Annotated in this window: 96 protein-coding genes, 4 pseudogenes and 1 riboswitch (1 of these 101 only partly in view); of the genes and pseudogenes, 55 read left to right on the plus strand and 45 right to left on the minus strand. The window is 58.6% G+C overall.

The genetic code is table 11. The features are described 5' to 3' along the window. Positions 1-662 carry the 5' end (the start) of a ligand-gated channel protein gene (locus MMW58_RS09215; protein WP_133599121.1) on the minus strand. The gene continues 1,324 nt to the left of window position 1, outside the view, so 662 of the gene's 1,986 nt are visible here — the first part of the coding sequence; the start codon lies at positions 660-662; its stop codon lies beyond the left edge, outside the window. A gap of 238 nt (positions 663-900) precedes the next feature. Further along, complete coding sequence (gene fghA, locus MMW58_RS09220; protein ID WP_241723164.1) at positions 901-1,737, minus strand: S-formylglutathione hydrolase; 837 nt, start codon at positions 1,735-1,737, stop codon at positions 901-903. A 445-nt stretch (positions 1,738-2,182) separates the two neighbouring features. On the opposite strand from fghA, the gene folE reads away from it, so the two are divergent. The 6 genes from folE to mglC all read left to right on the plus strand — a co-directional run bounded on the left by folE (position 2,183) and on the right by mglC (position 9,291). Continuing rightward, positions 2,183-2,851, plus strand: a complete 669-nt coding sequence (folE, locus tag MMW58_RS09225) for a GTP cyclohydrolase I FolE (RefSeq protein ID WP_041146481.1) — start codon at positions 2,183-2,185, stop codon at positions 2,849-2,851. A 16-nt stretch (positions 2,852-2,867) separates the two neighbouring features. Next, entirely contained in the window at positions 2,868-4,025 is a 1,158-nt protein-coding gene (yeiB, locus tag MMW58_RS09230; protein WP_241723165.1) for a DUF418 domain-containing protein YeiB, read from the plus strand. 155 nt (positions 4,026-4,180) lie between these two features. Beyond that, entirely contained in the window at positions 4,181-5,203 is a 1,023-nt protein-coding gene (gene galS / locus MMW58_RS09235) for an HTH-type transcriptional regulator GalS (protein ID WP_133599115.1), read from the plus strand. A 294-nt stretch (positions 5,204-5,497) separates the two neighbouring features. Next, on the plus strand, positions 5,498-6,496 hold the full coding sequence (mglB, locus tag MMW58_RS09240; protein ID WP_133599113.1) for a galactose/glucose ABC transporter substrate-binding protein MglB: 999 nt from the start codon (positions 5,498-5,500) through the stop codon (positions 6,494-6,496). A 248-nt stretch (positions 6,497-6,744) separates the two neighbouring features. Next, complete coding sequence (gene mglA, locus MMW58_RS09245) at positions 6,745-8,265, plus strand: galactose/methyl galactoside ABC transporter ATP-binding protein MglA (protein WP_133599111.1); 1,521 nt, start codon at positions 6,745-6,747, stop codon at positions 8,263-8,265. A 15-nt stretch (positions 8,266-8,280) separates the two neighbouring features. After that, positions 8,281-9,291 (plus strand): galactose/methyl galactoside ABC transporter permease MglC, encoded by a 1,011-nt coding sequence (gene mglC, locus MMW58_RS09250; RefSeq protein ID WP_041146477.1) that lies wholly within the window; start codon positions 8,281-8,283, stop codon positions 9,289-9,291. A gap of 71 nt (positions 9,292-9,362) precedes the next feature. Here the strand turns inward: mglC and sanA are convergent, their stop codons facing one another. From sanA to MMW58_RS09275, 5 genes are all read right to left on the minus strand, one after another. After that, complete coding sequence (gene sanA, locus MMW58_RS09255) at positions 9,363-10,076, minus strand: outer membrane permeability protein SanA (protein ID WP_045855872.1); 714 nt, start codon at positions 10,074-10,076, stop codon at positions 9,363-9,365. 127 nt (positions 10,077-10,203) lie between these two features. Then, positions 10,204-11,088, minus strand: coding sequence for a cytidine deaminase (gene cdd, locus MMW58_RS09260; protein WP_133599109.1), 885 nt, complete (start codon positions 11,086-11,088; stop codon positions 10,204-10,206). Positions 11,089-11,216: 128 nt separating this feature from the next. Next, positions 11,217-11,912: a CidB/LrgB family autolysis modulator gene (locus MMW58_RS09265; RefSeq protein WP_045855868.1), complete on the minus strand. Its 696-nt coding sequence runs from the start codon at positions 11,910-11,912 to the stop codon at positions 11,217-11,219. Then, positions 11,902-12,306, minus strand: coding sequence for a CidA/LrgA family protein (locus MMW58_RS09270; protein WP_041146472.1), 405 nt, complete (start codon positions 12,304-12,306; stop codon positions 11,902-11,904). Before MMW58_RS09270 ends, MMW58_RS09265 begins: the two co-directional genes overlap by 11 nt. A 126-nt stretch (positions 12,307-12,432) precedes the next feature. Further along, on the minus strand, positions 12,433-13,344 hold the full coding sequence (locus MMW58_RS09275) for a LysR substrate-binding domain-containing protein (RefSeq protein ID WP_041146471.1): 912 nt from the start codon (positions 13,342-13,344) through the stop codon (positions 12,433-12,435). A 126-nt stretch (positions 13,345-13,470) separates the two neighbouring features. Here MMW58_RS09275 and mhbT point away from each other — a divergent pair, with 126 nt between their 5' ends. The 10 genes and pseudogenes from mhbT (at position 13,471) to MMW58_RS09325 (ending at position 25,640) form a co-directional block, all read left to right on the plus strand. Then, a complete protein-coding gene (gene mhbT / locus MMW58_RS09280; RefSeq protein WP_159236718.1) occupies positions 13,471-14,829 on the plus strand; it encodes a 3-hydroxybenzoate transporter MhbT in 1,359 nt (452 codons plus the stop codon). Positions 14,830-14,840: 11 nt separating this feature from the next. Beyond that, on the plus strand, positions 14,841-15,878 hold the full coding sequence (gtdA, locus tag MMW58_RS09285) for a gentisate 1,2-dioxygenase (protein ID WP_133599105.1): 1,038 nt from the start codon (positions 14,841-14,843) through the stop codon (positions 15,876-15,878). Between the two features lie 16 nt (positions 15,879-15,894). Beyond that, complete coding sequence (locus tag MMW58_RS09290; protein WP_133599103.1) at positions 15,895-16,593, plus strand: fumarylacetoacetate hydrolase family protein; 699 nt, start codon at positions 15,895-15,897, stop codon at positions 16,591-16,593. Positions 16,594-16,601: 8 nt separating this feature from the next. After that, entirely contained in the window at positions 16,602-17,246 is a 645-nt protein-coding gene (maiA, locus tag MMW58_RS09295) for a maleylacetoacetate isomerase (RefSeq protein WP_159236717.1), read from the plus strand. 11 nt (positions 17,247-17,257) lie between these two features. Next, a complete protein-coding gene (locus MMW58_RS09300; RefSeq protein ID WP_241723166.1) occupies positions 17,258-18,451 on the plus strand; it encodes a 3-hydroxybenzoate 6-monooxygenase in 1,194 nt (397 codons plus the stop codon). A gap of 109 nt (positions 18,452-18,560) precedes the next feature. Then, entirely contained in the window at positions 18,561-19,493 is a 933-nt protein-coding gene (dusC, locus tag MMW58_RS09305; RefSeq protein ID WP_241723167.1) for a tRNA dihydrouridine(16) synthase DusC, read from the plus strand. A 357-nt stretch (positions 19,494-19,850) separates the two neighbouring features. Beyond that, the gene (locus MMW58_RS09310) at positions 19,851-21,215 is read left to right on the plus strand and encodes a carbohydrate porin (protein ID WP_241723168.1); all 1,365 of its coding nucleotides are present in this window, start codon (positions 19,851-19,853) and stop codon (positions 21,213-21,215) included. 177 nt (positions 21,216-21,392) lie between these two features. After that, complete coding sequence (bglG, locus tag MMW58_RS09315) at positions 21,393-22,226, plus strand: transcriptional antiterminator BglG (protein WP_045855861.1); 834 nt, start codon at positions 21,393-21,395, stop codon at positions 22,224-22,226. A 32-nt stretch (positions 22,227-22,258) separates the two neighbouring features. After that, positions 22,259-24,230: pseudogene (gene bglF / locus MMW58_RS09320) on the plus strand (PTS beta-glucoside transporter subunit IIABC). Between the two features lie 15 nt (positions 24,231-24,245). Then, entirely contained in the window at positions 24,246-25,640 is a 1,395-nt protein-coding gene (locus tag MMW58_RS09325) for a glycoside hydrolase family 1 protein (RefSeq protein ID WP_241723169.1), read from the plus strand. Between the two features lie 22 nt (positions 25,641-25,662). Here the strand turns inward: MMW58_RS09325 and MMW58_RS09330 are convergent, their stop codons facing one another. Then, positions 25,663-26,397 carry a class I SAM-dependent methyltransferase gene (locus tag MMW58_RS09330; protein ID WP_133599091.1) on the minus strand — a complete coding sequence of 245 codons (735 nt, stop codon included), beginning with the start codon at positions 26,395-26,397 and terminating at the stop codon, positions 25,663-25,665. 125 nt (positions 26,398-26,522) lie between these two features. Here MMW58_RS09330 and mdtQ point away from each other — a divergent pair, with 125 nt between their 5' ends. Next, on the plus strand, positions 26,523-27,962 hold the full coding sequence (mdtQ, locus tag MMW58_RS09335) for a multidrug resistance outer membrane protein MdtQ (RefSeq protein ID WP_241723170.1): 1,440 nt from the start codon (positions 26,523-26,525) through the stop codon (positions 27,960-27,962). 43 nt (positions 27,963-28,005) lie between these two features. Here mdtQ and MMW58_RS09340 read toward each other — a convergent pair whose 3' ends face one another. Continuing rightward, entirely contained in the window at positions 28,006-28,575 is a 570-nt protein-coding gene (locus MMW58_RS09340; protein WP_159236711.1) for a DedA family protein, read from the minus strand. 239 nt (positions 28,576-28,814) lie between these two features. Here MMW58_RS09340 and MMW58_RS09345 point away from each other — a divergent pair, with 239 nt between their 5' ends. Then, complete coding sequence (locus MMW58_RS09345) at positions 28,815-29,402, plus strand: Yip1 family protein (RefSeq protein WP_045855849.1); 588 nt, start codon at positions 28,815-28,817, stop codon at positions 29,400-29,402. Positions 29,403-29,577: 175 nt separating this feature from the next. Then, the gene (gene pbpG / locus MMW58_RS09350) at positions 29,578-30,525 is read left to right on the plus strand and encodes a D-alanyl-D-alanine endopeptidase (RefSeq protein WP_095100767.1); all 948 of its coding nucleotides are present in this window, start codon (positions 29,578-29,580) and stop codon (positions 30,523-30,525) included. A 102-nt stretch (positions 30,526-30,627) separates the two neighbouring features. Here pbpG and MMW58_RS09355 read toward each other — a convergent pair whose 3' ends face one another. Together MMW58_RS09355 and dld are read right to left on the minus strand one after the other, a co-directional pair. Next, positions 30,628-31,182 (minus strand): GNAT family N-acetyltransferase, encoded by a 555-nt coding sequence (locus MMW58_RS09355; protein ID WP_041146457.1) that lies wholly within the window; start codon positions 31,180-31,182, stop codon positions 30,628-30,630. 160 nt (positions 31,183-31,342) lie between these two features. Further along, a complete protein-coding gene (gene dld / locus MMW58_RS09360) occupies positions 31,343-33,079 on the minus strand; it encodes a D-lactate dehydrogenase (protein ID WP_241723171.1) in 1,737 nt (578 codons plus the stop codon). 290 nt (positions 33,080-33,369) lie between these two features. Here dld and bglX point away from each other — a divergent pair, with 290 nt between their 5' ends. The 5 genes from bglX to MMW58_RS09385 all read left to right on the plus strand — a co-directional run bounded on the left by bglX (position 33,370) and on the right by MMW58_RS09385 (position 39,550). Beyond that, positions 33,370-35,667, plus strand: a complete 2,298-nt coding sequence (bglX, locus tag MMW58_RS09365; RefSeq protein ID WP_241723172.1) for a beta-glucosidase BglX — start codon at positions 33,370-33,372, stop codon at positions 35,665-35,667. A gap of 140 nt (positions 35,668-35,807) precedes the next feature. Beyond that, the gene (gene osmF, locus MMW58_RS09370; RefSeq protein WP_123709315.1) at positions 35,808-36,725 is read left to right on the plus strand and encodes a glycine betaine ABC transporter substrate-binding protein OsmF; all 918 of its coding nucleotides are present in this window, start codon (positions 35,808-35,810) and stop codon (positions 36,723-36,725) included. A gap of 6 nt (positions 36,726-36,731) precedes the next feature. Continuing rightward, positions 36,732-37,889: an ABC transporter permease gene (locus MMW58_RS09375; protein WP_241723173.1), complete on the plus strand. Its 1,158-nt coding sequence runs from the start codon at positions 36,732-36,734 to the stop codon at positions 37,887-37,889. Continuing rightward, positions 37,882-38,829 carry an ABC transporter ATP-binding protein gene (locus MMW58_RS09380; RefSeq protein ID WP_045855838.1) on the plus strand — a complete coding sequence of 316 codons (948 nt, stop codon included), beginning with the start codon at positions 37,882-37,884 and terminating at the stop codon, positions 38,827-38,829. Before MMW58_RS09375 ends, MMW58_RS09380 begins: the two co-directional genes overlap by 8 nt. Next, complete coding sequence (locus MMW58_RS09385; RefSeq protein ID WP_133599077.1) at positions 38,813-39,550, plus strand: ABC transporter permease; 738 nt, start codon at positions 38,813-38,815, stop codon at positions 39,548-39,550. The genes MMW58_RS09380 and MMW58_RS09385 overlap by 17 nt, the downstream gene beginning before the upstream one ends. On the opposite strand, the gene MMW58_RS09390 is transcribed toward MMW58_RS09385, so the two are convergent. Both MMW58_RS09390 and MMW58_RS09395 read right to left on the minus strand, forming a co-directional pair. Then, the gene (locus tag MMW58_RS09390; RefSeq protein ID WP_071844955.1) at positions 39,525-39,638 is read right to left on the minus strand and encodes a protein YohO; all 114 of its coding nucleotides are present in this window, start codon (positions 39,636-39,638) and stop codon (positions 39,525-39,527) included. The genes MMW58_RS09385 and MMW58_RS09390 overlap by 26 nt on opposite strands. 59 nt (positions 39,639-39,697) lie before the next feature. Then, on the minus strand, positions 39,698-40,429 hold the full coding sequence (locus MMW58_RS09395) for a MerR family transcriptional regulator (RefSeq protein WP_133599075.1): 732 nt from the start codon (positions 40,427-40,429) through the stop codon (positions 39,698-39,700). 213 nt (positions 40,430-40,642) lie between these two features. On the opposite strand from MMW58_RS09395, the gene MMW58_RS09400 reads away from it, so the two are divergent. The 3 genes from MMW58_RS09400 to MMW58_RS09410 are packed head-to-tail and all read left to right on the plus strand — an operon-like array spanning position 40,643 to position 43,568. After that, the gene (locus MMW58_RS09400) at positions 40,643-42,331 is read left to right on the plus strand and encodes a sensor histidine kinase (protein WP_133599073.1); all 1,689 of its coding nucleotides are present in this window, start codon (positions 40,643-40,645) and stop codon (positions 42,329-42,331) included. Next, positions 42,325-43,044, plus strand: a complete 720-nt coding sequence (gene btsR, locus MMW58_RS09405) for a two-component system response regulator BtsR (RefSeq protein ID WP_095100785.1) — start codon at positions 42,325-42,327, stop codon at positions 43,042-43,044. Before MMW58_RS09400 ends, btsR begins: the two co-directional genes overlap by 7 nt. A 53-nt stretch (positions 43,045-43,097) precedes the next feature. Then, a complete protein-coding gene (locus tag MMW58_RS09410; protein WP_045855829.1) occupies positions 43,098-43,568 on the plus strand; it encodes a YehS family protein in 471 nt (156 codons plus the stop codon). 50 nt (positions 43,569-43,618) lie between these two features. Here MMW58_RS09410 and MMW58_RS09415 read toward each other — a convergent pair whose 3' ends face one another. Then, on the minus strand, positions 43,619-44,080 hold the full coding sequence (locus tag MMW58_RS09415; protein ID WP_133599071.1) for a YehR family lipoprotein: 462 nt from the start codon (positions 44,078-44,080) through the stop codon (positions 43,619-43,621). Positions 44,081-44,206: 126 nt separating this feature from the next. After that, positions 44,207-46,240 carry a methionine--tRNA ligase gene (gene metG, locus MMW58_RS09420; RefSeq protein ID WP_133599451.1) on the minus strand — a complete coding sequence of 678 codons (2,034 nt, stop codon included), beginning with the start codon at positions 46,238-46,240 and terminating at the stop codon, positions 44,207-44,209. Positions 46,241-46,393: 153 nt separating this feature from the next. Here metG and apbC point away from each other — a divergent pair, with 153 nt between their 5' ends. Then, positions 46,394-47,503 carry an iron-sulfur cluster carrier protein ApbC gene (gene apbC, locus MMW58_RS09425; RefSeq protein ID WP_241723174.1) on the plus strand — a complete coding sequence of 370 codons (1,110 nt, stop codon included), beginning with the start codon at positions 46,394-46,396 and terminating at the stop codon, positions 47,501-47,503. A gap of 99 nt (positions 47,504-47,602) precedes the next feature. Here apbC and MMW58_RS09430 read toward each other — a convergent pair whose 3' ends face one another. Then, on the minus strand, positions 47,603-47,920 hold the full coding sequence (locus MMW58_RS09430) for an RcnB family protein (protein ID WP_045855823.1): 318 nt from the start codon (positions 47,918-47,920) through the stop codon (positions 47,603-47,605). 176 nt (positions 47,921-48,096) lie between these two features. Between MMW58_RS09430 and MMW58_RS09435 the strand changes: the two genes are divergently transcribed. After that, positions 48,097-49,011, plus strand: a complete 915-nt coding sequence (locus tag MMW58_RS09435; RefSeq protein WP_241723706.1) for a LysR family transcriptional regulator — start codon at positions 48,097-48,099, stop codon at positions 49,009-49,011. Here the strand turns inward: MMW58_RS09435 and MMW58_RS09440 are convergent. Both MMW58_RS09440 and MMW58_RS09445 read right to left on the minus strand, forming a co-directional pair. After that, complete coding sequence (locus MMW58_RS09440; RefSeq protein WP_133599067.1) at positions 49,001-50,344, minus strand: NCS2 family permease; 1,344 nt, start codon at positions 50,342-50,344, stop codon at positions 49,001-49,003. The genes MMW58_RS09435 and MMW58_RS09440 overlap by 11 nt on opposite strands. A 2-nt stretch (positions 50,345-50,346) precedes the next feature. Further along, positions 50,347-52,152: an adenine deaminase gene (locus MMW58_RS09445; RefSeq protein ID WP_241723175.1), complete on the minus strand. Its 1,806-nt coding sequence runs from the start codon at positions 52,150-52,152 to the stop codon at positions 50,347-50,349. A 124-nt stretch (positions 52,153-52,276) separates the two neighbouring features. On the opposite strand from MMW58_RS09445, the gene MMW58_RS09450 reads away from it, so the two are divergent. Continuing rightward, on the plus strand, positions 52,277-53,200 hold the full coding sequence (locus MMW58_RS09450) for a LysR family transcriptional regulator (protein WP_133599063.1): 924 nt from the start codon (positions 52,277-52,279) through the stop codon (positions 53,198-53,200). 28 nt (positions 53,201-53,228) lie between these two features. Here the strand turns inward: MMW58_RS09450 and MMW58_RS09455 are convergent, their stop codons facing one another. Continuing rightward, positions 53,229-53,651 (minus strand): universal stress protein, encoded by a 423-nt coding sequence (locus tag MMW58_RS09455; RefSeq protein WP_133599061.1) that lies wholly within the window; start codon positions 53,649-53,651, stop codon positions 53,229-53,231. 196 nt (positions 53,652-53,847) lie between these two features. Further along, the gene (locus tag MMW58_RS09460; protein WP_241723176.1) at positions 53,848-55,824 is read right to left on the minus strand and encodes an alkyl/aryl-sulfatase; all 1,977 of its coding nucleotides are present in this window, start codon (positions 55,822-55,824) and stop codon (positions 53,848-53,850) included. Between the two features lie 211 nt (positions 55,825-56,035). Between MMW58_RS09460 and MMW58_RS09465 the strand changes: the two genes are divergently transcribed. Then, complete coding sequence (locus tag MMW58_RS09465; RefSeq protein WP_241723177.1) at positions 56,036-56,671, plus strand: helix-turn-helix domain-containing protein; 636 nt, start codon at positions 56,036-56,038, stop codon at positions 56,669-56,671. 39 nt (positions 56,672-56,710) lie between these two features. On the opposite strand, the gene MMW58_RS09470 is transcribed toward MMW58_RS09465, so the two are convergent. From MMW58_RS09470 to MMW58_RS09485, 4 genes are all read right to left on the minus strand, one after another. Beyond that, a complete protein-coding gene (locus tag MMW58_RS09470) occupies positions 56,711-58,687 on the minus strand; it encodes an alkyl/aryl-sulfatase (RefSeq protein WP_241723178.1) in 1,977 nt (658 codons plus the stop codon). 468 nt (positions 58,688-59,155) lie between these two features. Beyond that, positions 59,156-59,596, minus strand: a complete 441-nt coding sequence (locus MMW58_RS09475) for a Shiga toxin A subunit (protein WP_371823009.1) — start codon at positions 59,594-59,596, stop codon at positions 59,156-59,158. 5 nt (positions 59,597-59,601) lie between these two features. Continuing rightward, a complete protein-coding gene (locus MMW58_RS09480; RefSeq protein WP_133599051.1) occupies positions 59,602-59,970 on the minus strand; it encodes a tlde1 domain-containing protein in 369 nt (122 codons plus the stop codon). Beyond that, positions 59,970-60,464: an Hcp family type VI secretion system effector gene (locus tag MMW58_RS09485; RefSeq protein ID WP_133599049.1), complete on the minus strand. Its 495-nt coding sequence runs from the start codon at positions 60,462-60,464 to the stop codon at positions 59,970-59,972. Before MMW58_RS09485 ends, MMW58_RS09480 begins: the two co-directional genes overlap by 1 nt. Positions 60,465-60,844: 380 nt before the next feature. Then, positions 60,845-60,941: riboswitch (TPP riboswitch) on the plus strand. Positions 60,942-60,975: 34 nt separating this feature from the next. Between MMW58_RS09485 and thiM the strand changes: the two genes are divergently transcribed. The 3 genes from thiM to MMW58_RS09500 are packed head-to-tail and all read left to right on the plus strand — an operon-like array spanning position 60,976 to position 63,337. Further along, positions 60,976-61,752, plus strand: a complete 777-nt coding sequence (gene thiM, locus MMW58_RS09490) for a hydroxyethylthiazole kinase (protein WP_241723179.1) — start codon at positions 60,976-60,978, stop codon at positions 61,750-61,752. Further along, positions 61,749-62,549, plus strand: a complete 801-nt coding sequence (gene thiD, locus MMW58_RS09495) for a bifunctional hydroxymethylpyrimidine kinase/phosphomethylpyrimidine kinase (RefSeq protein ID WP_241723180.1) — start codon at positions 61,749-61,751, stop codon at positions 62,547-62,549. Before thiM ends, thiD begins: the two co-directional genes overlap by 4 nt. A 41-nt stretch (positions 62,550-62,590) precedes the next feature. Next, complete coding sequence (locus MMW58_RS09500; protein WP_241723181.1) at positions 62,591-63,337, plus strand: GntR family transcriptional regulator; 747 nt, start codon at positions 62,591-62,593, stop codon at positions 63,335-63,337. Here MMW58_RS09500 and MMW58_RS09505 read toward each other — a convergent pair. Genes MMW58_RS09505 through MMW58_RS09515 form a run of 3 tightly spaced genes read right to left on the minus strand, consistent with a single transcriptional unit; the run spans position 63,311 to position 66,551 of the window. Further along, positions 63,311-64,276, minus strand: a complete 966-nt coding sequence (locus MMW58_RS09505; RefSeq protein ID WP_133599041.1) for a PfkB family carbohydrate kinase — start codon at positions 64,274-64,276, stop codon at positions 63,311-63,313. The genes MMW58_RS09500 and MMW58_RS09505 overlap by 27 nt on opposite strands. After that, entirely contained in the window at positions 64,273-65,277 is a 1,005-nt protein-coding gene (locus tag MMW58_RS09510; protein ID WP_241723182.1) for an ADP-ribosylglycohydrolase family protein, read from the minus strand. The genes MMW58_RS09505 and MMW58_RS09510 overlap by 4 nt, the downstream gene beginning before the upstream one ends. After that, complete coding sequence (locus tag MMW58_RS09515) at positions 65,274-66,551, minus strand: nucleoside permease (protein WP_133599037.1); 1,278 nt, start codon at positions 66,549-66,551, stop codon at positions 65,274-65,276. Before MMW58_RS09515 ends, MMW58_RS09510 begins: the two co-directional genes overlap by 4 nt. 250 nt (positions 66,552-66,801) lie before the next feature. Between MMW58_RS09515 and fbaB the strand changes: the two genes are divergently transcribed. Then, positions 66,802-67,854 carry a class I fructose-bisphosphate aldolase gene (gene fbaB / locus MMW58_RS09520; RefSeq protein ID WP_133599035.1) on the plus strand — a complete coding sequence of 351 codons (1,053 nt, stop codon included), beginning with the start codon at positions 66,802-66,804 and terminating at the stop codon, positions 67,852-67,854. A 547-nt stretch (positions 67,855-68,401) separates the two neighbouring features. Here fbaB and MMW58_RS09525 read toward each other — a convergent pair. Together MMW58_RS09525 and MMW58_RS09530 are read right to left on the minus strand one after the other, a co-directional pair. Further along, positions 68,402-70,009 carry an FGGY-family carbohydrate kinase gene (locus MMW58_RS09525; RefSeq protein WP_241723183.1) on the minus strand — a complete coding sequence of 536 codons (1,608 nt, stop codon included), beginning with the start codon at positions 70,007-70,009 and terminating at the stop codon, positions 68,402-68,404. Positions 70,010-70,041: 32 nt separating this feature from the next. Continuing rightward, positions 70,042-70,791: an SDR family oxidoreductase gene (locus tag MMW58_RS09530; RefSeq protein ID WP_166646154.1), complete on the minus strand. Its 750-nt coding sequence runs from the start codon at positions 70,789-70,791 to the stop codon at positions 70,042-70,044. Between the two features lie 267 nt (positions 70,792-71,058). Between MMW58_RS09530 and MMW58_RS09535 the strand changes: the two genes are divergently transcribed. Further along, positions 71,059-72,069 (plus strand): LacI family DNA-binding transcriptional regulator, encoded by a 1,011-nt coding sequence (locus tag MMW58_RS09535; RefSeq protein ID WP_159237818.1) that lies wholly within the window; start codon positions 71,059-71,061, stop codon positions 72,067-72,069. 14 nt (positions 72,070-72,083) lie between these two features. On the opposite strand, the gene MMW58_RS09540 is transcribed toward MMW58_RS09535, so the two are convergent. Beyond that, positions 72,084-73,025 (minus strand): sugar-binding transcriptional regulator, encoded by a 942-nt coding sequence (locus tag MMW58_RS09540; protein ID WP_045856427.1) that lies wholly within the window; start codon positions 73,023-73,025, stop codon positions 72,084-72,086. Between the two features lie 227 nt (positions 73,026-73,252). On the opposite strand from MMW58_RS09540, the gene dalD reads away from it, so the two are divergent. The 10 genes from dalD to MMW58_RS09590 all read left to right on the plus strand — a co-directional run bounded on the left by dalD (position 73,253) and on the right by MMW58_RS09590 (position 84,995). After that, positions 73,253-74,620, plus strand: coding sequence for a D-arabinitol 4-dehydrogenase (dalD, locus tag MMW58_RS09545; RefSeq protein WP_241723184.1), 1,368 nt, complete (start codon positions 73,253-73,255; stop codon positions 74,618-74,620). A 9-nt stretch (positions 74,621-74,629) separates the two neighbouring features. Beyond that, positions 74,630-76,093, plus strand: coding sequence for a xylulokinase (xylB, locus tag MMW58_RS09550; protein ID WP_241723185.1), 1,464 nt, complete (start codon positions 74,630-74,632; stop codon positions 76,091-76,093). Between the two features lie 133 nt (positions 76,094-76,226). After that, entirely contained in the window at positions 76,227-77,504 is a 1,278-nt protein-coding gene (locus tag MMW58_RS09555) for an RbtT/DalT/CsbX family MFS transporter (protein ID WP_133599026.1), read from the plus strand. Between the two features lie 51 nt (positions 77,505-77,555). Further along, positions 77,556-78,218, plus strand: coding sequence for a hexitol phosphatase HxpB (gene hxpB, locus MMW58_RS09560; RefSeq protein ID WP_159237857.1), 663 nt, complete (start codon positions 77,556-77,558; stop codon positions 78,216-78,218). 316 nt (positions 78,219-78,534) lie between these two features. Then, a complete protein-coding gene (locus MMW58_RS09565; protein ID WP_133599024.1) occupies positions 78,535-79,689 on the plus strand; it encodes a mandelate racemase family protein in 1,155 nt (384 codons plus the stop codon). A gap of 128 nt (positions 79,690-79,817) precedes the next feature. Next, entirely contained in the window at positions 79,818-81,440 is a 1,623-nt protein-coding gene (locus MMW58_RS09570; protein ID WP_133599022.1) for an ABC transporter substrate-binding protein, read from the plus strand. Continuing rightward, a complete protein-coding gene (locus MMW58_RS09575; RefSeq protein WP_041146414.1) occupies positions 81,437-82,474 on the plus strand; it encodes an ABC transporter permease in 1,038 nt (345 codons plus the stop codon). The genes MMW58_RS09570 and MMW58_RS09575 overlap by 4 nt, the downstream gene beginning before the upstream one ends. Next, positions 82,471-83,376, plus strand: a complete 906-nt coding sequence (locus MMW58_RS09580) for an ABC transporter permease (RefSeq protein WP_241723187.1) — start codon at positions 82,471-82,473, stop codon at positions 83,374-83,376. Before MMW58_RS09575 ends, MMW58_RS09580 begins: the two co-directional genes overlap by 4 nt. Then, positions 83,348-84,211 carry an ABC transporter ATP-binding protein gene (locus MMW58_RS09585; RefSeq protein WP_045856425.1) on the plus strand — a complete coding sequence of 288 codons (864 nt, stop codon included), beginning with the start codon at positions 83,348-83,350 and terminating at the stop codon, positions 84,209-84,211. Before MMW58_RS09580 ends, MMW58_RS09585 begins: the two co-directional genes overlap by 29 nt. A gap of 10 nt (positions 84,212-84,221) precedes the next feature. Continuing rightward, a complete protein-coding gene (locus MMW58_RS09590) occupies positions 84,222-84,995 on the plus strand; it encodes an ABC transporter ATP-binding protein (protein ID WP_241723189.1) in 774 nt (257 codons plus the stop codon). A 38-nt stretch (positions 84,996-85,033) separates the two neighbouring features. Here MMW58_RS09590 and yegS read toward each other — a convergent pair whose 3' ends face one another. Next, entirely contained in the window at positions 85,034-85,927 is an 894-nt protein-coding gene (gene yegS / locus MMW58_RS09595) for a lipid kinase YegS (protein ID WP_133599014.1), read from the minus strand. A 232-nt stretch (positions 85,928-86,159) separates the two neighbouring features. Here yegS and MMW58_RS09600 point away from each other — a divergent pair, with 232 nt between their 5' ends. Both MMW58_RS09600 and MMW58_RS09605 read left to right on the plus strand, forming a co-directional pair. After that, positions 86,160-86,555: a protease inhibitor I42 family protein gene (locus MMW58_RS09600; RefSeq protein WP_241723190.1), complete on the plus strand. Its 396-nt coding sequence runs from the start codon at positions 86,160-86,162 to the stop codon at positions 86,553-86,555. 234 nt (positions 86,556-86,789) lie between these two features. Next, positions 86,790-87,530, plus strand: a complete 741-nt coding sequence (locus tag MMW58_RS09605) for a carbonic anhydrase (protein ID WP_133599011.1) — start codon at positions 86,790-86,792, stop codon at positions 87,528-87,530. 119 nt (positions 87,531-87,649) lie between these two features. On the opposite strand, the gene MMW58_RS09610 is transcribed toward MMW58_RS09605, so the two are convergent. After that, on the minus strand, positions 87,650-89,896 hold the full coding sequence (locus MMW58_RS09610) for a TonB-dependent receptor domain-containing protein (RefSeq protein ID WP_241723192.1): 2,247 nt from the start codon (positions 89,894-89,896) through the stop codon (positions 87,650-87,652). 228 nt (positions 89,897-90,124) lie between these two features. Here MMW58_RS09610 and MMW58_RS09615 point away from each other — a divergent pair. From MMW58_RS09615 to MMW58_RS09640, 6 genes and pseudogenes are all read left to right on the plus strand, one after another. Continuing rightward, a pseudogene (locus MMW58_RS09615) lies at positions 90,125-90,723 on the plus strand (replication endonuclease); the annotation flags it as partial. Between the two features lie 408 nt (positions 90,724-91,131). Then, positions 91,132-92,739: a protein kinase domain-containing protein gene (locus MMW58_RS09620; RefSeq protein WP_241723193.1), complete on the plus strand. Its 1,608-nt coding sequence runs from the start codon at positions 91,132-91,134 to the stop codon at positions 92,737-92,739. Positions 92,740-92,927: 188 nt separating this feature from the next. Next, a pseudogene (locus MMW58_RS09625) lies at positions 92,928-93,059 on the plus strand (hypothetical protein); the annotation flags it as partial. Positions 93,060-93,182: 123 nt separating this feature from the next. Then, on the plus strand, positions 93,183-93,662 hold the full coding sequence (locus tag MMW58_RS09630; protein WP_241723195.1) for a phage tail protein: 480 nt from the start codon (positions 93,183-93,185) through the stop codon (positions 93,660-93,662). Beyond that, positions 93,662-94,762, plus strand: a pseudogene (locus MMW58_RS09635) (phage late control D family protein). The gene MMW58_RS09630 and the pseudogene MMW58_RS09635 overlap by 1 nt, the downstream one beginning before the upstream one ends. An 84-nt stretch (positions 94,763-94,846) precedes the next feature. Beyond that, positions 94,847-95,068, plus strand: coding sequence for a DNA-binding transcriptional regulator (locus MMW58_RS09640; protein WP_241723196.1), 222 nt, complete (start codon positions 94,847-94,849; stop codon positions 95,066-95,068). Positions 95,069-95,333: 265 nt separating this feature from the next. Here MMW58_RS09640 and trhP read toward each other — a convergent pair whose 3' ends face one another. The 9 genes from trhP to MMW58_RS09685 form a co-directional block, all read right to left on the minus strand. Then, positions 95,334-96,695, minus strand: coding sequence for a prephenate-dependent tRNA uridine(34) hydroxylase TrhP (gene trhP / locus MMW58_RS09645; protein ID WP_133598999.1), 1,362 nt, complete (start codon positions 96,693-96,695; stop codon positions 95,334-95,336). A 265-nt stretch (positions 96,696-96,960) separates the two neighbouring features. Further along, on the minus strand, positions 96,961-97,683 hold the full coding sequence (gene baeR, locus MMW58_RS09650) for an envelope stress response regulator BaeR (RefSeq protein ID WP_045855766.1): 723 nt from the start codon (positions 97,681-97,683) through the stop codon (positions 96,961-96,963). Further along, on the minus strand, positions 97,680-99,173 hold the full coding sequence (gene baeS / locus MMW58_RS09655; protein ID WP_133598998.1) for an envelope stress sensor histidine kinase BaeS: 1,494 nt from the start codon (positions 99,171-99,173) through the stop codon (positions 97,680-97,682). Before baeS ends, baeR begins: the two co-directional genes overlap by 4 nt. Then, positions 99,170-100,585: an MFS transporter gene (mdtD, locus tag MMW58_RS09660; protein ID WP_241723198.1), complete on the minus strand. Its 1,416-nt coding sequence runs from the start codon at positions 100,583-100,585 to the stop codon at positions 99,170-99,172. The genes baeS and mdtD overlap by 4 nt, the downstream gene beginning before the upstream one ends. A gap of 1 nt (position 100,586) precedes the next feature. Then, complete coding sequence (gene mdtC / locus MMW58_RS09665; RefSeq protein WP_133598994.1) at positions 100,587-103,664, minus strand: multidrug efflux RND transporter permease subunit MdtC; 3,078 nt, start codon at positions 103,662-103,664, stop codon at positions 100,587-100,589. Continuing rightward, a complete protein-coding gene (locus MMW58_RS09670) occupies positions 103,665-106,787 on the minus strand; it encodes an MdtB/MuxB family multidrug efflux RND transporter permease subunit (protein ID WP_241723200.1) in 3,123 nt (1,040 codons plus the stop codon). Beyond that, positions 106,787-108,034: an MdtA/MuxA family multidrug efflux RND transporter periplasmic adaptor subunit gene (locus MMW58_RS09675; protein ID WP_159237830.1), complete on the minus strand. Its 1,248-nt coding sequence runs from the start codon at positions 108,032-108,034 to the stop codon at positions 106,787-106,789. Before MMW58_RS09675 ends, MMW58_RS09670 begins: the two co-directional genes overlap by 1 nt. 320 nt (positions 108,035-108,354) lie before the next feature. Next, complete coding sequence (locus MMW58_RS09680) at positions 108,355-108,654, minus strand: hypothetical protein (RefSeq protein ID WP_241723202.1); 300 nt, start codon at positions 108,652-108,654, stop codon at positions 108,355-108,357. Between the two features lie 3 nt (positions 108,655-108,657). Next, positions 108,658-108,849 carry a hypothetical protein gene (locus MMW58_RS09685; RefSeq protein WP_241723203.1) on the minus strand — a complete coding sequence of 64 codons (192 nt, stop codon included), beginning with the start codon at positions 108,847-108,849 and terminating at the stop codon, positions 108,658-108,660. A 957-nt stretch (positions 108,850-109,806) separates the two neighbouring features. Between MMW58_RS09685 and MMW58_RS09690 the strand changes: the two genes are divergently transcribed. Then, positions 109,807-111,033: a dicarboxylate/amino acid:cation symporter gene (locus tag MMW58_RS09690; protein ID WP_241723708.1), complete on the plus strand. Its 1,227-nt coding sequence runs from the start codon at positions 109,807-109,809 to the stop codon at positions 111,031-111,033. A 321-nt stretch (positions 111,034-111,354) separates the two neighbouring features. Here the strand turns inward: MMW58_RS09690 and MMW58_RS09695 are convergent, their stop codons facing one another. The 4 genes from MMW58_RS09695 to MMW58_RS09710 form a co-directional block, all read right to left on the minus strand. After that, positions 111,355-111,972: a helix-turn-helix domain-containing protein gene (locus MMW58_RS09695; protein ID WP_241723204.1), complete on the minus strand. Its 618-nt coding sequence runs from the start codon at positions 111,970-111,972 to the stop codon at positions 111,355-111,357. Positions 111,973-112,139: 167 nt separating this feature from the next. Further along, complete coding sequence (locus tag MMW58_RS09700) at positions 112,140-112,271, minus strand: small membrane protein (protein WP_159237834.1); 132 nt, start codon at positions 112,269-112,271, stop codon at positions 112,140-112,142. A 388-nt stretch (positions 112,272-112,659) separates the two neighbouring features. Further along, positions 112,660-113,358: a response regulator transcription factor gene (locus MMW58_RS09705; protein ID WP_133598982.1), complete on the minus strand. Its 699-nt coding sequence runs from the start codon at positions 113,356-113,358 to the stop codon at positions 112,660-112,662. Beyond that, on the minus strand, positions 113,355-115,250 hold the full coding sequence (locus tag MMW58_RS09710; protein WP_241723709.1) for a sensor histidine kinase: 1,896 nt from the start codon (positions 115,248-115,250) through the stop codon (positions 113,355-113,357). Before MMW58_RS09710 ends, MMW58_RS09705 begins: the two co-directional genes overlap by 4 nt. Between the last annotated feature and the right edge of the window lie 93 nt (positions 115,251-115,343).

The raw sequence follows: 115,343 nt of genomic DNA on the forward strand, positions 1-115,343 counted from the left end.
TTGAAGCCGTTTTCGATTTTATCTTCCGCGCGGCGGGAGAGCAGGCCGGTGACTTTCGCCCCCAGTAATCCGTCAATCAACGGGCCGGAAGCGTAAAGGTTGCTCTGGAACAGGTCGCCGGAGTCGTTATTTTCCTGGAACGTTGCGTCGCCGTGCAGCGACCCGGTCCAGGCCTTGGTGTTAGAGATTTTTTTGGTAATGACGTTAATCACCCCGCCCATGGCGTCGGATCCATAGAGTGAGGACATTGGTCCGCGGATAACTTCGATCCGCTCAATGGACTCCAGAGGCGGTAGCCAGCCCTGTTCGATTCCCGAGTTATCGCTGTTTGGGCGAGTGCTGCGGGTGCTGACGCGCTTACCGTTCACGAGGAAAAGGGTGTACTGGGATGACATGCCGCGGATGCTGATATCGCTGCTGCTTCCGCCGCCTGTGACCACCACGCCGGGTACGTCTTTTAGCGCATCGGTAACGTCGCGGTAGGCCTTATCTTCAATCTGCTGTTTGGAGATAACGGAGATTGAGGCCGGTGCATTCTGGATTTTCTGTTCAAAACCGGTGGCCGTCACGACCATGGTGTCTGAATCAGCTGCGTGAACAAGCGGTGAGATGGTGGCTGCGTAAATGGCGGCGGCCAGTACCTTAACGCGAGGTATAGTCATTTTTACATTCCATTTCAAATGAATAAATCTCCATCGGGATAACCCTGAGAACCGTATTTATTTGTCTTGTAAGAACTCTGAATGATGGAGAGAAGAAGGAGGGATTGTACAAAAAAATGTTATTTTGTAAACATTAATGATAATTGAAATCATTTGTATTTACTTTGTAATGAGTTAAATGATTTTAAAATCAGAAGGATAGGAGTGTGTAAAGGTGGAGGGCGTCAGCCCTCCTGTTTTATTTGATGAGATATTGAGCGTGAAAACGCAGGTGGTCTTCGATAAAGGAAGCAATAAAGTAGTAGCTATGATCGTAGCCGGGCTGAATTCTCAGGGTCAGCGGCCACGCCTTTTGACGCGCAACTTCGGCCAGCACCGCCGGCTGCAGCTGCTGAGCGAGGAACGCGTCGCTGTCGCCCTGATCGATAAGCGTGGGGATCGCGTCGCTGGCCTGGCTTGCCTGCATCAATGCGCAGCTGTCCCACGCCTGCCAGCTGGCTTCGTCGGCGCCCAAATAGGCGCTAAACGCTTTTTGCCCCCACGGCACCTGGGTAGGGTTAACGATCGGCGCAAAGGCCGACACGCTGGCGAAACGGCCAGGGTTCTTCAGTGCTATAATAAGCGCACCGTGACCGCCCATTGAATGGCCGCTGATTGCGCAGCGATCGCTGACGTTAAACTGCGCGCCAATCAGCTGCGGCAGCTCGTCGCGAAGATAATCGTACATGCGAAAATGCGCGGACCACGGCGCTTCGGTGGCGTTGAGATAAAACCCCGCGCCTTTGCCCAGATCGTAGGCGCTATCGTCGGCGACGCTATCGCCGCGCGGGCTGGTATCCGGCATCACCAGGACCAGGCCTAGCTCGGCCGCGATGCGCTGAGCGCCGGCTTTGGTGGTAAAGTTCTCATCGTTGCAGGTCAGGCCGGAGAGCCAGTACACAACCGGCGGCGGCGCGGTATCGCGCTGCGGGGGTAAGAAGATGCTGAACGTCATTGAACAGTTCAGCGTGGTGGAGTCATGCCGCCAGCGTTGCTGCCGACCTTCATAACAGCGATGCTCTTCAAGCAATTCCATGCCGGGCTCCTCAGAAAAGGGGATACGCGAGTCTGCAGACCCTACTTTACGAATATAAGCGGTAGCGGCCGCTGGGTGATTCTGCGTATGTGGACGTAATTTTTCATCATACAGATATTTCATACACTCGTGAGCAACTTTCACTTTCTCCTTTCGGGAACATATTGCATCATTAATGCAACTTTTAGCCAACATGCTCCGGCGGCTGTGCTATTGAGAATGACGCGAAGTCGTTCTTTTATTCGGGAAGTGGCAACTGGCGGGCGTTAGACGATTGACCGGCGCGATGTGGGAGACGTGGGACCATACGCGCGCTATCGATAGGTCACGCAAATTTCAATAATTATCGTTTCGGCTACTAGATTATGTGCGCTACCTCACGCACAATGCATGCAAACTTTGCCCTCAGAAGAGCAAAGAGCGCCACACCTGCAGGAGAACATAAATGTCATCACTGAGCAAAGAAGCCATACTCGTTCATGAAGCGCTGGTCGCTCGTGGGCTGGAGACGCCGTTGCGTCCGCCAGTACAAGAAATAGATAATGAAACTCGCAAGCGTCTGATTGCCGGACACATGACTGAGATTATGCAGCTGCTGAATCTTGATCTTAGTGATGACAGTCTGATGGAAACCCCGCATCGCATCGCTAAAATGTATGTCGATGAGATCTTTTCCGGACTGGACTACGCCAGGTTCCCCAAAATCACCGTCATCGAGAACAAGATGCAGGTTGATGAAATGGTTACCGTGCGCGATATCACCCTGACCAGCACCTGCGAACACCACTTCGTGACGATTGATGGTAAAGCGACGGTTGCCTATATTCCGAAAGATTCGGTCATTGGCCTGTCGAAAATCAACCGCATCGTGCAGTTCTTCTCCCAGCGCCCGCAGGTGCAGGAGCGCCTGACGCAGCAGATCTTAACCGCGCTGCAGACCCTGCTGGGCACCAGCAACGTGGCGGTATCGATTGATGCGGTGCATTACTGCGTGAAGGCGCGCGGTATTCGCGATGCAACCAGCGCCACCACAACCACCTCGTTGGGCGGTCTGTTTAAATCCAGCCAGAATACCCGCCAGGAGTTCCTGCGCGCCGTACGTCACCACAGCTAAAATCGGAGCAGGGTACATGGAAAGAAACGTCACGCTGGACTTCGTTCGTGGCGTCGCCATCCTGGGTATTCTGCTGCTGAATATTAACGCCTTCGGCCTGCCGAAGGCGGCCTATCTCAACCCGGCGTGGTCCGGGAGCCTCTCCGTTAGCGACGCCTGGACCTGGGCTATTCTCGACCTGCTGGCGCAGGTGAAATTCTTGACCCTCTTTGCCCTGCTGTTTGGCGCCGGGCTTCAGATGCTGCTGCCTCGCGGCAAGCGCTGGATCCAGTCGCGTCTGACGCTGCTGGCGCTGCTGGGGTTTATCCACGGGCTCTTTTTCTGGGATGGCGATATCCTGCTGGCCTATGCGCTGGTGGGGCTGGTGGCCTGGAGAATGATTCGCGATGCGCATCACCTCAAATCCCTGTTTAATACCGGCGTGATGCTGTACGTCATCGGCGTGGCGGTGCTGGTGCTGCTTGGCGTCATTTCCGGCAATGCGCCGAATCGCTCCTGGGTGCCCGACGCGGCAAATTTACAGTATGAGCAGTACTGGAAGCTGAACGGCGGCTTCGAAGCGATAAGCAATCGTGCGGATATGCTGTCGGATAACCTGCTGGCGCTCGGCGCGCAGTACGGCTGGCAGCTGGCGGGAATGATGCTGATGGGCGCCGCCCTGATGCGCAGCGGCTGGCTAAAAGGGCAGTTCAGCCTCGGCCACTACCGGCGCACCGGCCTCCTGCTGGTCATCGCCGGAATGGCGGTCAATATCCCGGCGATTTTCGCCCAGTGGTATCTCGCCTGGGATCCCCGCTGGTGCGCGTTCCTGCTGCAGGCGCCGCGCGAGCTCGGCGCGCCGCTGCAAACCATTGGCTACGCTTCTTTAGCTTGGGGCTTCTGGCCCCAGCTGTGTAAGCTGCGTCTGGTGACCGCCATTGCCTGCGTCGGGCGCATGGCGCTGACCAACTACCTGCTACAAACCCTCATCTGCACCACGCTCTTTTACCATCTTGGCCTGTTTATGAAGTTCGACCGCCTGCAGCTGCTGGCCTTCGTCGTTCCGGTTTGGGCGGTAAACCTCATATTCTCACTCTTCTGGCTGCGTCATTTCCGCCAGGGCCCGGTTGAATGGCTGTGGCGTCAGCTTACCCTGCGGGCCTCAGGGACATCATTAAAGAACACATCCAGATAACGATCTCGATCACAATCGTTAACAAAATGAATGTAAGCGTTTTCAGGCGTGTGACCTCACTCACGTAGCGCGCCGCGCGTCGCTGCCAGAATAGCCACCTTGCTGAACACAGGAGGTGGGTGTGACGTATTGCAATTCTCTACAGGTCGGTGAGCATGATCACCATTCGTGATGTCGCCCGTCAGGCGGGGGTTTCCGTCGCGACGGTCTCGCGCGTGCTGAATAATAGCGCGCTGGTGAGCCCGGATACGCGCGAAAGCGTAATGAAAGCGGTAACGCAGCTGGGCTACCGGCCTAACGCCAACGCGCAGGCGCTGGCGACGCAGGTCAGCGATACCATCGGCGTGGTGGTGATGGACGTATCGGATGCCTTTTTCGGCGCGCTGGTGAAGGCGGTGGATACCGTGGCCCAGCAGCATCAGAAATACGTGCTGATCGGCAATAGCTACCATGAGGCGGAAAAAGAGCGTAACGCCATCGAAGTGCTGATCCGCCAGCGCTGTTCGGCGCTGATCGTGCACTCCAAGGCGCTGAGCGACGAGGAGCTCGGCGATTTCATGCAGCATATTCCGGGGATGGTGCTGATTAACCGCATTGTGCCCGGCTACGCGCACCGCTGCGTCGGTCTGGATAACGTCAGCGGGGCGCTGATGGCCACGCGGATGCTGCTCAACCACGGCCACCAGCGGATCGGCTATCTCTCCTCAAATCACGGCATTGAGGATGACTCCCTGCGCCGGGAGGGGTGGTTCAGGGCGTTACAGGAACAAAGCATTATTGCCCCCGACAGCTGGGTAGGCTCCGGCTCGCCGGATATGCAGGGCGGCGAGGCGGCAATGGTCGAGCTGCTGGGGCGTAATTTAGGCCTCACCGCCGTTTTCGCCTACAACGACAGCATGGCGGCCGGTGCGCTGACCACGCTGAAAGATAACGGCATTGTCGTGCCGCAGCATCTGTCGCTGATTGGCTTTGATGATATCCCTATTTCTCGTTACACCGACCCACAGCTGACGACGGTGCGCTATCCTATTATGTCGATGGCAAAACTGGCCACCGAGCTGGCGCTGCTGGGGGCTGCGGGGAAACTCGACCATGACGCTCGCCACTGCTTTATGCCGACCCTGGTGCGTCGCCATTCGGTGACCCAGCGGCAAATTGTGGGGCCGATCACTAACTGAAAAGGGCGGGGATGTAACCGCTTTCAATCTGTGAGTAAATTCACAGTATATTAACATTCAACTGATTATGATGGCCGCGTTTACCAGTCCTGACCATTTTGTCACGGTGATTAATCACTTTTACAACGGGAACAAGGCGCTAAACTGCGAGTAAAGCCGTACCTTTGGAGCGTTACCCTACACGGAAGACAGAATTTACAGTCGTGAACCTTGTTGTGCGGTAACGTTAATGTAACAACTTCCCGCCAGCCGTTTTCACACCAATGACCCTGCATAAAAAAAACCGGAGATTCCATGAATAAGAAGGTGTTAACCCTGTCTGCAGTTATGGCGAGTATGTTATTTGGCGCCGCGGCACACGCAGCTGATACCCGCATCGGCGTAACCATTTATAAATATGACGACAACTTTATGTCGGTGGTGCGTAAGGCCATTGAGAAAGACGGCAAATCAGCGCCGGACGTTCAGCTGCTGATGAACGACTCGCAAAACGACCAGTCCAAACAGAACGATCAGATTGACGTCCTGCTGGCAAAAGGCGTCAAGGCGCTGGCCATTAACCTGGTGGATCCGGCCGCTGCAGGCACCGTTATCGATAAAGCGCGCGGACAGAACGTCCCGGTCGTGTTCTTTAACAAAGAGCCTTCCCGTAAAGCGCTGGACAGCTATGACAAGGCGTTTTACGTCGGGACCGACTCTAAAGAGTCCGGTATTATCCAGGGCGATCTGATCGCTAAACACTGGAAAGCCAACGCCGGCTGGGATCTGAACAAAGACGGCCAGATTCAGTATGTGCTGCTGAAAGGCGAGCCGGGCCATCCGGATGCTGAAGCGCGTACCACCTACGTCATTAAAGAGCTGAATGACAAAGGTCTGAAAACCCAGCAGCTGCAGCTGGATACCGCGATGTGGGACACCGCTCAGGCGAAAGATAAGATGGACGCCTGGCTCTCTGGCCCTAACGCTAACAAAATTGAAGTGGTTATCGCCAACAACGATGCGATGGCAATGGGTGCGGTAGAAGCCCTGAAAGCGCACAACAAGAGCAGCATTCCGGTCTTCGGCGTTGATGCCTTACCAGAAGCGCTGGCGCTGGTTAAATCCGGTGCAATGGCCGGTACCGTGCTGAACGATGCCAATAACCAGGCAAAAGCCACGTTCGATCTGGCGAAAAACCTGGCGGACGGCAAAGAGCCGGCTGCAGGCACCAGCTGGAAGATTGAAAATAAAATCGTTCGCGTTCCTTACGTTGGCGTAGATAAAGACAATCTGAGCCAGTTTATCGGCAAATAATATTTAATACTCGGTTTCGAGCTGCGGGAGAATACCATTTCGCAGCTCGATATTTATCGAGTAGATGTACGGGCGTATCAGCTATAAATAAAATCACTCGGGAAGCGTTGAGACCAACGCCGCCGGTAAAATGGCAGCCTGAAGGATCGCCAGCCGCTACGCCCGATTATTCCTGATACAGAACCAGACCCTTATTTTGGCGCTAATTCGTCAGCTAAGGGTGTGCATGAACGCAGCCAGGTATAACTATGGTCAGTAATAATAGCGAACGGTCGGGCGAATTTTTGTTGGAAATGAGCAGCATCAACAAATCATTTCCTGGCGTCAAGGCACTCGATAATGTCAACCTGAAGGTCCGTCCTCACTCTATTCATGCATTAATGGGCGAGAACGGCGCGGGAAAATCGACATTATTAAAATGCCTTTTTGGGATCTATCAAAAAGATTCCGGCAGCATTCTTTTTCAGGGAAAAGAGATCGACTTCCATTCGGCGAAAGAAGCCCTGGAAAACGGCATCTCAATGGTTCACCAGGAATTAAACTTAGTATTACAACGTTCGGTAATGGACAACATGTGGCTGGGGCGTTATCCCACCAAGGGCATGTTTGTCGATCAGGACAAAATGTATCGCGATACCAAAGCGATATTTGATGAACTGGATATTGATATTGACCCGCGCGCGCGCGTGGGGACGCTATCGGTATCGCAAATGCAGATGATTGAAATTGCGAAGGCATTTTCCTATGACGCCAAAATCGTCATTATGGACGAGCCGACGTCGTCGCTGACCGAAAAAGAGGTCAACCATCTGTTTAAGATCATCCGTAAGCTGAAAGAACGCGGCTGCGGCATTGTCTATATCTCCCACAAAATGGAAGAGATTTTCCAGCTGTGCGATGAGATAACCATCCTGCGCGACGGCCAGTGGATTGCCACCCAGCCGCTGGAAGGACTGGACATGGATAAGATCATCGCCATGATGGTCGGCCGCTCTCTGAACCAGCGTTTCCCGAACCGTGAAAATACGCCGGGCGAGGTGATTCTTGAGGTGCGCAACCTGACGTCTCTGCGTCAGCCGTCGATCCGCGACGTCTCCTTCGACCTGCACAAGGGCGAAATCCTCGGCGTGGCCGGGCTGGTAGGGGCCAAGCGTACCGATATCGTTGAGACCCTATTCGGCATTCGCGAAAAGGCCAGCGGGACGATCAAGCTCCACGGTAAGAAAATTAATAACCATAGCGCCAACGAAGCCATTAACCACGGCTTTGCGCTGGTTACCGAAGAGCGCCGCTCTACCGGGATTTACGCTTATCTCGATATCGGCTTTAACTCCCTGATCTCCAATATTAAGAAATATAAAAATAGGGTCGGTTTGCTGGATAACTCACGCATGAAAAGCGATACCCAATGGGTTATTGACTCCATGCGCGTGAAGACTCCAGGGCAGCATACGCAAATTGGTTCGCTGTCCGGCGGTAACCAGCAGAAGGTTATTATCGGCCGCTGGCTGTTAACCCAGCCGGAGATTTTGATGCTTGATGAACCGACCCGCGGGATTGACGTCGGCGCTAAGTTTGAAATCTATCAGCTGATTGCCGAGCTGGCAAAAAGAGAGAAAGGGATCATTATTATTTCCTCCGAGATGCCGGAGCTGCTGGGTATTACTGACCGTATTCTGGTAATGAGCAACGGTCTCGTTGCCGGAATTGTTGAGACAAAAACCACTACGCAAAACGAAATTTTACGTCTTGCGTCGTTGCATCTTTAAGATCAGGGGCTTGCGATGAGCGCATTAAATAAAAAGAGTTTTCTCACCTACCTGAAGGATGGTGGGATTTACGTTGTTCTTTTGGTCCTGCTGGCCATTATTATTTTCCAGGATCCCACCTTCTTAAGTTTACTCAACTTAAGTAACATTCTGACCCAGTCCTCGGTGCGTATTATTATCGCGCTGGGCGTCGCGGGGCTCATCGTCACTCAGGGGACCGACCTGTCAGCCGGACGTCAGGTTGGCCTGGCGGCGGTTATCGCCGCAACGATGCTGCAGGCGGTGGATAACGCCAACAAGGTCTTCCCGGATATGGCAACCATGCCAATTCCGCTGGTGATCCTGCTGGTGTGCGCGATTGGTGCGGTGATTGGCCTGATTAACGGCATTATCATCGCCTACCTTAACGTAACGCCGTTTATTACTACCCTGGGCACCATGATCATCGTTTATGGGATCAACTCCCTGTACTACGATTTTGTTGGCGCCTCGCCGGTTTCCGGATTTGACAGCCACTTCTCGCACTTCGCTCAAGGGTTTATTGCGCTGGGGACGTTCCGCCTGTCGTATATTACCTTCTACGCGCTGATTGCCGTCTTCTTCGTCTGGATCCTGTGGAACAAAACCCGCTTCGGCAAAAACATCTTTGCTATCGGCGGCAACCCGGAAGCGGCGAAGGTTTCAGGGGTTAACGTGGCCCTTAACCTGCTGATGATTTATGCCCTGTCCGGCGTGTTTTACGCCTTCGGCGGGCTGCTGGAGGCCGGGCGAATTGGCTCCGCTACCAACAACCTCGGCTTTATGTACGAGCTGGATGCGATTGCGGCCTGCGTCGTCGGCGGCGTCTCCTTCAGCGGCGGCGTGGGTACCGTGTTCGGCGTGGTTACCGGCGTTATCATCTTTACGGTGATTAACTACGGGCTGACCTATATCGGCGTGAACCCGTACTGGCAGTATATTATCAAGGGCGCCATTATTATCTTCGCCGTTGCGCTGGATTCGCTGAAATACGCGCGCAAAAAATAACGTTCGATGCTTATCAGGCCCGCGCACTGCGCGGGCTTTTTTTTGGCTGTCTTATCGTACGGCGCGGCCCGCTACTTCTCTTTTTGCAGCTCCAGCAGCTGCTCAGGCGTTACCGCCGGATAGGACTGCGCCCCTTGAGGAACCTCTTGCTGCGACGGAATCGGGATCAGCGGGCCCAGAAAACGCGGCTCACGTTTGAACACGTAGAGGTCCGCGAGGGCGCCAAAGCGCGCGCCGAACTCACGCAGCCGCACGTTCCACATATCTTTTGGCGACGGGACCGCATAGCACTGCGCCTGAATGCCCATATGCAGGGCGATAAACAGCGCGCGCTCGCAGTGGAAGCGCTGGGTGATGATAATAAAATCGTTGGTGTCGAACACCTTGCGGGTCCGCACGATAGAGTCGAGGGTGCGGAAGCCAGCGTAGTCGAGCACGATATCTGCCGGATCGACGCCGGCTTTAATCAGGTCCCGGCGCATCGTCATCGGCTCATTATAGCTCTGCAGCGCGTTATCGCCGCTGAGCAGCAGATAGTTCACCTTGCCGCTGTTGTAGGCGTTGAGCGCGCCCTGAATACGGTAGCGGTAGTATTGATTAATGACCCCGGTGCGGTAGTACTTGGCGGTGCCGAGCACCACCCCAACCTGACGGTAGGGCAGATCCTGCAGTTCATCGTAGATATAGGGCGCGGTTTTCCAGCTCATCCAGCGGTCAAGACCCAGCACGGTCAACAGCAGCAGGCCGAACAGGACTAACAGGCTGTATAACACACGCTTTAACATTAACCTGGGCTCAACGGTAGACAATGAAGTGTTCAGGCTACTTTACCCGCCGGGCAAGAGCAAGAAACCATCGTTTGATTGCGGGGATTTTCAACAAAACGGGCCTGAGGCCCGTTTTATGGGTGATTTAACCGAGCAGCACGCGGTCAATACTGTGACAGCCGAGGGCTTTCAGCGTGGCCGCGGTGGCATCCCACTGGATCAGCGGCGCATCGGCCTTTTCGGCAAGAATGGCCCGCTGGATATCGGCATAATCATAGCCGTTCAGGCTGAGCAGGTTGAGGGCGCCCTGCAGCGGCGGCAGCGTCGGGTTAAAGGCGGCGTTTTCGGCATAGCTACCGGAGAAGAGCGTGCCGTCCTTCAGCTCCAGCGCGACGCCCGACGGCGACTGGCTGTAGGGCATATGGCAGCGGTTTGCCGCCCGGATCGCCGCCTGCGCCAGCGCGTCGCCGCTCAGCGGGAAGCCGTGATCCTGCTCGTCCATCAGCAGCGTTTTGATCTCCAGATCCTTAGGACCAAACGCGTCCGGCAGATAGTGCTGCAGCGAATGCGCCTCGCGGCCCGGCAGGTGGATGCGCAGCACCTGGCTACTGTTGAGCTCATTCATAAACTGACGACAGTGGCCGCAGGGCGTGTAGTTAACGGTGATGGCCAGCAGGGATTTTTCGCCGCGTAGCCACGCATGGCTGATGGCGCTCTGCTCCGCATGGACGGTTTGCTGCATGGTCGCGCCGAGGAATTCCATGTTGCCGCCGAAATACCAGCGCCCGCTGACGCCGCGCGCGATAGCGCCAACGTTAAAATGCGAGAGGTCGGCGCGCGCGCAGGCGGCGGCCAGCGGCAGCAGGGCAAAGGCCAGCGCGTCTTCGTCGAGGCCGGTTGCGCTTTGCAGCGCGGCGACCTGGTCTGCATCGAGCATGGCCGGGAAATGCGGGTCGGTCAGCATCGGGGCGATTGCCGTCTGCAGGTCTGCCGTCAGTTGAGGGAGAGCAGCTTGAAAACGTGGGTGCATGGCGTTGCCTCATAACAATGTAATGGAAATCTAGTGTACGGGCGGCGATGGCCTGTATATGTGATTAATATCTCATTGTTTGTGCAACTCCATTACGTTGCATTAATAAATGTGACTTAAATCACAATTTATCCCACCACGGCTAAAATGACCGGGAACAAAAACGGCGCAACCAGGGAGGTAATAATTCCGCACAGCACCAGCGCCAGCGAGCTGAAGGCCCCCTCCTGGTAATCCAGCTCCGCGCAGCGCGCGGTGCCCAGCGCGTGCGAGGCGGTACCCATCGACAGGCCGCGTGAGGCCTTGGTGCGGATGCGCATCAGGTTGAGCAGCGTATGGCCGAAAACCGCGCCGAGGATGCCGACGAAGATAACGCATACCGCGCTGATTGCCGGAATACCGCCAATGCTGCCGCTGACCGCCATCGCAATCGGCGTGGTGACCGATTTCGGCATGATCGACGCGGCGATTTGCGGCGTTGCGCCCATTAACAGCGCCACGGTGGTCCCGGTGACCATTGCCACCACGCTGCCGATAAAGCAGATGGTAATAATCGATTTCCAGCGGGCGCGAATCTGGTGGAGCTGCTCGTATAAAGGAAAGGCCAGCGCCACCACCGCAGGCTGCAGCAGATCGTTGAGGATCTTACTGCCCTGAAAATAGCGATCGTAGGAGATGCCGGTCAGCAGCAGAAAAGGGATGATGACCACCATCGCCACCAGCAGCGGGTTGAGCAGCGGAAATTTAAAGCGCGCTGCCAGCCTGCGGGCGAGGAAAAACACGATCAGCGTCAGCGGCAGTGACCACCAGATTTCATGCATCATTTTTGCTTCCTTTTTGGCCGACCACTTTGCGTTCGCCGTGCACCAGGTGAGAGCTCCAGCTGACAACCAGAAAAACGACCAGCGTGCTGATGGTACAGGAGACGGCGACCGGGCCGAGCTGAGCGCGGAGCAAATCCCAGTACTGCATTACGCCCACGCCGATGGGCACGAACAGCAGCGCCATATAGCGAATCAGCACGTTACAGCCGGGATTAACCCACTTCGGCGGCATAATCTGCAGCGCCAGCAGGACGAACAAAATCAGCATCCCGATAATGCTGCCGGGGATGGTGATGGGCAGCAGGGAGGCGATAAAAATCCCGGCGTACAGGCAGGCGTAAATCAGCACAAAAGCCCGCAGATACTGCCAGATAATAATCAGTGATTGACTCATGGTAATAACCCTTGATGAACCGCATTCATCATACAATTAAACCCAGAAATGTGCTACCGATCACATCATGAATAATACGCATAGCGGGGATAGATAAATGGAAGCCCCGCGCGGGCAGCGACACGGCTACGATGCCTGCGATAAATAATCAAGAAACCGGCTGAGGGCAAGCGATGGCGTTTCACTTTTTCGCCAGAATACCCCGACGCTACCTTTTTGTTCGATGCGCGGCAAATTAAGAATTGCCAGCTGCTGCTGTTCGGCAAAGCGCTGAGCCAGACGTAAAGAAAGAATAGAGATCATATCGCTGCTTTGCAGCAGATTGCTGGTGACGTTCATCGACGCCGACTCGATGGTATTTTCCGGCAGCATAACGCCGTTATCCACCAGGGCGTTGTCAATGCTCAGGCGGATCGGCGTGCCGGTTGGCCAGACTATCCAGCGCCAGTGGGCGAGGTCGGCCCAGCCGAGGCTCGGCATCTGCGCCAGCGGGTGATCGGGGCGGGCGACGAAGCACACCGGCTCGGTGTACAGCACCCGATAGTTAAGCGGCAGCTCCAGCGCCCGTCCGCCCACCCGTCCCACCACGACGTCCACCACTCCGGAGAGCAGATCGTGAAGCAGGGGGGTCATCACCTTTTCCTCAATGTTCAGATGCAGGCTCGGCATCTCCTTGAGCAGCGAGAGAATGGCCAGCGCAACGCAGTCGGTGGCCACCGGCGAACAGCCGATCATCAGGCTACCCACCAGCCCGCCCTGTTTAAAGCGCTCGATCTCATACTGCGAGCGGGACATATCGTTGATCAGCCTCTGGGCGTGCTGCAGCAGCAGCTTGCCGCCTTCGGAGGGGCGTAGGCCTTTGCTATGGCGTTCGAACAGCAGCATGCCGACCTCTTCTTCAAACTGAGTCAGCCATTTAGAGAGCGCGGGCTGGGTAATATTCATCATTTTCGCCACCTGCGTCAGGTTGCCCTGCTCGCCGAGCGCCACCAGCATTTGCAGATGATGCAGCTTCAGTTTTTGCGTCCAGTTTGCCATTAGCTATAACCTCCAGGTTATGTCTATGCCCGAGATACCATTGTACATTTCATCGCCTGGGTTACAAAATCGCAACATAAAAGAAATAAATACAACATCTCCTCCTCCCTACACTGAGGCATAACGATGACTCAACGACGTGAATTGCAAACGCTGCTGGACGCCGCTCCGATAGGTGCCCGGCAGTGGCGCGTGATTATCTGCTGTTTTCTGGTGGTCATGCTCGACGGTTTTGATACCGCCGCCATTGGTTTTATCGCCCCCGATATTCGCGCCCACTGGCAGCTCAGCGCCAGCGAGCTCGCGCCGCTGTTTGGCGCAGGCCTGCTGGGCTTAACCGCCGGCGCTCTGCTGTGCGGTCCGCTTTCCGACCGCTTCGGTCGCAAGCGGGTCATTGAGTTCTGCGTCGCGCTATTTGGCCTGTTTAGCCTGCTTTCGGCCTTTTCCCCCGACCTTGAGACGCTGGTTATCCTGCGCTTCCTCACCGGCCTTGGCCTCGGCGGGGCGATGCCGAACACCATTACCATGACCTCGGAGTATCTGCCCGCCCGGCGGCGCGGCGCGCTGGTGACCCTGATGTTTTGCGGCTTTACCCTCGGTTCGGCATTAGGCGGCGTGGTCAGCGCCCAGCTGGTGGCGCAGATTGGCTGGCACGGCATCCTGGCGCTAGGCGGCGTTCTGCCTCTGCTGCTGGCCGCGGCGCTGCTGGCGGTGCTGCCGGAATCCCCGCGCTGGCAGATCCGCCGCCGGCTGCCGCAGCCGGTGATTGCGAAGACCGTCGGCGCCATTACCGGCGAGCGCTATGAGCACACCCATTTCTGGCTGGATGAACCGGCCACCGGCGCCAAAGGCAGCATCGGCCAGCTGTTCGTTGGCCGCCAGCTGCCCATTACCCTGATGCTGTGGGTGGTGTTCTTTATGAGCCTGCTGATTATCTACCTGCTTTCCAGCTGGATGCCGACGCTGCTCAACCATCGCGGCATCGACCTGCAGCATGCCTCATGGGTCACCGCCGCTTTCCAGATTGGCGGCACCTTCGGCGCGCTGCTGCTCGGCATACTAATGGATCGCTTCAATCCGTATCGGGTGCTGGCGCTGAGCTACTGCCTGGGCGCGGTCTGCATCGTGATGATTGGCCTTAGCGAGAATGGCCTGTGGCTGATGGCGCTGGCGATTTTCGGCACCGGGATTGGCGTCAGCGGTTCGCAGGTGGGTCTTAACGCGCTGACGGCCACGCTCTATCCGACCCAGAGCCGCGCCACCGGCGTCAGCTGGTCAAACGCCGTCGGCCGCTGCGGAGCCATCGTCGGATCTCTCTCCGGCGGCATGATGATGGCGATGAATTTCTCATTCGATACCCTGTTTTTCGTCATCGCCGTTCCGGCCGCGATTAGCGCAGGAATGCTGATTTTGCTGACCCTGGTGGTCCGCAATCCGATTACCGTACCCGACGCGCTGCCCTCCGCGGGCATCGTGAATAAATAAGGAGAACAATCATGTCTCAGCACGCAACGGAAGTTCCCGGCGGTCGCCAGCAGTTTTACGAGCATATATCGGGCCAGAACCTGACGCCTTTGTGGGAGTCGCTGCATCATCTGGTGCCGAAAACGCCGAACGCCAACTGCGCGCCGGCCTACTGGAATTATCAGGAAATTCGCCCGCTGCTGCTGGAAAGCGGCCGGCTGATTGGCGCTAAAGAAGCGGTGCGTCGGGTGCTGGTGCTGGAGAACCCGGCCCTGCGCGGCCACTCCTCTATTACCTCCTCGCTGTATGCGGGTTTGCAGCTGATCATGCCCGGCGAGGTGGCGCCGAGCCATCGGCATAATCAGTCGGCGCTGCGCTTTGTCGTGGAGGGCGAAGGGGCCTTCACCGCCGTCGACGGCGAGCGGACGGCGATGCGTCCCGGCGACTTTATTCTCACTCCGCAGTGGCGCTGGCACGACCACGGCAACCCCGGCGATGAGCCGGTTATCTGGCTCGACGGCCTCGACCTGCCGCTGGTGAACTATCTGGGCTGCGGCTTTGCCGAAGATTACCCTGAGGATCAGCAGCCGGTCACCCGCAAGGAGGGCGACTATTTGCCGCGCTACGCCGCCAATATGCTGCCGCTGCGCCACCAGGTGGGCAACTCCTCGCCGATCTTTAACTATCGCTATGACCGCAGCCGCGATGCGCTGCATGAATTGACAAACATGGGGGCCGCCGACGAGTGGGACGGCTACAAAATGCGCTACGTCAATCCGCTCACCGGCGGCTACCCGATGCCGTCAATGGGCGCGTTCCTGCAGCTGTTGCCTAAAGGCTTTAGCTCGCGGACCGCGAAAACCACCGACAGCACTATCTACCACGTCGTCGAAGGGAGCGGGCAGGTTACCGTCGGCGAGCAAACCTTTACCTTCCAGGCGAAAGACATCTTCGTGGTGCCGACCTGGCACGGCGTCTCTTTCACCGCAGCGCAGGAGACGGTGTTATTCAGCTTCTCGGACCGCCCGGTCCAGGAAACCCTCGGCCTGTTCCGCGAAGCGCGCTACTAATCATAAGGACTCGATCATGACTCAATACGTTTTTGCTCCCCAGGCCCCGGTTACCGTTCCCGTTGTCGGCAGCGATGAACAGTTTCCCGTGCGCCGCGTCTACTGCGTGGGGCGTAACTATGCCGCTCACGCCCGTGAAATGGGCTTTGACCCGGACCGCGAGCCGCCGTTTTTCTTCTGTAAACCGGCCGATGCGGTGGTGGCGGTGGCCGCAGGCGAAACCCTCGATTTGCCCTATCCGGCGCAGACGGACAACTACCACTACGAAATCGAGCTGGTGGTGGCGATCGGCAAGCGCGGCAGCGATATTCCGCTGGAGCAGGCTCACGACTATATCTGGGGCTACGCGACCGGCCTCGATATGACCCGCCGCGACCGCCAGATGGAGATGCGCCAGATGGGGCGTCCGTGGGAAATCGGCAAGGCGTTCGATCTCTCCGCGCCGGTTGCGCCGCTGCACAGAGCGGATAGCGTGACGGTCAATGAGGCGGCGATCTGGCTGCAGGTGAACGGCGAAGACCATCAGCGCAGCGATATTCGCCATCTGATCTGGTCGGTTAACGAAACCATCAGCTATCTCTCCGGCTTCTTCGAGCTGCAGCCCGGCGACCTGATTTTCACCGGCACCCCGGAAGGCGTTGGCGCGGTAGTGAAAGGGGATGTGATTAGCGGCGGCGTGGATGGCCTGACGCCCATCGCCGTGCGCGTGGTATGAGGTGAGCGATGAAGCTATACAGTTTTTTCAATAGCTCCGCTTCATACCGGGTGCGTATCGCCCTGGCGCTGAAGGGGATCGCCTACCAGAGCGTGGGCGTCAATATTCGTATCGGCCAGCAAAACGCCCTCGAGTACCGACGGTTGAATCCGGTCGGGCTGGTGCCTACGCTGATGACCGACGAGGGCGAATCCCTGGGCCAGTCGCTGGCGATCGCCGACTGGCTCGACCGGCACTATCCGCAGACGCCGCTGTTGCCCCAGCAGGATCCGGCGCGGATGCGGGTGCTGGAGATCGTCTACGCCATCGCCTGCGATATTCATCCGATTAATAACATGCGCGTTTTGCGCTACCTTAGCGATGAGCTGAAGGTGAGCGAAGAGGACAAACAGCGCTGGTATGCGCACTGGGTCCAGCAGGGGCTCGGCGCGGTGGAGCAGCTGCTGCGCCACGCCCGGTCCGGCGCGTTCTGCGTCGGCGAGACGCCGACGCTGGCCGACTGCTGCCTGGTGCCGCAGTGGGCCAACGCCCAGCGCATGGGCTGCGACCTGAGCCACTATCCGCGCTGCCAGGCGGTCTATGACGCCTGTACCCGGCTTCCGGCGTTTATCGCCGCCGCGCCGGAAAATCAACAAGACAAAATTCCGGCTTAGGGGGACAGAGCATGGCGAAAGTGACGCGAGCAACGATTGTCGGCGGGGGAATTGGCGGCGCGGCGACGGCGCTCTCCCTGGCGCGCCAGGGCATCAAGGTGATGCTGCTGGAGAAGGCCCGTGAGATCGGCGAAATTGGCGCCGGCATCCAGCTTGGCCCCAACGCCTTTTCGGCGCTGGATAGCCTGGGCGTGGGCGAAATTGCCCGCCAGCGTGCCGTCTTCACCGATCACATCACCATGATGGATGCGGTGAACGGCGAAGAGGTGGTGCAGATTAAAACCGGGCAGGCCTTCCGCGACCATTTTGGCGGCCCCTACGCGGTTATCCACCGGGCGGATATTCACGCCACCGTCTGGGAAGCGGCGTTAACCCATCCCGACGTCGAGTACCGCACCTCAACCCAGGTGGTTGATATTCGCCAGAGCGCCGACGAGGTGACGGTCTATGACGATCGCGGCAACGGCTGGGCCGCGGATATCCTGATCGGCTGTGACGGCGTGAAGTCGGCGGTTCGCCGGAGCCTGCTGGACGACACGCCGCGGGTCACCGGCCACGTGGTGTACCGGGCGGTGGTGGAAGCGGCGGATATGCCGGAGGATTTGCGCATCAACGCGCCGGTGCTGTGGGCCGGGCCGCACTGCCATCTGGTGCACTACCCGCTGCGCGGCGGTAAGCAGTATAACCTGGTGGTGACGTTCCACAGCCGCCAGCAGGAGGAGTGGGGCGTACGCGACGGCAGCAAAGAGGAGGTGCTCTCCTACTTCCAGGGGATCCATCCGCGCCCGAGGCAGATGCTGGATAAACCCACCTCGTGGCGCCGCTGGTCCACCGCCGATCGCGAACCGGTCGAGAAGTGGGGCAACGAGCGTATCACTCTGGTCGGCGACGCGGCCCATCCGGTGGCGCAGTATATGGCCCAGGGCGCCTGCATGGCGCTGGAGGATGCGGTCACCCTTGGCAAAGCGCTGGCGCACTGCGACGGCGATGCCGCCCGCGCGTTTGCGCTGTATGAATCGGTGCGAATTCCGCGCACCGCGCGCATCGTCTGGTCAACTCGGGAAATGGGGCGGATCTACCATGCCGCAGGCGTCGAACGCCAGGTACGCAACCTGCTGTGGAAGGGCAAAACCCAGGCTGAGTTCTATCGCGGCATCGAGTGGCTGTACGGCTGGAAGGAGGATAACTGCCTGCAGCCGTGCTAGCGCAGGCCACCGCGGCGCCGGCGGCGGGAAAACCCGCACGGAGCCCTTTTAACCGGCACGGAGAGGCGCTAACATAGCGCCTCTTTTTTTCCGGGCAATGAATAACAATATGCGGGTATTACTGGCGCCGATGGAAGGCGTGCTCGATTCGCTGGTGCGCGAGCTGCTGACCGAAGTCAACGATTACGATCTGTGCATCACCGAATTTTTGCGCGTGGTGGACCAGCTGCTGCCGGCAAAATCGTTTTACCGACTCTGCCCGGAGCTGCATCACCACAGCCGGACGCCCTCCGGAACCCGCGTGCGCGTGCAGCTGCTCGGGCAGTATCCGCAGTGGCTGGCGGAGAACGCCGCCCGGGCGGTGGAGCTCGGCTCGTGGGGCGTTGACCTGAACTGCGGCTGCCCGTCAAAGCTGGTTAACGGCAGCGGCGGCGGCGCGACGCTGCTGAAGGATCCGGAGCTGATTTATCGCGGCGCGAAGGCCATGCGTGAAGCGGTGCCTGACCACCTGCCGGTGACCGTAAAAGTGCGCCTCGGCTGGGACAGCGGCGAGCGGCGGTTTGAAATTGCCGACGCCGTACAGCAGGCGGGCGCCAGCGAGCTGGTGGTTCACGGACGCACCAAAGAAGAGGGCTACAGGGCGGAGAGCATCAACTGGCAGGCGATCGGCGAGATCCGCCGCCGCCTGACGATCCCGGTGGTGGCCAACGGCGAAATCTGGGACTGGAAAAGCGCGCAGGCGTGCCTGGCGGCCACCGGCTGCGACTCGGTGATGATCGGCCGGGGAGCGCTGAACGTGCCGAACTTAAGCCGGGTGATAAAATACAACGAACCGCGGATGCCGTGGCCGCAGGTCGTGCTGCTGCTGCAAAAATATACCCGTCTGGAAAAGCAGGGCGATACCGGCCTCTATCACGTAGCCCGCATCAAGCAGTGGCTCAGCTATTTACGTAAAGAATATACCGAAGCGCTGGGGGTATTTAATGAGATCCGTACCCTAAAAACCTCTGCCGAAATTGCCGCCGCTATCGCCCGCTATTAATCTCAGGAGTGTTAATTCGCTCACAGATTATTACTTAGGAAGTTTCTGCTGATGGGAATTTCACTAAGGGAGTGATATTGTGCCGTTCTAATATTCAGGGTTGCTACTGATTACAGGCAAAACCTAAGCACTTCCGCCAGTCGTGGTGGGGAGTGCTTAGGTTTTTTTTTGCCTTCAATTTATGGGGAATTTAATTATTAAATAAAACAATTAGTTGTAAATAAAGGTGCGGTGCGGCTAAGCGGTTTAATGACCGACAACGCCCCTTTTTCCAAAAATAAAAAAATAAATTAAAAACGGGCAATTTTATTGCCTGCGGACAGCTATTACCTTTACTCAGTCAGGTTGGATATATCTATGAACGACAAAAAAATAAATCGCCTGTTCTCTCTGCTGGCATTTTCACTATTGACGCCGGCGGCCTTGGCTGCGCAACCGCCGGCGTGGAACGGTAGCGTGTTAGGTTTTGAAAACCCGCAAAAAGGTCTGCTGGGTGATATGGCAGGCATTCGCCCGATACTTACCGATCTGGGATTTAATTATAACCTCGGCTATCTCAATGAAATGGGCTATAACGCCGGCGGCGGCTACAACCATGATAAGCATCTGGCCTATATCGACCAGCTGGCGCTGACCTTTAACCAGGATCTTGAGCGCTGGACCGGGATCCCCGACGCGCGCATCGAAGGGAATATCGTCAACCGTAACCACGACGACAATCTGACCACCAGGCGGCTGCAGGATCCGCGGGTTAACTTTAACGATCTCTCCCAGGAGAGCTGGGGCGGGCAGTCCATTACCCGCCTCGGCTGGCTCACCTTCGCCCGCAGCTTTGACGACCGGCGCCTGACCTGGCGAATCGGCATGATGAACAAAGTGCAGACGTTCGATCAGATCATTCCCTGCGACTTCCAGCTGCTCTCGCAGTGCGGCGGCAAATCCGCCAACTCGCTGACGTGGAATAACTGGAACGTGCATACCTGGGGGACCACCTTCGAATATAAGCTGATGCCGACGCTCACCCTGAAAGGGGGAGTGATGGAGCAGAACCCGCAGGCCGCTTCCCGCAGCCATGCGTGGAGCTGGTCGACGAAGGGCAGTAAAGGCGTGCTGCTGCCGCTGGAAATTGAGGCTCGCCCGACGATTAACGACCTGCCTGGCGCCTATAACCTTGGCGTGCTGTTCACCAACGCGCCGCAGAGCGATCTCTATTACGGCAAATCCGGCGGCCCCGGCGCGACGGACCCCGACGGCTATGCTCAGCATAACCGGACCTGGTTCCTGTACGGCGGGCTCAACCAGCAGGTCACCCGGCACGCCGACGATCCTGAGCGCGGCATGAGCCTGTCGCTGAGCGGCAGCTACAGCGACCAGCGCAGCAACTATATTCATACCGCCGTGGCCGCCTCGATGCGCTATCGCGGCCTGTTTGACGCCCGACCGGCGGACTGGATCGGCTTTGGCCTGACCTGGATGGATATGAGCGACAGCTACGCCCGCAATCAGCGCTATATGAACCAAATCAGCGGTGCCACGGACTACTATGATGCCAGCTATCAGCCGGTGGCCGGACATTCGCTGAACGCCGAACTCTATTACCGCTTCCGCCCAATTTCCTGGCTCGAGCTGCAGCCAGGCCTGCAGTACTGGCACCGTCCCGGCGGCGTCGCAGAGACCCAGGATGCGTGGGTGGTGGAGTGGAAAACGGTGGTCACTTTCTAAAAAACGCCGCGGCGATACGCTGTTAGCCGCGATCTGTATCACGTTTCTCTGCCTGGGTAGTTGAGACAAAGAAAGAAGTTGCTACAGTGCTGGAGTTGGATTGCTACTGCTTAGGCAGGCAAAACCTGATTTCCTGGCATTTGTCGGGGGTCAGGTTTTTTTGTTTCCGGGGTTCATATGCAAATCGCCAAAGTTCTTAATAACAATGTGGTGGTTATTCTCGACGAGCAGCAGCGCGAGCAGGTCGTAATGGGGCGAGGGCTCGCCTTTCAGAAACGCGTCGGCGACTCGCTGGATGAAAGTAAAATTGAAAAGGTCTTCGCGCTGCACAGCGATGAGCTGGTGGGCCGCCTGGGGGAGTTACTCAGCCAGATACCGCTGGAAGTGATGACCACCTGCGACCGAATTATTGAGCTGGCGCGCGGGCGGCTGGGCAAACTGCAGGAGAGCCTGTACATCACCCTGACCGATCACTGCCACTTCGCCATTGAGCGGCAGAAAAACGGCGTGACCATCCGCAACGTCCTTCTGTGGGAAATTAAGCGGCTGTATCCGAAAGAGTTTGAGCTGGGGCAGGAGGCGCGGGCGATTATTGCCCGGCGGCTCGGCGTTGAGCTTGCCGAAGACGAGGCCGGGTTTATTGCCCTGCATCTGGTTACCGCCCAGCTCAACAGCGAAATGCCGGAAGTGATGCACGTCACCCGGGTGATGCAGGAAATTCTGCAGCTGGTGAAGTATCAGCTGCAGCTGAACTATGACGAAGAGTCGTTAAGCTACCAGCGCTTTGTTACCCACCTGAAGTTCTTCGCCCAGCGGATGCTGACCCGCACGGTGGTGGAAGATGATGACGTGACGCTGCACAGCGCGGTGAAGGACAACTACCCCAGGGCGTGGAAGTGTGCGGAAACCGTGGCTCGACATCTGCAGAAAAGCTATCAGCGGCAGCTGACGACGGAAGAGATTATGTTTCTTGCCATTCATATTGAACGGGTAAGAAAAGAGGGGCGTTAGCCTCCAGCGACCAAAAATTGGATTGTTACTGCATAACGCAGGCAAAACCTGAGCGCGACGCCATCCGGCGTTGTTCTCGGGTTTTTTTTATTTTAACACTCAGTCACGGACCGCCCGCGGGCGGCTGAAGTCAAGGAAAACAGCATGGAATATAAAGCACTCGCGCAGGATATTCTTAGCCGGGTTGGTGGCAAAGAGAATATTGTGAGTCTGGTTCACTGCGCTACACGGCTGCGCTTTAAGCTTAAAGAGAATAAAAAAGCGGACGCGGAAGGGCTGAAGATGAATCCGGGCATCATTATGGTGGTCGAAAGCGGCGGCCAGTTTCAGGTGGTGATCGGCAACCACGTTCACGACGTCTGGCAGGCGGTGCGCAGCGAAGCCGGGCTGACCGACGACAGCGAGCCGGCGGCGGAAACGGGCGAGAAAACCTCGGTTCTCGGTCAGGTTATTGACGTGGTGTCCGGCATCTTTACCCCGTTTATCGGCGTCCTGGCGGCGTCGGGGATCCTTAAGGGCATGCTGGCGCTGGCGGTGGTGTGCGGCTGGCTGGCTCCGCAGCAGGCGACGTATCAGATCTGGTTTGCCGCCAGCGACTCGCTGTTCTTCTTCTTCCCGCTCTTTTTAGGCTATACCGCCGGCAAAAAGTTTGGCGGCAATCCGTTTATCACCATGGTTATCGGCGGGGCGTTAACCCACCCGCTGATGATTCAGGCCTTTGAGACCAGCCAGGTATCGGGAGCCGGGGCGGCGCATTTCCTCGGCATTCCGGTGACCTTTATCAACTACAGCTCGTCGGTTATCCCGATCATTCTCGCCTCGTGGGCCAGCTGCTGGCTGGAGCGGCGCAGCAACGCGGTGCTGCCGGCAGCGATGAAAAACTTCTTCACCCCGGCTATTTGCCTGGCGGTGGTGGTGCCGCTGACCTTCCTGGCTATCGGCCCGGTTGCCACCTGGCTGAGCCAGCTGCTGGCCCACGGTTACCAGATTATCTACGCGGTTGCGCCGTGGCTGGCAGGGGCCGCAATGGGCGCCCTGTGGCAGGTGTGCGTGATCTTTGGTCTGCACTGGGGGCTGGTGCCGCTGATGATCAATAACCTGGCGGTGCTCGGTCAGGATTCTATGCTGCCGATGCTGCTGCCGGCGGTGATGGGGCAGGTGGGGGCCGCGCTGGGGATTTTCCTGCGCAGCCGCGACGCGCGGCAGAAGGTGCTGGCCGGGTCGGCTATCTCTGCCGGGATTTTTGGCGTCACCGAACCGGCTATCTACGGCCTGAACCTGCCGCTGCGTCGGCCGTTTATCTTCGGCTGCGTGGCCGGGGCGATCGGCGGGGCGATTGTCGGTTTTAGCAACACCCACGTTTACTCCTTCGGTTTTGCCAACATTTTCACCCTTGCGCAGATGATCCCGCCGCAGGGCATTGACGCCACCCTGTGGGGCGGCGCGATCGGTATCGTTGCCGCGCTGGTTATCTCCTGCGTGCTGACCTTTGTCGCCGGGATGCCGAAGAGCGGCGCCGGGGAGGCCGCCGTCGTCACCGCTCCGGCAGGCGAAAACGATATTCTGGCCCCGATGTCCGGCAGCGTTCTGGCGCTGGAGAAGGTTCCCGACGGCACCTTCGCCAGCGGTCTGCTGGGGCAGGGCGTGGCGATTATTCCCGCCACCGGCAAGGTCATCGCCCCGTTCTCTGGCGAAGTGGCCTCCCTATTCCAGACTAAACACGCGATTGGCCTGCTCAGCGACAGCGGCATTGAGCTGCTGATCCACGTCGGTATCGACACCGTTAAGCTCAACGGCGAGCCCTTTACCGCCCACGTGAAGGAAGGGGACAGGGTGCAGGCCGGTGACCTGCTGCTGGAGTTCGATCGCCAGGCGATTCTGGATGCCGGCTATGACCTGGCAACCCCGATTATTATCAGTAACAGCGACGGCTATCGCAGCGTTGATATTGTATCTGGCAGCGTGGTTGACGCCGGCCAGCCGCTGCTGTCCGTCAGCCATTAATCACAGGAGAGAGAGATGAAGACATTCCCAAAAACATTTTTATGGGGCGGCGCGACCGCGGCAAACCAGGTGGAAGGGGCGTATCTTGAAGAGGGGAAGGGGCTGTCGACGTCAGACGTTCAGCCGCACGGCGTATTTGGCGACGTGGTTGAACGCGTGGCCGGCGACAGCGGCATCAAGGATATCGCCATCGACTTCTACCACCGCTATCCGCAAGATATCAGCCTGTTCGCGGAGATGGGCTTTAACTGCCTGCGGGTGTCGATTGCCTGGACGCGCATTTTCCCCAACGGCGACGATAGCGAAGCGAACGAAGCCGGACTGGCTTTTTATGACCGGCTGTTTGATGAGCTGGCGCAGCACAACATCACCCCGCTGGTGACGCTGTCGCATTACGAAATGCCGTGGGCGCTGGTGAAAAACTACGGCGGCTGGGGCGGGCGCGAGGTCATCGGCTTCTTTGAGCGCTATGCGCGCACGGTGTTTGCCCGCTATCAGCATAAGGTCAAGCTGTGGCTCACCTTTAACGAAATCAACATGTCCCTGCATGCGCCGATGACCGGCGTCGGCCTGCCGGAGGGCAGCAGCAAGGCGGCGGTCTACCAGGCGATACATCATCAGCTGGTGGCAAGCGCGCTGGCGGTTAAGGCCTGCCATGAGATAGTCGAAGACGGGAAAATCGGCAATATGCTGCTCGGCGGCCTGATGTATCCGCTCAGCTGCCGTCCTGAAGATATCTTTGAGACCCTGCAGCAGAACCGCAGCTGGCAGTTCTTCGGCGACGTGCAGTGCCGTGGCGCCTATCCGGGCTATATGCTGCGCTATTTCCGCGAGCAGGATATCAGCCTTGAGATAACCGACGCCGACCGCGCGGCGCTGAAGGAGACCGTCGATTTTATCTCCTTTAGCTACTACATGACCGGCTGCGTGACCGCCGACGAGGAGCTGAATAAAAAGGCGCGCGGTAACATTCTCAGCATGGTGCCCAACCCGCACCTCGCGAGCTCGGAGTGGGGCTGGCAAATCGACCCGCTGGGCCTGCGCACGCTGCTTAACGTCCTGTGGGATCGCTATCAAAAGCCGCTGTTTATCGTGGAAAACGGCCTCGGCGCGAAGGACAAGGTTGAAGCGGACGGCAGCATCAACGATGACTACCGCATCGCCTACCTGAACGATCATCTGCTGCAGGCGCGGGAGGCTATCGACGACGGCGTCGAGCTGATGGGCTACACCAGCTGGGGGCCCATCGACCTGGTGAGCGCCTCGAAGGCCGAGCTCTCCAAGCGCTACGGTTTTATTTACGTCGATCGTGACGACGAGGGGAAAGGTACGCTGGCGCGCAGCAGGAAGAAGAGCTTTAGCTGGTATAAAGAGGTTATTGCCAGCAACGGCGCCAGCCTGAAAGAGTAAGCCGCTCCGGGCCGCCAGCCGGTTACGCCGGCTTACGCGCGCGCAGTAAAAAGATCATCGGCCGTTCTTTTTCTTCATCGAGGCCCGGCTGGGCGGCAATTTGCGCCGCCGTCGGGCCCCATTCGTCAAGATGTTCAATCACGAAGCCGGCGGCAACCAGCAGGTTTATCCAGCTGGCGAGCTTGCGGTGCTGTTTTTTTACCCCATCGGCAAACCAGTTGCTGATGCGCTCACCCTCCTGCTGATAGTGGCTGACCGGCCAGCTTTTTTGCCCCGCGGCATCTTCCTGCCAGCCCTGACGCAGCGGCGCGGTGTAGACCGGATGCTCGGCGGAAAAGAGCAGCGTGCCGCCGGGGGTTAACGCCTGATAAACGGTGGCGAACAGCGGGGCCACGTCCGGCAGATAGTGCAGGGCCAGCGAGCTGTAGACCAGCTCGCAGCCGTTGGCGGGCAGCGTCAGGGTCTGCAGATCGGCGCAGCGGTAGTCAATATCCTGACCCTCGCTCATTTCGCGCGCGCGTTCGAGCATGCGGCTGGAGATATCCAGCCCGCTCACCTGCGCCGCGCCCTGGTCGCGAGCCCAGCGGCAGAACCAGCCGTAGCCGCAGCCGAGATCGACCACCCGCAGGCCGGATAGCGGCGGCAACATCTGCTGAATGGCGGGCCACTCCGGCGCGCCGTCAAGGCCCTTTACCGAACGGTCGAGGGTCGCGTAGCCGGCGAAAAAGCGCGGATCATCGTAAATATTCTGGCTCATGTTCACTCCGTGAATTCATTTATTTATTTTTAACCATATGATTTGGCAAGCCACACGCTTTACTTAACGGCGCGAAGGCAATTAATTTATTATAACCGACCTTATTAAGTCATCTGACCTATCTCATGAACCTGAATCTGAGCAAACGCGTTATCGCCGGGCTGCCCCTGGTCATTGCGCTGGCCGGCTGCGCGCCGTCACACGATACCGGCACCGCGCCGCAGCAGCAGACCCCTGCCTCCCATGTGGCAACGGAGCTGCCTGCCAGCGTGAAAAACGGCTGGCCGCACGACAGCTGGTGGCAAGAGTACCGCGATCCGCAGCTGAACGGCCTGATTCAGCGCGCCTTAGCCAACGCGCCGGATATGCAGATTGCCGACCAGCGGATAAAGCTGGCGGAAGCCCAGGCGCGGATGTCGCAGGCCAACCTTGGCCCGGAGATGGACTTCTCCGCCAACGTTGAGCGGCAGAAAATGTCCTCGGAGGGGCTGATGGGGCCTTTCGCGACCGATACCGATGGCAACACCGGGCCGTGGTACACCAACGGCACTTTCGGCCTGACGGCGGGCTGGGATCTGGATCTGTGGGGGAAAAATCGCGCGCTGGTGAAGGCCCGCATCGGCGAAGTGAAGGCGCAGATAGCCGAGCAGGCGCAAACCCGGGAGCTGCTGGCAAGCAGCGTGGCGCGCCTCTACTGGCAGTGGCAGACCGAGGCGGCGGTGAAAAACGTACTGCAGCAGCTGAAGGATGAGCAGAACAATATCGTCAGCGTCGATCGCGCGCTGTACCAGCGTGGGATCACCAACTCGGTTGAGGGAGCGGAGAACGATATCAACGTCAGCAAAACCGATCAGCAGCTGGCCGATGTCACCGGCAGCATGAAGGAGATTGAGGCGCGTCTGATGGCCTTAACCAACGGCCAGAGCCGGGCGCTGAACCTCCGTCCGGCGCCTCTGCCCGCCGTCAGCACGCAGATGCCGACCGAGCTGGGCTACGAGCTGCTGGCGCGCCGCCCGGATCTGCAGGAGGCGCACTGGTATATCGAAGCCTCTTTAAGCGAGGTGGATGCGGCGAAAGCGGCGTTCTATCCGGATATTAACCTGATGGGCTTCCTGCAGCAGGATGCCCTGCACTTAAGCGATCTGTTCCGCCACTCGGCGCAGCAGATGGGGCTCTCAGCGGGCCTGACGCTGCCTGTCTTTGATAGCGGACGCCTGAACGCTAACCTGGATATCGTCAGCGCGCAGAACAATCTGTCGGTGGCAAAGTATAACAAAGCGGTCGTTGACGCGGTGAATCAGGTAGCGAAGGCGGCGAGCCAGGTAGAGACCCTGATGGAGAAAAATCAGCAGCAGCAGCAGGTCGAAAAAGACGCCGGGCGGATGGTGGATCTGGCGCAGGCGCGGATGAACGCCGGGATCCTGCCGGGTTCGAAAGTGAGTATGGCGAAGCTGCCGGCGCTCGAAGAGCGGATTTCCGCGCTGCGCCTGCACGGTCAGTGGCTGGACGCCAACATTCAGCTGACCTCCGCGCTGGGCGGCGGCTACCGCCAGGCCGCGAAGTAATCCCGTTTTCCCCGGCGACGACGACGTCGGCCGGGGTGCCCGTCTACTCTTTCCTTTGCGCCTCGCGGCGCTTCAGCCACCAGTGCGCGGCGAACACCAGCACAACCGCAAGGATCAGCCAGACTGCGTGCTTGAGATGACCGTCAAGATGATGCAGCCACGGGCCAATGGCTTCTCCCCCCAGATAGCCGAGGGTGGTAAACAGCAGCGCCCAGACGATCGCGCCGAGGATATTGAGCGGCAGAAAGACCTTCGGCGGCAGGCGGCTGGCGCCGATCAGCAGCGGGCCGATGATGCGAAAGCCGTACATAAAGCGCGTCCCGATGACGAACAGATAGGGGCGTCGCTGGATCATGCGCTGCGCTTTGCGGATCCGCGCCTGCTGGCGGGAAAAGCGCCGCAGCAGCCGGCCGCCAAAATGCCTGCCCAGCAGATACAGCAGCTGATCGCCAATCATTCCGCCAAGCGCCACGGAGACGACCACCAGCGGAAACTTCAACAGGCCCTGATGCGCCGCCACTCCGCCAAGGAGGGTGATAGTTTCGCCTTCCGCTATGCTGCCGATGACCAGCGCAGCGTAGCCATAATGGGAAATCAGGTTATTGATATCCATACAAAAAATTCTCCCTCCTCGCGGCATCTTTCCGGCAGCGCCGGCGCGCGGCCTGTGCCAGGCCCGGCCGCCACTCTTAACCGTCCTGAATGACGCGACGTTTTTACCCTAAAGCCTAAGCATACACCCTGGCGCTTAAAATGAGGTTAAGTGCCTTTTTATCGCTGTACGCAAAATAATCTCTCAGGGTGAATTATACTTGTATCACTGCTGTACGAAGCCGTGACAAGGGGGACGCTATGAACCATGTCTGGGGACTCTTCTCTCATCCGAATCAAGAGATGAGCGTTATCAAGAGCGAAAACGAAACGATTTCGCATCACTACACGCACCACGTGCTGATCATGGCGGCGGTTCCGGTTATCTGCGCGTTTATTGGTACCACGCAGCTGGGCTGGAACTTCGGCGATGGCACCGTGATAAAACCGTCGCTGTTCACCGGGCTGGCGCTCGCGGTGCTGTTTTATGCCGTGATGCTCGCCGGGGTGGCGGTGATGGGGCGGGTCATCTGGTGGATGGCGAGAAGCTATCCGCAGCGGCCCTCGCTAAAACGCTGCATGGTGTTTGCCGGCTACGTCGCGACGCCGCTGTTTTTAAGCGGGATCGTGGCGCTCTATCCGCTGGTGTGGCTGTGCGCGTTTGTCGGCACGGTGGCGCTGTTTTACACCGGCTACCTGCTCTATCTCGGGATCCCAACCTTCCTGAGTATCAATCGTGAAGAGGGGCTAAGCTTTGCCAGCTCCACCCTCGCAATCGGGGTGCTGGTGCTGGAAGTGCTGCTGGCGATAACCGTTATCCTGTGGGGCTACGGATACCGGCTGTTCTAACAACGTACATTGCCAGCATAAATGGATTTTTATGCTGGCAATGCAGCATTTGCTCACTATTCTTATTAGCCAGGCGCGGCCGTGGCGCGGTATGATTGCTCCCGCCAGCGTCGTTTTTGCTTCAGCGCCGCAGCGTACGTATCAACGTGCAAAAATACTTTTCAGAATGCTCACCATGCCGAAATTTCGAGTTTCTTTGCTCAGCCTGACTTTGCTGCTGGCTGTTCCTTTTGCGCCCCAGGCGATAGCAAAAACCCCCGCGACCGTTCACGCCATGCAGCCGGATATCGCTTCCGGTAGCGCGATGATTGTCGATCTTGCGAGTAAAAAAATTGTCTACCAGAGCCAGCCGGATCTGGTTCGCCCGATGGCCTCCATCACCAAAGTGATGACCGCCATGGTGGTCCTTGATGCCCATCTGCCGCTGGATGAGATGCTGAGCGTGGACATCAGCCATACCCCGGAAATGAAGGGGATCTATTCACGCGTGCGCCTGAACAGCCAAATCAGCCGCCGCAACATGCTGCTGCTGGCGCTGATGTCTTCAGAAAACCGCGCCGCCGCGAGCCTCGCCCACCATTATCCCGGCGGCTATGACGCCTTTATTCGCGCGATGAACGCCAAGGCGCAGGCGCTGGGCATGACCCATACCCGTTACGTCGAGCCGACCGGCCTGTCGATCCATAACGTCTCGACCGCGCGCGATCTGACTAAGCTGCTGATTGCGACCGAGCAGTATCCGCTGATTGGCCAGCTGAGCACCACCAAAGAGGATATGGCCACGTTCGCCCAGCCGGCCTACACGCTGCCGTTCCGCAACACCAACCACCTGGTGTATCGCGATAACTGGAATATTCAGCTGACCAAAACCGGCTTTACCAACGCCGCGGGCCACTGCCTGATCATGCGCACGGTGATTAATCAGCGCCCGGTGGCGCTGGTGGTGATGGATGCGTTCGGCAAATATACGCACTTTGCCGACGCCAGCCGCCTGCGGACGTGGATTGAGACCGGGAAGGTGATGCCGGTTCCGGCTTCGGCTCTGAGCTATAAAAAGCAGCGCGAAGCGCAGATGGCGGATGCGATGCTGAAAGGCGGCGCGCAGACCGCGCAGAACGATTAATCGGACGCCAGGCTTTGCCCAAAGCGCCGGCTCGGGGATTGCCCGTCCCGGCGCTTTTGCGCTCTCCCCGCAGGCGACGCCGCTGCGGGTTCTCGCCCACATCTACTCCGGGATCGTCAGATCGCCGTCGCCGAGCCGGCGCTGCATAATCAGCGTATCCCGCCAGTCGCCCATCTTGTAGCCCACGCTGCGCAGCTGCCCCGCCACGCTAAAGCCAAATTTTTTGTGGATCGCCAGCGAACCGGCGTTATTGTGTCCGTCGCCGATGATCGCCAGCATCTGCCGCCACGGCCCCTGCTCGCACTTCGCGATGAGCTGCGACAGCAGGGCGCTGCCGATGCCGCGTCCGCCCATGCCTGATTCGACGTAAATCGACTCTTCAAGGGTGTAGCGATAGGCCGGGCGAGGGCGGTAAAAGGTGGCGTAGCAGTAGCCGACGATGGACCCACGCCACAGCGCCACCAGCCACGGAAGGCCGTTGTCGCGTACGGTTTTAATCCGCTTGCGCATTTCGTCGACGGTGGGGGGAATATCTTCAAAGGAGGCGCGCCCGTTGAGGACGTGCCAGACGTACAGCGCGGCGATGGCGTGAGCATCATCGGGCAGGGCTTCGCGGATTTCTAATTCAGCGCTGTGTAACATATCCGCTTCGGACATGGTGGGGCTCCTTAAGCCAGGTTTACCGGGGACGCGTTTTCTTCGGCATGCAGCGTAATACATAACCCCGGTAGATGAATAGCCCCGGCAGGGATCGTTCTTCGGCCCGGCCGCACGCGGGCGAGGTCAGGCCGAAGAAGTTCGCGGTTAGCCTCTGCGCCTACGAGGCGCTGCCGTCGCTCTCCCGGCGCTCGCCCCAGTATTTTTGCTTGCTGGTTTTGCCGATCCCCGGGTTCATGCTGTTGGTCGGGTCGTTCTGGCGGTAGAACTGCTTTAAGCTCTCCGGCGCTTCGTAAAGATGCCCGACGTTGTGCTCGGCGGGATACTGCGCGCCGCGCGCTTTTAGCAGCACCAGCATTTTCTCCTTCAGCTCGTGGGCATCCACGCCTTTCTTAACGATGTAGTCCTGGTGGAAGACGTGGCACATAAAGTGACCGTAGTAGAGCTTATAGACCAGCTGGTCGTCGATTTCGGCCGGCAAATGCTCAAACCACTCGGTGTCGTTGCGGCGCAGGGCGATATCCAGCGCCAGAATATCCTCCACCTCGTCGGCGTGAACGGCCTGGTAGCGGATGGCGGCACCCGCCGCGGCGAAGCGGTGCAGGAACGCCTTGCTGCCTTCTTCCGCCGTGCAGACGAAGAAATCGCCCTCGGCCTGTTTAAAGTACTCCGTCAGCCACGCCTGGGCTTCCTCGACGCCGTCGCCCGCCATCTTCAGCAGCAGGTGATGCTCATATTTATCGCGCCAGGTTTTCATTCGCTCCGGCAGGTGCGCCGGGAAAACGTGACCGATCTTTTGCATGAAGCGGTCGGTGAAGTGCGGCTTAAACAGCGGCACCTTCTCCAGCATCGCGTCGGTGCGGCCCTTCATGGTGAAGAAGAACGGCATTTTGTCGGTGCCGAGCTTGTCGATCATCAGGAAGGTGTCCTTGCCGTAGCGCTCGGCGATATCGTAGATATCGCGGTGCATATATTCCCCGGCCACCGGCAGGTTGTTAAATTCAGCAAGAATATGGCGGCGGATTTCCGTTAGCACCGCCGGTTGGTTGGTGCCGATATAGAATACCTGCTGGCGCTTCTCCGCCGGGAAGGTGTCGAGGCGGGCGGCAAACACCGCCAGCTTGCCGGCGCAGCCCGAGGACTCAAACAGGCGGTCGGGGTCGGCGTTGTAGCGCGCCGGCGTGTCGGCGGTGACGTCGCGTACGCGGGTGACGTAATCATGATCGTGGGCGTGGCGGCCGTCGTGAAGGACGTCTTCATCTTTAATGCGCTCGTCGTCGAGGCTGCTGAGGATCTGCTCCGGGGTGGTGCCGAGGTCGATGCCCAGATGGTTAACGAGGCGCAGCTTGCCCTGCTCATCAATCTGCGCAAACAGCGACATCTCGGTATAGGCCGGGCCGCGCTGAACCAGCGAGCCGCCGGAGTTATTGCAGATGCCGCCGATGACCGATGCGCCGATGCAGGAGGAGCCAATCACCGAGTGCGGCTCGCGGCCAAACGGCTTCAGCGCCTTCTCCAGCGAATAGAGCGTGGTGCCCGGGAAGGCCAGCACCTGCTCGCCTTTACCCAGCAGATGCAGCTTGTCGAGGCGCAGGGTGCTGATAATCACGATCTCGCGATCGTAATCGTTGCCGTTGGGGGTGGAGCCTTCGGTGAGGCCGGTATTCGCCGCCTGCATGAGAATAATTTTATCGGCCTCCACGCAGGCGCTCAGCACCCGCCAGAGTTCCAGCAGCGTTCCGGGAAAGACCACGGCCAGCGCGTCGCCGTGGCCGGAGCGGAACCCTTTGCGATAGCGTTGGGTTTTGGCCGGATCGGTTAGCAGGTGCGAGGAGCCAACCAGCCGCGCCAGCTCTGTCAGAAATGCGTTGTTTTGTGATGTTGCTGCAGATGACATGATCCACTCCTTGTGGTGGGACAAAAAATTCTGCACTAAGAATAGCGCTTTGTATGACAATTTGGTGCAAGAATGTTGCGAAAAATCAGAGCAGAAGCCGAGCTTTCTACAGGCGTCTCGCCTATGTTTATGGCAAACTGCGGTTTTTATTATACTTGTCGCCTTACCCGCTGCGCGCCGCCGGCCTCGCCCTTTACGGGCCGGCGTCGGAACGACGAGCGCCGCAGTTCGAAATTGATAAAGTATAGGTTTCGCCAAAATCCTCGCTACTGGAAGAAAGAGAGATAACCATGAAATGGCTCTGTACTGTAGGCCTCGCCGTTAGCCTGGCGCTGCAACCCGCGCTGGCGGATGAACTGTTCGGCAACCATCCTTTGACTCCGCAGGCGCGGGATGCCTTCGTCAGCGAACTGCTGAAGAAGATGACGGTGGATGAAAAAATAGGCCAGCTGCGGCTGATTAGCGTCGGGCCGGATAACCCAAAAGAGGCGATCCGCGAGATGATCAAAGAGAGCCAGGTCGGGGCTATCTTTAACACCGTGACCCGCTCGGATATCCGCGTGATGCAGGACCAGGTAATGCAGCTCAGCCGGCTGAAAATTCCGCTGTTCTTCGCCTACGACGTGCTTCACGGTCAGCGCACCGTCTTCCCGATTAGCCTCGGCCTGGCCTCCTCCTTTAACCTCGACGCGGTGAATACCGTCGGGCGCATTTCGGCCTATGAGGCCGCCGACGATGGCCTCAACATGACCTGGGCGCCGATGGTGGATGTTTCCCGCGATCCGCGCTGGGGACGCGCCTCCGAGGGCTTTGGCGAAGATACCTATTTAACCACCATGATGGGCAAGGCGATGGTTGAGTCGATGCAGGGCAAGAGCCCGGCGGACCGCTACTCGGTGATGACCAGCGTGAAGCACTTCGCCGCCTACGGCGCGGTGGAGGGCGGTAAAGAGTACAACACCGTCGATATGAGCCCGCAGCGCCTGTTCAACGACTATATGCCGCCGTACAAAGCGGGGCTGGATGCCGGCAGCGGCGCGGTCATGGTGGCGCTTAACTCGCTCAACGGCACCCCGGCCACCTCCGACGCGTGGCTGCTCAAAGAGGTGCTGCGCGACGACTGGGGCTTTAAGGGCATTACCGTTTCCGACCACGGGGCGATCAAAGAGCTTATCAAGCACGGCGTTGCCTCCGACCCGGAGGACGCGGTGCGCGTGGCGCTGAAGTCCGGCATCAATATGAGCATGAGCGACGAGTACTACAGCAAATACCTACCGGATCTGGTGAAGTCCGGCAAGGTGACGATGGCGGAGCTGGACGACGCGACGCGCCACGTGCTCAACGTCAAATACGACATGGGTCTGTTCAACGATCCGTATAGCCACCTGGGGCCGAAGGAGTCAGACCCGCAGGACACCAACGCCGAAAGCCGCCTGCATCGTAAAGAGGCCCGGGAAGTGGCGCGTGAAAGCCTGGTACTGCTGAAAAACCGTCTCGAGACGCTGCCGCTGAAAAAATCGGGCACCGTGGCGGTTATCGGGCCGCTGGCCGACAGCAAGCGCGACATGATGGGCAGCTGGTCGGCGGCAGGCGTTGCCGATCAGTCGGTTACCGTGCTCACCGGGATTAAAACGGCGCTCGGCGATCGGGGCAAGGTGCTATACGCCCGCGGCGCCAACGTGACTGACGATAAAGGCATCGTTGATTTCCTCAACCTGTATGAGAAAGCGGTGCAGGTCGACCCGCGCACGCCGCAGGCGATGATCGACGAGGCGGTCGCCGCCGCGAAGCAGTCCGACGTGGTTGTCGCGGTTGTCGGCGAAGCGCAGGGGATGGCGCACGAGGCCTCCAGCCGCACCGATATCACGCTGCCCCAGAGCCAGCGCGATTTAATCAGCGCCCTCAAAGCCACCGGTAAACCGCTGGTTCTGGTGCTGATGAACGGTCGCCCGCTGGCGCTGGTCAAAGAGGATCAGCAGGCTGACGCGATGCTGGAGACCTGGTTTGCCGGCACCGAAGGCGGCAACGCCATTGCCGACGTGCTGTTCGGCGACGCCAATCCGTCCGGCAAGCTGCCGATGTCGTTCCCGCGCTCGGTCGGGCAGATCCCGGTCTACTACAGCCACCTCAATACCGGTCGTCCTTACAACGCCGACAAGCCGAATAAGTACACCTCGCGCTACTTCGACGAGGCCAACGGCCCGCTCTATCCGTTCGGCTACGGCCTGAGCTACACCACCTTCAGCGTCTCTGACGTCAAAATGTCGGCACCGACCATGCAGGCCGACGGCAGCGTGACCGCCAGCGTGCAGGTAACCAATACCGGCAAGCGCGAAGGGGCCACGGTTATCCAGCTGTACCTGCAGGACGTGACCGCCTCGATGAGCCGTCCGGTGAAAATGCTGCGCGGCTTCAAGCGCGTGACCCTCAAGCCGGGCGAGACGCAAACTGTCAGCTTCCCGATTGAGGTCGACGCCCTGAAGTTCTGGAACCAGAAAATGAAATACGCCGCCGAGCAGGGCAAATTCAACGTCTTTATTGGCGTCGATTCCGCTCGCGTGAAGCAGGGTGAGTTTGAATTGCTCTAGTTCGGGCCGGCGCGATGCGCCGACGTTGCTCCTCTATCAGGCCGGGTAACCGGCCTTTTCTTTTCCTTTCATCGCGCATTTGCGCTACGCTTTTCTCTTAAGCTTCTGTAAATGGGGCGCAAATTAAAGAGGGAAGCGGGATGAGGATTGCAAGCAAATGGTCGGGCGCGCTGGCGCTGGCAGCCCTGGTGAGCCTGCCGCTGCAGGCGGCTGAGCCGGTTAAAGTAGGCTCAAAAATTGATACCGAAGGGGCGCTGCTGGGCAATATTATTTTGCAGGTTCTTGAGAGCCACGGCGTAAAAACGGTGAATAAAATTCAGCTTGGCACCACGCCGGTGGTGCGCGGCGCCATTACCGCGGGCGAATTAGATATTTATCCTGAGTACACCGGCAACGGGGCCTTCTTCTTTAAGCAGGAGAACGACCCGGCGTGGAAAAACGCGCAGCAGGGTTATGAGAAGGTCAAAACCCTGGACGCCGAGAAGAATAAGCTCATCTGGCTAACGCCCGCACCGGCCAATAACACCTGGACCATCGCCGTGCGTCAGGATGTGGCGCAAAAAAATCATCTCACTTCGCTGGCCGACCTGAGCGGCTATCTGCAAAAGGGCGGCGAATTCAAGCTGGCGGCCTCCGCTGAGTTTATCGAACGCCCGGATGCGCTCCCGGCCTTTGAAAAGGCCTACGATTTCAAGCTTAATCAAAGCCAGCTGCTGTCGCTGGCCGGCGGCGACACGGCGGTGACCATCAAGGCGGCGGCGCAGCAGACCTCCGGCGTCAACGCGGCGATGGCCTATGGGACCGACGGGCCGGTGGCCGCGCTCGGGCTGCAAACGCTGAGCGACCCGAAAGGCGTGCAGCCGATCTACGCCCCGGCGCCGGTGGTGCGCGAAGCGGTGCTGAAGGCCTATCCGCAGATGGCGCAGTGGCTGCAGCCGGTCTTCGCCAGCCTTGACGAAAAAACGCTGCAGCAGCTTAACGCCAGCATTGCGGTGGAAGGGCTGGATGCGAAGAAAGTTGCCGCAGACTATCTGCAGCAAAAAGGGCTGTTGAAGTAGGTTTTGGTGGCTATTCGTTGCTATAACCGCGTTTCGCTGCTGCTGGCGCTTTTACTGCTGATGATGGTGGCGCTGCCGTTTGTTAACTATGCGCCGAACCGGCTGCTCTCCGGCGAGGCGCGCTGGCTGTGGCAGAGCTGGCCGTGGCTGGCCGCCGCGCAGCTGGGCATGGCGGCTACGGTCCTGCTGCTTTGCGCGCTCCCGGGCCGCTTACCGCTGCTGTTAACCTTTCTGATAGCCGATGCGCTGCTGCCGCTGCTGTGGTACGGCGGCGGGCAGGCGGCGCTGCAGCTGGCGCAAAGCGGGTCGTCGCTGGCGCGCACGTCGCCGGGCAGCGGGCTGTGGCTGTCGCTGGCGCTGTGCCTGCTGCTGGCCAGCGATGTGATACGGCGCCTGACGGTACGCACCCTGTGGCGCTGGTTGCTCAATGCGCAAATCTGGCTGATTCCCTGCATCCTGCTGGCGACGGGGAGGCTTGACTCGCTCTCGCTGCTAAAAGAGTACGCCAACCGCCAGGATATCTTTGACGATGCCCTGCGCCAGCACGTGCTCCTGCTGCTCGGCACGCTGCTGCCCGCTCTGCTCATCGGCGTACCGATGGGCGTGTGGGTCTGGCGGCAGCCGCGCTGGCAGGCGTCGGTGTTTACCTGCCTCAACGTCATTCAAACTATCCCTTCGGTGGCGCTCTTTGGCCTGCTGATCGCGCCGCTTGCCGGCCTGACGCGCCGCTTTCCCGCGCTGGCTGAGGCCGGCATCTCCGGCACCGGAACGGCGCCCGCCCTGATTGCGCTGGTGCTCTACGCGCTGCTGCCGCTGGTGCGCGGCGTGGTCACCGGCCTGCAGCAGGTGCCGCGCGAAGCGCTGGAAAGCGCGGCGGCGATGGGCATGAGCGCTTTCCAGCGCTTCTGGCAGGTACAGCTGCCGCTGGCGCTGCCGATACTGCTGCGCAGCCTGCGGGTGGTGAGCGTGCAAACCGTCGGTATGGCGGTGGTGGCGGCGCTGATCGGCGCCGGGGGATTTGGCGCCCTGGTCTTCCAGGGCCTGCTCAGCAGCGCGCTGGACCTGGTGCTGCTCGGGGTGATCCCGACGATTGCGCTGGCGGTGGTGGTGGATGCGCTTTTTGCGCTGTGGGGCGCGTTGCTAAAAGGAGAGGCCGGTGATTGAATTTGACGGCGTAAGCAAATCGTTTGCCGGGCAGCCGGCGGTGAAAAACCTCAACCTGCACCTGCGGGAAGGGGCATTCTCGGTGCTGATCGGCACCTCGGGCTCGGGCAAGTCGACGACGCTGAAGATGATCAACCGGCTGGTCGAGCACGACAGCGGCACCATCCGCTTCGCCGGCCAGGATATCCGCGAGCAGCCGGTGCTGGCGCTGCGCCGGCGGATGGGCTACGCCATCCAGTCGATAGGCCTGTTTCCCCACTGGACGGTGGCGCAGAATATCGCCACCGTCCCGCAGCTGCAGAAGTGGCCGCGCCAAAAAGTGGCGGCGCGGGTTGATGAGCTGATGGCGCTGCTGGGGCTGGAGGCCACGCTGCGGGCGCGCTATCCGCACCAGCTTTCCGGCGGCCAGCAGCAGCGGGTTGGCGTGGCGCGGGCGCTGGCGGCCAATCCGGAGGTGCTGCTGATGGACGAACCCTTCGGCGCGCTCGATCCGGTGACCCGCGAGGCGCTACAGCAGGAGATGATCCGCATTCACCGGCTGCTGGGGCGCACCATCGTGCTGGTCACCCACGATATTGACGAGGCGCTGCGGCTGGCGGATCACCTGGTGCTGATGGACGGCGGGGAAGTGGTGCAGCAGGGGGAGCCGCTGCAGATGCTGCTGCAGCCGAAGAACGACTTTGTTGAGACCTTTTTTGGCCGCAGCGAGCTCGGCGTGCGCCTGCTGTCGCTGCGCGGCGTCGGCGACTATCTGCGTCGCGATGAACGTCTCGCCGGAGATACCCTCAACGTGGCGATGACGCTGCGCGAAGCGCTGTCGCTGTTCGTGGCCCACCGCCGCGAGGTGCTGCCGGTGGTGGATGAACGGGGAGCCGCGTGCGGGACGCTGCACTTCGCCGACCTGCTGCGCGAGGGGGGTCGGCATGAAGGTTCTGCGTGATCCGCTGCTGTGGCTGCTGGCGCTGTTTATCGCCATTCTGCTGGCGCTTCCCTACAGCGCGCCGCTGTTTAGCGCCCTGTTTCCGGAGCTGCCGCGCCCGGTCTATCAGCAGCAGAGCTTTCTTGCCCTGACCCTCGCCCACTGCTGGCTGGTGGCGCTCTCCAGCCTCGCGGCAACGCTTATCGGCGTAGGGGCGGGGATTGCGGTAACCCGCCCCGCGGGCCGCGAATTTCGCCCGCTGGTGGAGACTATCGCCGCCATGGGGCAGACCTTTCCGCCGGTGGCGGTGCTGGCGATTGCGGTTCCGGTGCTGGGGTTTGGCTGGGAACCGGCGCTGATCGCGCTGGCGCTGTACGGCATTCTGCCGGTGCTGCAGGGCACGCTGGCGGGGCTGAGCGCGGTGCCCTCGGGGGCGCTTGAGGTAGCGCAGGGTATGGGGATGACCGGCTGGCAGCGGCTGGTAAAAGTCGAGCTGCCGCTGGCGGCGCCGGTGATGCTGGCCGGTATTCGCACTTCGACGATCGTCAATATGGGGACGGCGACGATTGCCTCAACCGTCGGGGCCAATACGCTCGGCACGCCGATCGTCATTGGCCTGAGCGGGTTTAATACCGCCTATGTTCTGCAGGGGGCGCTGCTGGTGGCGCTGGCGGCGATCGTGGTTGACCGCGGGTTTGAGCGGCTGAATCAGCGAATCAGCCGACACCGCCGCGAACGATAAAGGAGTAACCGGCAAGCATAACGCCGCTGATCCCGCCGATAGCCATAAATAAGAACAGGGTAATAACCGCAATTTTTGCTGGCTTCATAATAGGCTCCTGATGTTAACGGGGCGATTATACGGTGAAGCGCAGGTGTTAATGAAACATTAATTGCTATTTAGCCAGATAACGCGCCCCTGCTGCTGCCACTCCAGCAGCTGTTCCTGCTCGGCGGGAGCGGGCGTTTCGCCGCACCACACCAGCAGGGTGCTCTCGGGGAACAGCTCCGGGCGAATCTGCGTCAGCGAGTGGGCGACGACGTCGACCCGCCAGCCCTGTTCGCTGGCTACCCAGCCTTCGAGCCACAGCCGGGTAATGTCGCCGCTGTTCCAGCCCACCACCAGCGCGTGGCTGCCGGGGCGCTTCCAGGCGCTGGCGAGGCTTTGCGCAATATGGTTGATGAGGATCCCGTCGAGAATGCCGCGCAGCGCGATGAGCGTCGGCTGGGGGCTGAGCAGGCGGTGGCGTAAAGGAATGAAGAGGTGGTTGACCAGGGTGTGCGCGGAGTAGCTGTGGCTGCGCTCTTTTATCCACGACCGCAGGCGATGGTAGCTGCCGTCGTGGAGCAGCGTCAGCACGATCTCCTGCTGTTCGCGCCAGCCGCCTTCCTCCTGCGGGTCGCTGTCGGCGAGCAGCGTTTTGACTTTTCCTACCTGAACGCCGGAGTCAATCCAGCGCTTAATTTCGCGGATGCGGTCAATTTCCTGCTCGTTGAACAGGCGGTGGCCGCCGTCGGTACGCTGAGGTTTAAGCAGTCCGTAGCGCCGCTGCCAGGCGCGAAGCGTTACCGGATTAACATCGCAAAGCTGGGCTACTTCGCCAATCGTATAAAGCGTCATCTCTTCCCCTCCCGCAGAATTCTCCTCCCTATAACTGTAGAAGCTGTTTGTGAAAGGGGAAATATTTGCTTATTTTTTGTGCTGCCAAAAGAGAGCGAGGCGCTAAGAAGTGTGATCTCGGCCATGAATGTTCATTTTCTTGTAGCGCTTCAAAGAAAGATTTTCCCCGGCGGTGTATGTTACGCGCTTTCAGGTGATGTGTGGTCTGCGGGTATGTACGAGTTCGATCTGGTGTTGCTGCTGCTTCAGCAGATGTGCGTCTTTTTAGTCATCGCGTGGCTGATGAGCAAGACGCGGCTGTTCATCCCCCTGATGCAGGTTACCGTCCGTCTGCCGCACAAGCTGCTGTGCTACGTCACCTTCTCCATTTTTTGCATTCTCGGGACCTATTTCGGTCTGCATATCGAAGACTCTATCGCCAATACCCGGGCCATCGGCGCGGTGATGGGCGGCCTGCTCGGCGGGCCGGTGGTCGGTGGCCTCGTCGGGCTGACCGGCGGGCTGCACCGCTACTCGCTTGGCGGCATGACCGCGCTAAGCTGCATGGTTTCCACCATTGTTGAAGGGCTGCTTGGCGGGCTGGTGCACAGCATCCTCGTCAAGCGCGGGCGGCCGGATAAGGTCTTTAGCCCGCTGACCGCCGGGGCGATCACCTTCTTTGCCGAACTGGTGCAGATGATGATTATCCTGCTGATCGCGCGCCCGTTTCAGGACGCCCTCCATCTGGTGCAGAGCATTGCCGCGCCGATGATGGTCACCAACACCGTTGGCGCCGCGCTGTTTATGCGTATCCTGCTCGACAAGCGGGCGATGTTTGAAAAATACACCTCGGCGTTTTCCGCCACCGCGCTGAAGGTCGCGGCCTCGACGGAGGGGATCCTGCGCCAGGGGTTTAACGAAGAGAACAGCATGCGGGTGGCGCAGGTGCTTATCCAGGAGCTGGATATCGGCGCGGTGGCGATAACCGATCGCGACCGGCTGCTGGCCTTCACCGGCATCGGCGACGATCATCATCTGCCCGGCAAGCCAATCTCCTCCCTCTACACCCAAAAGGCGATCGACAGCGGGGAGGTGGTGTATGCCGACGGCAACGAGGTTCCCTATAGCTGCTCAATCCACCCGCACTGCAAGCTTGGCTCGACGCTGGTGATCCCGCTGCGCGGCGAGAACCAGCGGGTGATTGGCACCATCAAGCTGTACGAGGCCAAAAACCGGCTGTTCAGCTCAATCAACCGCACGCTGGGCGAGGGGATTGCCCAGCTGCTGTCGGCGCAAATTCTTGCCGGGCAGTATGAGCGACAGAAGGCGCTGCTCACCCAGTCGGAAATTAAGCTGCTGCATGCCCAGGTTAACCCGCATTTTCTGTTCAACGCCCTCAATACCCTGAAGGCGGTGATCCGCCGCGACAGCGACCAGGCCGGCCAGCTGGTGCAGTACCTGTCGACCTTCTTTCGCAAAAACCTGAAGCGGCCGTCGGAGATTGTCACCCTGGCGGATGAGATTGAGCATGTGAACGCCTACCTGCAGATTGAAAAGGCGCGTTTCCAGGCCAATCTACAGATTCAGATGCTGGTGCCCGAGGCGCTGGCGCATCACCAGCTGCCGGCGTTTACGCTGCAGCCGATCGTTGAAAACGCCATTAAGCACGGCACCTCGCAGCACCTTGGGGTGGGTGAGATTATCATTCGCGCCAGCCAGGATGAGCGCTGGCTGCAGCTGGATATCGAAGATAACGCCGGGCTGTATCAGGCCAATCCGGACGCCAGCGGACTCGGCATGAGCCTGGTGGACCGGCGGCTGCGGGCGCGATTTGGCGCCGAGTGTGGAATTACCGTGACCTGTGAAGCCGAGCGCTTTACCCGCGTTACGCTGCGACTGCCCGTGGAGGAGAGCGCGTGTTAAAAGTACTGATAGTTGATGATGAGCCGCTGGCGCGTGAAAACCTGCGGATCCTGCTGGAAGCGCAGAGCGATATCGAGGTCGTGGGAGAGTGCGGTAACGCCGTTGAGGCGATCGGCGCGGTGCACAAGCTGCGCCCGGACGTGCTGTTCCTCGATATCCAGATGCCGCGCATCAGCGGGCTGGAGATGGTCGGCATGCTCGACCCGGAGCATCGGCCCTATATCGTGTTCCTGACCGCCTTCGACGAATATGCGGTTAAGGCGTTCGAGGAGCACGCGTTTGACTATCTGCTCAAGCCGATTGAGGCCGCGAGGCTGGATAAAACCCTCGCGCGCCTGCGCCAGGAGCGGAGCCTGCAGGATATCTCGCTGCTCGACGGCGCTCAGCAGGCGCTGAAATATATCCCCTGCAGCGGCCATAGCCGGATCTGGCTGCTGCAGATGGAGGACGTGGCGTTTGTCAGCAGCCGGATGAGCGGTATTTACGTTACCGACAGCGAAGGGAAGGAGGGCTTCACCGAGCTGACCCTGCGCACCCTCGAGAGCCGAACGCCGCTGCTGCGCTGCCACCGTCAGTATCTGGTCAATATGGCCCACCTGAAGGAGATCCGTCTCGAGGAGAACGGCCAGGCCGAGCTGCTGATGCGCGCCGGGCATACGGTGCCGGTCAGCCGCCGCTACTTAAAAAGCCTGAAAGAGGCGATTGGTCTGTAAAACGGCAGAATCGTGGTAGACTTAGCGCCAGTATTTTTCATCATGAAGGCATTATGATCAGCAACGATATCCTACGTAGCCTGCGCTACACCTTGAAAACCAATAATGATGGCCTGGTGCGTATTTTCGCGCTCGGCGATTCCGTCGTCAGCGCAGAGCAGCTGGTACCGTGGCTGAAAAAAGAGGATGAGGATGGCTTCCAGCGCTGCCCGGATATCCTCCTGTCGATCTTCCTGAACGGTCTGATTTACGATAAACGCGGTAAAGATGAGTCCGCGCCGCCGCTGGCGGTTGAGCGTCGGGTAAATAACAATATTGTGCTGAAAAAGCTGCGTATCGCCTTCTCCCTGAAGACCGACGATATTCTCGCCATTCTGACCCAGCAGCAGTTCCGCGTCTCGATGCCGGAAATTACCGCCATGATGCGCGCGCCGGAGCATAAAAACTTCCGCGAGTGCGGCGATCAGTTCCTGCGCTATTTCCTGCGTGGCCTGACCGAGCGCGTTCACGCCGCTAAAGCCTGAGTTGTAGCCTCAGGCGGCCCGGCTGGCGCAACGCTTAGCCGGGCGAAGGCCTACTTCACTTCCTGAAAACCCTGCTCTTCGAGCAATTTTTCCGACACCGACATCGACACAAACTGCCGCGAGCAGTCGGTAAACATCGATCCCGGCAGCTTGCACAGCTCGCCGATCTTCGCCTCGTTAAAATCGACGCTCAGATGCTCCAGGGCATAGCTGTCTTTATAGTCGATGGTCTGCTCCACGCCCTTTATGCTGCGGTAAACGCTGCTCATCGGTTCAATAATCGCCCGCGCCTGCTCTTTATTGCTGGCGCCGATGGTTTTGTAGGGGATGGTGTTGTTGGCATCCTGGCGCAGCACCTTATCGCCATCATAATAGTAGGTAAAGCTGAGCTCGACGCCTTCGGCCGCGCGGTTAAAGGTTTTGCTCTGCTCTTTTTTATTGTCGCAGCCGACCAGCGCCGTGGCCAGCAGAGCGGCGACGGCAATTGCGGTCAGCCCGTGTGTGTATTTCATCCCGGTTCCCTGTGTTGGTATGTATACCGTTCCGTTGTCAGAATAGCGTATTGATTATTGTTCTGATTGGCAGGCTGTGCAACTCAGCAAAAAAAAACGCTGCCGGGGCAGCGTCTTACGCGGAGATTATTTGACCTGTTGGCCTGGCTGGGCGCCGCTGTCCGGGCTGAGCAGGAAGATATCTTTCCCGCCAGGGCCCGCCGCCATCACCATCCCTTCGGAGATGCCGAAGCGCATTTTGCGCGGCGCGAGGTTCGCCACCATCACCGTCAGACGACCAATCAGCGCCTGCGGATCGGGGTAGGCGCTGCGGATGCCGGAGAAGACGTTGCGCTTCTCGCCGCCGATATCCAGCGTCAGGCGCAGCAGCTTGTCGGAGCCGTCGACGAATTCGGCGTTTTCAATCAGCGCGATGCGCATATCCACTTTGGCAAAATCATCAAAGCTGATGGTTTCCTGCAGCGGATCGTCCGCCAGCGGGCCGGTGGCCGGAGCCGAGAGCGCCTTCACCTCTTCCTTCGATGCCTCAACCAGCGCCTCAACCTGCTTCATTTCGATGCGGTTATACAGCGCTTTGAAGGTGTTGACCTTATGCGCCAGCAGCGGCTGCTGGATAGCATCCCAGCTCAGCTCGCTGTTGAGGAACGCTTCGGCGCGCGCGGTCAGCTGCGGCAGCACCGGCTTGAGCCAGGTCATCAGGACGCGGAACAGGTTGATACCCATGGAGCAGATAGCCTGCAGATCGCCATCGCGGCCTTCCTGTTTGGCGACTACCCACGGGGCCTGCTCGTCAACGTAGCGGTTAGCCACGTCGGCCAGCGCCATGATTTCACGGATGGCTTTACCGAACTCGCGGCTGTCCCAGGCTTCGCCAATGCTTGCTGCTGCATCGGTGAAGGTTTTGTACAGCGCCGGATCGGCCAGCTCAGCGGCCAGCACGCCGTCGAAACGTTTGGCGATAAAGCCGGCGTTGCGCGACGCGAGGTTAACCAGCTTGTTGACGATGTCGGCGTTGACGCGCTGAATGAAGTCTTCGAGGTTGAGGTCGATATCGTCGATGCGCGAAGAGAGCTTGGCGGCGTAGTAGTAGCGCAGGCTGTCGGCATCAAAGTGGTTCAGCCAGGTGCTGGCTTTAATGAAGGTGCCGCGCGATTTAGACATCTTCGCGCCGTTAACCGTCACGTAGCCGTGAACGAACAAGTTGGTTGGCTTGCGGAAGCCGCTGCCTTCCAGCATCGCCGGCCAGAACAGGCTGTGGAAGTAGACGATATCCTTGCCGATAAAGTGATACAGCTCGGCGTCAGAGTCTTTCTTCCAGTAGGCGTCAAAGCTTTCGCTATCGCCGCGCTTGTCGCACAGGTTTTTGAATGAACCCATGTAGCCGATCGGCGCGTCCAGCCAGACGTAGAAATATTTGCCCGGCGCGTTGGGGATTTCGAAGCCGAAGTACGGCGCATCGCGGGAGATGTCCCACTGCTGCAGACCCGACTCGAACCACTCCTGCATCTTATTCGCCACCTGCTCCTGCAGCGCGCCGCTACGGGTCCACGCCTGCAGCATCTCGCTGAAGGAGGGCAGGTCGAAGAAGAAGTGCTCGGATTCACGCATCACCGGCGTCGCGCCGGAAACCACCGATTTCGGCTCGATAAGCTCGGTCGGGCTGTAGGTCGCGCCGCACACTTCGCAGTTATCGCCGTACTGATCCGGTGATTTGCATTTCGGGCAGGTTCCCTTCACGAAACGGTCGGGGAGGAACATCCCTTTTTCCGGATCGTACAGCTGAGAGATGGTGCGGTTTTTAATAAAACCGTTCTCTTTCAGGCGCGAGTAGATAAGCTCCGACAGCTCGCGGTTTTCGTCGCTGTGGGTGGAGTGGTAGTTATCGTAGCTGATGTCGAAACCGGCAAAATCGGTCTGGTGCTCCTGACTCATCTCGCCAATCATCTGCTCCGGAGAGACGCCAAGCTGCTGAGCCTTCAGCATGATCGGCGTGCCGTGGGCGTCGTCGGCGCAGATGAAGTTGACCTCGTGGCCGCGCATTCGCTGGTAACGGACCCAGACATCAGCCTGGATGTGCTCCAGCATGTGGCCGAGGTGGATTGAGCCGTTGGCGTACGGCAGTGCGCACGTTACCAGAATTTTCTTCGCGACTTGAGTCATAGTGAGCATTACATCTTCTGTTGTAAAAAGGGCTTCCGATATTACCAAAAGGGCACTGGGTGCGCCATAAATGGCTGACCATATATGGATAATCCTCAGCTGTGATAAACTCAATCATTACTGAAAGCATCTCATAACAACAAAGGAGTCGGGATGAATTCGCAATCCCAGGCCAAATCCCCCGAACGTCTACGCGCGATGGTCGCCGGAACGCTGGCTAATTTTCAGCACCCCACTTTGAAGCATAATCTCACCGCGCTGAAGGCGCTGCACCACGTTGCCTGGCTGGACGACACCGTGCATATCGAGATTCAGATGCCGTTCGTCTGGCACAGCGCTTTTGAAGCCCTGAAAGAGCAGTGCAGCGCCGAGCTGCTGCGCATTACCGGCGCGCAGGCTATCGACTGGAAGCTGACGCACAGCATCGCTACCCTGAAGCGGGTGAAAAACCAGCCGGGCGTCAACGGCGTGAAGAATATTATTGCCGTGAGCTCCGGCAAGGGCGGCGTCGGCAAATCGTCTACGGCGGTCAACCTCGCGCTGGCGCTGGCGGCGGAAGGGGCTAAGGTCGGTATTCTCGACGCCGATATTTACGGCCCGTCGATTCCTACCATGCTGGGTGCTGAAGATCAGCGTCCCACCTCGCCGGACGGCACCCATATGGCGCCGATTATGAAATTCGGCCTCGCCACCAACTCCATCGGCTATCTGGTGACTGACGAGAACGCCATGGTGTGGCGCGGCCCGATGGCCAGTAAAGCGCTGATGCAGATGCTGCAGGAGACGCTGTGGCCGGATCTCGACTACCTGGTGCTGGACATGCCGCCGGGTACCGGCGACATTCAGCTGACGCTGGCGCAGAACATCCCGGTGACCGGCGCGCTGGTGGTCACCACGCCGCAGGACATCGCGCTAATCGATGCCAAAAAGGGCATCGTGATGTTCGAAAAAGTGGAGGTGCCGGTGCTGGGTATCGTGGAGAACATGAGCATGCATATTTGCAGCAACTGTGGTCACCATGAGGCTATCTTTGGCACCGGCGGTGCGCAGAAGCTGGCGGAAAAATATCACACTCAGCTGCTCGGCCAGCTGCCGCTGCACATTCATCTGCGCGAGGACCTGGATAAAGGTACCCCGACGGTGATCGCCCGTCCGGAAAGCGAGTTTACCGATATCTATCGCCAGCTGGCAGGGCGCGTAGCGGCCCAGCTCTACTGGCAGGGTGAGGTTATCCCCAGCGAGATCGCCTTCCGCGCGGTGTAACCATCGCGGATAAAACAACGCCCGGGACTTCGCTGCGCCATGCGGGAGCAGCAGAAGGACCGGGCGTTTTTCGTGGCGGCTCGCGGCCGCTACGCGCAATCAGTGCTGGTAGAAAATCTCGCCGTCGTAAATTTTGACAATTTTGCCTTCAGGCTCGGTGACCAGCACGTAGCTGCCGCCCATGTAGGTCCAGTGGGTGTTGGCGTCTGGCGCAGGCAGGTGGCGCTGCTGCCACTGCTTGATGGTGTACTCCGGGGTCATATACAGCGGCGGTACGGTATCGCCTACGCGAAACTGCTGGAAGTCGGAGGTCACGCCGTCCAGCTCATATTTCTGCAGATCGGCGGCGGACGCCGAGCAAACGGCGCCGGTGCCGGCCAGCAGTACGCCCAGAAGCAGCATTTTTGTTTTACGCATAAATTCCTCATTATTATCCTGGACACAAAATCGCAGCCTCGTATCATTCCGAAGCATGAGGGCGATGGCAAGTACTGGTTGATTAAAAATGTAAGCAAACGATGGTGCCGATTACGCGATTCAGCAAACCGCGCCTGTTTTAGGAAAAATCCGGGGATCCGGAGGTGGGAGTGACTATGTTCAGGCTGGAAGATCTGACGTTATTTGTCCGCGCGGCGGCGCTGGGCAGCTTCAGCGACGCGGCGCGGGAGGTCGGGCAGCAGCCGGCGCAGGTGAGCGCGGCGATTAAGCGCCTGGAGACCACGCTGACTATCCGCCTTTTTGCCCGCTCAACCCGCAGCCTGCGCCTGACCCCCGAAGGGGAGACCTGGCTGCCCTATGCCACGCAGATGCTCGATACCCTGCAGGCCGGGCTGCAAAAGATTCAGCTGCCGGATGACCAAATCCGCGGCACGCTGCAGATTGCGGTGCCCTCCGACCTTGGGCGCAACCTGCTGCTGACGGTGTTTCGCGGATTTCGCCAGCGCTACCCGGAGCTCAGGCTGCGCATCCTGTTCTCCGATCACCGCACCGACGTGTTTAAAGATCCGGTCGACGTGGCCTTTCGCTACGGCGAGAACGACGACGCGTCGTTTATCTCGCTGCCGGTGGCGGCGGAAAACCGCCGGGTGCTGGTGGCCTCCCCGGCGTGGATCGCCGAACACGGCGAACCGCAGACCCTGGAGGAGCTGGCGCAGCGTAACGCTCTGCTATACGTGCTGCGCGGCAGGCAGTTCGATCGCTGGCCGTTAAGCCTGGCGGGTGAGGTTCAGCACCTGCAGGTTTCTGGCGTTATCGTCAGCGACGATGCGGAGGTGATTCGCCGCCTGGCGATTGCCGGGGAGGGGTTTGCCTACAAGTCCTGGCTCGACGTCAGCGACGATATTCGCGCCGGGCGGCTGCAGGTTCTGCTGCCGCAGTATCAGGGCGACCGGGTGCCGCTGAATATGATTTGCCCGCACCGCAAGCAGCTCTCCGCCGCGGTGCGTTTGCTGTATGAAGAGGTGAAGGCCCGCTGCGAGGCGCTGCGCAACCAGCGCCCTAGTGCCTGACCAGGGTCGCGAAGTAGTAGACCAGCGGGATCGCGAGGATCCACAGCCCTAACGGGATCTCGCGCCACTTTCCGGCCACGCTCTTAATCACCACGTAGAACAGCAGCCCGCCGGCGATGCCGGTACCGAAGCTGTTGGCAATCAGGGTGATCATCACCATCATCAGCACCGGCAGCCCGTCGGTAAAGTTGGCTAAATCGACCTTGCGCAGGCCGCTGAACATATTCAGGCCGATCAGGATCAGCGCCGGCGCGGTGGCCTCTTTGGGGATCATCAGCGCAATCGGGGTAAACAGCAGCATCAGCAGGAACATCACCGCTGCCGCCAGCGCCGTCAGCCCGGTTTTACCGCCGGCTTCGGCCGCCGCGGAGGACTCAATCAGCGCGGTGGCCGCCGGGATCCCGACCCACGGCCCGATGGCCGCAGCAATGGAGTCAACCATAAACGGCCGGTTGATGTGCGCCATATTGCCTTCTTCATCCAGCAGGCCCGCCTCGCCGCCTACCGCCAGAGTGGTTCCCATGGTGGAGAAAAACTCGGAGGCGAAAAAGATAAACAGAAACGGCAGAAAGGCGATATTCAGCGCGCCGAGCATATCGACGTGGCCGAGCACCGGAGTCAGCGAGTGCGGCATGGCGATAAAGCTGGTCGGCAGCCGGGTGACGCCGAACGGGATCCCGACAAGGGTGGCAACGAGGATCGCCCACAGGATCGCGCCCGGAATGCGCCGCGCCTGCAGCGCAATGGCGAGAAACAGGCCGCACAGCGCTACCAGCGCGCCGGGGGAGAGGAAGTCGCCGAGCATCAGGGCGTTGGTTTTCGCATTCGCCAGCACCAGGCCGGCGTTGCGAAAGCCGAGAACCGCCACGAACAGCCCGATGGAGGCGGTGAGCCCCAGCTTGATCGACTGCGGCACCGAGCGGGTCACCACCTCGCGCAGGCCGAATTTGGTCAACAGGAAGAACAGAATCCCGGACCAGCAGGCGATGCCGAGACCGATTTGCCAGCCGATGCCTTCGCTCCCGGCCAGGGTGACGCCCACCAGCACCGACCCGCCGATGCCGGGGCCGACGATAAACGGCAGGTTAGCGTAGAACGCCATCAGCAGCGTGCCGGCGACGAAGACCAGAATGGTTCCGGTGGTAACTGCGCCTTTATCCATTCCGCCGACCGCCAGCAGGCCGGGAATAACCACCAGCAGATAGGCGGCGGCGAGAAAGCCGGTGACCCCCGCCAGGCACTCGGTGCGCAGCGTGCTGCCGCGGGAGTAGAGGGCAAATCGCCGTTCCAGCCAGCGGCCCCGGGTTGATGCAGGAAGCGTGTTGTCAGCCATTATCAGGCTCCGTGATTATTGTTGTGGGTATGCTCCGGGGTTTCCCGGCAGGCTATCAGCGGGTCGACGATCCGGCGGGTGGTGCCGTCGGTCAGGCCCAAATCGGTCAAATGCGGCCCGGCGTTGCAGGCGAGGCAGGTCCCCTCGATGGCCTTAAACACCCGGTACGGCGGCTCCCAGTCGGCAATTTCGGCGCTCAGATCGCGCAGCTCGCGGAACTGGCGCGCCAGCTCCGGCGCCGGCAGGTCGGAAAGCATCCCGGCAATCGGCATGGCTACGTGGGCCAGAATCTCTCCCCGCTGCGCCAGCGCCATGCCGCCGCCGGAAGCGATCAGCCGGTTGGCGGCCCGCGCCATCTCTTCGGCGTCTCGCCCGAGCACCACGAGATTGTGCGAGTCGTGGGAGTAGCTGGTGGCAATCGCCCCGCGCAGCTCGCCCCAGCCCTCAAGCAGGGCAATCTGCGGCGTCGCCTGATGGCGACCGTGGCGGTGCTTGACCCAAATCAGGCTAAAGCCGTCGGGCAGCTGGACTTTGCCGTCGCGGATCTGCACCTCAACTTCTCCCCACTGCGTAAAGCGCGCGCCGCGAATATGCCGCAGGCGGGCGACGCCGTGGCGAATACCGCCCACCTTAAGGATAAAGTCCTCGGCGCTCAGCGGCGCAAGCTGCAGGGTATCCCGCGGCGGCGTGACGTCGGTGGCCGCAGGGATCGGCCGGCACAGCCGTCCGTCCCGGGCAATCAGCTTCCCGGCAACGTAGACCTCGCGCGCCTGCAGCTTATCCAGCGCCGGGAACACCACCAGGTCCGCGCGGCGGCCGGCGGCAATCAGGCCTAAATCATTGCGCTGCAGGCGAATCGCCGCGTTCAGCGTGGCGAAGCGCAGGGCATCGGTGGCCGGCAGGCCGTGCCCAATCAGCAGGTTTAGCAGGGCGATAATGCCGCCTTTTTCCAGCAGCATATCCGGCGGCACATCGTCGGTGCAGACGGTGATCTGCGAGGAGAGATGCGGCAGGGTTTTCAGCGCCTTGACGATATCCTCCAGCAGATAGGGGTGCGAGCCGCGAATTTGCAGCGTCAGGCCGGCGCGCAGCTTTTCCAGCGCATCCTCCGCCGAGGTGAGCTCATGATCGGAGGTGACGCCGGCGGCCAGATAGGCCTGCAGGTCCGCGCCGTTCAGCCCGCGGGCGTGCCCTTCAATCAGCTTGCCGCTGTTGAGACCCGCCTGGACTATCTCCTGCATCCGCTCGCTGGCGTGCAGCACGCCGTGCATATCCATCACTTCCGCCACGCCGCGCACCTCCGGCCACGCCAGCATGGTGGTCATCTCTTCGCCGGCAAAATCGGCGCCGGACATCTCCAGCCCCGGCGTGGACGGCACGCTGGAGGGGGCGGCGACCATCACCTCCAGCGGCAGATTGCGGCTGGCGGCAACGGCGTAGCGCACGCCCTCCACGCCGAGCACGTTGGCCAGCTCGTGCGGATCCCAAAATACCGCCGTTGTTCCCTGGGCGAGGACGATTTCCGCGTAGCGCTCGGGGGGGAGATGGGAGCTTTCGAGATGGACGTGGGTATCCATCAGCCCCGGGGAGAGATAGGCGCCCTGCAGGTCGCGGGATTCAGCGGCGTCGCTGCGGCTGCCGCGCGGATGGACGCTGGCAATTATCTCGCCGACGATACCGACGTCGGCGGCGCGGATTTCCCCGGTGACCATATCAACGATCTGCCCTCCGGTGAGTAACAGGTCGAACGGTAATTCGCCCCGGGCGGCCTGTACGGCGCGGCGGCGGTTTTCAGCACTGCTGGACATAACAACTCCGGCACAAGGATAATGGCGCTACTCTAGGGGCACGGCAAACGTTTGCCCAGATGAATAAATTTATCGCCCGATAAGCTCGGGTTATTCTGCCTACTCACCCTCAGCGATGGATAACATGACCGAACCGTGGCAGCGGCTGCCCGCGCTTTCTCTCAAGCAGCTCCAGTATTTTGTTACCCTGGCGCAGCTGCGTCACTTTACCGATACCGCCAACCGGCTGGCCATCAGCCAGCCGGCGCTGAGCAGCGCGCTGCGCCAGGTTGAAGCGGTGCTCGGCGGCAGGCTGGTGAACCGCACCGCCTCATCGGTGACGCTGACCGAACTGGGCGCGGCGATCCTGCCCCACGCGCAGCGCGTGCTGAGCGTGGCCCAGCTGGCGTTTCAGGATATGCAGCAGATTGTTGAAGCCGGCGGCGACGGCACGGTGCGCATCGGGCTGATGCCGTCGGTCAGCTCGCTGCTTTTTCCCCTGCTGCCGCAGACCCTGGCCGAAACCTTTCCGCGCCTGCGGGTCGAGTTTCACGATCGGGCCAACGACGCGCTGGTGCGCGAACTGCTGAGCGGGCAGATTGATTTCGCCGTGGGCGCCATCGACAGTTCGATCCCCGCAGAGCTGCAGGTCTATCCGCTGCGCGAGGACCCGTTTGTGGCGGTGCTGCACGGCGACGATCCGCTCGCCGGCCAGCCGCATCTGCCGTGGAAGCTGCTGGCCGGCCGCGATATCGCGGTGTTCTCGAAGGGCAATATCCAGCGGCTGGTGGGGGCGCTGGCGGAGAGCCATCGCCTGACGCTGAATACGCGCTACCAGGTGGACTATATCGAAACGCTGTATGGCCTGGTGCGCTCGCGCCTGGCGATAGCCATTCTTCCCGAGCTCTATACCACCCACCTATGCGATCCGCAGCTGAAGATAGCCCAGCTGCAGCAGCCGGCGCTGAGCCGCACCGTGGCGCTGATGCGCGGGCCGCAGACGCTACCGCCGCTGATTGAGTCGAGCTTCGCGTTGCTGCTGAGCTCGCTGCGGGAGGTGAACCCCTAATCAGCCGGGCGAGGTTTGAGCGAACGACCTACGGCAGGTGCTTAATCAGCACGTCGACGCTGAGATGGTTAATGTACTCGAGGGAGTGGGAAGCCATCACCCCCAGCAGCCGGTTGCGGTGCCCCGCAATAATCAAATCGACGCTGCGCTGATGCACGCACGCTTCGACGTCGGCAAAGCGGCGGGCGGTGACCAGCGCCAGCGTCTGCACCGGCAGGGCGACGGTGGTCGCCAGTTCGTTGAGCAGGGCTTTGGCCTGGATTACCTCCTGCGAGACGTCATCATCCATCAGGCAGTCGGAAACGTAGTTCAGCGCCCGATAGTCGGTGCTGATATGGGCGATGGTTATCTTCATGGCGCTCTCTTCGGCCATTTTAGCCGCGTGCTGAAGCAGCGGGATCCCGTCAGTGCTGCTGTTAATCAGCACCAGCGCATGGTGATAAACGGACATAGCCCACCTCGGTTGGTTATCTGCGAAAATCATTATTCCCACTGCTAATCTTGTGCCCGGGTAGCGGCGAAAGCAAATCGATATGTGCGTAAAAAGGGCCGGGAAATCAGAGCGGGAAGCGCAGGGGAGCGGTCGCGGGAAATGGCCAAAAAAATCCCCCGCGACCGGCGGCCTCGGGGGATGATAATCGGCTCAGTTACGGAGTAACGATATTGAACCAGAACTCAAACTTGTCCATGTAGCTCAGCATTTCGTCCAGCTTCGCAGCATTACCGGTAATTTTCACCTCACCGTGATCAACCGCCTGCTTCAGCGTCTCTTGCTTGAGGATAATCTTGTTCAGCGTATCGCGATCGAGGGTGATGTTGGCATCCGCGTTGTCGGCGACCGCGTTGGCGGTGTGGTTCAGAACGCCGTTTTCCAGCTCCAGCTTGTATTTGCCGCCGTCTTTACCCAGATCGACGTTGAGAATCGCCTTCGCCGCGCCGGCTTTTTCGCCGTTAATATGCACGCCCAGGTAGTCGAAGAACATTTCCGGGGTCATCGCGCGGACCGTATCCGGGCTGGCGGTGTTCGGCGTTGGCAGCTTCTGCACGCCGTTACGCAGCTCCTGCGCGCCGGTGAGGTAGAAGTTACGCCAGGTGCCGGCTTCCGCCTGGTAGCCCAGCTGCTCCAGAGCATCCGCTTCGAGGTTACGCGCGTCCTGGTTTTGCGGATCGGCGAACACCACTTTGCTGGTGACCTGCGCTACCCAACGATAGTTACCCTGGCGGTAATCCTCTTTGGCTTTGCTGAGGATATTGCCGGCGCCGCCCATATATTCGACAAACTTCTTCGCAGCCTGCTCGGGCGGCAGCTCGTCGAGGGTGGCCGGGTTGCCGTCGAACCAGCCGAGATAGTACACGTAGGTGGCCTTGACGTTATGGCTAACGGAACCGTAGTAGCCCCGGCTTGACCACTGCTTCTCCAGCGCTTCCGGCAGCTTGAAGTTCGCGGCAATTTCGTCGCGGGTCAGGCCTTCGTTAGCCATGCGCAGGGTCTGGTCGTTGATATAGCGGTACATGTCGCGCTGGCCTTTCATCAGCTTAACAATGTTGTCGTTGCCCCAGGTCGGCCAGTGGTGCTGCGCGATAATCACGTCGGCGTCGCTGCCCCAGCGGTCGATGGCGGCGTTGATGTATTTCGACCACGCCAGCGGATCGCGGATTTTTGCGCCGCGCAGGGAGTAGGTGTTGTGCAGCGTGTGGGTCACGTCTTCCGCCGCTTCGATCATTTTCTTCTCTTTGACGTACCACAGCATTTCCGACGGGGCCTCAGAGCCCGGCGCCATCATGAAATCGTAGGTCAGGCCATCAATCACCTCTTCCTGCCCGGTTTTGGTGATGTAGTTTGTCGGCTGGAGCAGCGTAACGGTACCGGCGGAGGTGGTGGTCCCCAGACCCGCGCCAACCTGACCTTTAGCGTCGGGCTTGAGCAGGTTGCCGTACATATAGCTGGCGCGGCGGCTCATCGCCGTACCGGCCATGATATTTTCCGAAACCGCTTCTTTCATAAAGCCGTCCGGCGCGTAGATTTTGACTTTGCCCGACTTAACGTCGGCTTCGTCAACCACGCCGCGAATGCCGCCGTAGTGGTCAACGTGGCTATGGGTGAACAGCACCGCGACCACCGGCTTCTTGCCGCGATTGGCGTAGTAGAGGTCCAGCCCCTCTTTGGCCGGTTCGGCGCTCAGCAGCGGATCGATGATGGTAATGCCTTTATCACCTTCGATAATGGTCATGTTGGAGAGGTCGAGGTTGCGAATCTGGTAAACGCCGTCGGTGACCTTGAACAGACCGCCGATATTGATCAGCTGGGACTGGCGCCACAGGCTAGGGTTTACGCTATCCGGAGACTTTTGGCCTTCTTTAACGAAGTTGTATTTCGCCGGATCCCAAATAACGTTGCCCTGTTCGCCTTTAATCATGCTCGACGGCAGCGCGGCGATGAAGCCTTTATGCGCGTTTTCAAAATCGGTTTTATCGGCAAACGGTAGCTTGTTGTACAGCGCGCTATTGGCCTGACGGGTGGCAGGCGTCGCATCGTTCGCCTGAACCTGCGCAAAAGCGGAAGCCGACAGCGAAACCAGAACACCGGCCATCGCCAGGTGCTTAGCAATCTGATTTAATTTCATTAAATGACCTCTTAGATTATTTGTGCCGGAATCAATAATAAATATGATGCGGCTAATGCAAATGCGGATTCATTACCGGCTATTGTAAGTGGAATAGATGGCGTTAATAGTCCCATATGGGACTGCCTGGAAAATAACAACGGTAGGCCTCGAATCCACGCCGGACTCGCTGCTATACTGAGCTTACGGCAGAATAGGGTGAGGGTATGCGGTGAATTTTCAGGAAATACACGGCTATTACAGCACGTTAGGGATTGATGGCTATCTGGATGAAATCATTCAGGAAGGCGAGGTCGTGTCCTTGCCTGCCAATAAAAAATTAGACGTCAAGGCCGGCTATATTTATTTTTGTACCGGCGGTTCTTTATCAATATTAATGCCGGAGAACGGTCTTAATATCGGGAATAGCATTGAGCATATGCCGATTGGCCTAATGGAAAGGTACTGCCCGCTGGCTAAGTTTGAATATATGGGGAGCGCGCCGGTGAGGATTATTAAAATATCCTATGAGGCGTTTGACCGTATCTTTATCCAAAATAATCCGCAGCGCGTGCAGGAGCTGGCGACGATTCTGGTGTATATGACTATTTTCACCATCGACCTGCATAACGAGCGGCGGCAGCTGACCAGCTACCAGACCATTCGGCCGATGCTGTTTCGCTATCTCTACCGGCAGAATACGCATGAGGGTGAAAACGAAGGCCTGGCGCTGTTTATCATCAAGCGAACTAATCTTTCGCGGACCCACGTTTTCCGGGTGCTTGCCGATCTTAAGGCCGGGGGCTACATCACGATGGCAAGAGGAAAGCTGGTGTCTATCGACCGGGCGCTGCCCGAGGAGTATTAGCGGAGAGAAATCCCGCGACCGGAGGCCGCGGGGGGAGGTTTACGGCGTCACAATATTGAACCAGAACTCGAATTTGTCCATGTAGCCCAGCATTTCATCCAGCTTCGCCCCGTTGCCGGTGACCTTCACTTCACCCTTATCTTCAGCCTGTTTCAGCGTTTCTTCTTTCAGGATGATTTTGTTCAGGGTCGCACGGTCCAGCACGATAGTGGCATCCGCATCTTTCGCCTCGGCTTTAGCGGTGTGGTTCAGCACGCCGTTTTCCAGCTCCAGCTTGTACTTGCCGCCGTCGTTGCCGAGGTCGATGTTGAAGACCGCTTTGGCTTTACCGGCTTTCTCACCGTTGATGTGTACCGCCAGATAGTCAAAGAACATTTCCGGGGTCATCGCGCGGACGGTATCCGGGCTGGCGGTGTTCGGCGTCGGGCCTTTCACCACGCCGTTGCGCAGCTCCTGCGCGCCGGTGAGGTAGAAGTTGCGCCACGGACCGGATTCAGCCTGGTAACCCAGCTGCTCCAGGGCATCCGCTTCCAGATTGCGCGCGTCCTGGTTTTGCGGATCGGCAAAGACGATTTTGCTCACTACCTGAGCCACCCAGCGGTAGTTACCCTGGTCATAGTCCTCTTTGGCCTTCTTCATGATGGCGTCCGCGCCGCCCATGTAATCAACAAACTTTTTAGCCGCTTCTTCCGGCGGCAGTTCGTCGAGGGTGGCCGGGTTGCCGTCGAACCAGCCGAGGTACAGCACGTAGGTGGCCTTCACGTCGTGGCTGACGGAACCGTAGTAGCCGCGGTTGGCCCAGGTGTGCGCCAGGCTGTCCGGCAGCTTGAATTTGGCGGCAATTTCGTCGCGGGTCAGCCCTTCGTTAGCCATGCGCAGGGTCTGGTCGTTGATGTAACGATAGAGGTCACGCTGGCTCTTCAGCAGGTTGACGACGTTTTCGTTGCCCCAGGTCGGCCAGTGGTGCTGAGCCATGATGATCTCAGCTTTGTCGCCCCAGCGAACGATCGCTTCGTTGATATATTTCGACCACGGCAGCGGCTCGCGGATTTTGGCCCCGCGCAGGGAGTAGGTGTTGTGCAGGGTATGGGTGACGTCTTCCGCCGCTTCGATGAGTTTCTTCTCTTCGATATACCACAGCATTTCAGACGGTGCTTCAGAACCCGGCGCCAGCATGAAATCATAGGTCAGACCGTCGATAACCTCTTTCTGGCCGTCTTTTTCAATGATGTTGGTCGGAGCAATCAGGGTCACGGTGCCGGCGGAGGTGGTGGTACCCAGCCCTGCGCCTACCTGGCCGGTGGCTTCCGGCTTGAGCAGGTTGCCGTACATATAGCTGGCGCGACGGCTCATGACGTTACCGGCCATGATGTTTTCCGCCACGGCGGCTTCCATAAAGCCAGCCGGCGCATAGACTTTCACTTTGCCCGACTTCACGTCGGCTTCATCAATGACGCCGCGCACGCCGCCGTAGTGGTCAACGTGGCTGTGGGTGTAGATCACGGCCACCACCGGCTTTTGGCCGCGGTTTTTGTAGTACAGGTCCATGCCCACTTTCGCGGTTTCAGCGGATACCAGCGGGTCAACGACGGTAATGCCTTCTTTACCTTCGATGATGGTCATGTTGGAGAGATCGAGGTTGCGGATCTGATAGACGCCTTCGGTCACTTCAAACAGGCCGCTGATGTTAATCAGCTGAGACTGACGCCACAGGCTTGGGTTGACGGTATCCGGCGCCTTTTCCCCTTCTTTGATGAAGGCGTACTGCTGAGGATCCCAGATGACGTTGCCCTGCTCGCCTTTGATGACATCGCCAGGCAGAGCGGCAATAAAGCCTTTGTGCGCGTTGCTAAAATCGGTGTTGTCGGAGAAGGGCAGTTGGTTGTAAAGGGCGTCGTTTGCCTGTTTGGTGGCGGCGGTCGCTTCTTTAGGGGAGGTATCGGCCCAGGCGGAAAGGGCGCAGGTCGATAGCACCCCGGCTAGCGCCATTCCCTTTACTATTGGTGTCAATTTCATTGGAATCCTCATCATTTTTCGGTGATTCACTCGGTAATATCGATGTGACGACGGGTTACACCTTGTAACGCTTCCTGAAAGGATAATCACTTGTTTCAAAAGGGCGAATTTTTGGTTACATAAATCTTCATTTAGTTCATAAATTACTACTTTAGTACTAGATTTGTTGCCGGGCGTTTCTATGGCACAGGGTATCTTTCAGGCAGCAGAACGAAGGCCGTCTGGCCCAACAATGTGCTAAGGAGGCGCGGCGCGATCGAAAAAAACAGACGATTGGCGTGCAGCAAGCGCGGGAAAGGGCCGCTGCTGAGGCCGCTGGGAAACAGCATGAGCCTGCTGCTCCAAAGGACACGCTTTTTGTCTGGGGGATTAGCTGAGGTTAAAATAGTGACCAGGCAAGATATAGTGATAACGCTAAAATTAATTAAGAAATAAAGGGCTTTATAGATACCTAAGCCCCGTTAATTATTAAAACTCTCTGGCGAGGGTAAGATAGCCATTAAACCTGACAGAACACTCCTCTTTATTCATAAGGCTCGAAGCAATGAATATGTCTTTCTTCCCTTGGTTATTGGTGTAAGTATATTTTGCGGTAATTGATTTGGCGTGATTTGCATAGTAGCTGGAAAAATAATCGCCCGTGGGGATTGTCGCTTTGCCTTTATCGACATCATTTTCTCGATCCACGTTAGCCAGTGATTCTGCATACAGTTCAGAAACGGCTGTCGTATTGATTACCTCTACCGCCGTTTTATCTCTTTGAATCGCGGATATATCAATTTTTAAATCCTTTGAAATAGCGTCGAGCAAGGATGACTCCATTGATGCGCCAACAGAAGCGCAGCTGGGATCCTCGGCATAAGAAGCGAAGTGAACCGCAGCCAGGGTGAAGATTAATGTTTTTCCGATCATTTTTAATCTTCCACTACCAGAGTTTTATCGCTACTGGCCGCAACGATCTTTCGATAGGGCAATTTTAGAATGATGCAACCGTCTGAGGCTTCTCCCGGATGCGCTGAACTATCGCCATGTATCATAAAACCATCGCGCCCACACATCTGATTTTCAATATAGGGGGTAAGTCTCATGGTCCATGCTTTGGTTTTACGGTGATAGAAAGGATCGCCAATAGTATAAGTCCCCCTGGGTATGGGCCCTTTACCCTTGATGCACTCGTTAGCTGAATCATTTTTAAAGCCAGGTCTACCAGAGTAGTTAGCATCGAATTGATAAGTACCATTCAGATAAAAACTATGAGAGCTTACTTTATAAACCCAGGTCATTATGCGACCTCCTTATTACCATTCCATGAATCTGAGTGAATTATATTCCCATCAAGATAATGCCATGTGATTTTCCTATACGCTAAATAGAAAGCTTCAAGATGGTTATGCTTTTCAAATATAGGACTTTTAATATCGAACATGAAAGGTTCAATTTCATTGATTGTTACGTTTTCCATCGTGATGCGGAAATATTCTTCTTCTTGTCCATTGTAATTAATTCGATAAAACTTCAACACAGCCAGCCTGAACTTTTTCCCGGTTGAAACGCTTCTGTAGAGGTATGGGGATGAGCTATCTAACTCTTTGATTAGTGCGTAGTCTCCGTGCTGGCGTTTACTCGTAATCTTTCCGGTTAGATCATCAGTTGGTAACTCTACACTATGCATGAGTTCTATAATTTCAATAGAACCTTCTCTATCCTGCATATCAACAGAACCTTTAACTTGATTTCCCGAATCATCGGTTAACCATAGATAAACAGGTATTGCCATTATTATAAGACCTCGTTTTTGTGTGGTTTGAGCAATAATCGTACACTTCCGTAATTAATATCAGGAGTGGAAATTTCAGGGAAAATTCTGAAAATCCGGTACTATTCTCTCTGGAATAGTGCTTAAAGTTAAATGAGTTAAGTTAAGTTAAGTTAAGTTAAGTTAAGTTAAGTTAAGTTAAGTTAAGTTAAGTTAAGTTAAGTTGTACGGTCTATTAAGCGGAGCTAAATCCACCGAAAGATAAATGATTGATAATGCCTGAAGCGATAGGGACGGTTAGGTACAAAAAGAGGTACTGACGACGGGGTGTTTAGGTGTATATTGCTGTTCTGATCAAATTCATCTTTCAGATATAACTGTCTGTAAGTATAAAAATTTATCTACATGACTCGGGGTGCCCTTCTTTGTGAAGGCTGAGAAAAACCCGTACCACCTGATCTGGATAATGCCAGCGTAGGGAAGTCAGAGACCACAAGGTCGTTGCTTCTTCATCGCCTGGCTGGAGCAAACGATGCAAGCTGAGCCACTGAACCCCGCGCATATCGCGCATCTGCGACACCTTTTTCGCCGCCACTCCCCCCTTATTCACTGCATGACCAACGACGTGGTGCAGACGTTCACCGCCAACGTCCTGCTGGCGATTGGCGCTTCACCCGCGATGGTGATAGACCCGCAGGAGGCCAGCCAGTTTGCCGCCATCGCCGATGCGCTGCTGATTAACGTCGGTACCTTAACCGTCGACCGCGCCGACGCCATGCGGGCGGCTGTCCGTAGCGCGCAACAGGCCGGCAAGCCGTGGGCGCTGGACCCGGTTGCGGTCGGCGCGCTTACGCTGCGCAGCGAATTCTGTCGCGATCTGTTAACCCTGCAGCCGGCCGCCGTTCGCGGTAATGCCTCGGAAATTATGGCCCTGGCGGGGATGAGCGGCGGCGGGCGCGGGGTCGATACCACCGATACCGCGGCGGCGGCGCTGCCGGCCGCCCGGGCGCTGGCGCGCCAGCTGAACACGGTGGTGGCGGTGACCGGTGAGGTGGATTACGTCACCGACGGGCAGCGCACGCGCGCCGTCAGCGGCGGGGATCCCCTGATGACCCGCGTTGTTGGCACCGGCTGCGCCCTCTCTGCGGTCGTTGCCGCCAGTACGGCGCTGCCCGGCGACCGGCTGGAAAACGTCGCGGCGGCCTGCGGCCTGATGAAGCTGGCGGGCGGGCTGGCGGCCCGTCAGGGCGGCCCGGGCAGCTTTACCCCGGCGTTCCTTGATGCGCTGTACGAGGAGGAACAGCAATGAAGCGGATTAACGCCTTAACGATTGCCGGCACCGACCCCAGCGGCGGCGCGGGGATTCAGGCCGATCTGAAAACCTTCTCTGCCCTCGGGGCCTACGGCTGCTCGGTGATCACCGCGCTGGTGGCGCAGAATACCCGCGGTGTGCAGTCGGTGTACCGCATCGAGCCTGACTTTGTTGCCGCCCAGCTGGACTCGGTGTTCAGCGACGTGCGTATTGATACCACCAAGATTGGCATGCTGGCGGAAACGGATATTGTCGAAGCCGTGGCCGAGCGGCTGGCGCGCTACCGGATCGCCAACGTGGTGCTGGATACGGTGATGCTGGCGAAAAGCGGCGATCCGCTGCTGTCAGCCTCGGCGGTGGCGACGCTACGCACCCGACTATTGCCGCAGGTCTCGCTGATAACGCCCAACCTGCCGGAGGCCGCGGCGCTGCTGGATGCGCCGCACGCGCGCAATGAAAAAGAGATGCTCGAGCAGGGCCGGGCGCTGCTGGCGCTGGGCTGCGGCGCGGTGCTGATGAAGGGCGGCCATCTCGATGATGCCGAAAGCCCGGACTGGCTCTTTAGCGCCGAAGGCGAGCAGCGCTTCACCGCCCCGCGGATCCTCACCAAAAATACCCACGGCACCGGCTGTACGCTCTCCGCCGCGCTGGCCGCGCTGCGCCCGCGCTACGGCGACTGGGGGCAAACGGTCGCCGAGGCCAAAGGCTGGCTCTCCGCGGCGCTGGCGCAGGCGGATTCGCTGGAGGTGGGGGAGGGGATTGGCCCGGTGCATCATTTCCACGCCTGGTGGTAAGCCTGATATACTGACGCCAGATTTCAGTCAGGAAAAGACAAATGGAACAGGCGCATACCCGGTTGATTCACCAGCTCGTTGAACGCATGGCCGCGAAGGATAACGCGCCGCTGTACATCAGGTTTGCCGACACCATCAAAGACGCCGTGCGCAGCGGCTGGCTGGAAAACGGCAATATCCTGCCCGGCGAGCGCGATCTGAGCCAGCTCGCCGGCGTATCGCGCATCACCGTGCGCAAGGCGCTGCGGACGCTGGAAGATGAGGGCGTGGTCACCCGCGCCCAGGGCTACGGCACCCGGGTTAACAATATTTTCGAGTATTCGCTGAAGGAGGCGCGCGGCTTTACCCAGCAGGTTGTGCTGCGCGGCAAAAAGCCAGACACCCTGTGGGTCAATAAGCGGATCGTCAAATGCCCGGAGGAGGTCGCGCAGCAGCTGGCGATTGCCGCCGGCAGCGACGTGTTTATGCTCAAGCGCATTCGCTACGTGGATGAAGCGGCGGTATCGCTCGAGGAGTCGTGGGTTCCCGCGCATCTTATCCACGACGTCGAGGCGATCAGCGTCTCGCTGTACGACTACTTCCGCAGCCGGCAGATCCTTCCCCAGCGCACCCGTTCCCGGGTCAGCGCCCGCATGCCGGACGCCGAGTTTCAGTCGCATATTCAGATGGATAGCGCGATCCCGGTGCTGGTGATTAAGCAGGTTGCTCTCGATCAGCACCAGCACCCTATCGAATACAGCATTAGCTACTGCCGCAGCGATCTATACGTCTTTGTGTGCGAGGAGTAGAGTTTCGCGATCCGGGGCGCAGTCGCCGCCCCGATGGCTGACCACCCATGCCGCCACGGCATTCCCCAGCGTCACCGCCTCCTGCAGGCTCCAGCCGGCGGCAAGTCCGGCCAGGGTGCCGCCCGCGTGGCTGTCCCCGGCGCCGATGGTATCGACCACCGTCGCCGGGAAGGCCGCGACCTCTCCGCAGGCCTGCGGGCTGAAATACCACGCGCCTTCTTTATCCAGGCGGACGATCAGCGGGGCGCCGTACTTTTTCAGCCACCCGGCGCCGAACTCGCTCACCTCGGCGGAGAAGCCGTTGGCCTCGGCGGCAATCAGCGCCTCCTGACGGTTAACGGAAACCAGCGGCTTCAGCGCCATCAGGCGCGCCATTAATGCCTCGGGGATATCGGCAATGCGCGGACCAAAGTCGATAAACGGCGTGACGTCACGCTGCTGCTCCAGCCACGCCACCAGCCGCTCGCCGCTGGGGGAGGCCAGCTGGTAGCCGGAAAGATAGACCAGGCCGCTGGGCCCGGCGCTGAGCGGCGTGAGCCAGTCGTCGCGCCACTGGTTTTCGACGCCGCTGAAGGACATAAACGTGCGCTCTCCGTCCGGCTCCACCAGCGCCAGGCACCAGCCGTTGTCGCCGCTGGCGCGGGTGATAACGCTGGTTATCCCCTCCTGCGCCAGGCGATTGCGGATAATTTCCGCCCACACGCCTTCGCCGATGGGCAGGGCATTTTGCGCCGCGATGCCCAGTCTTTTGAGCGCCACCGCAATATTCAGGGCGCAGCCGCCGACGTTGACGCTCTGCTGCTGCAGCTCGATATCGCAGCCGCGCCACGGCAGGGCGTAGGCGTCGGCAATCACGTCAATCACCGCGGCCCCGATAACCGTCACCGGCCTGACGGCGGTGAGAGTCGCGAGCTTATCGCTCAGCTGACGGCTATTCATTGCGCCTCCCGCTGCCGGCGGTAGCGGCCGAGGGCGTCGGCGTAGCGCGTGAAGTCCAGCTTATTGACCTCGTCCAGACGCGCTTTGAGCCGGCCATCGATGGCCGCTATACCGTTTAGCGCCCCGCAGATGGCGGTGGCCATCGCGCCGATGGTGTCGGTGTCGCCGCCAAGGTTGGCGCAAAGCACCGCGCAGCGGTTAGGGTCGGTGCCGGCAAGCTCAACCATCGCCACGGCGCAGGGCACGGATTCGATGGTGCTGGTTCCGGCCCCCACCAGCTGATAAAGCTGCTCGCAGGCGGACTCGACTCCGCCCGCGCCGCGCACGGTGCGGAGCGCTAGCTCAATGCGCAGGGCCAGCGAGGCGCTAAAGGTCGTGACGCGCTGCTGCTGGGCATGATGGGCGATGGTCGGAAGCGCGTCGGCGATGGCGGACCAGCTTGCGCCGTCAACGGCACGCGAGATGGCCCAGGCGATGACCGTCGCGCCGGCGATGGCTAAATCAGATTTATGCGTCGGGCTGGAGGCGGCGGCAACCTCGTGAATAAAGGCGTCGAGGTCGGCGGTCGGCAGCAGGCATCCCAGCGGTGAGGCGCGCATGGCCGCGCCGTTGGTCACCCCGTTATTCTCCAGCTCGCTCACCGGCGTGCCGCTGCGAATGGCCTTTAGGGCGATTTTTGACGTCGGCCCGAGGACGTTTTTATTAAAGGCGTCAAACTCCTCCGCCCAGCGCAGGATATGGCGGCCGATGGTATCGGGAACAATCCGCCCGTCGCACTCGATGATGGCATCGGCGAGGCACAGGGCCATCGAGGTGTCGTCGGTGAACTCGGCCTCGGCAAAGTAACAGGCGGCATTGTTTTCCGCCGGGCCGGGCAGGAAGCGGTCGATCCAGCCGAAATGGGCCTTCACCCGCGATCTTGGCCACAGCTCCGACGGCATGCCCATCGCATCCCCTAACGCCTGCCCGTAAAGGGCACCGAGAATACGTTCTGCTTTCATTTGACTTCCTCTTGTGTAAGCGCAGCATCCTGCGCGTCGATCTCAATGGTGGTGATGTCTTTGTCCGACTCGCGGAAGAACACCATGAACAGGACGGCGATAACGGCAATCATGATGGCGCCGAACGTCCACATCCCTGCCCAGTTAAAGGTATGACCGTTCACCGGCGTCGGGTAGGCAAACATTTTCTCCATCATCACGCCGCCGAGGCGGTAGCCCAGCAGGCTGCCGAACCCCTGGCAGCAGAGGGTGATGAGCCCCTGGGCGGCGTTGCGCATCGCCACCGGCGCCTTTTTATCGACGTAGATATAGGCGGTGACGTAATAGAAGTCGTAGCTGACGCCGTGCAGCAGAATACCGAGGAACATCAGCGTATAGGTGAAATAGTTATCTGCCGCGCCGTAGACGAAAAAGCCGTAGCGAATGGCGGCGGTAATAAGACCAAGTAACAGAACCTTTTTAATACCAAAGCGCTTAGTGAAGAACGGCAGCGCCAGCATAAAGAAGATTTCAGAGAACTGGCCGAGGGTCATCCAGCCGGTGGCGTTTTTCATCCCCGATTCGCTGAGATAGCCGTTGGCAAAGATGTAGTAGAAGGCCAGCGGCATGGCGAAGAGGAACGAACAGAAGAAAAAGACGAGGAAATTGCGGTCGCGCAGCATAATCAGCGCGTCCAGCCCCAGCATCACCTTGAGGCTCAGCTTGCCGGTGCTCTTCGGCGGCGTATCCGGCAGGCACAGCGCAAAAATCCCCAGCACCAGCGAGCTGCCCGCGGCGATCAGCAGCGGTACGTTAGTGGGTGAGATATCGCTCAGGCCGAGCATTCCCGGCAAGAAACCGCACACCAGCCCGGAGCCGATCCAGCCGATGGTCCCCATCACCCGAATGCGCGGGAAATCGCGTTCGACGTCGGCGACGTTGGAAAAGGCGATGCTGTTGGTTAGGGCGATGGTCGGCATGTAGGTGAGGGAGTAGGCCAGCAGCAGCGGGAAGAAGCCGCTGAAGGTGGTCTGCTGCGCGGCGAAGTACATCAGTATCGCCCCGGCAAACATCAGAATCGCCAGCACTTTTTGCGCAGAGAAAAAGCGATCCGTCAGCGAGCCGACCAGCACCGGAGAGAGAATGGCGGCGATGGCGGTACAGGCATAGGACCAGCCAATTTCACCGGCGCTGAAGCCGCTTTTGCTCAGCCACAGCCACAGAGGAACAAACCACGCTCCCCAGATAAACCACTCAACGAACATCATGAACGACAGCTTTGCTGTAGTTTTCATTTGGAGATCCTTCATGACAGGTAAGGTACGCATTTAGAGTACCACTTGATAATACCTTTGAAATACCATTGAGCTGATTGTTTGAGCAAGCTAACACTTTTTCGTATCTGAATCGTGCCAGCAGAAGTTGCTGAAAAAATGCGATCCTGGCTGGAAAATATGCTAAGTCGGTACCAGGCTTAACCTGCCCAAAAAAGTTGGGTCAGGAACATTGACGCCGGCCGCGGCCGGCCTTACGGGAGTTATTGCTATGACTGATATTACGCAATTGCTTGGCAAAGATGCCGACAGCCTGTTACAGCACCGTTGTATGACTATTCCAGCCGATCAGCTCTATTTACCGGGAGCGGATTACGTCGACCGGGTGATGGTTGATAACAATCGTCCGCCGGCGGTGCTGCGTAATATGCAAACCCTGTACAACACGGGGCGCCTGGCCGGCACCGGCTACCTGTCGATTCTACCGGTTGACCAGGGCGTGGAGCACTCGGCGGGCGCCTCTTTTGCCGCCAACCCGCTGTACTTCGATCCGAAAAATATCGTTGAGCTGGCGATTGAGGCCGGCTGTAACTGCGTGGCGTCGACCTACGGCGTGCTGGCCTCGGTATCGCGCCGCTACGCGCACCGCATTCCGTTCCTCGTGAAGCTGAATCACAACGAGACCCTGAGCTACCCGAACACCTTTGACCAGACGCTGTACGCCAGCGTTGAGCAGGCCTTTAATATGGGCGCGGTGGCGGTGGGGGCAACTATCTATTTCGGTTCCGAAGAGTCGCGCCGCCAGATCGAAGAGATCTCCGCGGCGTTCGAGCGCGCGCACGAGCTGGGGCTGGTCACCGTGCTGTGGGCCTATCTGCGCAATCCGGCCTTTAAGAAAGATGGCGTCGACTATCACGTCTCCGCCGACCTGACCGGCCAGGCTAACCACCTCGCGGCGACCATTGGCGCGGATATCGTGAAGCAGAAAATGGCGGAAAATAACGGCGGCTATAAGGCGGTTAACTTCGGCTATACCGACGACCGCGTCTACAGCAAGCTGACCACCGACAACCCGATCGACCTGGTTCGCTACCAGCTGGCGAACTGCTATATGGGGCGGGCGGGGCTGATTAACTCCGGCGGCGCGGCGGGGGGCGAAACGGACCTGAGCGATGCCGTGCGTACGGCGGTCATCAACAAGCGCGCCGGCGGCATGGGGCTGATCCTCGGACGTAAAGCCTTCAAAAAATCGATGGCCGACGGCGTGAAGCTGATCAACGCCGTGCAGGACGTCTATCTCGACGGCAAGGTAACCATAGCTTAGCCTGCCTCGTGATATCCGGTCTTCGACTTGCCGATTACAGTGGAGCAAAAGGCTGCCGTACGCCTTTTGGTCCCTGATAGTCGTTTATCGAATGCTCTGAAGCCAGCTGAAACTGCGGGTGTTGTCGGCCTCAAAATCGCTGAGACGCTGCCGACAGGCCGGGGCAGCCCGCATGGATGCGGGCTGAGGGCCGTGATTTACAGGGACGTTACCTCGGCCCGACCCGACAGCCTGACGGCATCGGTCGAAGGGACCGCGTAGCGGCGATTTTGGCTGGCCGGAGCCCGGGGGTACAGGGGGCGGCGGCGATGGGCCGCCCCCTGTGCGCTCCCTGCACTTTGGGAAACATGGGGCAGGGAAACCGCCGGGGAGCGCAATATCCTGCGGAGCAAGAAAATATCCTCCGCCGCGGCGACCACCAAACCTCATGCGGCGGCGATGGGCCGCAACATCCTGCGGAGCAAGAAAATATCCTCCGCCGCGGCTACCGCTAAATCTCGGGACACAATGCCGGCTCCTGCTTATACCCATCCAACACCAGCCGCCGCTACTCCCTTATCAGCCTGGCCGTCTTCTGCAGAGCCAAATAAGCCTCATAGCGACGCTGGTGAACCTCCTGATGCCGGGTCGCGCTGAAATAGGTCTTATCCACCCGGGTAAACCGCTTCATCGCCTCCGGCAGCGACGCGCAAACCCCGCCGGCGACGGCGCCCAGAATCGCCGAACCCAACAGCACCGGTTCGCTGCACTCGGTGCTCATCACCGGAATGCCGCAGGTATCGGCCAGCAGCTGGCGAACCAGCGGATGCTGCCCCGCGCCGCCGCTAATCACGATATTCTCGCTGCGCACGCCGCAGGCCTCCTGGGCATCAAGGATCTGCCGCAGGCCGTAGCCGATACCGCACAGCCCGGCCACGTACAGCGCCAGCAGATTATCGATATCACTTTCCATTCCCAGTCCGGCAACGATCGCCCTGGCGCCAGGATCCGCCAGCGGGGCGCGGTTGCCTAAGAATTCGGGCACCACGTGCAGGCCGGCGGCGAGGTGTACCGCCTCGGAGGGGCTCTCCAGGCGGGCCAGCACCCGGTCCGCGAGATAGACCGGCAGCGGCAGCCCGGCCTCCTGCGCCAGCTGGCGGGCCTCGTGCGCCGCCGGATGGAAGCTCAGCAGCCGGTCGATAGCGGCGCCGGCCGCGCTCTGGCCGCCTTCATTCAGCCAGAAGCCCGGCACCATTGCCGAATAGTACGGACCCCAGACGCCGGGCACGAAGATAGCCTCCTGCGAGGTGGTCATGGTGCAGGAGGAGGTGCCGAACACGTAGGCCATATTGCTGAGCGCGCCGTCGAGCACCCCAACGGTGCCGATGCCGCCGGCGTGGGCGTCAATCATGCCAACCGCCACCGGCGTGCCGACGGGCAGGCCCATCTGCTGAGCGGCGACGGCGGTAAGGCCGCTGCCGCAGGGCGTTCCCGGATCGACAATGCGCTGGCCGATGCGCGCAAAGTCTTCATCCGCCAGCTCGGCGAGCCCAATCTGGCGGAAGTAGTCGGCATCCCAGCGCTGCTCGTGGGCCAGATAGGTCCATTTACAGGTGACGGTACAGACCGAGCGGGCCTCGTCGCCGGTGGCGCGCCAGGTGAGGTAGTCCGCGAGGTCAAAAAAGTGTCGCGCCTGCCGATAAACCTGCGGGCGGTTCTCCTTCAGCCACAGTATCTTCGGCGTCTCCATCTCCGGCGAGATAATGCCGCCGACGTACTGCAACACCGGATGACGGGTGGCGTTAATCTTTTCCGCCTGCCCGGTCGCGCGGTGATCCATCCAGACGATAATGTCGCGGTTGGGGTCTTCTGAGGGACCCACCGCCAGCGGCGCGTCGTTTTCACCGACCACCACCAGCGAACAGGTGGCGTCGAAGCCAATGCCCGCTACCGAGTCCGGCGCGGCGCCGGCGCGCGCGATCGCGGTTTTAATACAATCGCACACCGCCTGCCAAATCTCGCTGCTGGATTGTTCAACCATGCTGCCCGCGCTGCGAAAGAGGGTAATCTCCCGCGTCGCGTGGGCGAGCAGTTCACCATTGAGGTTGAAAATGCCCGCCCGCACGCTGCCCGAGCCGACATCGACGCCAATAATGGTTGGTGTATCGCAGTTCATAGAGCCATCCTTTAGCCAGCCTGATTGAAGAGTTAGAGATCCACGCTGTTAGGCAGGATAACGAGGTCGCGCACGGTGACGTTCTTCGAGCGGGTCACCATAAACAGCACGGATTCAGCCACCTCAATCGGCTGCATCAGGCTGCCGTTGGCCAGCGCTTCCTCCATTTTTTCTTTCGGCCAGTCGTCGAGCAGGGCGGTCACCACCGGGCCGGGCAGCACCGCGCCGACGCGTACGCCGTGCTGCGACACCTGACGGCGGGTGGTGTGCACGAAGGCCTGCACCGCAAACTTCGAGGCGGTGTAGATAGGCTCCCAGATAACCGGCACCACTCCGGCAATGGAGCTGGTGAAGATGATATCGCCGGACTTCTGTGCGATCAGGTGCGGCAGTACGCTGCGCACGCAGCGGAAGGCGGCGTTGGTGTTGAGATGCAGCACGCGATCCCACACGTCCGGATCGCCTTCGGCCACCGGTCCGCCGATATAGGCACCGGCGTTGGCGTGGAAGATATCCAGCCCGCCCGCCAGCTTAAGAATGCCGGGCAGAATATTATCGACCTGTTCGCCCTGCATCAGATCCACCTGCAGGGCAAAGGCGTTTTCGCCCAGTTCGGCCACAATCTTATTTAGCTTTTCGCCTTCGCGGTCGATCAGCACCACCTTCGCACCTGCCGAGAGCAGGGTTTTGGCGCATTCAAGGCCGATACCGGAAGCCGCGCCGGTCACCGCAGCGACTTTACCATTGAGAGAAGTATTCATAGAGGATACAGAGTGGTTCATTTTATAATCCTTCACCGAGTCTATTTTGGTAAATCGATCTGGCCCGCAATAAGCCGGGACCAGCGTTGGAGTCAGGCACTAAATCTTGCTAAGATTTTGAATATCAGCATCATTTATTTATATACGCTGGATACTGAGCGGCGTGCGACCTGGCGCGCCGGGGAGCATAGTGGTAGCTCAATCGATGAAGCTAATGTGCGCCAGCTTCATCGATTGAGCAAGTGGGTAAATTAACAGCGAAATGAATTTGTGACGCAAGTTGGGAAAATGAAAAAAATCACTATCTACGATCTGGCGGAATTATCCGGCGTCTCGGCAAGCGCGGTCAGCGCGATCCTCAACGGCAACTGGAAAAAGCGCCGTATCAGCGCGAAGCTGGCGGAGAAGGTTACCCGGATTGCCGAAGAGCAGGGCTATGCGATCAACCGCCAGGCCAGCATGCTGCGCAGTAAAAAATCCCACGTGATCGGCATGATCGTCCCTAAATATGATAACCGCTACTTCGGATCGGTGGCGGAAAGCTTTGAAGAGATGGCGCGCGAGCGCGGCCTGCTGCCGATTATTACCTGTACCCGCCGCCGCCCGGAGCTGGAGATTGAAGCCGTGAAGGCGATGCTCTCATGGCAGGTGGACTGGGTGGTGGCCACCGGGGCAACCAACCCGGACAAAATTACCGAGCTGTGCCAGCAGGCGGGCGTGCCCGCCGTCAACCTTGACCTGCCGGGCACCATTGCGCCGTCGGTGATTTCCGATAACTACGCCGGGGCGCGGGCGCTGACCGATAAAATCCTCGATAACAGCCTGCGCCGGCACGGCAGCCTGGCGCCGCTGACCTTCGTCGGCGGACGCAGCAGCGACCACAACACCCTTGAGCGCCTGCGCGGCTTTCACGACGCGCATCGGGCGCGCGGCCTGAGCGTACCGGCGGAAAATATTCTCGCCCCCGGCTACTCGAAAGGCAAAGTTGAGGCCAGCATGCAGGCCCGCTTCGGCGCGCCGGATGAGCATCTGCAGGGCTTCTTCGTCAACTCCACCATCTCGCTTGAAGGGGTCGTCCGCTGGCTGGCCCAGCGGGGACTGACCGGCACCGGGCAGCCGCCGATGGGCTGCTTCGACTGGGATCCCTTCGTCTACCTGCTGGGGCACGATATTGACATGGTTCAGCAGAACGTGCCGGCGATGCTGGAGGCGGTGTTCGGCATTATCGATTCCGGCGATGCCGCTAAGCAGCTGGTCGAAATTCCGCCGCTGCTGATCGGCAGCCGGGAGCTTATCTGAGCGCCGCGCGGGCGCTAGCGCGTTAGCAGCCAGCGGGCGGTGTGTTCATCGGTCACCAGGCCGTTGATCCAGCCGCCTTTCAGCGCGGCCAGAATCGCCGGACGTTTGTATTCGCCGCAGGCCACCGCAATGCGCGGGCAGCGGTTGTGGCGGATATCGTAGCTGGTGATCATCTGGTTGATATTGCTCTCCACCACGCCGCCTTCGGCATCAATAAAGCGGCCAAGGATCTCGCCGATCCCGCCCTGCGCCGTCAGCTCGTCCAGCTGCGCCTGATTAATAAATCCGTCCTTGAAGATTGGGCTTTGCGTGCCCAGCGGGCCGATGCCGACGAAAATCACGTCCGCCTGCTGCGCGACGCCCGACACGCTCTGAAACAGCCGGCTGGTGCACCACATCCGGTGCTCGTCCGCCGTTTGCGCGTAGCGCGGCGCCGGCCACTGGTAATACTTGGCCTGAATTTTCCGCGCCAGCAGCAGGGGAACGTCGTCGTAGTAGTTGCACTGTCCGTCGGCATCCATCGCGCTTATCAGCGCCACGCAGCGGGTGTTGAAGCTGTCGAAATCGATGCGCTGCATGGTTTTCTTCAGCGTCAGCCCGGAGCCAATGCCGATGATTTTGGCCTTATCGTCCTGCAGATAGCGGGCCATCAGCTGGTAGCAGCCGAACGACACGCTGTCGAGGGTGCTCTCCTCGCTGTAGGCCGGGACGACGTTGCAGTCGATAAGCCGATATTTTTCCTGCAGCAGCTGGGCGTAGTCGAGGCAGTTTGCTACCGGATGATGTAGCCCAATAGAGACGATCCCTTCCTCTTTCGCCGCGGCAATCAGCCGCTGGACCACCGGCCTTGAGGTGCCGAGCTGGCTGGCTATCTCGCTCTGATTCTGGCCGGCAATGTAGTACATCCACGCGGCGCGGACCTTCTGATCCAGCCTGATGTCATCTTCTTTACTCACGGTTCCCTGCCTTAAGTTGGCGGCCGTGGCGATAAGCATGTCTTTTCGCGGGCCCGCTAATTTTGACTGTTAGCCGCATTTTGGCCGCGGCTCAGAAAACAGGCAAGCTTTTGCTCTCTTTTGGTCATTTGTAATTTGTTTGGGTAATTGCTCTTTTGTGATCTATGGCTCTTAATTAGGTCAAATGATCATCTACAGTGAGCCACATCACTCAAGGAGATCAGAATATGAATCAGCAATACACATGGCTTCACATCGGTTTGGGTTCTTTTCACCGTGCGCATCAGGCGTGGTACCTGCATCGCCTGATCGCCAGCGGCGATAAGCGCTGGCATATCGCCGCGGGCAACATTCGCGACGATGCCGAGCAGGTGGTGCAGGCGCTGGCCGCGCAGGGCGGGCGCTACGTGCTGGAGACCGTTAGCCCGGAAGGAGAGCGCGAATATGAAGAAATCACCTCTATCCAGAAGCTGCTGGCGTGGCAGAAGGGGCTGCAGCCGCTGATTGACGAAGGGGCCAACCCGCAGACTAAGGTGATTGCCTTCACCGTTACCGAAGGGGGCTACTACCTTAATACCAGCCATCGCCTGGAGACCAGCAACCCCGATCTGGTTGCCGATCTGCAGGGCGACTGCAAGACCATTTACGGCACCATCGCGCGTATTCTGGAAAAGCGCATGGCGGATAACGCCGGGCCGCTGACCCTGCTGAACTGCGATAACGTCCGCCACAACGGCGAGCGCTTCCACGACGGGCTGGTGGAGTTCCTGCAGCTAACCGGCAGGCAGGCGCTGGTCGAGTGGCTGGCGGCGAATGCGAACTGCCCGAATACCATGGTTGACCGCATCACGCCGCGCCCGGCGGCAGATCTGCCGGCGCGCATCAAAGCGCAAACCGGCATTGACGATCGGGCACCGGTGATGGGCGAAAGCTTCATTCAGTGGGTGGTGGAGGATAATTTCCGCGCCGAACGGCCGAACCTGGAAGCCGTTGGCGTTGAGATGGTGGACTCGGTTATCCCTTACGAAGAGGCGAAAATCCGCGTTCTCAACGCCTCGCACAGCTGCATCGCCTGGGCGGGCACCCTCATCGGCCAGCGCTATATCCACGAAAGCACGCTCACCGGGTTCATCTACGCCATTGCCGATCGCTACGTCACCGAAGACGTGATCCCGTGCCTCGGCGATAACGGTATCGACCTCGCGACCTATCGCGACGTGGTGCTCAAGCGCTTTACCAACCCCTACATCCAGGACACCAACCAGCGGGTGGCGGCGGACGGCTTCTCTAAAATCCCGGCGATGATCGCCCCGACTCTGCAGGAGTGCTACCAGCGCGGCGCGCGCCCGGAAGCGACGGCGATGCTCCCGGCGCTGTTCTTCGTCTTTATGGAGCAGTGGCATAAGGGAACGCTGCCGTATCAATACCAGGACGGGATCCTCGACGCGCAGGCGGTGCACGAGATGTTTGAGGCCAGCGACCCGATCGCCGTCTACGCCAAAGACCGGGCGCTATTTGGCGCGCTGGCGGAGAACGAGGACTTCCTGGCGCTGCTGCGCGAGAAGATTGCCGCAGTTTATACGCTGATTAAGTAAGAGGTGGCTATGTACTTAGGGATCGATCTTGGCACGTCGGAAGTGAAAGCGCTGGTCATTGACGAGAACAACGACGTCGTCGCCAGCCATAGCGCGCCGCTGAGCATTCAGCGGCCCCATCCCCACTGGTCAGAACAGGCGCCGCAGGCGTGGTGGGAAGCCACGGAATATCTGATGACCACTCTGCGGGAAAAGTGCGGCCCTCACTGGTCGGCCATCAAGGCGATTGGCCTTTCGGGGCAGATGCACGGCGCGGTGCTGCTGGACGAGCGCGGGGAGGTGATCCGCCCGGCCATCCTGTGGAACGACACCCGCTGCGCCGACGAGTGCCGCGAGCTGGAGGAGATGGCCCCCGAGCTGCATCAGGTGGCGGGAAACCTGGCGATGCCCGGCTTTACCGCGCCAAAGCTGCTGTGGGTGCGCCGCCACGAGCCGGCCAACTTCCAGCGCACGGCGACGGTGATGCTGCCGAAGGACTATCTGCGCTACCGGATGACCGGCCGCAAAATCTCCGACATGTCGGACGCCGCCGGGACGCTGTGGCTGGACGTGGCGAAGCGCGACTGGTCCGATGCGCTGCTGGACAAGTGCGGCCTGTCGCGCAGCCATATGCCGACGCTGGTCGAAGGCTGCGAGGTCTCAGCAACCCTCGATCCGCAGGTAGCGGAGCGCTGGGGGCTCAACGCGTCGGTGGTGGTGGCCGGCGGCGGGGGCGATAACGCGGTCAGCGCCATTGGCGTTGGGGCGGTCTCGCCGGGGGATGCCTTTATCTCTCTCGGGACCTCCGGCGTGCTGTTCGTGGTCACCGACGCCTATCGTCCGGCGCCGCAGTCGGCGGTTCACGCCTTCTGCCACGTGCTGCCGAACCTGTGGCATCAGATGAGCGTGATGCTCAGCGCCGCCAGCTGCCTGCAGTGGTTCTGCCGTCTCACCAGCACCACCGAGGTCGCTCTGCTGGAGGAGATTGCCCAGCTCAGCGAGGAGGAGAAAGCCAGCGCGCCGTTCTTCCTGCCGTACCTTTCCGGCGAACGCACCCCGCATAACGATCCCGATGCCCGGGGGATGTTTTGGGGGATGACGCACTCCAGCCTGCGCGCGCAGCTGGGCTATGCGGTGCTGGAGGGCGTGAGCTTTGGCATCAACGATGGCCTGCAGGTGCTGAAGGAGAGCGGCACGCGGATTGAGCAGTGCTCGCTGGTCGGCGGCGGCGCCCGAAGCCCGTTCTGGGCCCAGCTGCTGGCGGATATTCTCGCGATGCCGGTGGTCACCCATAAAGGGGGCGAAACCGGCGGCGCGCTGGGGGCGGCGCGGCTGGCCTGCCTGGCGGCAGGGAAACCGCTGGCCGCGGTATGCGAAAAGCCGGAAGTCTGGCAAACCTGGCGCACGACGCCGGCCTGCCATGAGGCACTGATGCAGCGCTATGCGCAGTTTAAAGCCTTATATCTCAACGACCTGAATTACCGTCAGCGCTAAATATAAATAACATACCCTAACGAGTTCGGGCTGCGGGAAAGCAACGCGCCTGCGGCCTGAACGATGAGGGGTAGAACAACCGCTCCGGTGGCGTCATCGGAGCGAACTCCTGTACCCTGCAAACGAGGTCATTATGTCCGCAACCAATAAACAGTGGCTCGGTCTGCCCCTGAATCTGATATGGGGATACATTGCTATCGCCGTGTTTATGACCGGCGACGGTTTCGAGCTGGCTTTTCTCTCGCACTATATCAAAGAGCTGGGCTTCACCCCGGCGCAGGCCTCCTTCGCCTTTACGCTGTACGGCCTGGCCGCCGCGCTCTCGGCGTGGATTTCCGGCGTGGTGGCGGAGATCATCACCCCGCAGAAAACGATGATGATCGGCTTCGTGCTGTGGTGCGTGTTCCACGTTCTGTTCCTGATTTTTGGCCTCGGACACGCTAACTATCCGCTGATCCTGCTGTTCTACGGCATTCGCGGCTTTGCCTATCCCCTGTTCCTCTACTCGTTCATCGTGGCGATTATTCACAACGTCAAAAGCGACAGCGCCAGCTCGGCGCTGGGCTGGTTCTGGGCGGTCTATTCCATCGGCATCGGCGTGTTCGGCAGCTACATCCCGAGCTTTACCATCCCGCATATCGGCGAGCTCGGCACCCTGTGGCTGGCGCTGGCGTTCTGCGTCACCGGCGGCGTCATCGCGATGGTCGCGCTGCGCAAAATCGAAACGCCGCGGCATATGCAAAACCTGACCACCCGCGAGAAGTTTGCCGAGCTGGGCCGGGCGGTCACGCTGCTCTACAGCAATCGCAATATTCTGCTCTCCAGCGTGGTGCGTATTATCAACACCCTGTCGCTGTTCGGCTTTGCGGTCATTATGCCGCTGATGTTTGTTGACGAACTGGGCTTCACCACCTCGGAGTGGCTGCAGGTGTGGGCGGTGTTCTTCTTCACCACCATTTTCTCCAACGTGCTGTGGGGGATCCTCGGCGAGAAGCTGGGCTGGATCAAAGTGGTGCGCTGGTTTGGCTGCGTCGGCATGGCGCTGTCGAGCCTCGCCTTCTACTACATTCCGCAGCACTTCGGGCATAACTTCGCCATGGCGCTGATCCCGGCGGTTGCGCTGGGGATCTTTGTCGCCGCCTTCGTGCCGATGGCCGCCGTGTTCCCGGCGCTTGAGCCGAAGCATAAAGGGGCGGCCATTTCGGTCTATAACCTGTCGGCGGGGCTCTCCAACTTCCTCGCCCCGGCGATAGCGGTGGTCCTGCTGCCGTACTACAGCACCATCGGGGTGGTTATCGCCTACACCGCGCTGTACGTGCTGGCGTTCTTCCTGTGCGCGTTTATCCGCGTCGAGCAGCCGGGCTTTAGCCAGCAGCCGGCCGGCAGCGGTAAAAGCGTTGAATTTTCCTGATGAGAGTCTACGGGCCGCGTTAGCAATATCGCGGCCCGCCTGAGGTGGATGATGAGTATTAAAGCGGTAATTTTTGACATGGACGGCGTGCTGATTGACTCGGAAGGCCTGTGGCGCCAGGCGCAGATGGAGGCCCTGGCCTCTCTGGGCGCGACGGTCAGCGTTGAGGAGTGCGAAACCTTGACCAAAGGCAAGCGGCTGGACGACATTGCGCGCATCTGGTGCCGCCACTGCCGGCTCAGCGTCGCGCCGCAGCGCCTGCAGCAGACTATCCTGCAGCGGGTCACCGGCCTGATTACCGCCAGCGGCGAGGCGATGGAGGGGGTCAATGACGCCTTAGCCCATTTCCGCCGCTGCGGCTATAAGATTGCGCTGGCGACCTCCTCGTCCCATCAGGTGATTGCCGCCGTGCTGGATAAGCTCGCCCTGCGCCCGTGGTTCGACGCGATCTCCAGCGCCGACGACGAAGCGTGGGGCAAGCCGCACCCGGCGGTCTACCTCGCAACCCTGCGCAAGCTCAACCTCCGCGCGGAGCAGTGCCTGGTTATTGAAGATAGCGCCAGCGGCTTCCAGGCCGCCCGGGCCGCGGGCATTCCGACGATAGCGGTGACTGAAGATTGCCAGCATCAGCAGTTCCACGGCGCGGTTGCCCGCCATCACTCCCTAACCGAGCTGCTGCTGTCGCGCGACGAACGCGTTAAGGCGGCCGGATAATCACGAACCGGTGAGCGCAGGATCCCTGGAGGTGTAAACGGTCGGTTTATCTCTTTTCTGCGCTCATTTTTCACGCTTTTCCCCTGGCGATCGTCCTCACATTTCCCCTCTCTTTTGTGAAAACAATCACGTCCTGTCGTGCCGATGCCCAAAATTCGGCCGTTGCATAGCGGAATTTGTCCGAGGCAGTGTTAATGATTTGTGCTTAGATTAATAATTGAAACGCTTTTTCAATTATATGAACTCATTCACCATGCTTAACAGTTGGGCGAATTTTGGCCATATGGGTTCAGGTGCATCGTACTAAGGACAAAGAATGAAAATTGAATCTGTAAACGTCACCGTTTTTCACTATCCCACCCGGCGGGTTGCCGATAGCGCCGGGCACTCCCACCCGGGAGCGGAAGGGCTGGCGAAAATGGCGATGCTGACCATCACCGCCGATGACGGCACCCAGGGCTACGCCTTCGCGCCGCCGGAAGTGGTGCGCCCGTTTGTGGTGGACACCTTTTTCCGCAGGGTGCTGGTAGGCCAGGATCCCTTTAATCGCGAGCGCATCTGGCAGGATCTTAACCACTGGCAGCGCGGCAGCGCCCACCAGCTGACCGAGCGCGCGCTGTCGTTTGTCGAGCAGGCGCTGTGGGATCTGCTGGGCCGCAGGCTCAATATGCCGGTCTATAAGCTGCTGGGCGGCTATCGCGATAAGGTGCCGGCCTACGGCAGCACCATGTGCGGGGACGATCTGCCCGGCGGCCTGTCGACGCCGGACGAGTTCGCGGCGTTTGCCGAAAAGCTGGTGGCGCGCGGCTACAGGGCCATCAAGCTGCACACCTGGATGCCGCCGATCGCCTTTGCGCCGAATCCGAAGATGGATATCAAAGCCTGCGCCGCGGTACGTGAAGCGGTTGGCCCGGACGTTGAGCTGATGATTGACGGCTACCACTGGTACAGCCGCGCCGAGGCGCTGTGGATTGGCAGGGAGCTGGAAAAGCTCGACTTCGCCTGGTTTGAAGAGCCGATGGAGGAGGATTCGATGTCGTCCTACGCCTGGCTGGCGGAAAACCTGACCATTCCGATCGTCGGCCCGGAGAGCTTCGGCGGCAAGCATCATATGCGCGCTGAATGGGTGAAGGCCGGAGCCTGCGATATTTTACGCGCCGGAGCCAACGGCGTCGGCGGGATTACGCCCACCATGAAGGTGGCGGCGCTGGCGGAGTCTTTCGGCATGGACTGTGAGGTTCACGGCAACGGGGCGGCGAGCCTGGCGGTGGTGGGTGCGATCCGCAACTGCCGCTGGTACGAGCGCGGTCTGCTGCACCCGTTCCTCGATTACGACGCGCCGGCCGCCTATCTCAACAGCATCGTTGACCCGATGGATGAGCAGGGCTTTGTGCATTTGTCACAGCGCCCGGGCCTCGGGGAAGACATCAACTTTGCGTATATCGAAGCCAATACCGTTAGCCACGACTGATTAATAAAAAGTCCGCATGCCGAAGGCATAGCGGATATGGCCGAACGGATAACCATTATAAAACAGGCCCTGAGTCAGCCGCTGCGGCGCCAATGATGACGGGCGTGTACCCTACAGGCGAAAGATAGATGAAGAGATCCTCCTTACTGGGAGCGTGCCTGCTCGCGCTCGCCGTGACGCTGGGGAGCGGGGCGAGCTACGCCAAAACGCCGCCCGACCAGCTGATCGTCGGTATGAATATGAATAACCTGCTGACACTCGACCCGGCGGCCATGACCGGCAACGAGGTGGTGGGGGTGGTGGTCAATCTTTACGATTCACTGGTTGAACTGGACCCCGAGCAGCTCACCAACGTGCGCCCGGCGCTGGCTAAATCCTGGGAGATAAGCCCGGACGGCGCGACGCTGACCTTCCATCTGCACGACAACGTGACGTTTCACTCCGGCAATCCGCTGACCGCGGCCGACGTGGTGTGGTCGATGCGGCGGATCCTGCACCTTAACCTCGCCCAGGCCTCGGTGTGGAAATCCTACGGCTTCAGCAAAAGCAATATCGATAGGCAGGTGACGGCGCTGGACGACGTGACGGTGCAAATCACCCTGCCGAAGGCCAACGATCCGCAGCTGGTGCTCTACTCCCTCGGCGCGCTTGGCAACCTTGGCGTGATCGACAGCAAAACGGTGCAAAGCCACGCGCAGGATAACGACTGGGGCAACCGCTGGCTGACCACCCACGAAGCCGGGTCGGGGCCGTTTATGCTGGAAACCTGGCAGGCGAAGGAGGTGCTGCGCATGCAGCGCAACCCGAACTACTGGCGCGGGGAGGCGAAGATGAGCCGGGTGGTGTTGCGCCATTTTCAGGAGTCGCAAACGCTGCGCCTGATGATTGAGAAGGGCGATCTCGACATCGCTAACAATATGGCGGTATCGGATATCAACGCCCTGCGCAGCAACCCGCAGCTGAGCGTCGATGCGGTGCAGCGCGGAACGATGTACTACGTGGCGATGAGCATGAAGGAAGCGCACTTCGCCAACCCCAGGGTACGCGAGGCGCTGCGCTACCTGATTGACTATCAGGGGATTAACCGGGCGCTGATGCCGGGCTACGGCGTGCTGCACCAGCGGCCGATCAAAGCCGGCATGCCCTCGACGCTGCCGGACCCGGGCTACCGGCTGGATATTGCGCGGGCGAAAAAGCTGCTGGCGGAGGCGGGCTATCCCGACGGTTTCACTACCACGCTGCGGGTGCTCTCCGACCAGCCGTTCCTCAATATCGCCATCGCCGTGCAGTCCACGCTGATGCAGGCGGGTATTAATGCCAAAATTATTACCGGTACCGGCAACCAGATCTACGGGGCGATGCGCGAGCGTCAGTTCGACCTGCTGGTGGGCCGCGGCGGCAGCGGGATGGAGCCGCATCCGCACTCCAGCCTGCGGGCGCTGGTCTATAACCCGGATAACAGCGACGCCGCGCGGCTGACCAACTTCCAGGGCTGGCGGACCGGTTTCTACGACCCGCAGCTCAACGCGATGATCGACGGCGCGCTGCTCGAACGCGACCCGCAGAAGCAGGTTGCCGACTACCGGGCGATTCAGGCCCGCTACGACCAGCTGATCCCGGCCCTGATCCCGCTTTCACAGATGGTTGATTCGGTGGTGGTCCGCCGGGAGGTGCACGACTATCGGCCGCATCCGTCCGCCACCACCTTTTTACGCGAAGTCTATAAAGTCAGCGAAGGAGAGAAAGGATGAGTACACGCCTTTTCGCGCCCGGCTCCCGCGCCCGGCGTTTGGCTAAACGGCTGCTGCAGGTGGCGATCACGCTGTTCGGCCTGCTGCTGCTCACCTTCACCATCGGACGGGTGATGCCCATCGATCCGGTGCTGGCGATTGTTGGCCCGGATGCCGACCACGGCACCTATCAGCAGGTGTACCACCAGCTGGGGTTTGACCAGTCGCTGGTCACCCAGTTTGCCATCTATTTCGTCAACCTGCTGCACGGGGATCTGGGCAACGCCCTGCTGACCGGGAAACCGGTGATGGACGATATTATTCGCGTCTTCCCGGCGACCATGGAGCTGGCGACGATGGCGATTATCGTTGGCGCCGGGCTCGGTATTCCGCTGGGCGTGCTGGCCGCGGCGCGGCGTAACAGCCTCAGCGACTACGTGGTGCGTATTATTAGCCTCGCCGGCTACTCGACGCCGATCTTCTGGGTCGGGATGATCGGGCTGCTGGTGTTCTACGCCTGGCTCGGCTGGGTGGGCGGCGCCGGGCGGGTGGATCTCGGCCTCGACGGGATCGTGCCGCGGCGCACCGGCCTGATGACCGTTGACGCGCTGCTGGCGGGGAATGGCCGGGTATTCTGGAACGCCATCAATCACCTGATTTTACCCGCTTCGCTGCTCGGCTTTCACTCGCTGGCCTACATCAGCCGCATGACCCGCAGCTTTATGCTGGCCCAGCTGTCGCAGGAGTTCATTATCACCGCCAGGGTGAAGGGGCTCACCGAGCGGCAGGTTATCTGGCATCACGCCTTTCGCAACATACTGGTGCAGCTGCTGACGGTCGTGGCGCTGGCCTACGGCGCGCTGCTGGAAGGGGCGGTGCTGATCGAGACGGTCTTCTCGTGGCCCGGCTTCGGCTCCTACCTCACCGGCAGCCTGCTGCTCGGGGATATGAACGCGGTGATGGGCTGCGTGCTGCTGGTGGGGGTTATCTTCGTGATGCTCAATCTGCTTTCCGACATGCTGTACCAATTCTTTGACCCGAGGACCAAATCATGACGGTTTCGCTGGATACCCCGCTGCGAGGCGGAACGAACGAGGGCCGCCAGCGGATAGTTCGCGGGCTGAGGCGCGGCGCCGGGTTTATCGACAGGATGGCGCGCAATCCCCTCACCGCGATCGGCGGCGGGATTATCGGCCTGCTGCTGGTGGTGGCGATTTTTGCGCCGCAAATTGCTCCCTATCACCCGCTGGTGCAGGACCTCAACAACGCGCTGGCGGCGCCCAATGCGCAGCACTGGTTCGGCACCGACGAGTTTGGCCGCGATATCTTTAGCCGGCTGGTCTACGGTTCGCGCATCACGCTCTATATCGTGCTGCTGGTGTCGGTGACCGTCGGGCCGCTGGGGCTGCTGCTGGGAGTGAGCGCCGGCTACTTTGGCGGCAGGGTGGATATGGTGCTGATGCGCGTCACCGATATCTTTATCTCCTTCCCGAGCCTGGTGCTGGCGCTGGCCTTTGTGGCAGCGCTGGGCCCCGGCCTTGAGCACGTGGTGATTGCGATTACGCTTACCGCCTGGCCGCCGATTGCGCGTCTGGCCCGCGCGGAGACGCTCTCCCTGCGGCAGGCCGATTTTATCTCGGCGGTGCGTTTACAGGGCGCTTCTGCGACCCGCGTGCTGTGGCGGCACATTGTGCCGCTGTGCCTGCCGTCGGTGATCATCCGCATCACCATGAATATGGCGGGAATTATTCTGACCGCCGCCGGGCTGGGGTTTCTCGGCCTCGGCGCCCAGCCGCCGGACCCGGAGTGGGGGGCGATGATCTCCAGCGGTCGCACCTACATGATGGAGTGCTGGTGGGTAGTAACGATCCCGGGGCTGGCGATCCTGATCAACAGTCTGGCATTCAACTTCTTAGGAGATGGCCTACGTGACATCCTCGATCCTCGTAGCGAATAGCGCACCGCTGCTCGACGTGCGCGACCTGTGCGTCGACTTTGTTAACGGCGGCGCGGTCACCCATGCGGTGCGCGGCGTCTCCTTCCAGCTGGGGCGGGAGAAGCTGGCGATTGTCGGCGAGTCCGGCTCGGGCAAATCCACCGTCGGGCGGGCGCTGCTGCAGCTGCATCCGAAAAAGGCGCGGGTTAGCGCCAGCCGGATGCAGTTCGCCGACCTTGATTTACAGCAGCTTAGCGAGGCGCAGATGCGCGCCGTGCGTGGCAAGCGCATCTCCATGATTATGCAGGACCCGAAATACTCGCTCAATCCGGTGGTGTGCGTCGGCGATCAGGTGGCTGAAGCCTGGCTCACCCACCATCCCGGACGCAAAAACGAGGCCAGAAGCAAAGCCCTGGAGATGCTGGAGGTGGTGCGCATCCGCGACCCGCAGCGCGTCTATCGGCTCTATCCGCATGAAATTTCCGGCGGCCAGGGGCAGCGCATCATGATCGCCATGATGCTGATCGTCGACCCGGAGCTGGTGATTGCCGATGAGCCCACCTCGGCGCTGGACGTCTCGGTGCGTCTGCAGGTCCTCGGCCTGCTCGACGATCTGGTGCAGTCGCGCGGGCTGGGGCTGATATTTATCAGCCACGATATCAATCTGGTGCGCAGCTTCTGCGATCGGGTGCTGGTGATGTACGCCGGGCGGGTAGTGGAGTCCATTGCCGCCAAAGACCTTGATAACGCCCGCCACCCCTACACGCAGGGGCTGATTAACTCCCTGCCGGATATGCAGCGTCGCCGCCCGGTGCTGCCGGTTCTACAGCGCCAGGCCAGCTGGCTGACGGAATAAGGAGAGCCTGATGATTGACGTACAAAACCTCAACCTCGCCTTTGGCGAGGGCAGCAAGCGTAGCCTGGTCCTGCATGACGTGAATTTTCACGTCCGTCCCGGCGAGATCTACGGCCTGGTGGGGGAGTCCGGTTCCGGCAAAACCACGGTGCTGAAGTGCCTGGCCGGGCTGTTCACCCACTGGCAGGGGGCGCTGGCGATCGACGGCCGCGCGCTGGAGCATAAAATCAGCCGCCGGCGCTGTCGCCAGGTGCAAATGGTCTTTCAGGATCCCTACGGCTCGCTGCATCCGCGGCATACCGTGGGCGATATTCTTGAGGAGCCGCTGCAGATCCACGGTATCGGCGATCGCGATCGGCGGGTCAATACGCTGCTGGACAGGGTGGGGCTAAATCGCGCCTTTCGCGACCGCTATCCGCACCAGCTTTCCGGCGGCCAGCGCCAGCGGGTGGCGATCGCCCGGGCGCTGATCCTCGAACCCCAGGTGCTGCTGCTGGATGAGCCCACCTCGGCGCTGGATGTTTCGGTGCAGGCCGAGATCCTCAACCTGCTGGCGGAGCTGCAGCGGGAGGCGAAGCTCACCTATTTAATGGTCACCCACGACCTTGGGGTCATCGCCCATCTCTGTCATAAGGTGGCGGTGATGCAGCACGGGCAGATCCTCGAAACCCTGACGGTGGATGCGTTGGTCAACGGCGAAGCGCAGGCGGCCTATACGCAAATGCTGGTCAATGCCAGCCGGCAGTATACCCGGGAGATGGCGCGGGAGGTGGCCGCGTACTGAATGACGCCCGGCGGCCTATCGCCGCCGAGCGCCGGGGATTATTTCAGCAGCGCGCAGTCCGGCGGCAGCCGGCAGCGCAGGGCGCCGGGCAGAATTTCCATGCGGAAGGTTTTGCCGCTCAGCGGCTCGCCGTCGAGGTTAAAGGTCATCTCGTGGGCGGCGGTAATTTCAAACCACGACGACACGCCGTCCACCAGGTTAGGGGAGTTGTCGGGATTGGCCAGCGTGCTGAACAGCGCCGGCAGCAGCTCCTGGCCGGTAAAGATGCGCAGATGCAGCAGCCCGTCGTTGATTAACGCCTGCGGGCACAGCTGCTGGCCGCCGCCGGCCTGACGTCCGTTGCCGATGCCGATCACCAGCGCGTCCCCTTGCCAGGAGAAGTTCTCCCCGCGGATTTCACAGCGGTCGGGCTTGAGGGTATCCATGCGCATCAGGCCGTGGATCAGGTAGGAGACGCCGCCCAGCGCGGCCTTAAGTTTTTCCGGCGTTTCGGTGGTGATCCGGGTGCCGAAGCCGCCGGTGGCCATATTGATAAAGCCGGTTTTATCGTTGACCCGCGCGACGTCAATCGCCATATCGCGCCCGACGATCGCCAGCTTGAGGGCGCTGGCAAGATCCTGCGGGATGCCGACGCTGGTGGCGAAGTCGTTGGCGGTGCCGAGGGGGATGATCCCCAGCGCCGCTTTGCTGCCACGCTGCACCAGCGCGGTGGCGACTTCATTGATGGTGCCGTCGCCGCCGCCGGCAATCACCGTGCCGACGTTAAGCCGTTCGGCCTCATCGACGAAGCGCTCGGCGTCGCCTTTTTCCCAGGTGACGCGGACGTGGATATCGACGCCTTCGTCGCGTAACAGCGTTATCGCTTCGCGCAGCTGCGGCTCATTAGCGCCTTTGCCATTCAGGATCAGTAAGCTGGACGGAAACACGGGCATAGTTATGGCTTCCTTTTTGTACAAGATGCAGGAAGTGTACCGTATGAAGCGCAGGATGGATATTTTGTCAATTATCGGCCCTGACGGCACGGATATCGGGTTATCGATAACCGCGTCCCCCTTTTTCTGCAATGGTAGCTCAACCAGCGCGGTATTCGTCCTGTGATAGATTGCACGGGAGTGGCAGAATTGCGCGGGTAAATTTGACCATTGATAGAGTAAGGAAAAGAGGATGTCCCGTAACACATTCACCTACGTAACGAACACCTGCATGGCGTTATTTTTCCTGGTTTTCTCCTTCCAGGCGCTCTCCGCGCCGGTGACGGAGAAGAGTATATCCGGCGGGGAGCAGTTTACCGTTACGCTGCAGGACATCCCGGGCACCGGCTACAAGTGGATGCTACGTTCCTTACCCGCACAGGTCATGCTGGTCGCCGAGAATTATCGCCAGCCCGCCAGCTGCGGTAAGCGAGCTACGGGCTGCCCGGTGGAAAGAACCTTTACTTTTAAAGGCGTCCAGCAGGGGAGCGGAAATATTAACTTCGTCTATGGTCGCCCCTGGCTGAATATCACGGAGAAAGCGACTACCGTACGGGTCAGCGTCAGGTCAAATGCTCCTGGCCGATAATCTGGCATGAGGCAATGGCTTCTCACCTTATTTGCGCACGGTTTTTAAACTGTGCGATTTATGTTAATTATCTTTTTAAAAGGCTTATTTATATTAACAACTCGTCCCTGCGAACGTCATTTTTTAAACAAAGGGCAAAAAAATATCTCTATATATCCTGTGGTTTTAGTTTGGTTGTTCTTTACCAGGAGATTATCTGCGTAATTTGCATAACCCGGTCCATAGAGAGATATTATGAAACAGAATCAACAAGCTGAACCTTCACGTCGTACCATTCTGAAGCAGACGTTAGCGCTTTCCGCGCTGTCCATCACCGGGCTGGCAGCCTTATCGGTACCGACGATCTCTTTTGCCGCGTCTCTGAGCAAAGAGGAACGCGACGGTATGACGCCGGATGCGGTGATTGAACATTTTAAACAGGGTAATCTGCGTTTCCGGGAAAACCGCCCGCTTAAGCACGATTATCTGCAGCAAAAGCGCAGCAGCCTGGCGGGGCAGTTCCCGGCGGCGGTGATCCTCAGCTGTATCGACTCGCGCGCGCCGGCGGAAATTATTCTCGATGCGGGGATCGGTGAAACCTTTAACTCTCGGGTCGCGGGTAATATCAGCAACCGCGACATGTTAGGCAGCATGGAGTTTGCCTGCGCCGTCGCCGGTGCGAAGCTGGTGCTGGTAATGGGGCATACCCGCTGCGGCGCCGTCCGCGGGGCCATCGATAATGCTGAATTAGGTAATCTGACCGGCTTGCTGGATGAAATTAAACCGGCCGTCGCCAAAACCGAGTACAGCGGCGAACGTACTGGCAGTAATTATGACTTCGTTGATGCCGTGGCGCGGAAAAACGTCGAGCTGACAATCGAAAATATTCGAAAAAACAGTCCGGTGCTGAGAAAGCTGGAAGAACAAGGGAAAATCAAAATGGTTGGCAGCATGTATCATCTTGCTGGCGGTAAGGTCGACTTCTTCGAGGTATGAGCCGGGTAACAAAGCCAGCGTGCATGCAACCTGAAGATAAATATTCATAGCGCATAATCGACAGAGAAGAGGGCGTAAAAATCGCCCTCTCCCCAGATAGCGCCTCTGCCGGGGGACGATCAGAAGCGAAGGTCAACGCCGAGCATCACCGTTCTGCCGGGATCTGGCATGCTGATAACCGCTCCGGGCTGGATATCATAGCGATCTGTGACATTATTAACGGCGGCAAAAAAGGTCGCATTTTTATTTAAAACATACTCTCCATACAAATCAATTTGGTACCCGGAAGGAATTTCGATAACCGGGTTGGCTGCTGTCCCCTCAAGCCAACCCGCAGGGTTGGTTTTCGCCGAGTGATATCGGTATCTGATGCCGGCATCGACGGTTTCATTGAGGAATTTTTTCCCCAGATTTACAGAGATATTTTGTTTGGCGGGAATTCTGGTGGGCGTTAATCCCCAGGCGAAGCCCATGTTATTACAGTTGCTGGTGTTATATTTTTGCGCATAGTAGTTTGAGCACACCGCTGTTTTGCTATACAGCGTGGCGGAAATGGCAGAGTAGAACAGTTCGCTGTTGTATTTAAGCGAAAAGTCAAAGCCGGATAAATCGAGTTTATCATAATTCATAAACGTGAAGTTATCCTGCCATGCCGGCATTCCCGCGGTTTTATCCTTTATTCCAGGAGAGATAAAGTTATTGGTCCTGTTGTTAAACCAGGAGAGGGAGAGGTCAAGCGTATCCTCTGTGGAGAGCAAAGCGGGGCGATGTATCTTAACCCCCACTTCTTTTTGCAGGGAGACTTCCGGCGCAATAGGATCTGCCGGGTTATAGCTGAATATCTCATTTGATACCGTGGTTTCATACAGGCTCGGCATTCTGTAGTTTCTGGCTGCTTTCACAAACAGGGTTGTGCCTGGGGTCAGCGCATAGCTTATTTCGGAACTCAGGTCCGCTTTCGCCTGATATTTTACGCTTTGATTGGTCTGAAAATCGTTGGCCTCAGAATTATGATAGTTAATCCCCAGATTGACCTGAAGCGGGCCACTCTCAATCATTCCGTTGACGAAAAGGGCATTTTCCCTTCTCTCACCGTGGCGCGAGGTGGGGTAGGCGGTAAAGCGGGTCAGACCGTCAGATTTCGGCGCCAGCTTCTCTTTTTGCGTTGACGAGCCGTAGCGGAGCGTGAGCATATTTAACTGGCTTTCATTGACAATGGCGATCCCGTTTTTATTGTTGCTATAGGCATGGAGATACTGTTGCGCATTGGTCCCCAGTGCCCACAGGCCGTTATACTGTTTTAAGTTTGTATCGGTTAGCCAGTAGTTAAGATTTAAGTTAATCAGCCTGTTGTCAACGGGGGTATAGGTATATCCGGCGCTGTAGGCATTCACAATTGCGCTGCCGGGTTTCCATTGCGGCATGGACTCCACGCCCGCGGGCAGGGGCTCGAAATCAATGTCGTTGGCGTTTTTATACCAGTAGGCAGCCAGCGTTTCACCGGCCTGCTGACGATGGTTGCGGTAGGCAAGGTTGAAGTGATGATTGTCATTCGCGTTGAGCGCCAGCTTATAAATAAATGACTCGCTTTCAAAGTAGGTGTTTACGACCTCTTCATTTTTAAATACCACCGGATCCTTGAATTTTTTAAAGCCATTTTTCCCGGAAAAATAGTTCCCGGTGGATCTTTTACTATAGGCAACTACGGTGTCAACGCTATCGTCTCTGAAGCCAAAGGCCAGCGTGGCGGAGCCGTTTCGGAAATCATACCCGCGGGGCTTGTCCGTCAGCTGATAATAGCTCTGCTCCGCGTAATCATCGGGGATATCAGGCTTTTTATTGTTATTGAACGTTCTTAGCTTAAGAAGTAAGCCGTAGTTATTGCCGGGGTTGATAATATCCTCGGTGGTGAGGGTTTTTATATTTATTACCCCACCGATGGCGCCGGATGAAAAGGCATTGTTATTCTGTGAGGCCCCTTTGCTGATGGTGATATTACTGATTAAATCAGGATCGATGTACGTTCTGTCGCTGGTTCCCTGATAGCCTCTTGAGGTGTGGGTCGACTGCAGCGAGCCGTCAATAAACACGGGGACGCGGCCTTCACCCTGCAGTCCCCTGATTCCGGGATCGATCGAACCCGCCTCGTTTCGCATATTATTTGACTGGATATAGGTTTCAGAGGAAAAAATATCTGCATTGGCAATACCTCTGAATCTGTTTAAATCAGATCCGGAGAGGGTATTTTCAGCGCCCCCCGTAGATGAAACAACCATAATTTCTTCATTGTCATTTTTTCCCTCCGCCAGCGTCGGGCCGGTAAAAACCGACGTCGACAAGGTGAGAATTAAGGCGCGTTTTCCCATAAAATTTCCTTATTTTTTAAAAAGATATCGAAAATCAAACAATGTTAGTGATGAAAAACCAGTAGATGGTTAATTACCGGTTTAAAACGCTAAAAAAATAAAGAGTGGCAGTTTATCCCTCCGTTGAATCAGATGCAAATGGTTATCATTATCATTTAATTGAGGTGATTATAATTATCTGTCTAATGAATCGGGGAGAAACGGCCTGGGCTATCGGGCCGGCGCGCCTACGCACTCGATTATCAGGTCGATCACGATACCGGCAAGCCTCTCACCGATACAGCCGCAGCTGTAACAGCTTGGGCGTCAACGTGGCGCATCCCGCAATTCAAATCTATTGGCCTGCCGACGATGGGCGCATATCGCGAGCTGCGCAAACTGCCTCGTGGGGGAGCATTGCTGATGAATTCGATGAGCGTGTCGAGGCGGCAAGGGCCGCAGCTGATGAAGGTGAATTTAACCTGTATATCGCAGCGCAGGGTGGGGCGAATGTTCCACGTGATAGCCAGACCGTCCGTGTGGCTCGTAACGTGACTGACGAGGTCAACGCCTAAGAAGAGGATATAGAGAGAGTTGTGGGCATCTACGCACCGCACTTGGTTTCTGAGCTGGTACATGTCACCTGGACAGCCGAATGGCGCATCGTTCCAAAGCTTTTGGCCGTTGAGCCTTTGACTTTAAAAAGCGGCACTGCCGCGCCTCGGAGTCCTGTCAATAACTGTGGAAAGCTTACTGAAAGCAAGGCTCAAGTCATGAAGCCTACATCCTTTGAGTATGCAGATATGATGCTAAATCCAGTTGATGACAGTATTTATTTGTTTGAGTGATATAGGAGTTATGAAAAGGCTCAGAGTTGAGTTAAAAGATAATACAGTGTAGCAATATGGGTAACAAAGGCTCGGGAGACCTATGGAGTCTAAGAAAAATTCTTTGAAGGCGACTCACAGAATTTTAATAATCACTAATTAGTTATATTCGTAATGCCCTCATGAAGCATAACCTTGAATAAAATAAATGAAAACTAATAGTTTCTCTTTGAGATAATGTAGGGGCTCACAACTGAAATTTGCATGATTGCGATTCGTGATTAATGTTGTTTTTAATGATTACCGTGTTAACTTATTTCTTGCGTGTTTTTCTATAACTCTCTGTTTGCTCATGGATATTTTGTGTTGTATATTTGAATTGAGACTGTTCTCTATTTATCATATTTTTAATAATTGATGGATTTTTCAATGACTACACAAAGTTTACCGAAACAACTAAAAGCAGTTGGTTTTATAGATACGAATGTTGGCCGTTTTGATTACAAAGGGGTAATTGGTGAAGGTGGAAATAGTAATGTTTTTCTCTATTCTCATTTAAATCACGAATTTGCGATTAAATTTTTAAAGCAAGACAGTGAAGGTAGTAAAATAACAAGATTCAAAGATGAGTTTTTTTGCGTTGCACAAATGCCTACTCATAAAAATGTGGTCAAATATTATCACCTAGACAAAATTAAAGTCGCTGAAATCGATTATTATGTCATTATTATGAAGCGTTATGCAAGGAGTGTGAAAAAAGATTATGCAAATCAAGAGTCAGTTGAAAAGTACAATGACTCAATGCGTAAATTTTTTACGGCCCTTTATAATGGGATTAGGCACATTCATCATCATGAGATCATTCATAGAGACCTTAAGCCAGAGAATGTGTTTGTTGATGAGATTAATGATACATATGTTATTGGTGATTTCGGCATATCCAAATTTGACGATGATGTCTATGCACGGTTTTCAAAAACACAAGATGGCGAAAGGTTGGCAAACTTCAAATTCTCAGCACCTGAGCAATCGTCAAATACTTATGAAGTAACAAAATCTAGTGATATTTACTCTTTCGGACAATTGCTGCAGTACTTTGGTACAGGAGATGTTAGTAAAGGACTCGGTCGAGCATCTTTACTATTTCGAAATGAGTCAGAGTTCTTAACTATTCTGGATAAAGTTATTAACAAATGTATAATGCATAACCCTAGTGATCGATTTTCAAGTATGGAGGACATTAAAATATTCTTTGAAACTGAATCCGAATCATTTAAAAATCAAGAAAAATTGCGTGAGCAATCGAAAAGAGATTCAGATCGTTGGCTTTTTTTACATGACCTAGATGATGCTATAGTCCAGAGCATACCTAATATAAATAGAGTAGCTAAAATTTCAACCGAGAAAGATATAAGCCTGTTCTTATCGAATGTTGACGCTCTTATCATGGATGAAGAAAGAAAAGATCATCTTTGGATGATAGGTTCTACTGGTGGTGATCTTAATTATCATGGATCAATTCTTAAAAGCGGTCGTCTCTACAACGTCATGTACGGTGTTTTTGCACATCAAATTACTATTGATGAAATTTATGCCTATAATGACAGAAATTATCCGTATAAAAATTTCTTTATAGTTTTAACTCACGGGATGCCACAATTTGAATATTCTGATATAAATGATCTTTCTAAGTATAAAACTCGAGGAAATATAAGTTCTAAGGTAGATTACGCCATAGAGTGGCGTGGGTATTACCTCGATCCAGACGACGTTAGGAACCAGTATGTTAGAATTGAAGGAGAAACGTACTCAGTAAATCGTGATGAGTTTAAAGATACATACCGATTTATCAAAAGAGATGCTTTTTTAGTCGTCCCAACTGGTACGCCATCATCACATATGAATGACCGCTCGGTGGCAACAGATTTGATTGAAGCGAGTGTGATAAATTCTAGTGGTTTGACAATTACTGATGTCGATTCTTATCTAAATAGAATTAGAGGCTATTATGAATCGTGGATTCGTAACGCACTATAATCAAATTCCTTAAAAGTTTAAATTTAAACCGGTACCGTGCGTCCGGTTTTTTTATTGAATTTTACCGTGACGCTACAATTTTCGGGAATGCATGCATAAACGCATGATTTTGCATGCGTTCGGTTTGCCTTATCTGAAAGAATGCTTTCATAGCTGCTGGGGTCCAAGTGTGATCATACTGCTGCATCAAATCCTCATTACGCAAACTGGTTCAAACTGCGACCGGCTACGTGCTCAAACTTGATAAGTGGATCCTGCGAAATAAAGAGCTCGCGCAGACGCTGGGGGTGATTACCGCCGCGGCGCTTGGCGTGGTGGGCAGGGGAGTGGCAGCGGTACACAGCTCGATCGCCAGCTACAGGATGCGCTCGAAAAATTTGAGCGTGAAAAACGCGCCCGCCAGCGTGCCAGCATGAACCACGACGGATAGGAGGTGACGAAAAATGATGCTCGCACTCGGTATGTTTGTTTTTATGCGCCAGACATTGCCACACCAGACGATGCAACGTGACGCCGAATATCGGTGGCCGTCAAACTCTCGCGTCGGTAAGTGGGATTCTTTCCAGTATCTGGGGCCGGGGGATGAAAAAATTACCCTGGCCGGTATGTTGTACCCGGAGCTCACTGGAGGAAAGTTGACGATGACGGCCATTCGTTTAATGGCTGACGAGGGGCGCGCCTGGCCGTTACTGGATGGCACCGGCACTATTTACGGTATGTACGTCATCAATAATATCAGCGAGACGGGAAGCCTGTTTTTTGCTGACGGAACGGCGAGAAAAATTGATTTTACGCTGACGCTCACCCGCGTGGATGAATCTCTCGCTGCGCTGTATGGTGATATTGGTGAACAGACCAAATCACTGATTGGCAAGGCGGGTAATATGGCCTTGTCAGTGGCTGGCATGGTGGGGATTAGCTGATGCTCGACAGCAAAGATATTACCGGCAACATCAGTAACCGGTTGATGAGCCTGACCATGACAGACAATCGCGGATTCGAAGCTGACCAGCTCGACATCGAGCTTGATGATGCTGACGGGCTGGTAGAGCTGCCATTACGCGGTGCCCTATTGACGCTTTACCTCGGGTGGAAAGGCTTTGCGTTGATAGGTAAGGGAAGTTTTACCGTCGATGAGGTTGAACATCATGGCGCACCGGACACGGTGACAATCTGCACCCGTAGCGCCGATTTTCGGGGGACGCTTAACTCACGTCGGGAAGAGTCCTGGCATGATAAGACGCTCGGTGAAATCGTGGCAGCGATAGCGACACGTAACAAACTGGCATCGAGCGTTATACCGGAGCTGGCCGGAATAAAAATTCCGCATATCGACCAGTCACAGGAATCGGACGCCAAATTTTTGACACGCCTCGCCGAGAGAAACGACGGTGAGGTTTCGGTAAAAGCGGGAAAGTTGCTATTCCTCAAAGCCGGTCGTGGGATTACAGCCAGCGGAAAAGCCATTCCGCAGGTCACGATCACCCGCGGCGATGGCGACCGCCATCAGTTTTCCGTTGCTGACCGTGGGGCATATACCGGCGTTACGGCAAAATGGTTGCACACCAAAGACCCGAAACCACAAAAGCAAAAGGTTGCGTTAAAACGTAAACCCAAAGAGCAGCATTTACGCGCGCTACAGCACCCCAAAGCCAAACCGGTAACGAAGAAAAAAACGGTGAAGACGCCGGAAGCCAGGGAGGGGGAATACATGGTCGGCGAGGATGACAACGTGTTTGTCCTTACGACAATTTTTTCAACCAAAGCGCAGGCCATGCGAGCCGCCTAGGCCTAATGGGACAAACTGCAACGTGGGGTGGCTGAGTTTTCTATCAGGCTGGCTTTTGGCCGTGCTGATTTGTTTCCAGAAACGCCGGTAGTGGTTAAAGGCTTTAAGCGCGTTTTAGACGAGCAGATGTGGATAATCAGCCGGGTGGTGCATAACCTTACCGGGAATGGATTCACGACGGGCTTAGAGCTTGAGGTTAAGCTTTCGGATGTGGAGTATGAAAGCCAGGATTAACTCACTGGTAGTTATTTAACTGTTTGTTATATAGGTGTGTTTTTATTAATGTTGGCGTATTGGAAATTATCTGAGGTGTTTGCTATGTTCCACTGTCCAAAATGCCACTATGCAGCTCATGCTCGTACCAGCCGTTATTTTTCTGACACGACTAAAGAGCGCTACCATCAGTGTACGAACATCAATTGCAGTTGTACGTTTGTCACCACTGAGACGGTCGAACGTTTTATCGTGTCACCAGGTGAAGTCGTGCCACCGCCACCGCACCCGACAACGTCAGGCCAGCAGCAAATTCATTGGATGTGACCAACAAGAAAGCCCCGCAAAGCGGGGCTTTTTGTATCGATGTGGTCAATGTGTGGACATTGAAAGAAATGATTCCATTTGTTTCATTAGATTAAAAAAAATAAGCCCGCGTAAGGGAGATTACGCAGGCTAAGGAGGTGGTTCCTGGTACAGCTAGCATTTATGGGTTATGTTTTTCAGCGAAATGGATAATAACGACTTTAAGCGGAACGGTATGTGATCCGTTTCTAATATCCGTGCATCCTGAAAAAATAACCCTGATAAACTAGCTGCCGTGCGGGTTTCTGGTGCTCTGGCCGGCGAAGTTGCGCATCAGCAGGGCGTACTGCAGCACCATATCTTCCGGTACCGGCAGCCAGACCGTGTAGCCATCGCCGGGGGCGACCGGCATCACTTCGCCTTTGGCATTTTCCATATGCTCGAGGGTGAAGTTGACGTTGCCCTGCGGCGTCATCAGCTCAAGGCTGTCGCCGAGGGTGAATTTGTTCTTCACCGCCACCGCCGCCAGCTGGCCGTTACGTTCACCGGTAAACTCCCCGACAAACTGCTGGCGCTCTGACAGAGAGTAGCCGTACTCGTAGTTCTGATAATCATCATGGGTATGGCGGCGCAGGAAGCCTTCGGTATAGCCGCGGTGGGCCAGCCCTTCGAGGGTTTCCAGCAGGCTTTCGTCGAACGGTTTGCCGGCGGCAGCGTCGTCGATCGCTTTGCGGTAGACCTGCGCGGTGCGGGCGCAGTAGTAGAAGGACTTGGTGCGGCCTTCGATTTTCAGCGAATGCACGCCCATATTGCTCAGGCGCTCAACGTGAGCGATGGCGCGCAGATCCTTCGAGTTCATGATGTAGGTGCCGTGCTCGTCTTCGAAGGCGGTCATATATTCGCCCGGACGCTTGGCTTCTTCAATCATAAATACCCGATCGGTCGGCTCACCAATCCCAAGAGTGGGCTCAACGTTCTGTACCGGGATCGGCTCATGCTTGTGGACGATATTGCCGACGTCGTCCTGCTTGCCTTCCTGGACGTTATATTCCCAGCGGCAGGCGTTGGTGCAGGTCCCCTGGTTCGGATCGCGTTTGTTGATATAGCCGGAGAGCAGGCAGCGGCCGGAGTAGGCCATGCACAGCGCGCCGTGAACGAAAATCTCGAGCTCCATCTCCGGCACCTGGCTGCGAATTTCGGCAATCTCTTCCAGCGACAGCTCGCGCGAGAGAATGACCCGGCTGAGCCCCATCTGCTGCCAGAATTTTACCGTTGCCCAGTTGACGGCGTTGGCCTGGACCGAGAGGTGGATCTGCATCTCGGGGAAGTTTTCCCGTACCAGCATGATTAAGCCCGGATCGGACATGATCAGCGCATCCGGCCCCATTTCCACTACCGGCTGCAGATCGCGAATGAAGGTCTTCAGCTTGGCGTTATGCGGCGCGATATTCACCACCACGTAGAACTTTTTCCCTAGCGCATGGGCTTCGTTGATGCCGAGCTGCAGGTTTTCGTGGTTGAATTCGTTGTTGCGCACGCGCAGAGAGTAGCGCGGCTGGCCAGCATAAACGGCATCTGCGCCGTAGGCGAAAGCGTAACGCATATTTTTCAGCGTTCCCGCCGGGGAAAGGAGTTCCGGTTTAAACATGATTTTCTCGTTCTGATGACAGGTCAGATTCGCCGCAGCTGGTGGGCGAGTTGGGGAGTGTCCCCACATTAAGGGCGGGCATTGTAGCGCCGTGGGGCAGGCAGGTAAACCCTTTCCCGCCGCCTGCGCCGGGTCAATGGCAGCAAATGCTCCTGCTGTGCGGACTCGTCGGCGCTATATGGGCGATAGCGCCGGAGGCGTTTTTCACAAAAAAATCACCCGCCAGCAGGCGGGTAATAGCGCGGGCAGAACGGCATCCGGCGGCCTATGCCAGCCGGCAGGCGTCCGCCTCCCAGCGGTAGCCGACGCCGTAGACGGCGCGGATAAACGACTGCTCGGCGTCCAGCGACTCCAGCTTGCGGCGCAGGTTTTTAATATGGCTGTCGATGGTGCGGTCGGTGACCACGCGATAATCATCGTAGAGATGGTTCAGCAGCTGCTCGCGCGAGAACACTTTTCCCGGCTCCTGGGAGAGCGTTTTCAGCAGGCGAAACTCGGCGGGGGTGAGATCCAGCAGCTTGTCGCGCCACGAGGCCTGAAAACGTCCTTCATCGACGATCAGCGGGCTGTCGGCATCCAGCGCCTGCAGCTCCGGGCGTGGCCGGCAGCGGCGGAGGATGGTTTTCACCCGCGCCACGACTTCGCGCGGGCTGTAGGGCTTGCAGATATAGTCGTCGGCGCCGATCTCCAGCCCCAGCAGGCGGTCGATCTCCTCAATTTTGGCCGTCACCATCACCACCGGAACGTCGGAGAAACGGCGAATTTCGCGGCACAGCGTCAGGCCGTCGGTGCCCGGCAGCATCAGATCCAGCAGGATCAGGTGCGGCGGCGTCTGGCGAACGTAGGGCAGCACCCGATCGCCGTGGTTAATCAGCGTCGGCGCGTAGCCTGCGGCAAGCAGATAGTCGATCAGCAGCTGGCCGAGCTTGGGTTCATCTTCCACGATAAGAATACGCGGAGTGTTTTCATCAACAGGTAATTCAGTCATACGTCTCTCGGTAAATCGCGTTCCAGAGGTAACTCTACTTTAATGCTAACCCCGCCAAAAGGCGAATGGCCGGCCCGTAAGGTGCCGCCGTGGGCGGCGACGATATTCACGCAGATAGCCAGCCCGAGGCCGGAGCCGCCGCTGGCGCGATTGCGCGAGCCTTCCGCGCGGTAGAAGCGTTCGCAGAGGCGCTCCAGCTGGGCGTCGCTGACGCCAGGGGCGCTATCGGCGAAGTCGACGATCAGCATCCGGCCGCTTTGCGCGGCGCTAATCAGCAGCTTGCCGCCGCTGTCGGTGTAGCGAAGGCTGTTTTCCAGCAGGTTGTTGAAAAGCTGCATCAGGCGATCGCCGTCGCCGAAAATCATCGCGCTTTCCGGCAGCGATACGCCGATCTCCAGCCCGCGGCTGGCGAAGCGTTCGCGGAAGGCTCCCGCGGCGACTTCCAGCAGGGTGATGATATCCACGGAGGTTTTCTGATAGGCCAGCGCGCCCTCGTCCGACATCGACAGCTGGTGCAGATCGTCAACCAGCTTGGTCAGGGTGGCGACCTCCGCCTGCAGGGAAGGGATGGAGTCCGGGGTGAATTTGCGCACTCCGTCCTGAATGGCCTCCAGCTCGCCGCGCAGAACCGCCAGCGGCGTGCGCAGCTCGTGGGAAATGTCCGCCATCAGGTCGCGGCGCATCTGCTGGTTGCGCTCAAGGGTGCTGGCGAGCTGGTTAAAATCCTGCGCCAGGCGGCCAAGCTCGTCGCCGCCGCTGGCGGTGACCCGGGTGGAGAAATCCCCCGCGGCGAGGCGATGGGTGCCCTCAACCAACCGCTTGACCGGCGCCAGCAGGCCGCGCGCCAGCGGGAAGGTGGCCAGCGCCGCGAGGATGGTCGCCAGGGCCACAATCAGCCAGCTGGTGCGCTTCTGCTGACGATCGAAGTTGATATCGGTATTGCGGGTTAAGCGCTCCACCGGCGAGGCGATGACCGCCCCCACCGCGGCGCCGTCAACGAGGATCTCGCGGCGGGTACCGTCTTCAGGCACCGGCTCGCGCGGGCCGACCAGCACGCGGCCATTCTGATCCACCACCCAGAACATCGTCCGCCAGCCGTGCGGAGGCATATCCGGCCCGGGACCGCGCGGCCCGTTGTCCGGCGGCGGGCCGCGATCCGGGCCTGGTCCGCGCTCTCCGTCAGGCCCGGGTCCCTGGCCGTGGCCGGCGGGGGAGCGGTCGTCGTTGTCGCGCTCAAAGGTGCGCAGCAGCTGGAAAATAAAGCGGTCGTTGTTGCGCAGGAACTTCCAGCTGCCGTGCTGGGCGTACTGCTCGCTGAGGGCGTCGCCGAGCATCGTCAGCCGCTGCTCGTTGCCGCGCTTAATGTAGTCGATAAATCCGCGCTCAAAGCTGATACGCACCGCCCAGTGCATGCTGATCAGCAGCACGATACAGGTGGCGAAGATGGCGAGAAACAGTTTGCCGGTAATGCCGGGACGCCAAAACTTCACGGTTCACTCCTTTTGCGGCGGGCGATGACGGTATTGCCTTCGATGTCATCCGGCACGCGGGAAAAAATAAGCGCCGGCAGCGCAATAATGACCGCCATGCTCAGATAGGTGTAGAGAAAGACCTGATGCGCGGTCGCCGCATCGGCGCTGAGGTGCTGCTGGCCGAACATCCCCAGCAGCATGCCGGCGATGGTTACGCCAATGCTCATCGACAGCTGCATCACCATCGACAGCATGCTGTTGCCGCTGCTGGCCAGCGGGTCCGGCAAGTCCTTCAGGGTCAGGGTATTCATTGACGAGAAGCGGCTGGAGTTGATCATGCCTTGTAAAAACAGCACCACCGGCAGCAGCCAGTACCAGCCCGCCAGCGCGACGGCCATAAACAGCAGGCTGACCAGCGCGAGGCCGACGGTGGCGACGATCAGCACCCGGCGGTAGCCAAAGCGGTTCACCACCTGTACCACGATGCGCTTCATGCCCATGCTGCCGAGCACCATCGGGATCATCATCAGGCCGGCGTGGAACGGGGTGAAGCCGAGGCCAATCTGCAGGAATACCGGGGTCATAAACGGCAGCATGCCGCTGCCGATGCGCCCGGCAAAGCTGCCGCCGAGCCCGAGGGAGAAGGTGCGGTTGCGGAACAGGTCGAGGCTGAACAGCGCCCCGTCGTTGCCCCGCGCGTGCCACAGATAGAGCCCGATGGAGGCGATGCCGATGGCCACCAGCGCCGCCAGCAGCAGCGGAGAGATGCCGAGGCCCTTTTTGCCGTCAAGGGCGAGGGTCAGCGTCGCCATGGCGGCGGCCAGCAGGATAAAACCGAGCATGTCAAAGCGCCGCGTCTGCAGGGTGTAGTTCGGCATCAGCGAGAGCGTGGCGATAGCGCCGATAATGCCGACCGGAATATTGATTAAAAAAATCCAGTGCCAGGAGGCATATTCCACCAGCACGCCGCCGAGCGCCGGACCCAGCAGCGGCCCGACCTGGCCGGGGAGGGTGACGAAGGTCATCGCCGCCATATACTGCGAGCGGGGGACGATTTTCATCACCGTCAGACGGCCTACCGGCACCATCATGGCGCCGCCGATGCCCTGCAGCACCCGGGCCAGCACCAGCTGGTCGAGGGTATTGGCCTGGGCGCAAAACAGCGATCCGAGAGTGAAGAGGATAATGGCGCTGAAAAAGATATTGCGCACCCCCACCCGGTCCGCCAGCCAGCCGCTGGCGGGCAGCATAATCGCCACCGTCAGCACGTAGGAGACGATAACCATATGCATATGCAGCGGGCTCTCCCCGAGGCTTTTGGCCATCGAGGGGAGGGCGGTATTCACGATGGTGGTATCCAGCGACTGCATAAAGAAGCCGAATGCCACTATCCATAGCTGCCAGCGCACGCTGGACGGGAGGTCGGTCATATTATTCGCTTACCGGTTGCCGGGCTTTTCGGGAAAAACGCAGCCGCAGACGATCGAAGAACAGATACACCACCGGCGTGGTGTACAGGGTCAGCAGCTGGCTCACCACCAGACCGCCGACGATGGTAATCCCCAGCGGCTGGCGCAGCTCCGAGCCGTCGCCGCCGGATAGCACCAGCGGCAGCGCGCCGAACAGCGCCGCGAGGGTGGTCATCATAATCGGGCGAAAACGCAGCAGGCAGGCCTGGAAAATAGCCTCTTCCGGCGGCAGGTTGCCGTTACGCTGCGCCTCCAGCGCAAAGTCGACCATCATGATGGCGTTTTTCTTCACTATTCCAATTAATAGCATAATTCCGATCAGCGCGATGAGGCTGAACGGCGCGCCGAACAGCTCCAGCGCCAGCAGCGCGCCGACCCCCGCCGAGGGGAGAGTGGAGAGGATCGTTAACGGATGCACGTAGCTTTCGTAGAGGATCCCCAGCACGATATAGACCGTCGCAATCGCCGCCAGAATCAAAATGATCTGCGAATTCATGGTCTGCTGGAAAACCTGCGCGGTGCCGGCGAACGAGCCGCGGACGCTGGACGGCACCCCGAGCTGGGTCATGGCGCGGTTGATGGCGTCGCTGGCTTCCGACAGGGATTTACCGGTCGGCAGGTTAAAGGAGATGGTGGAGGCCGCCGAAAGCCCCTGATGGTTCACCGACAGCGGGGCGTTAGCCGGCTGCCATTTGGCGAAGTAGGAGAGCGGGATCGGTTTGCCTTCGCTGTTGATAACGAACATCTTATCCAGCGCGCTGACGTCCTGGGTATAGACCGGGTCAACCTCCATCACCACCTTGTACTGGTTAAGGGGCTGATAGATGGTGGAGATCTGCCGCTGGCCAAAGGCGTTGTTGAGCAGGCTGTTGGCGTCCTGCACGCTGATGCCGAGGCGCGACATGGTATCGCGATCGTAGAGCAGGTCCATCTCCGCGCCGTTGTCCTGCTGGTCTGAGTTGACGTCAGCCAGCTCGGGCAGCGCCGCCAGCGCTTTGCGAATTTTGGGCTCCCACTCGCGCAGCGCCGCCAGGTCGTCCGACAGCAGGGTGTACTGGTAGCTGGCGTTGGCCTGACGTCCGCCGACGCGGATATCCTGCACCGCCATCAGGAACAGGTTCGCTCCCGGCTCCTTCGCCAGCTTTTTCCGCAGGCGGTCAATGATCTGCTGCGCCGTTTCCTGGCGCTGGTCGCGGGATTTAAGGGTGATAAACATCATTCCGCTGTTGACCCGCGAGCCGCCGGTAAACCCGGTAACGTTATCCACCGCCGGGTCTTCACGAATGATTTTCATAAAGTCCTGCAGCTTGCCGCGCATCGCCTGGAAGGAGATGCTCTGGTCCGCCTGAATGCCGCCCATCAGCACGCCGGTATCCTGCTCCGGGAAGAAGGTTTTCGGAATTGAGATATAGAGCCAGATGCTAAGGGCAATCGTGCCCAGCAGGACGAGGCCGGTCATTCGGCTGTGTCTCAGCACCCACTTCAGCGATTTGCCGTAGCCGCCCTGAATGGCGACCAGCAGGCGGCCAAAGCCGCGGTTGCGCGTGGGCTCGTGCGGCTTGCCGCTTTTCAGCAGCCAGCCGCACATCATCGGCGTCAGGGTTAACGACACCGCCAGCGATATACCAATCGCCACCGACAGGGTGACCGCGAACTCGCGCAGCAGACGCCCCGGCAGGCCGCCCATCAGCAGCAGGGGTAAAAAGACCGCCACCAGCGACAGGCTCATCGACAGCACCGTAAAGCCCACTTCCCGGCTTCCCTGCAGCGCCGCCTGCAGCGGCTTCATCCCCGCCTCAAGGTGGCGGGAAATATTCTCCAGCACCACGATGGCGTCATCCACCACGAAGCCGGTGGCGATGGTCAGGGCCATCAGCGACAGGTTGTTGAGGCTAAAATCGCAGAGGTACATGGCGGCAAAGGTGCCGATCAGCGATACCGGCACCGCCACCGCCGGGATCAGCGTGGCTCTGCCGGAGCGCAGGAACAGGAACACCACGAGGATCACCAGCGCCACCGAAATCACCAGCGTTTGTTCGACTTCCTCCAGCGAGGCGCGGATCGTCGGGGAGCGGTCCTGGGCGATTTGCAGATCGATCGCCGCCGGAATGGTTTTCTGCAGCTCCGGCAGGCGCGCGCGAATGCTGTCCACCGTCTGGATGATATTGGCTTCCGGCAGCTTGCGGATCATCAGCAGAATTGCCGGTTTGGCGTTGGTCATCCCGGCGTTGCGCACGTCCTGTACCGAATCGCTGATGTTGGCAACATCGCCAAGACGCACCGCCGCGCCGTTGCTGTAGTGCACGATGACGGGCTGATACTCCGCGGCGGTTTTCAGCTCATCGTTGGTGTGTATCTGCCAGCGATGGCTGCCGTCCTCCAGCGCCCCCTGCGGCCTGCGCACGTTGGCGTTATCAATCGCCGTGCGCACGGCGTCCAGCGACACGCCCTGGTTAAACAGCGCCTGCGGATTGAGGTCCACGCGCACCGCGGGCAGGGAGCTGCCGCCGACGTCAACGTCGCCGACGCCGTCAATCTGGGCGATCGTTTGCGCCAGCTGGGTGGAGGCAAAATCGTACAGCTCGCCCTGGGAGTAGGTATCCGAGGTGAGCGTCAGGATCATGATCGGCGAATCGGACGGGTTGGCCTTGCGATAGGTTGGGCGGCTCGGCATGCCGCTGGGCAGCAGGCTTTGCGCGGCGTTGATCGCCGCCTGCACGTCGCGGGCGGCGCCGTTGATATCGCGGTCGAAGTTGAACTCCATAATAATGCGCGTGCTGCCCAGCGAGCTGGAGGAGGTCATCTCGTTGACCCCGGCAATGCGCCCGAGAGAGCGCTCCAGCGGCGTCGCCACCGAGGAGGCCATGGTTTCCGGCGAGGCGCCGGGCAGCGAGGCGCTGATCATTATCACCGGGAAATCCACCTGCGGCAGCGGGGCGACCGCCAGCAGGCGGAAGCCGAGAATGCCGCACAGGGTGATGGCCAGCGAAATCAAAATCGTCGCCACCGGGCGGTAAATGAAGAGGGCGAAAAACTTCATTTACGCCTCCTCCTCACGCCGTGGGAAGCGGCTTTTGAGGTACAGCGACAGGCGGTCGAACAGCAGATAGATGACCGGGGTGGTAAACAGCGTCAGCACCTGGCTGAGCATCAGGCCCCCAACCATGCCGATCCCCAGCGGGCGGCGCAGCTCCGCGCCGACGCCGGTGCTCAGCATCAGCGGCAGCGCGCCGAGCAGCGCCGCCAGGGTGGTCATCAGGATAGGGCGAAAACGCAGCAGACAGGCCTGATAAATCGCCTCACGCGGCGGCATGCCCTGTTCGCGCTCGGCGGCGAGGGCAAAGTCGATCATCATGATGGCGTTTTTCTTGACGATGCCAATCAGCAGGATGATGCCGATAATGGCGATCACGTCCAGCTCGCTGCCGGCCAGCCACAGGGCCAGCAGGGCGCCGACGCCGGCGGTCGGCAGGGTGGAGAGAATGGTGATCGGATGGATAAAGCTCTCATACAGCACGCCGAGGACGATATACATCGCCACCACCGCGGCGACCACCAGCCAGACGGTATTCCCCAGCGCCGACTGGAAGGCAAGGGTGCTGCCCTGGAACTCGGTGCGAATATCGGTGGGTAAATCCAGCGCCTGTTCGGCGGCCTGAATCGCCTCCACCGCATCGCCGAGGGAATAGCCGCTCGGGACGTTAAAGGAGATGGTGGTCACCGGGAACTGGTCGAGGTGGTTGATCGACAGCGGCGTAAAGCGCTGCTCAACGGTGGCGATCGATTTCAGCGGCACGATGCCGCCGTCGCTGCCGGTGAGGCGAATGCCGTCGAGCGCGGCGAGCCCCGGCGTGGCCTGGGTGTCGTGCTCCAGCACCACCCGGTACTGGTTGGCCTGGGTATAGATGGTTGAGATCAGGCGCTGGCCAAAGGCGTTGTACAGCGCATTGTCGACATCGGCCATGCTGATCCCAAGGCGGCTGGCGCTGTCGCGGTCGACGTTGATGTACGCCGCCAGGCCTTTATCCTGCCAGTCGCTGCTGACGTCGGAGAGCTGCGGCAGCGCCTGCAGGCGGGTCAGCAGCTGCGGAACCCAGTTGCTGAGCGCATCCAGCGAGTTGGCCTGCAGCGTGAACTGGTACTGCGTGCGGCTGACGGTGGTATCGATGGTCAAATCCTGGGTGGGCTGCAGATAGAGCGCGATGCCCGGAATGCCGTCCACCGAGCGCTGCAGGCGAGAGATAACCGTCTGGACGCGGTCGTCGCGCTCGCTCAGCGGCTTGAGGTTGATCTGCAGCCGGGCGCTGTTCAGCGCCGGGTTGGTGCCGTCGACGCCCACGAACGACGTCAGGCTCTCCACGGCCGGGTCCTTGAGGATCAGCGCCGAGACCTGCTGCTGGCGCTGGGCCATGCTGGCAAAAGAGGCCGACTGCGGGGCCTGCAGCGTGCCCTGAATAATGCCGTTGTCCTGGATCGGGAAGAAGCCTTTCGGGATAAACACCCACAGCATAATCGACAGCGCCAGGGTGCCCAGCGCCACGCTGAGGGTCAGCCACGGGTGGTTCAGCACCCGGCTCAGCAGGCGGCCGTAGGCGGCAATCACCCGCTCGAAGAAGCGTTCGCTGGCGCGGGAGAAGCGGTTTTGCTTACGCAGCGATTCGTGGCTCAGCATCCGCGCGCACATCATCGGCGTCAGGGTCAGCGACACCACGGCGGAGATCAGGATCGCCACCGCCAGGGTGACGGCAAATTCGCGGAACAGCCGGCCGACGATATCGCCCATAAACAGCAGCGGGATCAGCACCGCAATCAGCGAGAAGGTCAGCGAGATGATGGTAAAGCCGATCTCGCCGGCGCCCTTGAGCGCGGCGGTCAGCGGCTTTTCGCCTTTTTCGATATAGCGCGAGATGTTTTCGATAACCACGATGGCGTCATCGACCACGAAGCCGGTGGCGATGGTTAAGGCCATCAGCGTCAGGTTGTTAATCGAGAAGTCGAGAAACACCATCACCGCAAAGGTGCCCACCAGCGAGAGCGGCACGGCGACGCCGGGGATAATGGTCGCCGGGACGTTGCGCAGGAACAGGTAGATGATCATCACCACCAGGGCGATCGCCAGCATCAGCTCAAACTGCGTATCGCTCACCGAGGCGCGAATGTTGTTGGTGCGATCGGAAAGGACCTGCACCTTGACCGACTTCGGCAGGCTTTCGGTCAGCTGGGGCAGCATCTGGCGCACGCTGTCGGCGGTGGCGATAATATTCGCTCCCGGCTGGCGCTGAACGTTCATGACGATCGCCCGCTGGCTGTTCGCCCACGCGCCCAGCCAGCTGTTTTCCGCGCCCTGCTCGATGGTAGCGACGTCGCCGAGGCGAATCGGCGCGCCGTTCTGGTAAGCGACGATCAGCCGGCGATACTCTTCCGCCGACTGCATCTGGTCGTTCGCGGAGAGCGTCACCGCCCGCGAAGGGCCGTCGAGGCTGCCTTTCGCTGAGTTGACGTTGGCGCTGGTAATCGCGGTGCGGATGGTTTCACTGGTCAGCCCGAGGGCGGCAATCGCCTGCGCGTTGAGCTTCACGCGCACCGCCGGACGCTGGCCGCCGGCGAGGGTCACCAGGCCGACGCCGGAGACCTGGGAGATTTTCTGCGCCACGCGGGTTTCCACCATATCCTCCACCTGGGTCATCGGAATGGCGGAAGAGGTGACCGCGAGGGTCATAATCGGCGGATCGGCCGGGTTCACCTTGCTGTAGACCGGCGGATTAGGTAGGTCTGAGGGGAGCAGGTTGGTGGCCGCGTTAATCGCCGCCTGCACCTCCTGCTCGGCGACGTCCAGCGGCAGCGTCAGCTGGAACTGCAGGGTCACCACCGAGGCGCCGCCCGAACTTTGCGACGACATCTGCTTGAGGCCGGACATCTGGCCAAACTGGCGCTCCAGCGGCGCGGTGATTGCGGAGGTCACCACGTCAGGGCTGGCGCCAGGGTAGAGGGTGATTACCTGAATGGTCGGATAATCCACTTCCGGCAGCGCCGAGACCGGCAGGAAGCGGTAGCCGATAATCCCGGCCAGCAGGATAGCCACCATCAGCAGCGTGGTGGCCACCGGGCGCATGATAAAGAGACGGGAAGGGCCGCCCGTACTGCTCGGCGGTAGGACTTGCATCAGGAGCGCGCTCCTTTTTTGCCGTATTCGCGGCTGGTGGCTTTTTCCGGCGCGGCGGCGGATGCGCTGTGCGGCTCGACGACCTCAACCTTCGCGCCTTCGGTCAGGCGGTCGATACCGTCGGTGACCACACGATCGCCGGCGGAAAGCCCGGCGCTAATGACCACCTTCAGGCTATCCTGAATACCCGGCGTCACCGTATGTTTGCTGACCTTATTGTCGGCGTTCAGCACCCATACGAAGTGGCCCTCGTTGCCCATCTGCAGGGCGGCGGCAGGGATCACCACCGCATTCTGTTCGGTATCCACCAGCATGCGGGCGTTGACGAACTGGTTGGGGAACAGCGCGTCGTCCTGGTTGCTGAAGCGGGCTTTCAGCTTGATGGTGCCGGTGGTGGCGTCAATCTGGTTATCCAGGCTGAGCAGCGCGCCGCTGGCGATTTTCTGCTTGTTGGTGCGGTCCCAGGCCTCAACCGGCAGGGCTTTACCTGCCTTCTGCGCCTGAACCACCGCCGCGATGTCATTTTCCGGCAGCGTGAAGACTAAATCGATCGGCTGGGTTTGCGTTAATACCACGATACCGGTGGTATCTCCGCTGGAGATCTGGTTGCCGATATCCACCTGCTTCAGGCCGACGCGCCCGTCGATGGGCGCGACGATGCGGCTCCAGTTGAGCTGCAGCTGGGCGCTGGCCACCGCCGCTTCGTCGGCTTTAATCGTGCCGTTGGTTTCGCTGACCAGCGACTGCTGGGTATCCAGCTCCTGGCGCGAAACGAGGTTGGTTTTGACCAGCTGCTGATAGCGGGCAAGGTCGCGCCTGGCGTTGGCAAGGGTCGCCCGATCTTTGGCTAGCTGTCCCTGGGCCTGCGCCAGCGCGACTTTAAACTGGCTGGGGTCGATTTCCGCCAGCAGATCGCCGGCTTTTACCTGCTGGCCTTCCTGGAAGTGGATCGCCAGCAGCTGGCCGTCGACGCGGCTGCGCACGGTGACCGTATTGGCCGCGGTGACCGTGCCGAGGCCGCTGAGATAGCGCGGCACCGATTCGCTGGTGGCCGTAGCCGCCTGGACCGGCGCCAGGGGCGCGCCGAAGCGGCCGTGACGGCCGCCCGCAGCAGGCGCACCGTGCCCGGCCGCCGCCGTAGGCGCTTCACCCGCCGTATCACGACCCTGCCAAAACCAGTATGCGGCGCCGGCAACGATGACCACCGCCAGGGCGGTTGCCCAACGAAGTGTGTGACTGCCTTTCATTATTTAGCTATCTCATCCTGAAACGTTTCGCGAAATGATACTAGTTTAGTGAGGGAACGCCTCGCAAAAATGGAGGAATTATGAAAAGACTGTTGAGATATGTCTGGATTGACTCCAAAAGTGGACTCGCTGGCTAGCGTAAGTGCAGGATCGGTGATGCGTACTTCATCACCAGGGATGTTACCTTCGTAGGGAACATCATTGCCACTTTCACCGCCAGGGAAAATATTGATACTCTTATTTCATGTGTAAGTAAATATGTGTAGGACGATAACCGCCTTGCATAAAAAAGGGGTATGGTATAATACCCCTGACGCTACTTAATTTGCATTCGTATATATAGAGCTATGCATTCCCGGACGCGAGATGTATGACGGGATCCCTTGGGTAATTGGGTTTATATTAATGTTTGGTATGGTAATTGTTGGCGAGTTGGCTATTGCATCGTAACCTTTACCTGCAATATAGCCACCTGCAGTTGAACGATACAGTCCCCCATTTGGTACTCGGCTAAAATTCCCGAGTAATCCACCCGCGATATTGCCTACAGCAACTACGGCTTCACGATCCACTCCTCCACCGGAAATTATTTTTACTTCTTCTTTCGTTAACGCTCTCATTGGTCACTCCCTGTTAGTTAAGTTCGGGAATATTTTTAATAACAACACCCATATAGCTGCGCCAAATAAAGAATAAAGCACTGTTTTACCTGTCACTCCGCTACCGGAAATGAGTTGGGTGATATAAAAAACAAAAAACGACTTCATAAACAATACAAATAATTCTTTCATCTGATTACTGCTCCACTTATTCATTTACTCCCTCTGTTATCCGGCGTTCGGGAACATCGTTTTCTCTACTCATTCATGTAGAATATGTTTGCAGATAGCGCAGGCTACAAAATAAAATGTTGTCCATTCGTTTATCGCTGTGTGAGCATGTTTTTTTATTTGCGCTGTTTTTAATAATTACCACTTTATTTTTCTGCTGTCAAAACCCAGATTATGAAAGGAGTATGTGTATGATTTTATATGCTGGTGAGGGTATGCGTGGTGAGAATATAAAAAGCATAATGCTTGACCTGTCTCATATTATTCGCGCAGCTAATGCTGTGCTGATGATATGTTTAGAGTGTGAATATTATAAATGCGCACGCTACATACTATGATTTTTGGAATAATAACAAGATGATTCGGTTATTGGTTTTAAGATGGAGGATCTTTATCTGAAGGATAATGGCTCGGGTTATTATTGGGCTGTATTTATCTTAAGTCGGAATATTATGGAATAGATAAAATTATTTCATATCCCCTACTCTTATAGCGTTACTGAAGATTTCTGGCGAGCTTTAGACGCCTGGCGCAGCGCGATACGGCTAAGCAGTCCGCGGGGCGACACGATCGGTTTACTGGCCGGGACCTGCTATCGGCAGCGTAACGAAAACGGTTCGGCAGGGGTCTGGCAATGGAGGGAATGGGCTGTTCATAAAGGTCTCTGCGCTTGCCAGCACCTCCGGAACTCCCTCGGCAAGGCCCATACGGACTGCGCCACAACCGGGTGTGGCTTGATGTACATCAACTGTCATATCAACTATTTCGTTAATAAACTAAAAAATAGTTGTAACCATAGCGGCTTTTATTCAATTTATACGGTGAATGTTTTAAAGCGCTCCAATAAAAAAAGACATGCGCTTTGAAAACAATTCCTTAAATAAATCAGGGGTAATTTTAGTGGCCAGTGCAAACAAACTCACGCTCTTCATCGTTATCTTCATGCTGATGGGGATACTTTCCGGCGCGGCAATTCACGCCTGGGCCTCCCCGACCGCCATCGCGGTATGGTCGGATAACATCACGCTCTTCACCGATATGTTTTTACGCCTGATCAAAATGGTAATTGCACCGTTGGTCTTCAGCACCCTGACCGTCGGCATAATGCGGCTGGGCGAAACCGCCACTATCGGTCGCGTAGGCGGTAAGGCGATGGTGTGGTTTGTCACCTCCTCGATCCTCTCCATTCTGGTGGGATTAGTGATCGTCACCCTCTGGCATCCGGGCAACGGCCTGAATCTGGCGATCCCCAAAGAGTCCGTGGACACAGGGCTGGCGGTCAGCGGGATGAGCCTGAAAGGGTTCCTGTCGCATACCATTCCGACCAGCATCACCGAAGCGATGGCCAGTAACGAAATTCTGCAAATCGTGGTCTTCTCGATGTTCTTTGGCATCGCCGGGGCATCGCTGGGGGAGAAATTTAACGCCCCGCTGGTGGCCGCGCTGAACGTGGTCTCCCACATTATGCTCAAGGTCACCGGGTACGTGATGTACGTGGCTCCGCTGGCGATTTTTGCCGCTATCTCCTCGGTTATCGCCTCCCAGGGGCTGGGCATTCTGCTGAACTACGCCTCGTTTATCGGCGGCTACTACGTTGCGGTACTGCTCACCAGCGCGGTGCTGGTGGCGGTGGGCTATATGGTGCTGAAAAAAGAGGTCTTCCGCCTGCTCAATATGCTGAAAGATCCGGTGCTGGTCGCCTTTACCACCAGCAGCTCGGAAGCGGCCTATCCGAAGACGCTGGAGCGGCTGGTCAGCTTCGGCTGCTCGCGCAATATCGTCTCCTTCGTTTTGCCCATCGGCTACTCCTTTAACCTGGTGGGTTCGATGGTCTACTGCTCCTTTGCCTCCCTGTTTATCGCTCAGGCGTATAATATCCACCTCAGCTTCAGCGAAATTACGGTGATGATGCTGACGCTGATGCTGGCTTCGAAGGGGATTGCCGGGGTGCCGCGTTCGGCGCTGGTGGTGCTGGCTGCGACGATCCCCAGCTTCAATATTCCGGTCGCCGGGATTTTGCTGCTGATGGGGATCGATCATTTCCTCGATATGGGGCGCTCCGCTATTAACGTGCTGGGCAACGGTATTGCGACGGCGATGCTGTCAAAAAATGAGGGTCAGCTGCAGGAAGAGGTGCCGGAGGCGGAGCCTCAGGGCGTTCAGGCCTGACGATGGCATACGCGCTCTTGCCGGAGCGCGTATTTCTTCCGGCGCGAGGGGGAGCAGCGAGATAAAAAGATGCCCCTAACAGGCACGCAAGGGGCGATGTGACGAAGTAATAATTCCCCGCTAAATACGTTGTTATTATTGTATAACCACGCGGTGAAGCGTCTTTATACCGGAGATGCGCTGATGTTATCCGCTGTCTGGCGGGCATGAGAAGCTATTTTTCCGCACGGTGCTTTTTTTTAGGAATTGCCTCCCTGCGCAACCCCATAAATTCCTAAATTTAAACCCTGGGCCGCAAATATTCCCCGGCGATGACGCAGGCTATCCTCTTTCTCTAAGTAAATTCATAAACTGAAAAAAGTCGTGGTTGTTATTAAGACGGTATTTTTCCATGATTTTACTTTTATGGTAGGTGGTCGTTTTGATACTCACCTTATTGATGGCGGATATTTTACCGATATCAAACCCATGAATAAGACCGTGGGCCACCGCGACCTGCGAACGCGATAGCGTTTGGTGCGGGCAGTGGTTGCAGATTAACCCGGGGTCCTTAAATAATTTAATCGGCGGATTTTCAGCGCTCTTTAGCGCCTTTTCGATAATCGCCCGCATCTGCGCCACGCTGGCCGATTTGATGGCGAAAAAGATAACGTCCCTCAGGCAGTTGACGATGCAGTCCGGCTCCGGGAGGGCATCGTAGCTATGCAGGATAATGACCGAGCTGCCGGGCTTGCGATTTTTGATCAGCGTATTGCACAGGTGAATTTCCCCCGGCAGAAGGTCGGCGAAAATGATGTCCTCGTGCGCCAGGGTATCTCTGCGCACGGAGAAGTTCACCCGGACGCTGGGGCGCTCCCGGGTGAGCTCATTCACCATGTAAACCAGCGCATCGCGGATAAAGGCGCTGCGGGTGTTAAGCGCAATATTAATTGTTTTCATGGCGTGACTTCCTTTATAAGTCAACGTGACGCCATTGCGCGACCGGACCTCCGGCGTAGGCGATGGTTGCTGTGTGTTATGCAGAAAAAGGCTGCGCATCGGCTTATTACCGCTGCCGGTTATTATTGGGCGCATTATTTTTCTTCTTGCCAGAAATCCGCCAGGCGTTATTTTTTACGCCCGTAGGTAAACGGAATCTTCTGTTTTTTTCGGTCCTTCAGATAGGACACCAGGCTGTAGACCGAAATACATAGACAAAATACGCACAGCAGCAGGGCGAACCCCGTTTGCATGTTCATGATGAATTTCCTTTCTCTCAGAGCCTGCCGGAGCTGGCGCTAATAATATTGTGTATAGTGCTAAAAAATAGCTAAGCGTGAATTTTGCTCTACCCTGCCTGCTGGGTCGCGGTTAATGCACCGGCAAAGTCAGGCAGGGCGGCGTTATCGTTATATTTACCCGGCGGTCGGTATCACGAACTGTGCCTGTCAGACCGTTCGCTAAAGAGGGGACACCGGCAGCCCGCGCTTGATGGCGCAAAATCAGTGTAAGAAAATTCCTAATCGGGGCGTCAGTCTCATTTCTCTCATTTCTCTCAAAAAGTGAGAAAAAATAACAACTACAGCAAAATGAATAACGTATCGGTAATGACGACGGCGCGGAAAGGGGGGGGCGGCCCACCGATCCTCAGGAAAGAAACGCCAGGCCTTTGCCGAAAATGGCGCGGATGGGCAGGCTGATACCGTGCAGGCGCGCCTTATGCCGCAGCCGGCTGATGACCACGTCGATGCGGTGCAGCTCGGGTTCGCCTTCGCCGGTAAAGAGCCAGGCGTGCAGATCGACCTTGCTGCACACTTCATTGCGGTTGCGCATCAGGATCTCCATCAGCCGGTACTCCTGCTGCGTCAGCGGAAGGATCAGCCCCGACGGCGCCACCAGCCGCTCGGCCTGCAGCGTCCACGGGGAGGAGACCGCCGGATCGGCGACTCGCGCCGGCGGCGCCGGCGTCACCGCCTGTTGCTCCTTCAGCCGCGCGCCCAGCGCATGGATGGTGGCCGCGAGGTCGGAAAAGTTAACCGGCTTAATCAGGTAGAAGTCCGCGCCGAGGCTTAACGCCTGCAGCTTGTCCTGCTGGTGGCCTCGGGCGGTAATGACGATCAGACCAAACTGGCCGATCTGATGCAGATACTCCAGCACGCTGAAGCCATCCTCGCCCGGTAGCCCGATATCGATTAGTACAATATCAACCGGATCGGCGTGCAGCTGTCGCCAGAACGCTTCGGCGCTGCGTACGCCCCAGGCCGCAAACCCGCGGTGGCGGAGAAAAGCCTGCAGTTCATCGAGTAAATCAGCGCTATCTTCAATGATAGCCACGCGTAATGTCATAACCTGGCCTTCTGCTGTTCTGTCAGGGGAAGCGTTAACGCAAATTCGCAGCCGGTCGGCGTGTTCGCCGCCAGCCATAAATCGCCGCCGTGGGCCTGGACAATTTGCCTGGCGACGTACAGCCCGAGGCCGGTACCGGCCGGAGACGCGCCGTGGGTTTCGCCGCGTCGGTAGCGCTCAAAAATCAGCTCGATCGCTTCGGCGGCTATGCCCGGGCCCATGTCGCGGATCCTTATCTCTATGTGCCGCTCTTTTTGCGCGATATCGATGCCGATTTCGCCGCAGGGCGCATACTTCACCGAATTGTCGAACAGGTTGGCCAGGGCAACGCACAGCAGCCCGCTATCGATAAACAGCGTCGGTGAGGGGGCGTCGGGCGCCACGAGATGGCCCTCGAGCCTGATCTTGAGGTTGTGCTTCAGCGAGAGGTCCACCACCGTCGCCGCCATCTGAATCACCGGCAGCAGCGCCGCGTCCCGTTTATCGACGGAAAACGCCTCGGAGGAGAGCCGGGCATCGGCCAGGCAGTTATCGGTGAGCTGAACGAGGCGGGTGGTTGCCCGCTGCATGCGATCCAGCCGGGGCCCCTGCTCCAGGGTTGCGGCGCACAGGCGCAGGTTTTCCAGCGCGGCCTGGATAATCGCCAGCGGCGTTCTGAACTCATGCGCCACCATCCCCATAAACTGGCGCTGGTTAAAGCTGGCCTCGCGCTCGATGCGCAGCTCCCGCGCCAGCTGCTGTTTCTGCAGCAGCCGGCGGTTTTCCGCGCGCACCCGCAGCACGGCGATGATCAGCACGGTGATGATATGGACGATCAGCGCGTACTGCCAGGCGGAGTAGATCGCTTGATGATAGGGAATGACGCCGTGTATCGAGAGCAATACCAGCGCCGCCGAGGCGACGTAGACCGGCGGCAGCAGGCCAAGGAGCAGCGTATTTAAGTCGATCGCTTTGCGCCGCCACAGCATCCAGGAGGTTGTCAGCAGCACCGGGGAGGCAATAAAGAATATCCCCGCCTCAATCTGCATCGCCAGGCCGTAAAAGCCCAGCGGAATGCTCAGCTGGAGTACGACGTTCAACCCCACCGCCAGCAGCAGCAGGCGATACAGCCTGGGCATATTCTTCTTCAGGTCGAACACTTCGGCGTGCAGCCACAGGGCGGTGGCGTAGCTGAGCAGCGACAGGCAGCTTATCATGTAGTCCTGAACGGGCAGCACCGCCTGGCCGAATAGCCACTCCGGGTAGCCGTGCAGCGCCGCAACCAGCGGGTAGTTGAGGGAGAAGAGGCAGATCCCCCACAGCAGGCGACGGCGCAGCGCGATGGCCAGCCACAGGGCAATGCCGCTGGCAATAATGGCGAGGCCGAAATAGAAGCTCCAGAAGGCGGTATCGATGGTGGCCGACTGGACAAACTCCTCGGGGGAGGAGAGGGTCGCCAGCAGGATCAGGGTGCTGCTGCTCTGGAGATGGAAAACCACCTCGTAGCCCGCAGGGCCCGGGGGCGGCGGAAAAATCAGTACGCTTTCGCGATAGTCGATATCGCTCTCCCTGGCCGGAGCATGGTCGCCGAAGGTCTTGCGGATCCAGGGCGCAGCGCTGCCGGCCGGACGATAGAATACCGTCAGGTTGTCGACAAAAGAGGGGCCAACCTGCAGCCAGCGCGGCTCGCCGGCGAAGTAAGAGGCCGGTAAGGTGGCCTTAAGCCACCAGGCCTTGCGCGAGTAGCCAAAGGAGGGGATTTTGTGCAGCGGCTGCAGATCGCTCTCCGGCAGCGAAGCGAAGGTATCCACCGTCATCCGGCCGTCGGCGTCGGCAAACCAGAAGACCGGAATATCAATTCCCAGCTGGCGGGACTCAGCATGGGCCGGCGCCAGGCTCTGGAAATAGCTCAATACGCCGCAGCAGACTAATAAAAGGCACCTGAACCAGGCTACCGGCTTAGCCGTAGCAAAAATAGCGCACACGCGATCCAATCACGCCCCCTT

The sequence above is a fragment of the Klebsiella sp. HC6 genome (assembly GCF_022605325.1).
GTDB lineage: Bacteria > Pseudomonadota > Gammaproteobacteria > Enterobacterales > Enterobacteriaceae > Klebsiella > Klebsiella terrigena.

Coding starts and splice junctions, on each gene's coding strand:
- fghA (WP_241723164.1), bottom strand. CDS start 1,737: ATGGAATTGCTTGAAGAGCATCGCTGTTATGAAGGTCGGCAGCAACGC.
- folE (WP_041146481.1), top strand. CDS start 2,183: ATGTCATCACTGAGCAAAGAAGCCATACTCGTTCATGAAGCGCTGGTC.
- yeiB (WP_241723165.1), top strand. CDS start 2,868: ATGGAAAGAAACGTCACGCTGGACTTCGTTCGTGGCGTCGCCATCCTG.
- galS (WP_133599115.1), top strand. CDS start 4,181: ATGATCACCATTCGTGATGTCGCCCGTCAGGCGGGGGTTTCCGTCGCG.
- mglB (WP_133599113.1), top strand. CDS start 5,498: ATGAATAAGAAGGTGTTAACCCTGTCTGCAGTTATGGCGAGTATGTTA.
- mglA (WP_133599111.1), top strand. CDS start 6,745: ATGGTCAGTAATAATAGCGAACGGTCGGGCGAATTTTTGTTGGAAATG.
- mglC (WP_041146477.1), top strand. CDS start 8,281: ATGAGCGCATTAAATAAAAAGAGTTTTCTCACCTACCTGAAGGATGGT.
- sanA (WP_045855872.1), bottom strand. CDS start 10,076: ATGTTAAAGCGTGTGTTATACAGCCTGTTAGTCCTGTTCGGCCTGCTG.
- cdd (WP_133599109.1), bottom strand. CDS start 11,088: ATGCACCCACGTTTTCAAGCTGCTCTCCCTCAACTGACGGCAGACCTG.
- MMW58_RS09265 (WP_045855868.1), bottom strand. CDS start 11,912: ATGATGCATGAAATCTGGTGGTCACTGCCGCTGACGCTGATCGTGTTT.
- MMW58_RS09270 (WP_041146472.1), bottom strand. CDS start 12,306: ATGAGTCAATCACTGATTATTATCTGGCAGTATCTGCGGGCTTTTGTG.
- MMW58_RS09275 (WP_041146471.1), bottom strand. CDS start 13,344: ATGGCAAACTGGACGCAAAAACTGAAGCTGCATCATCTGCAAATGCTG.
- mhbT (WP_159236718.1), top strand. CDS start 13,471: ATGACTCAACGACGTGAATTGCAAACGCTGCTGGACGCCGCTCCGATA.
- gtdA (WP_133599105.1), top strand. CDS start 14,841: ATGTCTCAGCACGCAACGGAAGTTCCCGGCGGTCGCCAGCAGTTTTAC.
- MMW58_RS09290 (WP_133599103.1), top strand. CDS start 15,895: ATGACTCAATACGTTTTTGCTCCCCAGGCCCCGGTTACCGTTCCCGTT.
- maiA (WP_159236717.1), top strand. CDS start 16,602: ATGAAGCTATACAGTTTTTTCAATAGCTCCGCTTCATACCGGGTGCGT.
- MMW58_RS09300 (WP_241723166.1), top strand. CDS start 17,258: ATGGCGAAAGTGACGCGAGCAACGATTGTCGGCGGGGGAATTGGCGGC.
- dusC (WP_241723167.1), top strand. CDS start 18,561: ATGCGGGTATTACTGGCGCCGATGGAAGGCGTGCTCGATTCGCTGGTG.
- MMW58_RS09310 (WP_241723168.1), top strand. CDS start 19,851: ATGAACGACAAAAAAATAAATCGCCTGTTCTCTCTGCTGGCATTTTCA.
- bglG (WP_045855861.1), top strand. CDS start 21,393: ATGCAAATCGCCAAAGTTCTTAATAACAATGTGGTGGTTATTCTCGAC.
- MMW58_RS09325 (WP_241723169.1), top strand. CDS start 24,246: ATGAAGACATTCCCAAAAACATTTTTATGGGGCGGCGCGACCGCGGCA.
- MMW58_RS09330 (WP_133599091.1), bottom strand. CDS start 26,397: ATGAGCCAGAATATTTACGATGATCCGCGCTTTTTCGCCGGCTACGCG.
- mdtQ (WP_241723170.1), top strand. CDS start 26,523: ATGAACCTGAATCTGAGCAAACGCGTTATCGCCGGGCTGCCCCTGGTC.
- MMW58_RS09340 (WP_159236711.1), bottom strand. CDS start 28,575: ATGGATATCAATAACCTGATTTCCCATTATGGCTACGCTGCGCTGGTC.
- MMW58_RS09345 (WP_045855849.1), top strand. CDS start 28,815: ATGAACCATGTCTGGGGACTCTTCTCTCATCCGAATCAAGAGATGAGC.
- pbpG (WP_095100767.1), top strand. CDS start 29,578: ATGCCGAAATTTCGAGTTTCTTTGCTCAGCCTGACTTTGCTGCTGGCT.
- MMW58_RS09355 (WP_041146457.1), bottom strand. CDS start 31,182: ATGTCCGAAGCGGATATGTTACACAGCGCTGAATTAGAAATCCGCGAA.
- dld (WP_241723171.1), bottom strand. CDS start 33,079: ATGTCATCTGCAGCAACATCACAAAACAACGCATTTCTGACAGAGCTG.
- bglX (WP_241723172.1), top strand. CDS start 33,370: ATGAAATGGCTCTGTACTGTAGGCCTCGCCGTTAGCCTGGCGCTGCAA.
- osmF (WP_123709315.1), top strand. CDS start 35,808: ATGAGGATTGCAAGCAAATGGTCGGGCGCGCTGGCGCTGGCAGCCCTG.
- MMW58_RS09385 (WP_133599077.1), top strand. CDS start 38,813: ATGAAGGTTCTGCGTGATCCGCTGCTGTGGCTGCTGGCGCTGTTTATC.
- MMW58_RS09390 (WP_071844955.1), bottom strand. CDS start 39,638: ATGAAGCCAGCAAAAATTGCGGTTATTACCCTGTTCTTATTTATGGCT.
- MMW58_RS09395 (WP_133599075.1), bottom strand. CDS start 40,429: ATGACGCTTTATACGATTGGCGAAGTAGCCCAGCTTTGCGATGTTAAT.
- MMW58_RS09400 (WP_133599073.1), top strand. CDS start 40,643: ATGTACGAGTTCGATCTGGTGTTGCTGCTGCTTCAGCAGATGTGCGTC.
- MMW58_RS09410 (WP_045855829.1), top strand. CDS start 43,098: ATGATCAGCAACGATATCCTACGTAGCCTGCGCTACACCTTGAAAACC.
- MMW58_RS09415 (WP_133599071.1), bottom strand. CDS start 44,080: ATGAAATACACACACGGGCTGACCGCAATTGCCGTCGCCGCTCTGCTG.
- metG (WP_133599451.1), bottom strand. CDS start 46,240: ATGACTCAAGTCGCGAAGAAAATTCTGGTAACGTGCGCACTGCCGTAC.
- apbC (WP_241723174.1), top strand. CDS start 46,394: ATGAATTCGCAATCCCAGGCCAAATCCCCCGAACGTCTACGCGCGATG.
- MMW58_RS09430 (WP_045855823.1), bottom strand. CDS start 47,920: ATGCGTAAAACAAAAATGCTGCTTCTGGGCGTACTGCTGGCCGGCACC.
- MMW58_RS09435 (WP_241723706.1), top strand. CDS start 48,097: ATGTTCAGGCTGGAAGATCTGACGTTATTTGTCCGCGCGGCGGCGCTG.
- MMW58_RS09440 (WP_133599067.1), bottom strand. CDS start 50,344: ATGGCTGACAACACGCTTCCTGCATCAACCCGGGGCCGCTGGCTGGAA.
- MMW58_RS09445 (WP_241723175.1), bottom strand. CDS start 52,152: ATGTCCAGCAGTGCTGAAAACCGCCGCCGCGCCGTACAGGCCGCCCGG.
- MMW58_RS09450 (WP_133599063.1), top strand. CDS start 52,277: ATGACCGAACCGTGGCAGCGGCTGCCCGCGCTTTCTCTCAAGCAGCTC.
- MMW58_RS09455 (WP_133599061.1), bottom strand. CDS start 53,651: ATGTCCGTTTATCACCATGCGCTGGTGCTGATTAACAGCAGCACTGAC.
- MMW58_RS09460 (WP_241723176.1), bottom strand. CDS start 55,824: ATGAAATTAAATCAGATTGCTAAGCACCTGGCGATGGCCGGTGTTCTG.
- MMW58_RS09470 (WP_241723178.1), bottom strand. CDS start 58,687: ATGAAATTGACACCAATAGTAAAGGGAATGGCGCTAGCCGGGGTGCTA.
- MMW58_RS09480 (WP_133599051.1), bottom strand. CDS start 59,970: ATGACCTGGGTTTATAAAGTAAGCTCTCATAGTTTTTATCTGAATGGT.
- MMW58_RS09485 (WP_133599049.1), bottom strand. CDS start 60,464: ATGGCAATACCTGTTTATCTATGGTTAACCGATGATTCGGGAAATCAA.
- thiM (WP_241723179.1), top strand. CDS start 60,976: ATGCAAGCTGAGCCACTGAACCCCGCGCATATCGCGCATCTGCGACAC.
- thiD (WP_241723180.1), top strand. CDS start 61,749: ATGAAGCGGATTAACGCCTTAACGATTGCCGGCACCGACCCCAGCGGC.
- MMW58_RS09500 (WP_241723181.1), top strand. CDS start 62,591: ATGGAACAGGCGCATACCCGGTTGATTCACCAGCTCGTTGAACGCATG.
- MMW58_RS09505 (WP_133599041.1), bottom strand. CDS start 64,276: ATGAATAGCCGTCAGCTGAGCGATAAGCTCGCGACTCTCACCGCCGTC.
- MMW58_RS09510 (WP_241723182.1), bottom strand. CDS start 65,277: ATGAAAGCAGAACGTATTCTCGGTGCCCTTTACGGGCAGGCGTTAGGG.
- MMW58_RS09515 (WP_133599037.1), bottom strand. CDS start 66,551: ATGAAAACTACAGCAAAGCTGTCGTTCATGATGTTCGTTGAGTGGTTT.
- fbaB (WP_133599035.1), top strand. CDS start 66,802: ATGACTGATATTACGCAATTGCTTGGCAAAGATGCCGACAGCCTGTTA.
- MMW58_RS09525 (WP_241723183.1), bottom strand. CDS start 70,009: ATGAACTGCGATACACCAACCATTATTGGCGTCGATGTCGGCTCGGGC.
- MMW58_RS09530 (WP_166646154.1), bottom strand. CDS start 70,791: ATGAACCACTCTGTATCCTCTATGAATACTTCTCTCAATGGTAAAGTC.
- MMW58_RS09535 (WP_159237818.1), top strand. CDS start 71,059: ATGAAAAAAATCACTATCTACGATCTGGCGGAATTATCCGGCGTCTCG.
- dalD (WP_241723184.1), top strand. CDS start 73,253: ATGAATCAGCAATACACATGGCTTCACATCGGTTTGGGTTCTTTTCAC.
- xylB (WP_241723185.1), top strand. CDS start 74,630: ATGTACTTAGGGATCGATCTTGGCACGTCGGAAGTGAAAGCGCTGGTC.
- MMW58_RS09555 (WP_133599026.1), top strand. CDS start 76,227: ATGTCCGCAACCAATAAACAGTGGCTCGGTCTGCCCCTGAATCTGATA.
- hxpB (WP_159237857.1), top strand. CDS start 77,556: ATGAGTATTAAAGCGGTAATTTTTGACATGGACGGCGTGCTGATTGAC.
- MMW58_RS09565 (WP_133599024.1), top strand. CDS start 78,535: ATGAAAATTGAATCTGTAAACGTCACCGTTTTTCACTATCCCACCCGG.
- MMW58_RS09570 (WP_133599022.1), top strand. CDS start 79,818: ATGAAGAGATCCTCCTTACTGGGAGCGTGCCTGCTCGCGCTCGCCGTG.
- MMW58_RS09575 (WP_041146414.1), top strand. CDS start 81,437: ATGAGTACACGCCTTTTCGCGCCCGGCTCCCGCGCCCGGCGTTTGGCT.
- MMW58_RS09580 (WP_241723187.1), top strand. CDS start 82,471: ATGACGGTTTCGCTGGATACCCCGCTGCGAGGCGGAACGAACGAGGGC.
- MMW58_RS09590 (WP_241723189.1), top strand. CDS start 84,222: ATGATTGACGTACAAAACCTCAACCTCGCCTTTGGCGAGGGCAGCAAG.
- yegS (WP_133599014.1), bottom strand. CDS start 85,927: ATGCCCGTGTTTCCGTCCAGCTTACTGATCCTGAATGGCAAAGGCGCT.
- MMW58_RS09600 (WP_241723190.1), top strand. CDS start 86,160: ATGTCCCGTAACACATTCACCTACGTAACGAACACCTGCATGGCGTTA.
- MMW58_RS09605 (WP_133599011.1), top strand. CDS start 86,790: ATGAAACAGAATCAACAAGCTGAACCTTCACGTCGTACCATTCTGAAG.
- MMW58_RS09610 (WP_241723192.1), bottom strand. CDS start 89,896: ATGGGAAAACGCGCCTTAATTCTCACCTTGTCGACGTCGGTTTTTACC.
- MMW58_RS09620 (WP_241723193.1), top strand. CDS start 91,132: ATGACTACACAAAGTTTACCGAAACAACTAAAAGCAGTTGGTTTTATA.
- MMW58_RS09630 (WP_241723195.1), top strand. CDS start 93,183: ATGATGCTCGCACTCGGTATGTTTGTTTTTATGCGCCAGACATTGCCA.
- MMW58_RS09640 (WP_241723196.1), top strand. CDS start 94,847: ATGTTCCACTGTCCAAAATGCCACTATGCAGCTCATGCTCGTACCAGC.
- trhP (WP_133598999.1), bottom strand. CDS start 96,695: ATGTTTAAACCGGAACTCCTTTCCCCGGCGGGAACGCTGAAAAATATG.
- baeR (WP_045855766.1), bottom strand. CDS start 97,683: ATGACTGAATTACCTGTTGATGAAAACACTCCGCGTATTCTTATCGTG.
- mdtD (WP_241723198.1), bottom strand. CDS start 100,585: ATGACCGACCTCCCGTCCAGCGTGCGCTGGCAGCTATGGATAGTGGCA.
- mdtC (WP_133598994.1), bottom strand. CDS start 103,664: ATGAAGTTTTTCGCCCTCTTCATTTACCGCCCGGTGGCGACGATTTTG.
- MMW58_RS09670 (WP_241723200.1), bottom strand. CDS start 106,787: ATGCAAGTCCTACCGCCGAGCAGTACGGGCGGCCCTTCCCGTCTCTTT.
- MMW58_RS09675 (WP_159237830.1), bottom strand. CDS start 108,034: ATGAAAGGCAGTCACACACTTCGTTGGGCAACCGCCCTGGCGGTGGTC.
- MMW58_RS09680 (WP_241723202.1), bottom strand. CDS start 108,654: ATGAGAGCGTTAACGAAAGAAGAAGTAAAAATAATTTCCGGTGGAGGA.
- MMW58_RS09685 (WP_241723203.1), bottom strand. CDS start 108,849: ATGAATAAGTGGAGCAGTAATCAGATGAAAGAATTATTTGTATTGTTT.
- MMW58_RS09690 (WP_241723708.1), top strand. CDS start 109,807: ATGCTGATGGGGATACTTTCCGGCGCGGCAATTCACGCCTGGGCCTCC.
- MMW58_RS09695 (WP_241723204.1), bottom strand. CDS start 111,972: ATGAAAACAATTAATATTGCGCTTAACACCCGCAGCGCCTTTATCCGC.
- MMW58_RS09700 (WP_159237834.1), bottom strand. CDS start 112,271: ATGAACATGCAAACGGGGTTCGCCCTGCTGCTGTGCGTATTTTGTCTA.
- MMW58_RS09705 (WP_133598982.1), bottom strand. CDS start 113,358: ATGACATTACGCGTGGCTATCATTGAAGATAGCGCTGATTTACTCGAT.